This is a genomic window from Streptomyces sp. NPDC055189 (assembly GCF_053606765.1).
Map to the genome: position 1 here is coordinate 115,343 of NZ_JBSGSG010000005.1, position 99,765 is coordinate 215,107.

The 99,765-nt window shown below is 70.1% G+C and carries 85 protein-coding genes and 2 tRNA genes; 49 read left to right on the forward strand and 38 right to left on the reverse strand.

The features are described 5' to 3' along the window. The first annotated feature begins 3 nt into the window (after positions 1-3). The 4 genes from ACWFR3_RS05730 (at position 4) to ACWFR3_RS05745 (ending at position 5,056) form a co-directional block, all read left to right on the forward strand. Positions 4-1,437, forward strand: a complete 1,434-nt coding sequence (locus ACWFR3_RS05730; protein WP_453733287.1) for a NarK family nitrate/nitrite MFS transporter — start codon at positions 4-6, stop codon at positions 1,435-1,437. A 294-nt stretch (positions 1,438-1,731) separates the two neighbouring features. Beyond that, entirely contained in the window at positions 1,732-3,990 is a 2,259-nt protein-coding gene (gene pflB, locus ACWFR3_RS05735) for a formate C-acetyltransferase (protein WP_453733288.1), read from the forward strand. An 18-nt stretch (positions 3,991-4,008) separates the two neighbouring features. After that, positions 4,009-4,791, forward strand: a complete 783-nt coding sequence (gene pflA, locus ACWFR3_RS05740; RefSeq protein ID WP_453733289.1) for a pyruvate formate-lyase-activating protein — start codon at positions 4,009-4,011, stop codon at positions 4,789-4,791. A 37-nt stretch (positions 4,792-4,828) separates the two neighbouring features. Continuing rightward, complete coding sequence (locus tag ACWFR3_RS05745) at positions 4,829-5,056, forward strand: hypothetical protein (protein ID WP_453733290.1); 228 nt, start codon at positions 4,829-4,831, stop codon at positions 5,054-5,056. 7 nt (positions 5,057-5,063) lie between these two features. Here the strand turns inward: ACWFR3_RS05745 and mscL are convergent, their stop codons facing one another. The 6 genes from mscL to ACWFR3_RS05775 form a co-directional block, all read right to left on the reverse strand. Continuing rightward, on the reverse strand, positions 5,064-5,594 hold the full coding sequence (gene mscL / locus ACWFR3_RS05750) for a large conductance mechanosensitive channel protein MscL (protein ID WP_453733291.1): 531 nt from the start codon (positions 5,592-5,594) through the stop codon (positions 5,064-5,066). Positions 5,595-5,732: 138 nt separating this feature from the next. Beyond that, the gene (locus ACWFR3_RS05755; protein ID WP_453733292.1) at positions 5,733-6,293 is read right to left on the reverse strand and encodes a hypothetical protein; all 561 of its coding nucleotides are present in this window, start codon (positions 6,291-6,293) and stop codon (positions 5,733-5,735) included. A 200-nt stretch (positions 6,294-6,493) separates the two neighbouring features. Then, a complete protein-coding gene (locus ACWFR3_RS05760) occupies positions 6,494-7,345 on the reverse strand; it encodes an S-methyl-5'-thioadenosine phosphorylase (RefSeq protein ID WP_453733293.1) in 852 nt (283 codons plus the stop codon). 75 nt (positions 7,346-7,420) lie between these two features. Then, positions 7,421-7,783, reverse strand: coding sequence for an FmdB family zinc ribbon protein (locus tag ACWFR3_RS05765; protein ID WP_453733294.1), 363 nt, complete (start codon positions 7,781-7,783; stop codon positions 7,421-7,423). 67 nt (positions 7,784-7,850) lie between these two features. Continuing rightward, positions 7,851-9,116, reverse strand: coding sequence for an MFS transporter (locus ACWFR3_RS05770; protein ID WP_453733295.1), 1,266 nt, complete (start codon positions 9,114-9,116; stop codon positions 7,851-7,853). Between the two features lie 247 nt (positions 9,117-9,363). After that, on the reverse strand, positions 9,364-10,884 hold the full coding sequence (locus ACWFR3_RS05775) for a potassium/proton antiporter (RefSeq protein WP_453733365.1): 1,521 nt from the start codon (positions 10,882-10,884) through the stop codon (positions 9,364-9,366). A 213-nt stretch (positions 10,885-11,097) separates the two neighbouring features. Here ACWFR3_RS05775 and ACWFR3_RS05780 point away from each other — a divergent pair, with 213 nt between their 5' ends. Further along, a complete protein-coding gene (locus ACWFR3_RS05780) occupies positions 11,098-13,854 on the forward strand; it encodes a penicillin acylase family protein (protein ID WP_453733296.1) in 2,757 nt (918 codons plus the stop codon). 87 nt (positions 13,855-13,941) lie between these two features. Here the strand turns inward: ACWFR3_RS05780 and ACWFR3_RS05785 are convergent, their stop codons facing one another. Continuing rightward, a complete protein-coding gene (locus ACWFR3_RS05785) occupies positions 13,942-14,553 on the reverse strand; it encodes a 5-formyltetrahydrofolate cyclo-ligase (protein ID WP_453733366.1) in 612 nt (203 codons plus the stop codon). Positions 14,554-14,647: 94 nt separating this feature from the next. On the opposite strand from ACWFR3_RS05785, the gene galU reads away from it, so the two are divergent. From galU to ACWFR3_RS05820, 7 genes are all read left to right on the forward strand, one after another. Continuing rightward, positions 14,648-15,553, forward strand: coding sequence for a UTP--glucose-1-phosphate uridylyltransferase GalU (gene galU, locus ACWFR3_RS05790; RefSeq protein WP_453733297.1), 906 nt, complete (start codon positions 14,648-14,650; stop codon positions 15,551-15,553). A 4-nt stretch (positions 15,554-15,557) separates the two neighbouring features. Further along, positions 15,558-16,889, forward strand: a complete 1,332-nt coding sequence (gene glp, locus ACWFR3_RS05795; protein ID WP_453733298.1) for a molybdotransferase-like divisome protein Glp — start codon at positions 15,558-15,560, stop codon at positions 16,887-16,889. An 86-nt stretch (positions 16,890-16,975) separates the two neighbouring features. Then, a complete protein-coding gene (moaC, locus tag ACWFR3_RS05800; RefSeq protein WP_397716431.1) occupies positions 16,976-17,467 on the forward strand; it encodes a cyclic pyranopterin monophosphate synthase MoaC in 492 nt (163 codons plus the stop codon). After that, positions 17,464-17,964, forward strand: coding sequence for a MogA/MoaB family molybdenum cofactor biosynthesis protein (locus tag ACWFR3_RS05805; protein WP_453733299.1), 501 nt, complete (start codon positions 17,464-17,466; stop codon positions 17,962-17,964). Before moaC ends, ACWFR3_RS05805 begins: the two co-directional genes overlap by 4 nt. Continuing rightward, positions 17,961-18,584 carry a GNAT family N-acetyltransferase gene (locus ACWFR3_RS05810; RefSeq protein WP_283779166.1) on the forward strand — a complete coding sequence of 208 codons (624 nt, stop codon included), beginning with the start codon at positions 17,961-17,963 and terminating at the stop codon, positions 18,582-18,584. The genes ACWFR3_RS05805 and ACWFR3_RS05810 overlap by 4 nt, the downstream gene beginning before the upstream one ends. A gap of 197 nt (positions 18,585-18,781) precedes the next feature. Further along, positions 18,782-20,104, forward strand: coding sequence for a divisome protein SepX/GlpR (gene sepX, locus ACWFR3_RS05815; RefSeq protein ID WP_453733300.1), 1,323 nt, complete (start codon positions 18,782-18,784; stop codon positions 20,102-20,104). Between the two features lie 67 nt (positions 20,105-20,171). Further along, positions 20,172-20,245 (forward strand) — tRNA-Ala (locus ACWFR3_RS05820). A 113-nt stretch (positions 20,246-20,358) separates the two neighbouring features. Here the strand turns inward: ACWFR3_RS05820 and ACWFR3_RS05825 are convergent. Continuing rightward, positions 20,359-20,871 carry a GNAT family N-acetyltransferase gene (locus ACWFR3_RS05825; RefSeq protein ID WP_453733301.1) on the reverse strand — a complete coding sequence of 171 codons (513 nt, stop codon included), beginning with the start codon at positions 20,869-20,871 and terminating at the stop codon, positions 20,359-20,361. 66 nt (positions 20,872-20,937) lie between these two features. On the opposite strand from ACWFR3_RS05825, the gene ACWFR3_RS05830 reads away from it, so the two are divergent. Both ACWFR3_RS05830 and ACWFR3_RS05835 read left to right on the forward strand, forming a co-directional pair. Beyond that, complete coding sequence (locus ACWFR3_RS05830; RefSeq protein WP_453733302.1) at positions 20,938-21,738, forward strand: exodeoxyribonuclease III; 801 nt, start codon at positions 20,938-20,940, stop codon at positions 21,736-21,738. A 91-nt stretch (positions 21,739-21,829) separates the two neighbouring features. Beyond that, positions 21,830-22,861 (forward strand): DUF6528 family protein, encoded by a 1,032-nt coding sequence (locus tag ACWFR3_RS05835; protein ID WP_453733303.1) that lies wholly within the window; start codon positions 21,830-21,832, stop codon positions 22,859-22,861. A gap of 32 nt (positions 22,862-22,893) precedes the next feature. Here ACWFR3_RS05835 and ACWFR3_RS05840 read toward each other — a convergent pair whose 3' ends face one another. Beyond that, positions 22,894-23,535, reverse strand: a complete 642-nt coding sequence (locus ACWFR3_RS05840; protein ID WP_453733367.1) for a MerR family transcriptional regulator — start codon at positions 23,533-23,535, stop codon at positions 22,894-22,896. Positions 23,536-23,721: 186 nt separating this feature from the next. On the opposite strand from ACWFR3_RS05840, the gene ACWFR3_RS05845 reads away from it, so the two are divergent. The 3 genes from ACWFR3_RS05845 to ACWFR3_RS05855 are packed head-to-tail and all read left to right on the forward strand — an operon-like array spanning position 23,722 to position 27,157. Beyond that, a complete protein-coding gene (locus ACWFR3_RS05845; RefSeq protein ID WP_453733304.1) occupies positions 23,722-25,332 on the forward strand; it encodes a flavin-containing monooxygenase in 1,611 nt (536 codons plus the stop codon). Next, positions 25,329-26,282, forward strand: a complete 954-nt coding sequence (locus ACWFR3_RS05850) for an alpha/beta fold hydrolase (RefSeq protein ID WP_453733305.1) — start codon at positions 25,329-25,331, stop codon at positions 26,280-26,282. The genes ACWFR3_RS05845 and ACWFR3_RS05850 overlap by 4 nt, the downstream gene beginning before the upstream one ends. After that, entirely contained in the window at positions 26,279-27,157 is an 879-nt protein-coding gene (locus ACWFR3_RS05855) for an SDR family oxidoreductase (RefSeq protein WP_453733306.1), read from the forward strand. Before ACWFR3_RS05850 ends, ACWFR3_RS05855 begins: the two co-directional genes overlap by 4 nt. A 225-nt stretch (positions 27,158-27,382) precedes the next feature. On the opposite strand, the gene ACWFR3_RS05860 is transcribed toward ACWFR3_RS05855, so the two are convergent. Further along, positions 27,383-27,574: a hypothetical protein gene (locus ACWFR3_RS05860; protein ID WP_453733307.1), complete on the reverse strand. Its 192-nt coding sequence runs from the start codon at positions 27,572-27,574 to the stop codon at positions 27,383-27,385. Between the two features lie 102 nt (positions 27,575-27,676). Further along, the gene (locus ACWFR3_RS05865; protein ID WP_453733308.1) at positions 27,677-30,958 is read right to left on the reverse strand and encodes a S41 family peptidase; all 3,282 of its coding nucleotides are present in this window, start codon (positions 30,956-30,958) and stop codon (positions 27,677-27,679) included. Between the two features lie 166 nt (positions 30,959-31,124). On the opposite strand from ACWFR3_RS05865, the gene ACWFR3_RS05870 reads away from it, so the two are divergent. Together ACWFR3_RS05870 and ACWFR3_RS05875 are read left to right on the forward strand one after the other, a co-directional pair. Further along, complete coding sequence (locus tag ACWFR3_RS05870; RefSeq protein WP_453733309.1) at positions 31,125-31,715, forward strand: TetR/AcrR family transcriptional regulator; 591 nt, start codon at positions 31,125-31,127, stop codon at positions 31,713-31,715. 109 nt (positions 31,716-31,824) lie between these two features. Next, positions 31,825-34,068, forward strand: a complete 2,244-nt coding sequence (locus ACWFR3_RS05875; protein WP_453733310.1) for an MMPL family transporter — start codon at positions 31,825-31,827, stop codon at positions 34,066-34,068. A gap of 77 nt (positions 34,069-34,145) precedes the next feature. Here ACWFR3_RS05875 and ACWFR3_RS05880 read toward each other — a convergent pair whose 3' ends face one another. Continuing rightward, positions 34,146-34,487 (reverse strand): SsgA family sporulation/cell division regulator, encoded by a 342-nt coding sequence (locus tag ACWFR3_RS05880; RefSeq protein WP_453733311.1) that lies wholly within the window; start codon positions 34,485-34,487, stop codon positions 34,146-34,148. 212 nt (positions 34,488-34,699) lie between these two features. Here ACWFR3_RS05880 and ACWFR3_RS05885 point away from each other — a divergent pair, with 212 nt between their 5' ends. Genes ACWFR3_RS05885 through ACWFR3_RS05895 form a run of 3 tightly spaced genes read left to right on the forward strand, consistent with a single transcriptional unit; the run spans position 34,700 to position 37,294 of the window. Continuing rightward, positions 34,700-35,764, forward strand: a complete 1,065-nt coding sequence (locus tag ACWFR3_RS05885; RefSeq protein WP_453733312.1) for an energy-coupling factor ABC transporter permease — start codon at positions 34,700-34,702, stop codon at positions 35,762-35,764. Position 35,765: 1 nt separating this feature from the next. Beyond that, positions 35,766-36,527, forward strand: coding sequence for a cobalt ECF transporter T component CbiQ (cbiQ, locus tag ACWFR3_RS05890; RefSeq protein WP_453733313.1), 762 nt, complete (start codon positions 35,766-35,768; stop codon positions 36,525-36,527). Next, positions 36,515-37,294, forward strand: a complete 780-nt coding sequence (locus tag ACWFR3_RS05895; RefSeq protein ID WP_453733314.1) for an energy-coupling factor ABC transporter ATP-binding protein — start codon at positions 36,515-36,517, stop codon at positions 37,292-37,294. The genes cbiQ and ACWFR3_RS05895 overlap by 13 nt, the downstream gene beginning before the upstream one ends. Before the next feature lie 12 nt (positions 37,295-37,306). On the opposite strand, the gene ACWFR3_RS05900 is transcribed toward ACWFR3_RS05895, so the two are convergent. Next, positions 37,307-37,876 carry a hypothetical protein gene (locus ACWFR3_RS05900; RefSeq protein WP_453733315.1) on the reverse strand — a complete coding sequence of 190 codons (570 nt, stop codon included), beginning with the start codon at positions 37,874-37,876 and terminating at the stop codon, positions 37,307-37,309. Positions 37,877-38,062: 186 nt separating this feature from the next. Here ACWFR3_RS05900 and ACWFR3_RS05905 point away from each other — a divergent pair, with 186 nt between their 5' ends. Further along, positions 38,063-39,256, forward strand: coding sequence for a serine hydrolase domain-containing protein (locus ACWFR3_RS05905; RefSeq protein WP_453733316.1), 1,194 nt, complete (start codon positions 38,063-38,065; stop codon positions 39,254-39,256). A 131-nt stretch (positions 39,257-39,387) separates the two neighbouring features. Here the strand turns inward: ACWFR3_RS05905 and ACWFR3_RS05910 are convergent, their stop codons facing one another. The 5 genes from ACWFR3_RS05910 to ACWFR3_RS05930 form a co-directional block, all read right to left on the reverse strand. After that, a complete protein-coding gene (locus ACWFR3_RS05910; protein ID WP_453733317.1) occupies positions 39,388-40,239 on the reverse strand; it encodes an EamA family transporter in 852 nt (283 codons plus the stop codon). Then, the gene (locus ACWFR3_RS05915; protein WP_453733318.1) at positions 40,236-40,769 is read right to left on the reverse strand and encodes a YbaK/EbsC family protein; all 534 of its coding nucleotides are present in this window, start codon (positions 40,767-40,769) and stop codon (positions 40,236-40,238) included. Before ACWFR3_RS05915 ends, ACWFR3_RS05910 begins: the two co-directional genes overlap by 4 nt. A gap of 105 nt (positions 40,770-40,874) precedes the next feature. Next, the gene (locus ACWFR3_RS05920; RefSeq protein ID WP_453733368.1) at positions 40,875-42,521 is read right to left on the reverse strand and encodes a penicillin-binding transpeptidase domain-containing protein; all 1,647 of its coding nucleotides are present in this window, start codon (positions 42,519-42,521) and stop codon (positions 40,875-40,877) included. Between the two features lie 219 nt (positions 42,522-42,740). Then, positions 42,741-44,372 carry a penicillin-binding transpeptidase domain-containing protein gene (locus ACWFR3_RS05925; protein ID WP_453733319.1) on the reverse strand — a complete coding sequence of 544 codons (1,632 nt, stop codon included), beginning with the start codon at positions 44,370-44,372 and terminating at the stop codon, positions 42,741-42,743. 119 nt (positions 44,373-44,491) lie between these two features. Beyond that, on the reverse strand, positions 44,492-46,231 hold the full coding sequence (locus tag ACWFR3_RS05930; protein WP_453733320.1) for a dolichyl-phosphate-mannose--protein mannosyltransferase: 1,740 nt from the start codon (positions 46,229-46,231) through the stop codon (positions 44,492-44,494). A 62-nt stretch (positions 46,232-46,293) separates the two neighbouring features. Between ACWFR3_RS05930 and rsmI the strand changes: the two genes are divergently transcribed. The 11 genes from rsmI to ACWFR3_RS05985 all read left to right on the forward strand — a co-directional run bounded on the left by rsmI (position 46,294) and on the right by ACWFR3_RS05985 (position 60,852). Continuing rightward, positions 46,294-47,235 carry a 16S rRNA (cytidine(1402)-2'-O)-methyltransferase gene (gene rsmI / locus ACWFR3_RS05935; RefSeq protein WP_453733321.1) on the forward strand — a complete coding sequence of 314 codons (942 nt, stop codon included), beginning with the start codon at positions 46,294-46,296 and terminating at the stop codon, positions 47,233-47,235. A 195-nt stretch (positions 47,236-47,430) separates the two neighbouring features. After that, the gene (locus tag ACWFR3_RS05940) at positions 47,431-47,895 is read left to right on the forward strand and encodes a hypothetical protein (protein ID WP_453733322.1); all 465 of its coding nucleotides are present in this window, start codon (positions 47,431-47,433) and stop codon (positions 47,893-47,895) included. A gap of 69 nt (positions 47,896-47,964) precedes the next feature. After that, a complete protein-coding gene (locus ACWFR3_RS05945) occupies positions 47,965-48,855 on the forward strand; it encodes a TatD family hydrolase (protein ID WP_453733323.1) in 891 nt (296 codons plus the stop codon). A gap of 227 nt (positions 48,856-49,082) precedes the next feature. Then, entirely contained in the window at positions 49,083-50,342 is a 1,260-nt protein-coding gene (locus tag ACWFR3_RS05950; RefSeq protein ID WP_453733369.1) for a ubiquitin-like domain-containing protein, read from the forward strand. A 412-nt stretch (positions 50,343-50,754) separates the two neighbouring features. Next, a complete protein-coding gene (gene rsmA / locus ACWFR3_RS05955) occupies positions 50,755-51,624 on the forward strand; it encodes a 16S rRNA (adenine(1518)-N(6)/adenine(1519)-N(6))-dimethyltransferase RsmA (protein ID WP_453733324.1) in 870 nt (289 codons plus the stop codon). Then, positions 51,621-52,514, forward strand: a complete 894-nt coding sequence (locus ACWFR3_RS05960) for a 4-(cytidine 5'-diphospho)-2-C-methyl-D-erythritol kinase (protein ID WP_453733325.1) — start codon at positions 51,621-51,623, stop codon at positions 52,512-52,514. The genes rsmA and ACWFR3_RS05960 overlap by 4 nt, the downstream gene beginning before the upstream one ends. Positions 52,515-52,590: 76 nt before the next feature. Continuing rightward, positions 52,591-53,934, forward strand: coding sequence for an acyltransferase family protein (locus ACWFR3_RS05965; RefSeq protein ID WP_453733326.1), 1,344 nt, complete (start codon positions 52,591-52,593; stop codon positions 53,932-53,934). An 83-nt stretch (positions 53,935-54,017) separates the two neighbouring features. Continuing rightward, a complete protein-coding gene (locus ACWFR3_RS05970) occupies positions 54,018-55,844 on the forward strand; it encodes an ABC-F family ATP-binding cassette domain-containing protein (protein ID WP_453733327.1) in 1,827 nt (608 codons plus the stop codon). A 146-nt stretch (positions 55,845-55,990) separates the two neighbouring features. After that, positions 55,991-57,871 carry an outer membrane protein assembly factor BamB family protein gene (locus ACWFR3_RS05975; protein ID WP_453733328.1) on the forward strand — a complete coding sequence of 627 codons (1,881 nt, stop codon included), beginning with the start codon at positions 55,991-55,993 and terminating at the stop codon, positions 57,869-57,871. 68 nt (positions 57,872-57,939) lie between these two features. Next, complete coding sequence (locus ACWFR3_RS05980) at positions 57,940-59,865, forward strand: outer membrane protein assembly factor BamB family protein (RefSeq protein WP_453733329.1); 1,926 nt, start codon at positions 57,940-57,942, stop codon at positions 59,863-59,865. Positions 59,866-60,126: 261 nt separating this feature from the next. Next, on the forward strand, positions 60,127-60,852 hold the full coding sequence (locus ACWFR3_RS05985; protein ID WP_453733330.1) for a helix-turn-helix transcriptional regulator: 726 nt from the start codon (positions 60,127-60,129) through the stop codon (positions 60,850-60,852). Positions 60,853-60,885: 33 nt separating this feature from the next. On the opposite strand, the gene ACWFR3_RS05990 is transcribed toward ACWFR3_RS05985, so the two are convergent. Both ACWFR3_RS05990 and ACWFR3_RS05995 read right to left on the reverse strand, forming a co-directional pair. Beyond that, on the reverse strand, positions 60,886-61,167 hold the full coding sequence (locus ACWFR3_RS05990) for a hypothetical protein (RefSeq protein WP_453733331.1): 282 nt from the start codon (positions 61,165-61,167) through the stop codon (positions 60,886-60,888). A gap of 24 nt (positions 61,168-61,191) precedes the next feature. Next, positions 61,192-62,874, reverse strand: a complete 1,683-nt coding sequence (locus ACWFR3_RS05995; RefSeq protein ID WP_453733332.1) for a sodium:solute symporter family protein — start codon at positions 62,872-62,874, stop codon at positions 61,192-61,194. A gap of 229 nt (positions 62,875-63,103) precedes the next feature. Between ACWFR3_RS05995 and galT the strand changes: the two genes are divergently transcribed. From galT to galK, 3 genes are read left to right on the forward strand one after another with little or no spacing between them, the layout of a single operon-like run. Further along, positions 63,104-64,174 carry a galactose-1-phosphate uridylyltransferase gene (gene galT, locus ACWFR3_RS06000; RefSeq protein ID WP_453733333.1) on the forward strand — a complete coding sequence of 357 codons (1,071 nt, stop codon included), beginning with the start codon at positions 63,104-63,106 and terminating at the stop codon, positions 64,172-64,174. Beyond that, entirely contained in the window at positions 64,171-65,124 is a 954-nt protein-coding gene (gene galE / locus ACWFR3_RS06005) for a UDP-glucose 4-epimerase GalE (RefSeq protein ID WP_453733334.1), read from the forward strand. The genes galT and galE overlap by 4 nt, the downstream gene beginning before the upstream one ends. Positions 65,125-65,147: 23 nt before the next feature. After that, positions 65,148-66,302, forward strand: coding sequence for a galactokinase (gene galK, locus ACWFR3_RS06010; RefSeq protein WP_453733335.1), 1,155 nt, complete (start codon positions 65,148-65,150; stop codon positions 66,300-66,302). An 89-nt stretch (positions 66,303-66,391) separates the two neighbouring features. On the opposite strand, the gene ACWFR3_RS06015 is transcribed toward galK, so the two are convergent. Further along, on the reverse strand, positions 66,392-66,847 hold the full coding sequence (locus tag ACWFR3_RS06015; RefSeq protein WP_453733336.1) for a GNAT family N-acetyltransferase: 456 nt from the start codon (positions 66,845-66,847) through the stop codon (positions 66,392-66,394). 265 nt (positions 66,848-67,112) lie between these two features. Here ACWFR3_RS06015 and ACWFR3_RS06020 point away from each other — a divergent pair, with 265 nt between their 5' ends. Continuing rightward, positions 67,113-67,889, forward strand: a complete 777-nt coding sequence (locus ACWFR3_RS06020) for a LuxR C-terminal-related transcriptional regulator (protein WP_160505515.1) — start codon at positions 67,113-67,115, stop codon at positions 67,887-67,889. On the opposite strand, the gene tamR is transcribed toward ACWFR3_RS06020, so the two are convergent. After that, positions 67,848-68,345, reverse strand: a complete 498-nt coding sequence (tamR, locus tag ACWFR3_RS06025) for a MarR family transcriptional regulator TamR (protein WP_383314935.1) — start codon at positions 68,343-68,345, stop codon at positions 67,848-67,850. The two genes, ACWFR3_RS06020 and tamR, sit on opposite strands and share 42 nt — an antisense overlap. Before the next feature lie 185 nt (positions 68,346-68,530). Here tamR and ACWFR3_RS06030 point away from each other — a divergent pair, with 185 nt between their 5' ends. Continuing rightward, entirely contained in the window at positions 68,531-69,376 is an 846-nt protein-coding gene (locus ACWFR3_RS06030; protein ID WP_453733337.1) for a trans-aconitate 2-methyltransferase, read from the forward strand. 5 nt (positions 69,377-69,381) lie between these two features. Beyond that, positions 69,382-69,774: a glyoxalase gene (locus ACWFR3_RS06035; protein WP_453733338.1), complete on the forward strand. Its 393-nt coding sequence runs from the start codon at positions 69,382-69,384 to the stop codon at positions 69,772-69,774. Positions 69,775-70,090: 316 nt separating this feature from the next. Here the strand turns inward: ACWFR3_RS06035 and ACWFR3_RS06040 are convergent, their stop codons facing one another. Together ACWFR3_RS06040 and ACWFR3_RS06045 are read right to left on the reverse strand one after the other, a co-directional pair. Further along, complete coding sequence (locus tag ACWFR3_RS06040; RefSeq protein WP_453733339.1) at positions 70,091-70,780, reverse strand: TetR/AcrR family transcriptional regulator; 690 nt, start codon at positions 70,778-70,780, stop codon at positions 70,091-70,093. After that, entirely contained in the window at positions 70,777-71,793 is a 1,017-nt protein-coding gene (locus ACWFR3_RS06045) for an acyl-CoA desaturase (RefSeq protein ID WP_453733340.1), read from the reverse strand. The genes ACWFR3_RS06040 and ACWFR3_RS06045 overlap by 4 nt, the downstream gene beginning before the upstream one ends. A 289-nt stretch (positions 71,794-72,082) precedes the next feature. Here ACWFR3_RS06045 and ppc point away from each other — a divergent pair, with 289 nt between their 5' ends. Next, positions 72,083-74,815: a phosphoenolpyruvate carboxylase gene (gene ppc / locus ACWFR3_RS06050; protein WP_453733341.1), complete on the forward strand. Its 2,733-nt coding sequence runs from the start codon at positions 72,083-72,085 to the stop codon at positions 74,813-74,815. 73 nt (positions 74,816-74,888) lie between these two features. Here ppc and ACWFR3_RS06055 read toward each other — a convergent pair whose 3' ends face one another. The 7 genes from ACWFR3_RS06055 to ACWFR3_RS06085 all read right to left on the reverse strand — a co-directional run bounded on the left by ACWFR3_RS06055 (position 74,889) and on the right by ACWFR3_RS06085 (position 80,570). Further along, on the reverse strand, positions 74,889-75,350 hold the full coding sequence (locus tag ACWFR3_RS06055; RefSeq protein ID WP_453733342.1) for a hypothetical protein: 462 nt from the start codon (positions 75,348-75,350) through the stop codon (positions 74,889-74,891). 80 nt (positions 75,351-75,430) lie between these two features. Continuing rightward, entirely contained in the window at positions 75,431-76,033 is a 603-nt protein-coding gene (gene pth / locus ACWFR3_RS06060) for an aminoacyl-tRNA hydrolase (RefSeq protein ID WP_453733343.1), read from the reverse strand. Between the two features lie 97 nt (positions 76,034-76,130). Continuing rightward, positions 76,131-76,724 (reverse strand): 50S ribosomal protein L25/general stress protein Ctc, encoded by a 594-nt coding sequence (locus ACWFR3_RS06065; RefSeq protein WP_453733344.1) that lies wholly within the window; start codon positions 76,722-76,724, stop codon positions 76,131-76,133. A gap of 192 nt (positions 76,725-76,916) precedes the next feature. Further along, on the reverse strand, positions 76,917-77,894 hold the full coding sequence (locus tag ACWFR3_RS06070) for a ribose-phosphate diphosphokinase (RefSeq protein ID WP_453733345.1): 978 nt from the start codon (positions 77,892-77,894) through the stop codon (positions 76,917-76,919). Between the two features lie 135 nt (positions 77,895-78,029). Then, complete coding sequence (gene glmU / locus ACWFR3_RS06075) at positions 78,030-79,487, reverse strand: bifunctional UDP-N-acetylglucosamine diphosphorylase/glucosamine-1-phosphate N-acetyltransferase GlmU (protein ID WP_453733346.1); 1,458 nt, start codon at positions 79,485-79,487, stop codon at positions 78,030-78,032. Between the two features lie 120 nt (positions 79,488-79,607). Then, positions 79,608-79,680 (reverse strand) — tRNA-Gln (locus ACWFR3_RS06080). 26 nt (positions 79,681-79,706) lie between these two features. Further along, a complete protein-coding gene (locus ACWFR3_RS06085) occupies positions 79,707-80,570 on the reverse strand; it encodes a hypothetical protein (RefSeq protein ID WP_453733347.1) in 864 nt (287 codons plus the stop codon). A 167-nt stretch (positions 80,571-80,737) separates the two neighbouring features. Here ACWFR3_RS06085 and ACWFR3_RS06090 point away from each other — a divergent pair, with 167 nt between their 5' ends. Beyond that, entirely contained in the window at positions 80,738-82,120 is a 1,383-nt protein-coding gene (locus tag ACWFR3_RS06090; protein WP_453733348.1) for a sensor histidine kinase, read from the forward strand. A gap of 51 nt (positions 82,121-82,171) precedes the next feature. On the opposite strand, the gene ACWFR3_RS06095 is transcribed toward ACWFR3_RS06090, so the two are convergent. Next, positions 82,172-82,696 carry an SUKH-3 domain-containing protein gene (locus tag ACWFR3_RS06095; RefSeq protein ID WP_453733349.1) on the reverse strand — a complete coding sequence of 175 codons (525 nt, stop codon included), beginning with the start codon at positions 82,694-82,696 and terminating at the stop codon, positions 82,172-82,174. Positions 82,697-82,730: 34 nt separating this feature from the next. Next, complete coding sequence (locus tag ACWFR3_RS06100; protein WP_453733350.1) at positions 82,731-83,288, reverse strand: YwqJ-related putative deaminase; 558 nt, start codon at positions 83,286-83,288, stop codon at positions 82,731-82,733. A 301-nt stretch (positions 83,289-83,589) separates the two neighbouring features. Between ACWFR3_RS06100 and ACWFR3_RS06105 the strand changes: the two genes are divergently transcribed. The 3 genes from ACWFR3_RS06105 to ACWFR3_RS06115 all read left to right on the forward strand — a co-directional run bounded on the left by ACWFR3_RS06105 (position 83,590) and on the right by ACWFR3_RS06115 (position 88,615). After that, positions 83,590-84,576: an SMI1/KNR4 family protein gene (locus ACWFR3_RS06105; protein WP_453733351.1), complete on the forward strand. Its 987-nt coding sequence runs from the start codon at positions 83,590-83,592 to the stop codon at positions 84,574-84,576. Between the two features lie 7 nt (positions 84,577-84,583). After that, on the forward strand, positions 84,584-87,490 hold the full coding sequence (locus tag ACWFR3_RS06110) for an SUKH-4 family immunity protein (protein WP_453733352.1): 2,907 nt from the start codon (positions 84,584-84,586) through the stop codon (positions 87,488-87,490). Between the two features lie 222 nt (positions 87,491-87,712). Next, the gene (locus ACWFR3_RS06115; RefSeq protein WP_453733353.1) at positions 87,713-88,615 is read left to right on the forward strand and encodes a cellulose-binding protein; all 903 of its coding nucleotides are present in this window, start codon (positions 87,713-87,715) and stop codon (positions 88,613-88,615) included. 149 nt (positions 88,616-88,764) lie between these two features. On the opposite strand, the gene ACWFR3_RS06120 is transcribed toward ACWFR3_RS06115, so the two are convergent. Continuing rightward, positions 88,765-88,917 (reverse strand): hypothetical protein, encoded by a 153-nt coding sequence (locus ACWFR3_RS06120; protein WP_453733354.1) that lies wholly within the window; start codon positions 88,915-88,917, stop codon positions 88,765-88,767. Between the two features lie 124 nt (positions 88,918-89,041). After that, positions 89,042-90,226, reverse strand: coding sequence for a helix-turn-helix domain-containing protein (locus ACWFR3_RS06125; RefSeq protein ID WP_453733355.1), 1,185 nt, complete (start codon positions 90,224-90,226; stop codon positions 89,042-89,044). Positions 90,227-90,325: 99 nt separating this feature from the next. Here ACWFR3_RS06125 and ACWFR3_RS06130 point away from each other — a divergent pair, with 99 nt between their 5' ends. Both ACWFR3_RS06130 and ACWFR3_RS06135 read left to right on the forward strand, forming a co-directional pair. Further along, complete coding sequence (locus ACWFR3_RS06130) at positions 90,326-90,898, forward strand: flavoprotein (protein WP_453733356.1); 573 nt, start codon at positions 90,326-90,328, stop codon at positions 90,896-90,898. A gap of 186 nt (positions 90,899-91,084) precedes the next feature. Continuing rightward, positions 91,085-92,008, forward strand: a complete 924-nt coding sequence (locus ACWFR3_RS06135) for a hypothetical protein (protein ID WP_453733357.1) — start codon at positions 91,085-91,087, stop codon at positions 92,006-92,008. On the opposite strand, the gene ACWFR3_RS06140 is transcribed toward ACWFR3_RS06135, so the two are convergent. The 3 genes from ACWFR3_RS06140 to ACWFR3_RS06150 form a co-directional block, all read right to left on the reverse strand. After that, on the reverse strand, positions 91,995-93,638 hold the full coding sequence (locus tag ACWFR3_RS06140) for a sodium/solute symporter (protein WP_453733358.1): 1,644 nt from the start codon (positions 93,636-93,638) through the stop codon (positions 91,995-91,997). The two genes, ACWFR3_RS06135 and ACWFR3_RS06140, sit on opposite strands and share 14 nt — an antisense overlap. After that, a complete protein-coding gene (locus ACWFR3_RS06145; protein ID WP_453733359.1) occupies positions 93,635-94,144 on the reverse strand; it encodes a DUF485 domain-containing protein in 510 nt (169 codons plus the stop codon). Before ACWFR3_RS06145 ends, ACWFR3_RS06140 begins: the two co-directional genes overlap by 4 nt. Positions 94,145-94,266: 122 nt before the next feature. Continuing rightward, a complete protein-coding gene (locus tag ACWFR3_RS06150) occupies positions 94,267-95,919 on the reverse strand; it encodes an MFS transporter (RefSeq protein WP_453733360.1) in 1,653 nt (550 codons plus the stop codon). Between the two features lie 426 nt (positions 95,920-96,345). On the opposite strand from ACWFR3_RS06150, the gene ACWFR3_RS06155 reads away from it, so the two are divergent. Further along, positions 96,346-97,134 carry an ABC transporter ATP-binding protein gene (locus ACWFR3_RS06155; RefSeq protein WP_453733361.1) on the forward strand — a complete coding sequence of 263 codons (789 nt, stop codon included), beginning with the start codon at positions 96,346-96,348 and terminating at the stop codon, positions 97,132-97,134. Further along, a complete protein-coding gene (locus ACWFR3_RS06160; protein ID WP_453733362.1) occupies positions 97,131-99,716 on the forward strand; it encodes an ABC transporter permease in 2,586 nt (861 codons plus the stop codon). Before ACWFR3_RS06155 ends, ACWFR3_RS06160 begins: the two co-directional genes overlap by 4 nt. Positions 99,717-99,765 lie beyond the last annotated feature (49 nt).

Consider the following 99,765-nt stretch of genomic DNA (forward strand, 5'->3'; position numbering starts at 1 on the left):
AACATGACATCGCCTGCCGCCCAAGAAGCGCGGTCCGCGCCGTCGGTCAGTACGTACGACCCCGCGCAGTACCGACCCGGCAAGACCATCACCGACTGGGAGCCGGAGAACGAACTCTTCTGGAAGTCCATCGGAAAGAAGGTCGCCTCCCGCAACCTGTGGATCGCGGTCCCCGCGCTCCTGGTCGCCTTCGTCGTCTGGCAGGTGTGGTCGGTCACCGCGACCAACCTCTCCGACGTCGGCTTCGGCTTCTCCACCTCGCAGCTGTTCTGGCTGACGGCCATCCCCGGCATCACCGGCGGCACGGCGCGCGTCTTCTACACCTTCCTCGGCCCGATGATCGGCCAGCGCCGCTTCACCGCGCTCTCCACGGTCGTCCTGGTCGTCCCGCTGATCTGGCTCGGCATCGCGGTCCAGGATCCGAACACCTCGTACGGCGTGATGGTCGCCATCGCGGCTCTCTGCGGCGTCGGCGGCGCGAACTTCGCCTCCTCCCTCGCCAACATCGGCTTCTTCTTCCCCAAGCGCGACAAGGGCAACGCCACCGGCATCAACGGCGGCCTCGGCAACCTCGGTGTCTCCGTCGTCCAGCTGGTCACCCCGATCGTCATCACCAGCTCGGTCCTCGCGGTCGGCTCGGCCCAGCACAAGGCCGACGGCACGCCCGTGTGGCTGCAGAACGCCGCGTTCCTGTGGGTGCCGGTCCTGGTGATCCTCGCCGCCGTCGCGTGGTTCGGCCAGAACGACCTGAAGGTCGCATCGACCCCCTTCAGCCAGCAGAAGATCATCTTCAAGCGCAAGCACAACTGGCTGATGACCTGGCTCTACGTCGGCACGTTCGGTTCCTTCATCGGGTTCGCGGCAGCGCTGCCGATGCTCATCAAGACCACGTTCACGCCGATCGACGCGGCCTACTCCGCGGCGACGTACGCCTGGATGGGCCCGGCCGTGGGCGCGCTCGCCCGCTGGGCCGGCGGCTGGATCGCCGACAAGATCGGCGGCGCCAAGGTCACCATCATCTCGTTCGTCGGCATGGCGATCTCGATCATCGGCGTCATCAACTTCCTCCCCTCCGGCGGCGGCAACGGCAACTTCTGGGGCTTCTTCGCCTGCTTCCTGGCGGCGTTCTTCTTCTCGGGCATCGGCAACGGCTCGACGTTCCGCCAGATCCCGGTGATCTTCCGCAGCCAGCACCTGAAGGGCCTGACGGAGGGCACCCCCGCCTACACGAAGGCGCTGAAGCAGTCCGAGATGGAGGCGGGCGCCGTCACCGGCTTCACCTCCGCCATCGCGGCGTACGGCTTCTTCTTCATCCCTGCGATGTTCGCCAACTTCGCGGTCACCAGCGCGATGTGGGGCTTCGTGGCCTTCTACGTCAGCTGTATCGCGGTCTGCTGGTGGTTCTACGCCCGAAAGGGCGCGGAATCGCCGAGCTGACGCCCCGCCGCTGAGCGGCGTGGGTGGAGTGGGCCGGGTGTGGGAGCACCCGGCCCACTCGTATGCCCTCGCCCGGTACCACGGGAAATCCGGGAAATTCTTGTGAATGTGTTCACAAGCGAACTTGGGTCCAAAGTCCCGAGCGAAACGCCAGGTCAGGGTGATTGCGCCTGGTCGTAGAGGCAGAGAGAGGGGACCTTGGGCCCTGAAGTGGGGACCATTGCGCGGCCCCCGATCGAGCAAACCGGAGTGCAATGGACGCATAGCGAAAAGGCGACTCGGAAGGTGCCGGCGATGACTGCCACTCCCGCGGAAACGACAGTGCACGGCGAGGCATGGAACGGCTTCAAAGGCGGTCTGTGGCGGGACGCCGTCGACGTCCGCGACTTCGTGCAGCAGAACTACACCCCGTACGAGGGCGACGACTCCTTCCTGGCAGGACCGACCGAACGCACCGCCCGGGTCTGGCAGAAGCTCCTTTCGATGTTCCCGGCCGAGAACGAGCGCGGCATCCACGACGTCGACGTGCAGACCCCGTCCCGCATCGACGCCTTCCGTCCCGGCTACATCGACGCCGACCTGGACCTCATCGTCGGCCTCCAGACCGACGCCCCGCTCAAGCGCGCCATCATGCCCAACGGCGGCTGGCGGATGGTCGAAGGCGCACTCAACGCTTATGGCTACGAAGCCGACCCCGAGGTCAGGGAGGTCTACACGCACCTCCGCAAGACCCACAACGAAGGCGTCTTCGACGCCTACACGCCCGAGATCCGCGCCTGCCGCTCCTCCGGAATCATCACCGGCCTGCCCGACGCCTACGGCCGCGGCCGCATCATCGGCGACTACCGCCGCGTCGCGCTCTACGGAGTCGACCGCCTCATCGCCGAGAAGGAGGCCGACAAGGCCCGGCTCGGCGAGGAGTGGGCCACCGAGGACGTCATCCGCGCCCGCGAGGAGACCTCCGAACAGATCAAGGCCCTGGGCGAACTGAAGACCATGGCGATGTCGTACGGCCACGACATCTCCGCCCCCGCCACCACCGGGCGCGAGGCCGTCCAGTGGCTGTACTTCGCCTATCTGGCCGCCGTGAAGGAGCAGAACGGCGCGGCCATGTCGATCGGCCGCATCGACAACTTCCTCGACATCTACCTCCAGCGCGACATCGAGGCCGGCCGCATCACCGAGACCGAGGCCCAGGAGTTCATCGACGACTTCGTCATCAAGCTCCGCATCGTCCGCTTCCTGCGCACCCCCGAGTACAACGAAGGCTTCTCCGGCGACCCGACCTGGGTCACCTGGTCGCTGGCCGGCATCGGCGAGGACGGCCGCCCGCTGGTCTCCCGCACCACGTTCCGTGCCCTGCAGACCCTCTACAACCTGGGCCCGGCGCCCGAGCCGAACCTGACGGTCTTCTGGACGCGCGATCTGCCCCGCGGCTTCAAGGACTTCGCCGCCAAGGTCGCCATCGACACCTCGGCCATCCAGTTCGAGTCCGACGACCTGATGCGCCCCAAGTACGGCGACGACACCGCGATCGCCTGCTGTGTCTCGGCGATGGCGGTCGGCAAGCAGATGCAGTTCTTCGGAGCCCGCGTCAACGTCGCCAAGGCCCTGCTCTACGCGATCAACGGCGGCCGCGACGAGAAGACCGGCAAGCGCGTCGTCGAGGGCTTCGAGCCCATCGAGGACGAATACCTGGACTACGACACCCTCGCCGAGCGCTACGACGCGATGCTCGGCTGGCTCGCCAAGACCTACGTCCACGCGCTGAACGTCATCCACTACATGCACGACAAGTACGCCTACGAGCGCATCGAGATGGCGCTGCACGACCAGGAGATCCTGCGCACGATGGCGTGCGGCATCGCGGGCCTCTCCGTCGCCGCCGACTCGCTCTCCGCCGTCAAGCACGCCAGGGTCAAGGTCATCCGCGACGAGACGGGACTCGCCGTCGACTACGAGATCGAGGGCGACTACCCCGCCTACGGAAACAACGACGAGCGGGCCGACCACATCGCCCGGCGGATCGTCTCGGACTTCATGGGCAAGATCCGGCAGCACCCGACCTACCGCAACGCGGTGCACACCCAGTCCGTCCTGACGATCACCTCGAACGTCGTCTACGGCAAGAAGACCGGCAACACCCCCGACGGCCGACGCTCGGGCGAGCCGTTCGCCCCCGGCGCCAACCCGATGAACGGCCGTGACGAGCACGGCTACATCGCCTCCGCGCTCTCGGTCGCCAAGCTCGACTACGACGACGCCGAGGACGGCATCTCGCTCACCAACACCATCACGCCCGACGCCCTGGGCCGCACCCCCGGCGAGCGGATCCAGAACCTCTCCGGAGTCCTCGACGGCTTCACGGCCAGCGACGGCTTCCACATGAACGTCAACGTGCTCGACAAGGCGACCCTGCAGGACGCCATGGACCACCCGGAGAACTACCCGCAGCTGACCATCCGTGTCTCCGGCTACGCGGTCAACTTCATCCGCCTGACCCGCGACCAGCAGCTCGACGTCATCAACCGCACTTTCCACGGCTCGCTCTGAGCCCCCTGGAGCCCTGCCATGACCACTCTGCTCGACACCGCGACCCCGGCGGCCGCCGTCACCCGGCGCCCCGTCACCGGATCCATCCACTCCTGGGACCTGTCCACCGGGGTCGACGGCCCCGGCACCCGCTTCGTCACGTTCCTCGCGGGCTGCCCGCTGACCTGCCTGTACTGCCACAACCCCGACACCTGGCGGATGCGTGACGGCAAGCGGACCAGCGCCGACGACGTGATCGCGGAGGCCGCCAAGTACACGACGTTCATCTCGGCGGCCGGAGGCGGAGCCACCGTCAGCGGCGGCGAACCCCTCCTGCAGCCCGTCTTCACCGGCGAACTGCTGCACCGCCTCAAGCACGAGCTCGGCCTGCACACCGCCCTCGACACCAGCGGCTTCCTCGGAGTGCGCGCCACCGACGCGCTGCTCCGGGACGCCGACCTCGTGCTCCTCGACATCAAGTCCTGGCACCGGGAGACGTACCAGAAGGTCACCGGGCGGCCGCTGCGGCCCACCCTCGACTTCGCACGGCGCCTCGCAGACCGCGGCAAGGACGTCTGGGTGCGCTTCGTCCTCGTCCCCGGCCTGACCGACGACCCGGACAACATCGAGGGCGTCGCCCGCTTCACCGCCTCGCTCGGCAACGTCTCGCGCGTCGACGTGCTGCCCTTCCACAAGCTGGGCGAGGCGAAATGGGACGCTCTCGGCAAGGACTTCACCCTGCGCGACACCCCCTCGCCCACGGCGGGACAGTTGGCCGCCGCCAGGGAGATCTTCGCAGCTCAGGGGCTCAATGCAGTCTGACGGCCGCTGCGGCGCCGCACGGACGTACCCTGGAGGCATGAGCACCGCCCCCGCCCCCGAGCCGCGCGATCCGAAGGAATCGGAGACCCCGAAGGGCTCCTCCGCGGCGCCGAAGAAGCCGAAGAACGCCCTCGTCTTCGACGACCCCCTGTCGCAGCAGTCTTCGGACGACACGGACCGCGGGTGGGGCGAGCGGCCCACGGGCGGCGACAGCGCCGCCGACCTGGCGCGCTTCCTCGACGAGAAGCCGCCCCACCACCTCTGAGTCCGCGCTAGAGCTTGTCGGGCCCCAAGGGTCCGGAGGCAGGCCCGTCCGGCCCGGCACCACGCTCGTCGGGTCCGGCGCCGCGCTGAGCCACCAGGGCGTCGCGGATCTCCTTGAGGACCTCCAGCTCGGAGATCTCGATGACCTCCTGCGTGCCCTCCTTCTCGGCCTTCCGCGCGGCCTGCCGCGCCAGGTACTTGGCCATGGGCAGCACCATCAGGAAGTAGACGACGGCTGCGGTGATCACGAAGCTGAGGGCGGCGCTGAGGACCGAGCCCCACATGATCGGGATGCCGTCGGTGACCTCCCCCGTGGTGGCGTCCACCTTGCACGGGGCCTTCAGGCACGAGCTGTAGTGGTCGAGATCCTTCGTACCGAAGGCACCGACCAGCGGGTTGATGACACCCTTCACCACGGAGTTCACGATGTTCGTGAACGCGGCGCCGATGACCACCGCGACCGCAAGGTCGATGACATTCCCGCGCATCAGGAAGGCTTTGAAGCCGTCCCAGAGACTCGCTTCGCTCTTCTCGCTCACCACGAGGCCTTTCGTTGCAAATGCAGTTCGTGAAACAGACAGCTTCGCAAACTACGGTAGGCACTGGTCGGACTGTCCAATTGGGTAACCCGAACGAGCGACTTGACACGGAGTCGGTGCAGTTGCACACATCACGCGTCAGCACAGCGTCACCGCCAGACGCATGCTCGCTCCGGCTCCGGCGAGCCGTGCCGCCGTCGCCCGCGGCACGGAGAGCACGACCAACGCCCCGACCTCGGCCGCGCTTTGGGCCGTGTCGTCCCGCGGCTCGGGCACCTCGACCACCCGCGCGCCGGCAGCCACCACCCGTGACGAGGAGCCGTCGGCGCCGACGACATCGACCCGGTCGCCCCGGCGCAGCAGCCGCACCGTCTCGGCGTCCGCGATCCGCACCGGCGCCGTCACCGGGGCGGCTGCCCGATTCCTCTGCCCCGACTCCGGCGATGGCGCCGCGGCAGCCGCCGGATGCCCCTGCGGCCGCTCCCGCTCGGTGCCCCGCGGCCCGGCGGCCACGAGCGCGGCCGCGGTCACCGCGAGCCCCACGGCAACGGCCCGCCGCTTGTGCCGCAGCAGTCTTCGCAGCCCGTGCCGCCCGCCCCGTACGAGCACGGGGGAGAAGTGCGGCACGGGGCACGGCGGGGGAGCGTCCCGCACGGGAGGGGTAAGAGGGGGAGGAGGGGGAGAGGGAACGTGCGTCACGACGGCCACCGCCTGCGGAGTCGGGAGAGCTGAGGATCTTGCCTTCCGCTCTCACGATGCAGGCCCGCGCCGAATCCCGCTGAGCCCCGTGCACTACTCGCCGGTTGTGGACAACTCCCTCACCCGAAGGCGGAGTTCCGATCCCACAAAGCGCTCCGGAAGCTCCGGATACGCCGGGAGCTCCGGATACGCCGGACGCCTCACGGCAGCCGAATCCCCGGCTCCACCCCGCCCAGCGCCCCCGCACACGAACAGTCCCGCCCGCTCTCCGCAGGCAGCCCCGCCACCGCGTCGAACAGCACTGCCCGCAGCCGGTCCACATTTGCCGCGAACACCTGGAGCACCTCTTCGTGCGAGACGCCCTGCCCGCTCTCCGCACCCGCGTCCAGGTCCGTGACCAGCGTCAACGACGTGTAGCAGAGTTCCAGTTCACGGGCGAGCACGGCCTCGGGGTGCCCGGTCATACCCACCACCGACCAGCCCTGCGCCGCGTGCCAGAGCGATTCGGCGCGCGTCGAGAACCGCGGCCCCTCGACCACCACCAGCGTCCCGCCGTCCACCGGCTCCCACTCCCGCCCGCGCGCCGCCTTCAGCGCGGCGCCGCGCCCGACGGGGCAGTACGGGTCGGCCGGCGACACGTGCACGACGTTCGGGATGCTCCCGTCCGCCAGCGGCACCCCGTCGAAATACGTCTGCGCCCGCGTCTTCGTGCGGTCCACGAACTGATCGGGCACCAGCAGTGTGCCGGGCCCGAACTCGGGTCGCAGTCCGCCCACCGCACAAGGTCCGAGGACCTGCCGTACGCCCACGGAGCGCAACGCCCACAGGTTGGCGCGGTAGTTGATGCGGTGCGGCGGCAGATGGTGGCCGCGGCCGTGCCGGGGCAGGAACGCGACCCGTCGCCCGGCGATCTCACCGACGAAGAGGGAGTCGCTCGGCGCTCCGTATGGAGTGTCGACCTGGAGCTCGGTCACGTCGTCGAGGAAGGAGTAGAAGCCGGAGCCACCGATGACACCGATCTCGGCCCGCGTCGCGTTCGCCGTATTCGCCATGCGAGCAGAGTAGTCGGGCGCAGGAACGCCCAGGTCCCCGCTGCCGTACAGGCAGCGGGGACCGGGAAGAAGAACTTACGCGGCCGACGAGCTCGAGTTCGACGAGCTGGACGTGCCCGACGACTTCGAACCCGACGAGCCCGAAGAGGAGGACGACGAGGTGCTCGCGGAGGACTTGGAGTCCGACGGCTTGGAGTCCGAGGACTTGGAGTCGGAGGACTTCGAGGCGGACGCCGACGACGGCGTGCTGCTCGACGACGAGCCGCGGCTGTCGTTGCGGTAGAAACCGGAGCCCTTGAAGACGATGCCGACCGCCGAGAACACCTTCTTGAGGCGTCCGTCGCAGCTGGGGCACACGGTCAAGGCGTCATCGGTGAACTTCTGCACCGCCTCGAGGCCCTCGCCGCATTCGGTGCACTGGTACTGGTACGTCGGCACTTGCTTCCTCCTGGCACTCTCACTCGATGAGTGCTAACGACGGTCCATAGTGACGTATTCCTCGGGATCAGTCCACCGAGACCGGCTCGCGGTGACCGACGCCACGTGCCACGGTGCGGCCGACGGACCGCGGAACGAGCCGCGAGCGCAGGGTCACGAGCACCGCGAGCGCCAGCGCCGTACCGCCGAGCGGCACCAGGAATCCGGCGCCGTCCCAGAAGCGGTCCTCCAGCTGTCCGGCGACCGTGACGGCGGCCGCCTGGCCGAGCGCGACGGCACCGGTGAGCCAGGTGAACGCCTCGGTGCGGCCGCCAGGGGCGACGAGACGGTCCACCAGCGTGTAGCCGGTGATCAGTGCGGGCGCGATGCAGACGCCGACCAGCAGACCGAGCCCGGCGAGCAGCACCACGGAGTGCGCGGCCCACAGGCCGGACGCCATCAGGGTCAGCGCTGCGTACGCGACGACGAGCCGGCGCTGCGGGGCGATCTTCCAGGCGATGGCGCCGCAGATGAGACCGGAGAGCATGTTGCCCGCGGCGAACGTGCCGTACAGGACGCCGTTCAGGCCGGGTTCTCCGATGGACTCGGTGAAGGCGGCCAGCGAGACCTGCATGCCGCCGAAGACGGCGCCGATGCCCAGGAAGGTCGCGATCAGGACCCGCACGCCGGGGATGCGCAGTGCGGAAACGTGCTCCACGCGCGCGTGCTCCTCGCGGGAGGCGGGCTTGGGCTGGGTGCTCTTCTGGGCGGCGAAGAGCAGGCCGCCCACCAGCGTGAGTCCGGCTTCTGTGAAGAGTCCGGCCGCCGGGTCGATGGTCGTGCACAGCGCGGTCGCGAAGAGCGGGCCCAGGACGAACGTCAGCTCGTCCGTGACCGACTCGAAGGCGGCCGCCGTGTTCGCCAGCGGGGTGTCCTGGAGCTTGACGCCCCAGCGGGCCCGCACCATGGGGCTGATCTGCGGCTGCGAGGCGCCGGTGGGCACCGCCGCCACGAAGAGCGCCCACAAGGGGGCGTCGGAGAGCGCGAGCACCGTCAGGGTGAGCACCGACACCGTGTGGACGAGCACGCCCGGCACGAGGACGGCGCGCTGGCCGAACCGGTCGGCGAGCTTGCCGCCGAAGGGGGCGAACACCGCCATGGAGACGCCGGTGACGGCGGAGACGGCGCCCGCGGCGCCGTACGAGCCGGTGGTGTGCTGCACCAGCAGGACGATGGAGATGGTCAGCATCGCGAAGGGCTGTCGTGCCGCGAAGCCGGGCAGGAGAAACGTCCAGGCGCCGCGGGTGCGCAGCAGCTGTCCGTATCCGGGGCGGGAGGTGACCGTGGATGCCACGGCCCGTGCCTTTCTGCTGCCTGGTAGCGCGGCCCCCTTTTTAGGGCGGCGGCGCCGAGAGCTGTCCTCTAGCGCGGAACTGCGGTAGATGCCGGTTGCCCACTGCGAGGACACGCGGCCGCCATACGGTCGGCGCCAGCTCTGCTTCAGACAGAGTTGGTTCGATTAGTTGGTACAGAAGAAGTGTGCCTTCATCGTACAGGGAGTTGCACCGGCAGACCTGTGAATACGGAGACTGAGGCGCCCGTCACCTGCGATTGCGCCGCCCCTCCGGCTCCTGACCAGCGGTTCCCAGCCATCCGGCCAGTTTTCCGCCCTGTCCGACGGCCCTCAGTCGCTTCTCCGCGGCGTCCCGCACCGGGTCGGTGGCGACCACCAGGAGCTCGTCCCCGCGCTGCAGCACGGTCGTGGGCTGCGGCACGAACGATTCGCCGTTGCGAACGACGAGGGTGACCGCCGCTCCCGCGGGCATCCGCAGCTCGCCCACCTCGACGCCGTGCATCCGCGACCCCTTCGGGATCGCCACCGAGAGCAGATGCCCGCGCAGACGCTCCAGGGGAGCCGACTCGATGCCCAGGTCGGCGGCGCCCGAGGAGTCGCCGAGGCGCAGCTTCCTGGCCAGCCAGGGCAGCGTAGGACCCTGGATGAGGGTGTAGACGACGACCAGGACGAAGACGATGTTGAAGATCCGCTGGCTGTCGTCGACGCCGTTCACCATCGGGATCGTGGCCAGGATGATGGGCACGGCTCCGCGCAGGCCGGCCCAGGACATCAGGGCCTTCTCCTGCCAGGGCATGCGGAACGGCAGCAGGCTGGCGATGACCCCCAGCGGTCTGGCCACCATGGTCAGGATCAAGCCGATGATGATCGCGGGCCAGGTGTCGTCGAGCAGGTCGTGCGGGGTGACCAGGAGGCCGAGCAGGACGAACATGCCGATCTGCGCGATCCAGCCGAGCCCTTCGGCGAAGCCGCGGGTGGCGGGCCAGTGCGGCAGCTTGGCGTTGCCGAGGACCATCGAGGCGAGATAGACGGCGAGGAATCCACTGCCGTGCGCCATGGCGCCGGCGGCGTATGCGGCGACCGCGATGGCCATCACGGCGATGGGATAGAGGCCGGACGCGGGCAGCGCGACGTGCCGCAGGCCGTAGGCGCCGAGCCAGCCCACCGCGATGCCTATGGCGGCACCGATCGCCAGCTCCAGGGCGATCTCGGCGATGAGGATGTACCAGTGCTCCACGGGGCCCGCCGTCGAGAAGGCCACGACCAGGATCACCACGGGGGCGTCGTTGAAGCCGGATTCCGCTTCCAGGATGCCCGTCACGCGGGAGGGCAGCGGCACCTTCCGCAGCACGGAGAAGACCGCCGCCGCGTCCGTGGACGAGACGACCGCGCCGATGATCAGCGCCTGCCGCCACTCCAGGCCGACCAGGTAGTGGGCGCCCGCCGCCGTCACGCCGACGCTGACCGCGATGCCCGCGAGCGAGAGGACGGCGGCCGCGGGCAAGGCGGGTTTGATCTCTTTCCACTTCGTGCCGAGGCCGCCCTCGGCCAGGATCACGACGAGTGCCGCGTAGCCGATGACCTGCGTCAATTCGGCATTGTTGAAGCTGAGGTTGCCGATGCCGTCCTGGCCCATGGCAATGCCGATGCCGAGGTACAGAAGCAGGCTGGGGAGCCCACTGCGCGACGAGATGCGTACCGCCGCGACCGCGACGAGCAAAACGAGCGAGCAGATGAGCAGAAGCTGGTTGAGGTCGTGGACAGTCAGGGGCCGTTCCTTCCTCCGCGCGAGCCAAGTACTTCGTTACCTTACCTAATTGTTAACGCTTCCTTGACGCCTTCGAACGCTCGTACGATGCGTCGCCATGTAGGTTCCTGACTCCGCGTCCGAGGCCGCAGTGCCCTGCGCCTACAGTTGCTCCAGCGCTCCCACCACCGCCCAGCCAGCCCTGCCGCTCGCGTAAGGACAGCAAGGACAGCGATGCCCTCGAATACCACCGCCTCTTCCGGTCATAAGTCCGGCAAGAAGAAGGGGCGCCGAGCCCGCCTCCTCGTGATCGTCCTGGTCCTGGCCATCGTGGCGGGCATCGGTTACGGCGCCTACTGGAGCGTCGACACGGTGCGCGCCTCCTTCCCGCAGACAAAGGGAACGATCAAGCTCGACGGCCTCTCCGGCCCCGTCGACGTGAAGCGCGACGGCAACGGCATCCCGCAGATCTACGCCGAGTCCGACGCCGACCTCTTCATGGCCCAGGGCTTCGTCCAGGCGCAGGACCGCTTCTGGGAGATGGACGTACGCCGCCATACGACCTCCGGTCGCCTCTCCGAGATGTTCGGCAAGAGCCAAGTAAAGACCGACGAGTTCCTGCGGACGCTCGGTTGGCACCGAGTGGCGCAGAAGGAGTACGACTCCAAACTCTCGCCGGAGACGAAGAAGTACCTCCAGGCGTACTCCAAGGGAGTCAACGCCTACCTGAAGGACAAGAGCGGCAAGGACATCTCCCTGGAGTACGCCGCCCTCGGCTTCACCAACGACTACGCGCCCCGGGAGTGGACCCCCGTCGACTCCGTGGCGTGGCTCAAGGCCATGGCCTGGGACCTGCGCGGCAACATGCAGGACGAGATCGACCGCTCCCTGATGACCAGCCGCCTGGGCCCGTCCCAGATCAAGGACCTGTACCCGGCCTACCCGTACGCCCGGAACAAGCCCATCGTCCAGGAGGGCGCCTACAACAGCGTCACCAAGGAGTACGAGGGCAAGGGCAGCGCGGGCAGCCAGTCGCAGTCGCAGACCGGCGGCGCGGCGGGCACGGGCCTCGCGGGCAACGCCCAGGCGCCCGACGGACTGCAGTCCCAGCTGTCGGGCCTCTCCGACATCCTGGACAGCGTCCCGGACGCGGGCCTCGGCCCGAACGGCAACGGCATCGGCTCCAATTCCTGGGTGGTCTCCGGCGACCACACGATCTCCGGAAAGCCCCTGCTCGCCAACGACCCGCACCTGTCGCCGCAGCTGCCCTCCACCTGGTACCAGATGGGCCTGCACTGCCGGTCGGTCTCCAAGGACTGCCAGTACGACGTCTCCGGCTACACCTTCGCGGGGATGCCCGGCGTGGTCATCGGCCACAACAAGCAGATCGCCTGGGGCATGACGAACCTCGGCGCCGACGTCACCGACCTCTACCTCGAGAAGTTCGAGGGCGACGGCTACTCGTACGACGACAAGGTGCTGCCCTTCAAGACCCGCACGGAGACCATCAAGGTCGCGGGCGGCAAGCCGAAGAAGATCACCGTCCGCGAGACCGACAACGGACCCCTGCTGTCCGACCGAGACGACGAACTGGTGAAGGTCGGCAAGAAGGCCACCGTCGACAGCGCCGCCCCCGACCGGGGCGACGGCTACGGAGTCTCGCTGCGCTGGACCGCGCTCCAGCCGGGCAAGTCGATGGACGCCGTCTTCGAGCTGAACAAGGCGAAGGACTTCTCGGAGTTCCGCAAGGCGGCCTCTTCTTTTGAAGTGCCCTCGCAGAACCTGATCTACGCGGACCGCGACGGCCACATCGGATACCAGGCGCCGGGCAAGATCCCGGTCCGCGGCAAGGGCGACGGCGCGCTGCCCGCGCCCGGCTGGGACTCCGACTACCGCTGGACCGGCTACATCCCGCAGTCCGCACTGCCCTACGAGTACGACCCCGAGCGCGGCTACATCGTGACCGCGAACCAGGCCGTCATCGGCAAGAAGTACCCGTACAAGCTCACGTCCGACTGGGGCTACGGGGCGCGCAGCCAGCGCATCACCGACCTGATCCAGTCGAAGATCAAGAACGGTGGGAAGGTCTCCACCGAGGACATGCGCACGATGCAGATGGACAACAGCAGCGAGATCGCCAAGCTGCTGGTGCCCAAGCTGCTCAAGATCGACGTCAAGGACAGCTACGTCCGCGAGGCGCAGAAGCTCCTCGAGGGCTGGGACTACACCCAGGACCCCGATTCGGCGGCAGCGGCGTACTTCAACTCGGTCTGGCGCAACATCCTCAAGCTCTCCATCGGCAACAAGCTGCCCAAGGAGCTGCGGGTCAAGGGCCAGTGCCTGAACGTCGACCCCGCCGGCAACACCGGCCCCGCCGACGAGGCCGAGCCGGTGCGCGAGTGCGGCCAGCGTGACACGGAATCGGCGCAGCCCGACGGCGGCGACCGCTACTACGAAGTGATCCGGTCGATCCTCGACGACGAGGACAACGACTGGTGGAAGTCGCCGAAGACCCGCACGGACGCCGAGACCAAGACCCGCGACCAGCTGTTCGGCCGGGCCATGGAGGACGCGCGCTGGGACCTGACGGCCAAGCTCGGCAAGGACGTCGACACCTGGAGCTGGGGCCGCCTGCACCGGCTGACCCTGAAGAACCAGACCCTGGGCGTCGAAGGCCCCGGCTGGCTCCAGTTCATGCTCAACCGCGGCCCGTTCAAGCTGGGCGGCGGCGAGGCGGCGGTCAACGCCACCGGCTGGAACGCGGCGGGCGGCTACGGAGTGCAGTGGGTGCCGTCGATGCGCATGGTGGTGAACCTCGCCGACCTCGACAAGTCCAAGTGGATCAACCTCACCGGGGCTTCGGGGCACGCCTACAGCGCGCACTACACCGACCAGACCAACAAGTGGGTCAAGGGCGAGCTGCTGCCGTGGTCCTACTCGGAGGACGCCGTCAAGGGCAGCACGAAGGACACCCTGGTGCTGCGTCCCTGAGCCGGAGCCGACCGGTACGGAACAGTGAAAGGGCCCTCCACGCGCGCGTGGAGGGCCCTTTCGGCGTCACGGAAGGGGGCGGCGGGCTCAGCGGAAGCGGCGTACTCCCGACGGCGTGACCACGGCGTGCACGGGCTTGTCGTGCGGCTCCCGGGGGACGCGGCCGACGACCTCCGTGTCGTACAGGAGCACCACCAGGGCGGGATCGGCCCCGGCCCGCCCCAGCCGGGCGAGCACCCTGTCGTACGACCCGCCGCCGCGCCCGAGCCGCATCCCGTGCTCGTCCACGGCCAGGCCCGGCAGCAGCACCGCGTCCGCCGCCACGACGGCATCGGGTCCGAGCGGCGCCCCCGATGGCTCCAAAAGCTCCATCTTTCCGGGGCGTTGTACGCGGGCCAGTGAGCCCGCGCCCGCGTAGGCCGCCCAGTCCAGGTCGTTGTCCGCGAGGAGCACCGGCAGCAGGACCCGCGTCCCGCGCGCGTGGAGGGCGTCAAGGAGCGCGCGCGTCCCCGGTTCGCTCCCCACGGAGACGTACGCGGCGACCGTGCGCGCTCCCGAGAGCTCGGGAAGCTCCAGTGCGCGGTCGGCGAGAACCGCGGCGGCTTTCTGCGCGTCATCCCTAGTCAACCGGCGTCTCACCGCGAGGATTTCTCCGCGCAACGTTCGCTTGGTTGGCTGGTTCGGGTCGGCTTCTTGCATGGTGCGCTCACAAATCCCTTCAGGTGCGCTCATATGAGAACAAAATGTCCGCACCCACAGATTCCGCACATACTCACCGGTTATGGTTACGGACATGACTGAGTCTCACCCCCCGCGGATCAGCAAGGCTGTCATTCCCGCAGCAGGTCTCGGCACCCGGTTCCTGCCGGCCACCAAGGCCACTCCGAAGGAGATGCTGCCGGTCGTCGACAAGCCGGCGATCCAGTACGTGGTCGAGGAGGCCGCTTCCGCCGGCCTCGATGACGTCCTCATGATCACGGGTCGCAACAAGCGCCCCCTGGAGGACCACTTCGACCGCAACTACGAACTGGAGTCGGCCCTCCTGAAGAAGGGCGACGAGGCGAGGCTGGCGAAGGTCCAGGAGTCCAGCGACCTCGCGACCATGCACTACGTACGCCAGGGCGACCCCAAGGGACTCGGTCACGCCGTCCTGTGCGCCGCCCCGCACGTCGGCAACGAACCGTTCGCGGTGCTCCTCGGCGACGACCTGATCGACCCGCGCGACCCGCTGCTCGCCCGCATGGTCGAGGTCCAGGAGCGGCACGGCGGCAGCGTCGTCGCCCTCATGGAGGTGGCCCCGGAACAGATCCACCTCTACGGCTGCGCGGCCGTGGACACCACGGACGAGGGCGACGTCGTCAAGGTCACGGGCCTGGTCGAGAAGCCCGACGCTGCGGATGCCCCCAGCAACTACGCCATCATCGGCCGCTATGTCCTGGACCCCCACGTCTTCGACATACTGCGCAAGACCGAGCCGGGCCGCGGCGGCGAGATCCAGCTCACCGACGCCCTCCAGCAGCTCGCCGCGGACGAGAAGGTCGGCGGCCCCGTGCACGGCGTCGTCTTCAAGGGCCGCCGCTATGACACCGGTGACCGCGGCGACTATCTGCGTGCCATTGTCAGACTCGCGTGCGAACGTGAAGACCTGGGCCCGGACTTCCAGGCCTGGCTTCGCAGTTACGTGTCCGAGGAGATGTAGCACTTTGAGCAGCAGCGCGACGACCGAAGTCACCGGCCAGGAACACGTCTGGTCGGTGAGCGAGCACCTGGACGACATCCTCGGATCCGTCCGCCCCCTGGAGCCCATCGAGCTCCAACTCCTCGACGCCCAGGGCTGCGTCCTCGTCGAGGACGTCACGGTGCCCGTCTCGCTGCCGCCCTTCGACAACAGCTCCATGGACGGGTACGCGGTCCGGGTCGCCGACATCGCGGGCGCGAGCGAGGAGTTCCCCGCGGTCCTCACGGTCATCGGCGACGTGGCCGCGGGCCAGGGCGAGCAGCCCACCGTGGGCGCGGGCCAGGCCGCCCGCATCATGACCGGCGCCCCGCTGCCGCCCGGCGCCGAGGCCGTCGTCCCCGTGGAGTGGACCGACGGGGGCCTGGGCGAAGGCCCCGTCTCCGGAATGCGCGCCCACAGCGCGGCGCCCGACGGAGCCTCCGGAGAGGTCCGCGTGCACCGCCCCGCCGAGGCACGCGCGCACGTGCGGGCGCGTGGCAGCGACGTACAGGCCGGTGACCGCGCGCTGACCGCGGGCACGGTCCTGGGCGCCGCGCAGATCGGCCTGCTCGCCGCGATCGGCCGCGGCACGGTCAAGGTGCGCCCGCGCCCCCGCGTGGTCGTCATGTCCACCGGCAGCGAACTGATCCAGCCCGGCGAGGAGTTGGCCAAGGGCCAGATCTTCGACTCCAACAGCTTCGCCCTGACCGCCGCGGCCCGCGAGGCCGGAGCGATCGCCTACCGCGTGGGCGCCGTCGCCGACGACGCCGAGACGCTGCGCTCCACCATCGAGGACCAGCTGATCCGCGCCGACCTCATCGTCACCACGGGCGGCGTCAGCGTCGGCGCGTACGACGTCGTGAAGGAAGCGCTCTCCTCCGTCGGCGACGAGGACGAGGACGGCAGCGGCATCGAGTTCCGCAAGCTCGCCATGCAGCCGGGCAAGCCGCAGGGCTTCGGCTCCATCGGCCCCGACCACACCCCGCTGCTCGCGCTGCCGGGCAACCCGGTGTCGTCGTACGTCTCCTTCGAGATCTTCGTGCGTCCCGCGGTGCGCGCCCTGATGGGCCTTCCGGACGTCCACCGGCCCACGACCCGCGCGGAGCTCACCACCGACAAGGCACTGACCTCGCCTGCCGGGAAGCGGCAGTTCCTGCGCGGGCAATACGACGCCGATGCGGGCAGCGTGCGGCCCGTGGGCGGCGCGGGCTCGCACCTCGTCGCGGCCCTGGCCCACGCGAACGCGCTGATCGTCGTCCCCGAGGACACCGCGTCGGTGGAGCCTGGCACCGACGTCGAAGTGGTCCTGCTCGGCTGAGAGGCGTATCCGCGCGGTACGGTGTCGCGCACATAGGCCCCCACGCGCCGCACCGCGGGAGGCCCGGACCGGGAGCGCCACAGCACATGAGTACGGATCAGGGACTGACACACATCGACGAAGCGGGCGCCGCCCGCATGGTCGACGTATCCGCGAAGGACGTGACGGCGCGCACCGCCAGTGCCAGTGGCCGCGTCCTGGTCTCGCCCCGCGTGATCGAGTTGCTGCGCGGGGAAGGGGTCCCCAAGGGCGACGCCCTGGCCACCGCGCGGATCGCGGGCATCATGGGCGCCAAGCGCACGCCCGACCTGATCCCGCTCTGCCACCCGCTGGCCGTCTCCGGAGTGAAACTCGACCTCTCCGTGGCGGACGACGCCGTCGAGATCCTGGCCACGGTGAAGACGACGGATCGTACGGGCGTCGAGATGGAGGCCCTCACCGCGGTGAGCGTCGCCGCTCTCACCGTGATCGACATGGTCAAGGCGGTCGACAAGGGCGCGGTCATCACGGACGTACGCGTCGAGGAGAAGTCGGGCGGCAAATCCGGGGACTGGAGCCGCGAAGGAGCCGGCGCATGACGGCCTACCGCGCACTCGTCGTCACGGCATCCAACCGCGCCGCCGCCGGGGTCTACGCCGACCGGGGCGGGCCGGTCATCGCCGAGGCGCTGTCCGCGCTCGGCTTCGAGGTCGAAGGCCCCCGGGTCGTTCCCGACGGCGACCCCGTCGAGCAGGCCCTGCGCGAGGGCGCCGAAGCCGGATACGACGTGATCCTCACCACAGGCGGCACCGGCATCTCGCCCACCGACCGCACCCCCGAGGCCACCCGCGCCGTCATCGACCACGAAGTGCCGGGCATCCCGGAGGCGATCCGCGCCTACGGCAGGGAGAAGATCCCCACGGCCGTCCTGTCCCGCGGTCTCGCCGGAGTCGCCGGACGCACCCTCATCGTGAACCTGCCGGGCTCCACCGGCGGCGTACGGGACGGCATGGCCGTCCTGGAGCCCCTCCTGACGCACGCCGTCGAGCAGCTGAGGGGCGGCGACCATCCCAGACCCTCAGGCGGTGCGAGCTGAACAGCCCTTCCTGGCCCGTCGAGCTGACGGACGGCGATGTCGCCCTCCGTCCGATAAAGATGCGCGACCAGCGGCCCTGGCGTGAGGTCAACCGGCGCAACCGGGACTGGCTGCGCCCCTGGGAGGCGACGATCCCGCCGCCCACGCCCAGCGGGCCGATCGTGCACCGCCCGACGTACCGTCAGATGGTCCGGCATCTGCGCGCCGAGGCGCACGCCGGGCGCATGCTGCCCTTCGTGATCGAGTACCAGGGGCGGCTCGTCGGACAGCTGACGGTCGCCGGGATCACCTGGGGATCGATGTGCTCGGGCCATGTCGGCTACTGGGTCGACCAGTCGGTCGCGGGCCGCGGCGTGATGCCGACCGCCGTCGCTCTCGCGGTCGACCATTGCTTCCGATCGGTGGGACTGCACCGTATCGAGGTCTGTATTCGCCCCGAGAACGGGCCCAGTCGCAGGGTCGTGGAGAAACTCGGATTCCGCGAGGAGGGCCTTCGTCCACGCTATCTCCACATCGACGGTGCCTGGCGCGACCATCTTGTCTTCGCGCTCACCGCGGAAGAGGTACCGGAAGGGTTGCTGCGGCGCTGGCACCAGGCAAGACCCCGGAAGACCGCGTAAATAGAATAAGTGTTTGAAAATGATCGGCGATCGACCGTCTGGGGCCCGACTTGATCCCCCCAGAGCATTAATTTCACCGTCTCGGTGGCCTGTTGATCGCATCAGTCACAAAAAAAGTTCGAGATATCAGCCAGATCGTGCGACACACCGGCGCAATTGGCAGATGGCCTCAAGCAAACCCCTCTACCGTGTGAGGCGTGAGCAGCAGCGGCCTCATCTACGCAGTCATCGTCGGGGCCTGGGCCGCCTACTTGGTGCCGATGTGGCTCCGTAGGCAGGACGAGCTCAATGAAGCCCGTCCGACGGAACGCTTCAGCACCGCCATCCGGCTCCTGTCCGGACGTGCGGGGATGGAGCGCCGATACGCCAAGGACCTGCAAGCGCGCTCGCCTGAAGAGGAGGAGTCGCGCGACCCGGACAATGTCACCGGCTCGGTGGACGTCCGGGCCTTCGTCGCGCCTCCGCACCGACAGGGCGGACAGGAAGAGCGGCCCGAGCCGCAGGGCAAGGCGCCGGTCAAACCCCGTGCGCAGCAGCCCCCGGCGAGACCACCGGCGCAGCAGCCCGCGGCCCAGCAGCCGCCGGCCCAGCAGTCGTCGCCGCGGCCCCAGGCGCGGCCCGCGGCGAAGGCCCCGGCCAGATCCTCCGTGCAGGCCCGCGTCGACACCCCGGAGCCGACCCCGGCCCCGACCGGCGCACGGTCTCAGCAGTCGGCCGCCCGCCGGGCGGCGTCGGCGGAAGCCGCCGCGCGCGCCCGGCGCACGAAGGTGCTCGCGCGCCGTCGGCGTACGACGGTGATGCTCTTCGTCGCCTTCACGCTCGGCGCCGTCGTCGCCGCGGTGGGCGGGCTCGCGTTCCTCTGGGCCCCCGCCGCACCGGCCGCGCTCCTCAGCGCGTACATCGTGTACCTGCGGGGCCAGGAGCGGCGTCGCTTCACCTACACCATGGACCGGCGCAGGGCCGAGGTCGCGGCGCAGCGGCTGCGGGAACGCCAGCCGCGCAGGCGCGCGGCGGGCGGCGGCGCGGAAGCGGTCGTCGACGATGCGGAGGAAGGACCCGGGCCCGGGACGGAGACCGGCCTTTCCGCCCTCGCCGCCGACCGCCGCGCGCTGGTCGAGCAGACCGACCACGCGGAGTGGGTGGACCAGCAGCGCGAGCGCCAGCGCCGCCCGGGCCACGGCGACAGCTGGGACCCGGTACCGGTGCCCCTGCCGACGTACGTGACCGCGCCGGTCGCCCCGCGGGCCACCGGTGACGTCGACTTGAGCGCGCCCGACGCCTGGAGCTCCGCACGGTCGAGTTCCGTGGAGCCCGCCGCCGACGAGGCGCACGGTGAGACGGACGAGAGCGAGTACGCCGAGTACGACGACGGCGCGGAAGCCGCCGACGGCGTGGACGGAGCCGATGGCCGCAGCGACGCACGCCGGGCCGCGTCCGCACGCCGGGCCCGCGAGCGGGGGCGCACGCCGCTCTTCGATCAGTACGAGGAAGGGGAGCGGCCGCGTGCCGCCAACGAGTGAGGCCTGACCAGCCAGGAACGGATTTCCGAGCACCCCAATCGGGATGCTAGAGTTTCACTCGTTGCAAGGGCCTGTGGCGCAGTCTGGTAGCGCACCTCGTTCGCATCGAGGGGGTCTGGGGTTCAAATCCCCACAGGTCCACTGCACATGAGATCCCGTCCAGTTCATCGAACTGGGCGGGATCTTTGCGTGTCCGGGGGTTCTCGCGCACGCCGCTCTCGCGCACGCCGGATGCCCGGCGTGCGCCGTGAGAGCTACAGCGGCTTCACGTAGCAGCGGCTCAGGTCGTCGAAGCGGTAGTGGCCGAACTTGGCGGGGGCCGGGGTGTAGCCGGTCGACGTGTAGAGGGCTATGGCCTCCGGCTGCTTCGTGCCCGTCTCCAGGACCATGCGCGTACGGCCCGCGGACCTCGCGTCGTCCTCCAGGGCCGCCAGGATGCGGCGGGCCAGGCCGAGGCCGCGCGCCTCCGGTGTGACGTACATCCGCTTGATCTCGGCGTCGCCGTTTCCGTAGCCCTCGTCGTTCTCCTCGTGGCCGCGCCAGCCGCCGGTGGCCAGCGGCGTGCCGTTCTCGTCGTACGCGACGAGATACAGACCGCCCGGGGCCGCGAACATGGCCGGGTCGAGGGGTGTGATGTCGCCCTCGTCGCCGTACCGCTCCGCGTATTCGAGCTGGACGCGGTCGTTGAGCTCGACCGCGTCGGGGTGGTCGAAGGGGGTCGGGCGCAGCTCTACGGCGGGGCGCTGCAACGGTGACTGGATACTCATGCGAACCATCGTACTTCTATGCGGTGGGGTGAAGTCATCCATTAAGTGTGCCGGTATCGTTCCCGGATGCTCACCGTGACCAGTGTGAATGTGAATGGGCTGCGCGCCGCCGCCAAGAAGGGCTTCGTGGAGTTCCTCGCCGAGACCTCCGCCGACGTGCTCTGCCTCCAGGAGGTACGGGCCGAGCCGCAGCAGTTGCCCGAGGAGGTGCGGGCCCCCGAGGGCTGGCACGTCACGCACGCGCCGGCCGCCGCCAAGGGGCGCGCGGGCGTCTCCCTCTATACGCGGCGTGAGCCGGACCGGGTGCAGGTCGGGTTCGGGTCGCAGGAGTTCGACGACAGCGGGCGCTACATCGAGGCCGATCTGCCCGGTGTCACCGTCGCGAGCCTCTATCTGCCCTCCGGCGAGGTCGGCACGGAGCGGCAGGACGAGAAGATCCGCTTCATGGGGGAGTTCCTCACGTATCTGAAGGGGCTCAAGCAGCGGGCCGCCGCCGAGGGGCGCCAGGTCGTGGTCTGCGGTGACTGGAACATCGCGCACCAGGAGGCCGACCTCAAGAACTGGAAGGGCAACAAGAAGAACTCGGGCTTCCTGCCCGAGGAGCGCGAGTGGCTCACGGAGGTCTTCGAGGGGGACGCCGGGTACGTCGACGTGGTGCGGGCGCTGCATCCCGACGTCGAGGGGCCCTACTCCTGGTGGTCCTACCGGGGGCGCGCCTTCGACAACGACACGGGGTGGCGGATCGACTACCACGTGGCGACGCCGGGGCTCGCGGAGCGCGCGGTCAAGGGGTTCGTGGAGCGGGCGGCCACTCATGGGGAGCGGTGGTCGGACCATGCGCCCGTCACGGTGGTCTACGACATGTGAGTCCGCGCGGCGCCATGGCATGTTGCGAGCGCGTACCTGACAATGACTCAACTGTCAGCCGTGTGGGGGAGACTTCATGTCCGGTGCGTCGATGCCGTCTCGTCGGGGTGTGCTGCTGGGGGCGCTGGTCGCCGGGGTCGGGGCTGGGCTGCCGCTGGCTGCGGCTTCGCCTGCCGGAGCATCGGGCGGTACGCCGGGCGGGGTGCCCCGCCGTACGCCGCCCGTGCTCCTCACCGAGCAGGCGACCCAGCAGATCCTCGTGCTCGACCCGCGGCGCAGGCTGTGGGACGCGGAGCGTGATCCGTCCGTCGTGCGGTGGGCGTTCTCGCCGACGAGGCGCGAGGGGTACGAGGATCTCCGGCCCGAGGAGAGCTGGGTGTATCCGAGTGAGTCGAAGGTGCGAAGACTCAAGGGGCGCACTTATGTGCTGACCACCGCTTCCTTCGGGTTCGTCGCCGTCGTCCACTACCCCTCGGGGGAGCGCTACTGGGGCGCGGCGCTCGGTCCCGGCGACGATCTCTTCAATCCGCACAGTGCGGAGATCCTGCCGGACGGCAATGTCGCGGTGGCGTGCAGTACGGGTGCGCTGGTGCGGTTGTACGCGGCTTCGCAGGGGCCGCGTGCCTCGCAGTACGCCGAGGTGGAGCTCAAGGGGGCGCACGGGCTGCACTGGGACGGTGCGCGCAAGGTGCTGTGGGCCATCGGTGACGATGAGTTGGTCACGTACGAGGTGGGTGGGACGCGGGCTCGGCCCGCGCTGACGCGGCGGTCCTCGGTGGGGCTTCCGGTCGGGACGCCGGGGAAGACTCCCGGCGGGCATGATCTTTTTCCAGTGGCGGGGCGGTCGGGGCGGCTCTGGGTGACCACGAACGCGGCGGTCTTCCAGTACGACATCAAGGGCGGGGTCTTTGTGCAGGACTTTGCCGGGGCCTCGGAGATCTCGCGGAAGTCCGTGAAGGCGGTGGGGGATGATACGCGGACCGGGCAGGTCCTCTCCACCGTGCCGGAGAGTGGGCTTGAGGAGACCTGGTGGACCACCAAGGTGAGTGTCCATCGGCCCCGGGGGGAGTATGAGCTGGTCGACGGCGGGATTTACAAGGCTCGGTGGTTCTTGCCGCGGTAGGGGCGCCGGCCTCAAACGCCGGCCGGGCTGCATTACTCCCCGGGCTTCTCCGATGCCAGCCTGCGGTCCAGTGCCATCGACAGTTCCGCCTCCACCACGCTCTTCGCCAGCGGGCGCATGCGCTCGATGCTTACGTTGCCCGCCTCCGACGGCGTGTGCGTGCGGATGGTCGTGATGAACAACTCCGCCAGCGCGTCCGCGTGTTCACGTACGCGCTGGCCCGCCTCCAGGACCGCCGCCAGTGGGATGCCCTCGCGGACCAGTGCCGATGAGACGTCCAGGAGGCGGCGGCTCACGTGGACGATTTCGTCGCCGTCCGTGCCGAGGTAGCCGAGGTCCATGGCCGCTGCGAGGTTCTCGGGAGTGACCTCGCCCGCGAAGCGGTCGGCCAGTTCCTCGGGGGTGAGGCGGACCGGGGTCTCCTCCGTGGGTTCGCCGATGCCCAGGAGTTCGCCGACGTCGCGGCCGTTCTCGAAGGCCTCCGCGAGTTCCGCGATGCCGCTCAGGGTGTGGCCGCGCTCCAGGAGTGCGGCGATCGTGCGCAGTCTTGCCAGGTGGTGGTCGTCGTACCAGGCGATGCGGCCCTCGCGGCGGGGCGGCGGGATCAGGCCGCGCTCTCGGTAGAAGCGCACGGTGCGCACCGTGATGCCGGCGACCTTGGCCAACTCCTCCATGCGGTACTCGCGTGTCTCTGCCACGGCAGCAGCCTATGCGCTGCCGGATCGTGTGCGTCGTGTGCGTGTTCTACCGGCGGTAACTCGCGGCGCCAGACCCCTACCCATCAGTAGGGAGTTGTTCTACTCTCCCAATTGCGCCAGTGGACACTGGCGGAGTCGTGATGCAGTTCGGGAGGCGGCGGCATGGCCGAGGACGAGCGCCAGCAGGAGCGCGGGCAGGGGCGCGAGGGCGGGCCCGGGAGTGGTCGCGCACACGAACATGTGCGGGTGGCGGTGATCGGGTCCGGGTTCGGCGGGCTCGGGGCGGCGGTCCGGCTGCGCCGCGAGGGCATCACCGACTTCGTGGTCCTGGAGCGGGCCGACGCGGTGGGCGGCACCTGGCGGGACAACAGCTACCCGGGCTGCGCCTGCGACGTGCCCTCGCATCTGTACTCGTTCTCCTTCGCGCCCAATCCCGACTGGCCGCGCACCTTCTCGGGGCAGGGGCGCATCAGGGAGTACCTGGAGCAGGTCGCCGACACCTTCCGGCTGCGCTCGCACATCCGCCTGAACACCGAGGTGGAGCTGTTGCGCTGGGACGCGGACCGGCTGCTGTGGGAGATCGAGACCAGCAACGGCACCCTCACCGCCGACGTCGTCGTCTCCGCCACCGGGCCGCTCTCCGACCCGAAGCTGCCGGACATCCCCGGCCTCGACACCTTCGAGGGCAAGGTCTTCCACTCCGCGCGCTGGGACCACGACTACGACCTGCGCGGCAAGCGCGTCGCGATGATCGGGACCGGCGCTTCCGCCATCCAGATCGTGCCCGCCATCCAGCGCGAGGTCGGCAAGCTCACGCTCTTCCAGCGCACGCCGCCCTGGGTGATGCCGCGCATGGACCGCCCCATCAGCAAGGCCGAGCGCTGGCTGCACCGCCAGCTGCCGTTCACCACGCAGGCCCGGCGCGGAATCCTGTGGGGTATCCGGGAGCTGCAGGTCCAGGCGTTCACCAAGCGGCCGAACGAGCTCGGCATGGTCGAGCAGCTCGCCAAGCGGAACATCGCCAGGGCCGTCAAGGACCCGGCGCTGCGGGCCAAGCTGACCCCCTCGTACCGCATCGGCTGCAAGCGGATCCTGCTCTCCAACACCTATTACCCGGCGCTCGCGCAGCCCAATGTGGACGTCGTCGCCAGCGGGCTCAGCGAGGTGCGCGGCAATACCGTCGTCGCCGCGGACGGCACCGAGACCGAGGTCGACGCGATCATCTTCGGTACGGGCTTCCATGTGACGGACATGCCGATCGCCAACCGCGTGGTGGGGTCGGACGGCGTGACGATGATGGAGACCTGGAAGGACGGGATGAAGTCGCTGCGCGGCGCGACCGCAGCGGGCTTCCCCAACTTCATGACCGTCATCGGACCGAACACCGGCCTCGGCAACTCCTCGATGATCCTCATGATCGAGTCCCAGCTGAACTATCTCGCCGACTACATGCGGCAGTTGGACGTCCTGGGCGACCGGGCCGCGCTCGCCGTGCGGACGAGTGCCGTCAACGCCTGGAACGACAAGGTCCAGGAGCGGATGAAGCGCACCGTGTGGAACACCGGCGGCTGCAACAGCTGGTACCTCGACGAGAACGGCGTGAACACCACGATCTGGCCCGGCACGACGAGCGAGTTCCGCAATGCCACGCGGCGGGTGGATCTCGCCGAGTACGAGGTGGTGCGGCCGCCGAAGGTGAGCCCGGAGGCTGAGGCGCAGGCGGCGGCGAAGCCGAGGACCCGTAAGACGAAGAAGGTCGAGGCAGGGGCATGAGCAGGCTGATGCATGTGACGAGCGGTCCTTTCGCGCCGCCTCCCGCGGCCAGGGAGCTGACCGTCGTGTCGGCGGACGGCGCGCGGCTGCACGCCGAGGTGCACGGCCCCGAGGGCGCGCCCGCGGTGGTGCTCGCGCACGGGTGGACCTGCTCGACCGCCTTCTGGGCGGCGCAGATACGTGAGCTCGCCGTCGATCACCGTGTGATCGCGTACGACCAGCGGGGGCACGGGCGCAGTGCGGCGCCGGACGGCGTGGAGGGCTACAGCACCACCGCCCTCGCGGACGATCTGGAGGCCGTGCTCGCGGCGACGCTGGAGCCGGGGGAGCAGGCGGTGCTCGCCGGGCACTCCATGGGCGGCATGACGATCATGGCCGCGAGCACGCGGCCCGGGTTCCGGGAGCACGCGGCGGCGGTTCTGCTGTGCAGCACGGGCAGCTCGCGGCTCGTCGCCGAGTCGACCGTGGTGCCGATGCGGGCCGGGGCGCTGCGGACGCGGCTCACGCGGTCGGTCCTCGGCGCGAAGGCGCCGCTGGGGCCGGTCACGCCCATGGCCCGCAAGATCCTCAAGTACGCGACGATGGGGCCGGGTTCGGCGCCGGAGCGGGTCGAGGTGTGCGCCCGGATCGTGCACGGGTGCCCGCGGGTGGTGCGCTACCGCTGGTCGCACGTCCTGGACGAGCTCGCGCTCGACGCGGGGGTCCTGGAGCTGACCGTGCCGACCGCGGTCATCGCGGGGACGGCCGACCGGATGACGCCCGTCGCGCTCGCACGGCGCATCGCCGGGATGCTGCCGGACTCCCTCGGTCTCACCGAGCTGCCGGGCATCGGCCACATGACGCCCGTCGAGGCGCCGGAAGCGGTCACGGACGGGATCAGGGATCTCGTGAAGAGGTACGTACGAGCCGGCGAGCAGCGGGTTCAGGGGCTTGAGGGGAGCAGCGCATGAGCAAGGTCAGCCTGGAGGGCCAGGTCGCGGTCGTCACCGGGGCGGCGCGGGGCGTGGGTGAGCTGCTCGCGCGCAAGCTTTCGGCGCGGGGTGCGAAGATCGCGCTCGTCGGGCTCGAACCGGACGAGCTGAAGCAGGTGGCGGGGCGGCTGCACACCGAGGCCGAGGCCTGGCACGCGGATGTGACCGACCATGAGGCCATGGCCCGGGTCGCGCAGGAGATCAAGGAGCGGTTCGGGAAGGTCGACATCGTCGTCGCCAACGCGGGCGTCGCCAACGGCGGTCCCTTCGTCGAGTCCGACCCCGTGGCGTGGCGCCGCGTGATCGAGGTCAACCTCATCGGCAGCGCGGTGACGGGGCGGGCGTTCCTTCCGGTCCTGATGGAGAGCCGGGGTTACCTGCTCCAGATCGCCTCGCTCGCGGCGATCACTCCGGCGCCGATGATGTCGGCGTACTGCGCGTCGAAGTCGGGCGTGGAGGCGTACGCGCACTGTCTGCGGGCCGAGGTCGGCTACAAGGGCGTGAAGGTGGGCGTCGGTTACCTGTCCTGGACGGACACCGACATGGTGCGGGGCGCGGACCAGGACGACGTGATGCGGGAGTTGCGGCAGCGCCTGCCGTGGCCGTCCAACAAGACGTACCCGCTGGGTCCGGCCGTCGACCGGATCGTCGCCGGGATCGAGCGCCGGTCCAGCCATGTGTATGCGCAGTGGTGGCTGCGGGGGATGCAGGGGATCCGGGGTTACCTCCCGGCTCTCATCGGTACGGTCGGGCAGCGTGAGATGCGGCGGTTCGAACCCCGCCTTGCCTCGGTCTCCACGGGGCTCGTGGGAGCGGGGGGCTCCGCCGATGAACAGGCCCGTACTGGGCGGTAGTTGATTCTGCGGGGCGGGGTTTCGCTTCACTGCGGGGTGGGGCTTGGCTGCCGCGCCGTGGGGGCGACCCTGTCCCGCCGCTTCGCGGCGGATCTCTCCCACCCGCCCACCCGGCACTCGGCGGTGGATCGGTCACGCAAGCACCCCGCCGCACGCAGTGATGAGGCCCCCGGCGTCCCGGGGGCCTCATCCGTTCAAGCACAGCGCAGCGTCAGGCTCGTAGCCTCAGCTGAACTTGTCCTGCTGCTCCTGCGCGGCGTCGCGGGCCTGGTCCTGGCCCTGCGAGCTGCGCTCGCTCGCCTCGTCCTGCGCCTGCGAAGCCCGGTCACGCGCCTCATCCTGCTTTTCGCCCATCGCGCCCTTCGCCTTGTCGGCGAGGTCGTTGGCCTTGTCCTGGAACTGGTCCTTGATGCCCATGCTTGTTCACTCCTAGAGGGTGAGGTTGGAGGGGCCTCGACCAGACTGACATGCAGGTACTTTCCTCGCATTTCGATCATTAACGGTCAGTTGCCTCAACGGTCAGTCACCGCGCGGCGGCAGCTTCGGACGCCGCCGGTCCGGCACGTCGTCCAGGCTCGGCGGCGTCGCCGCCGGCTGCCGCTCCAGGAGGTCCAGCGCCACCTGCACCGCGTCGTCGAGCTGCGCGTGCCGCCCCTCCGCCCAGTCCAGGGGCGTGCGAAGGACCTCCAGGTCCGGGGCCACGCCATGGTTCTCCACGGACCAGCCGTACTCGTCGAACCACCCCGCGTTCATCGGCACCGTGATGACCGTGCCGTCCCCGAGCACGTGCCGCCCGGTCATGCCCACCACGCCGCCCCACGTGCGCTGGCCCACCACGGGGCCGAGGCCGAGCAGCTTGAAGGCCGCCGTGATCATGTCGCCGTCGGAGGAGGTCGCCTCGTCGGCCAGGGCCACCACGGGCCCCCGTGGCGCGTTCGAGGCGTACGAGACGGGCTGGGCGTTCCGTGTCAGGTCCCAGCCCAGGATCTTGCGCGTCAGCTTCTCGATCACCAGCTCGCTGATGTGGCCGCCCGCGTTGCCGCGCACGTCCACGATCAGGGCGGGGCGCGAGACCTCCAGGCGCAGGTCGCGGTTGAACTGGGCCCAGCCGGAGCCGCCCATGTCGGGGATGTGCAGATAGCCGCACTTTCCCTCGCTCAACTCCCGTACGACGTCGCGTCGTTTGGCCACCCAGTCCTGGTAGCGCAGGGGGCGTTCGTTGATGAGGGGGACGATCGCCACCCGCCTCGGCCTGCCCTCCGTCTCCGCCGCCTCGAACGTCAGCTCCACCGTCGTACCGCCCGCCGCCGCGAGCAGCGGGAAGGGGCCCGTCACGGGGTCCACCGGGCGGCCGTCGATGTGCGTGAGGACCGCGCCCTCGCGGATGCCCGCGCCCGCGAGCGGCGAGCGCGCCTTGGAGTCCGACGATTCGCCGGGCAGGATCCGCTTGACCATCCAACTGTTGTCCCGGCAGACCAGGTTGGCGCCGAGCAGCCCCATCGCCCGCTGGTAGTGCGGCGGCCCTTCGTTGCGGCGGGCGGCGGAGACGTACGCATGGGAAGTGCCCAGTTCGCCCAGGACCTCGCGGAGCAGGTCCGCGAACTCGTCGGGGGACGCGACCCGGTCCACGAGCGGCCGGTACTGGTCCAGGACCGCGGGCCAGTCGATGCCGCACATGTGCGGCTCCCAGAAGTAGGCGCGGATGAGGCGGCCCGCCTCGTCGTAGGCCTGGCGCCACTCGGCCGCCGGGTCGACCTCGTGCAGGATGCGGCGCAGATCGATCCAGACGGTCGTGTCGCCGTCGCCGACCTCCGTCGAGGGGACCGCGCTCAGGTCGCCCTCGTCGACCACCACGAGCCGCGTGCCGTCGCCGCTGAGCGCGAACCAGTCGAGGTGGTCGACCAGGGCGGACTTCTTGGCCTTGGCGATGTTGAAGTACTCCAGGGTGGGGCGGCCCGAGGTGTCCGCCGGGTTGGCGAACGTCTCGCCGAGCGCGCCCGAGATCGGCCAGCGCAGCCAGACCAGGCCGCCGCCGCTCACGGGGTGGAGCGCCGAGTACTTCGACGCCGAGACCGGGAACGGCGTCACCCTGCTCTCCAGGCCCTCCACCTCCACGATGACGGACCCGGCCGGCGAGAGACCGTCGGCCGGATCGAGTCCGCCCGCGGCCGGGCGGCCGTCGGGGGAGAGGGCGAAGGGGGACGGGGTCGCCGACGACAGGGGGACCAGGTAGGGGCGGCAGCCGAGGGGGAAGGACAGGTCGCCCGTGTGCACGTCGTAGACCGGGTCGAAGCCGCGCCAGGACAGGAAGGCGAGGTAGCGGCCGTCGCGGGTGAAGACCGGGTTCTCGTCCTCGAAGCGGCCGTTGGTGACGTCGACGATGATGCGGCAGCCGGGGCCCTCGATCCGGGCCATCTTGATCTGGCGGAGCGAGCGGCCGATGCCCGGATGCGACCAGGTCAGCCACGCCCCGTCCGGGGAGAACGCCAGGTCGCGCACGGGACCGTTGGTGGAGACGATCAGCTCCGTCACCTCGCCGTCGGACTCCTCGGTCGCGTCGACGAGCAGGAGCCTGCCGTCGTTCGACGCGATCGCGAGCCGTTCGCCCTCGGGGTCGGAGAGCAGTTCCAGGACCCGGCCGAGCTTTCCCTGCGCCAGCCTGCGGGGCAGGCGCGCACCGCTGGCCCGCGGCAGGTAGGCGATCTCGACGGCGTCCTCGCCCTCCGCGTCGGTGACGTAGGCGACCTGCCCGCCCTTGCCGAGCATCTCCGGCAGCCGCACGCGCACGCCCGGGGTGTCCGTGATGGTGCGGGCGGGCCCGTCCCGGTGCGTGAGCCAGTACAGGCTGCCGCGTACGACGACGGCGCTGGCCCGGCCCGTCGCGTCCACGGAGAGCGAGTCGACGTGCTGCGCGGCCGGCACCTGATAGATCCGCCGCCCGGCGCGCGGCCCGCCGAGGCGCACGTCGAGGCGGCGAGGCACGGAGCCGGGACTCAGGTCGTCCACCAGCCAGACGTCGCCCGCGCACTGGTAGACGACGCGGGCGCCGTCGCTGGACGCGTGCCGGGCGTAGAACGTGTCGTGATCGGTGTGCCGCCGCAGGTCGGAGCCGTCCGGCAGGCAGGAGTAGAGGTTGCCGACGCCCTCGTGGTCGGAGAGGAAGGCGATCCTGCCGTCCACGAACATCGGGGCGTCCAGATGCCCGTCGAGGTCGGGCAGGAGCTGCTCGCCGTGCAGCCACAGGCGGCCCGTGGCCCCGCCCCGGTAGCGCTTCCAGGCCGCGGGCTCGTGCGGCGGCTTTCCGGTGAGCAGGAGCGTCTTGCGTTCGCCCTCGATGTCGTTGACCGCGATGTCGTACACCGGGCCCCAGGGCAGCGCTCCGCCGGGCGAGCCGTCGGTGGGCACGCTGTAGGCCCAGCAGAAGTACGAGAAGGGCTGCCCGTGCGAGGAGACGGCGAGGATGTCGCCGTCGGGGGACCAGCCGCAGACCCGGGTGTCCGTGCTGCCCCAGTAGGTGAGGCGGCGGGCGGGGCCGCCGTCCACCGGGGCCAGGTGGATCTCCGGGTCGAGACTGCGCCATGTCGTGTACGCGATGTGGCGGCCGTCCGGCGAGAAGCGCGGGTGGCTCACCTTGGTCCGGTCGACGGTCACCCGCCAGGCCCGGCCCGCAGGCTCGCCGTCCTTGCTCAGCGGGGCCACCCAGAGATCGTCCTCGGCCGCGAAACAGAGGCGGTCGCCGCTGAGGTGCGGAAATCGCAGGTAGGCGTGGTCAGCGTGGGCTTCATCGCGCGCGTCGGTCACCTCACCATGCTTTTCCGGTGTGCAGGGCCCGGCAACTCGTACAGGGGGACGAACAGGCGCGGCGGCCCTCGCGTGACGCAGCACACGTACGAAACGGTTTCGTTTCGTTAAGCCCGCGGGTACAGTCATGGCGTACGCAACAGTTTCGACAGGGAGCGGAGGGATCATGGCTGAGGCGGCAACGGTGCGGCGCAGCCGGATCACACCCGAGCGCGAGGCCGAGCTCTATGCGGCCGTGCTCGATCTGCTCCGTGAGGTCGGCTACGAAGCGCTCACGATGGACGCCATCGCGGCCCGCACGAAATCCAGCAAGGCCACCCTCTACCGCCAGTGGGGGAGCAAGCCCGAGCTGGTAGCGAGGGCGCTGCGGCACAACAAGCCGGTTTCCATCGCGGACATCGACACCGGGACCCTGCGCGGGGACCTGATGGAGAGCGTCGACCGTTCGGACGACTGTCAGATGGAGCGGGACGCCGCGCTGATGCGGAGCCTGTTCCACGCCATCCACGACAATCCGGAACTCCACCAGGCGTTGCGGCAGCTGCTCGTCGAGCCGGAGATCACCGGCCTGAACGCACTGCTGCGCAGGGCCGTGGAGCGCGGCGAAGTGTCCCCGGACAACCCCGCGCTGGACTTCGTCATCCACATGATGATCGGCGGCTTCGTCGCCCGTGACCTGATCGAGGACCGCACGGTCGACCGTGACTTCCTCCGTTCCTACATCGACGCCGTGATCCTCCCCGCTCTCGGCGTCTGACCGAACCCCCTCACCAGGACCACCCCTTCCACCTGACGCGACCGCTCACGTCGTCGGGCTGATCCCCCCTGCCCCGTAGACACCACGACCTGACCGGGAGTACGCCCTCGTGGCCACTTTCCTCTACAAACTAGGCCGACTCGCCTTCAGGCGGCGGCACTTCGTCGCCTTGATATGGGTGGCGCTCCTGACCCTCGCCGGAGTCGGCGCGGCGTCCGCGCCCACCGCCGCGTCCAGCTCCTTCTCCATTCCGGGTACGGAGGCCCAGAAGGCCTTCGACCTGCTCGAAGAGCGGGTGCCCGAAGCCAGTGCCGACGGTGCGAGCGCCAAGGTCGTCTTCAAGGCGCCGGACGGCGAGAAGGTCACCGACCCGCAGAACAAGGCCGACATCGAGAAGACCGTCGCCGCGCTCAAGTCCGGTTCGGACGAGGTCGCGCGGGCGGACAGCCCCTTCCAGACCAAGACGGTCAGCAAGGACGGCTCCACGGCGTACGCGTCGGTCTCCTACAAGGTCACCTCGATGGAGTTGACCGAGGACAGCCGTGACGCCCTGGAGAAGACGACCGACGAGGCGCGGGATTCCGGGCTGACGGTCGAGGTCGGCGGCGACGCGCTCCAGGCGATGCCCGAGACCGGGGCCACCGAGGTCATCGGCATCGCGGTCGCGGCCGTCGTCCTCGTCATCACCTTCGGTTCGCTGATCGCGGCGGGGCTTCCGCTGCTCACCGCGCTGATCGGCGTGGGCATCGGTGTCTCCACGATCACCGCGCTCGCCAGCGCGCTCGACCTGGGTACGACGACCTCCACGCTCGCCATGATGATCGGCCTCGCGGTCGGCATCGACTACGCGCTCTTCATCGTCTCGCGCTACCGCGGCGAACTCGCCGACGGGCGGGACCGTGAGGAGGCCGCGGGACGCGCCGTCGGGACGGCCGGTTCGGCCGTGGTCTTCGCCGGACTCACCGTGGTCATCGCCCTTGTCGGTCTGGCCGTGGTGAACATTCCGATGCTCACCAAGATGGGCTTCGCGGCGGCGGGCACGGTGGTCATCGCCGTACTCATCGCGCTGACCCTGATTCCGGCGCTGCTCGGTTACGCGGGCAAGAAGGTCAAGCCCACGGGCGAGAAGAGCAAGGTGCTCGGGGGCGGCAGGAAGAAGGCCGAAGCCGCTGACGCCGACGCCAAGCCGAAGGACAACCTCGGCACGCGCTGGGCGCGCTTCGTCGTCCGCCGTCCGCTGACCGTCCTGCTCATCGGCGTGATCGGCCTGGGCGCCGCCGCGCTGCCCGTCTCCTCCCTCGAACTGGGCCTCCCGGACGACGGCTCGCAGCCGACGTCCACGACCCAGCGCAAGGCGTACGACCTGGTCTCCGACGGATTCGGCCCCGGCTTCAACGGCCCGCTGATGGCGGTCGCCGACCTCAAGGGCTCGGACGACCCGAAGGCCGCGGCAGGCGAGATCAGGAAGACGATCGCCGGCCTCGACGACGTCCTCTCGGTCGCCCCGCCGATGCTCAACAAGGCCGGTGACACGGCGATCATCAGCGTCGTCCCGTCCTCGAAGCCCAGCGGCATCGAGACCGAGGACCTCGTGCACGCGATCCGTGACGCGGGCGCCGACATCAAGTCCGACACCGGCGCGAGCGTCATGGTCACCGGCTCGACGGCCATGAACATCGACGTCTCGGAGAAGCTGAACGACGCCCTGCTGCCCTACCTGGCACTCGTCGTCGGCCTCGCCTTCCTCCTCCTGATCGTCGTCTTCCGCTCCATCCTGGTCCCGCTCAAGGCGGCCCTCGGCTTCCTGCTCTCGGTCCTCGCGGCCCTGGGCGCGGTCGTCGCGGTCTTCCAGTGGGGCTGGCTCGGCTCGGTCTTCGGCGTGGAGCAGACCGGCCCGATCATGAGCATGATGCCGATCTTCATGGTGGGCGTCGTCTTCGGCCTCGCGATGGACTACGAGGTGTTCCTCGTGACGCGCATGCGAGAGGCGTACGTCCACGGGGAGCGCCCCGGCCAGGCAATCGTGACCGGCTTCCGGCACGGCGCCCGGGTGGTCTCCGCCGCCGCGGTGATCATGATGGCGGTCTTTGCCGGATTCATCGGCTCCAGCGAGCAGATGGTGAAGATGATCGGCTTCGGTCTGGCGATCGCCGTCTTCTTCGACGCGTTCATCGTGCGCATGGCGCTGGTCCCGGCCGTGCTCGCGCTGCTGGGCAAGAAGGCGTGGTGGCTGCCGAGGTGGCTGGACCGGGCGTTGCCGAATGTGGATGTCGAGGGTGAGGGGCTGCGGGACCTCGACTCGGCGGGCAAGCGTGACCGGGACGAGGACAACCGGGAGCTCGAGCGCGTTTGATGTACGCGTCTGACGTACGGGTTTGACGTAGGCGTCTGACGTACGCGCCTTGCGTGTGCGTCGGACGCGAGTGCGTGTCAGTGCGGGACGGGGGCGGCCGCGTACGTGCGGCGCAAGAAGCGGATCAGGGTCGAAGCGTCGAACTGCACGACCGCCACCCCCTGCGCCGAGTGGAACTCCATGACCGTCTGGACCCGCCCACAGGGCCAGATGTGAACGTCGCCGCTGGTGGTCGGGGCCCGCAGGCCCTGTTCGAGCAGCTGCCGGGCGAAAGTCCACTCGTGGGAACCAGGGAGGCCGATCCGCACCGACTGCGGGTCGGCCTCCGGGTCGTAGCGCAGGACGGCGGGGACGGCGAGCTGGTCGTCCGGGGAATCCGAGACGACGTGGACGCGTGCGAACTGTTCTACTGCGGTCATCGCCGACTCCTCACCGTCACGGCCGTCTCGGGCCTTATGCCCTCTAATGTCCCATATATTCGGATTCTCGCTCCAGGTGTGACCGAGTGTGACCGGGATAACTGGGTAGTCATCGCTCTTGCAAGCCGTTCGCAACAGGGCCCTATCATTGAACGGTTCACGAGCGATCCGCTCTGTCTGTCTTTCTTCCTGTCCTGCCCAGGAGCGCGCGCATGCATGTCCCCGACGGATTCATCAACGCCCCCGTCTCCGCCGCCACCGGGGTCATCGCCGCGGGCGCGATCGCCGTCAGCCTCCGTGGCGCCCGGCGGGAACTCGACGAGCGGACCGCGCCGCTCGCCGGCCTCGTGGCCGCGTTCATCTTCGCCGTACAGATGCTGAACTTCCCCGTCGCGGCCGGGACCAGCGGACATCTGCTCGGCGGAGCGCTCGCCGCGATACTCGTCGGCCCCTATACGGGTGTCCTGTGCGTGTCCGTCGTGCTCCTCATGCAGGGCGTCCTCTTCGCGGACGGCGGCCTCACCGCGCTCGGCGTGAACATCACGGACATGGCGATCGTCACGACCGTCGTGGCCTATCTCACCTTCCGTGGCCTGGTGAAGGTGCTCCCGCGCGGCCGCCGTTCGATCACCGCGTCCTCCTTCGTCGCCGCACTGATCTCCGTGCCCGCCGCCGCGGTCGCCTTCACGTTCCTCTACGCGCTCGGCGGCACCACCGACGTCTCCATCGGCAAGGTCGCCACGGCCATGATCGGCGTGCACGTCCTGATCGGCATCGGCGAGGCGGCGATCACCGCGCTCACCGTCGGCGCCGTCATCGCGGTCCGCCCCGACCTCGTGTACGGCGCCCGCGGCCTGACCCAGAAGCTCAAGCTCCGCGTCGGCGGCGAACTCGTCGACGCTCCGGCCGCCGAGGAACCCGCGCCCGTCGCCGCACGCTCGTCGCACCGCAAGGTGTGGCTCGCGGGCCTGGCCGCCTCCCTCGTCCTCGCGGGCTTCGTCAGCTTCTACGCCTCCGCGAACCCCGACGGCCTGGAGAAGGTCGCCCACGACAAGGGCATCGACAAGAAGGCCGAGGAGCACGCCACCTCGGACTCCCCTCTCGCTGACTACGGCGTCAAGGACATCACCGACTCCCGCCTCTCCGGCGGCCTCGCGGGCGTGATCGGCGTCGGCGTCACCGTCGTCGCGGGCTCGGGGATCTTCTGGGTGCTGCGTCGCCGCCGTACGGCCGAGACGGACCCGGCGTCCACGGGCTCCGTCTCCGAGAACGCCTGACATGGGCGCGGGCCACGCCCACCGGCTCTACCGGCACGGCCACTCGCCGGTCCACGCACTGCCCCCGCACACCAAACTGGCGGCGGTCTTCTGCTTCGTGGTCGTGGTCGTCTCCACGCCGCGCGAGGCGATGTGGGCGTTCGGCCTGTACGCGCTCCTGCTGGGCGCGGTGGCGTACGCCTCCCGCGTCCCGCTCCCCTTCCTCCTCAAGCGGCTGCTCATCGAGGTCCCGTTCGTGGCGTTCGCGGTGCTCATGCCGTTCGTGGCGGAGGGCGAACGGGTCGACGTACTCGGCATGTCCCTGAGCGTCAACGGCCTCTGGGGCGCCTGGAACGTCCTCGCCAAGGGCACGCTGGGCGTCGCGGCCTCCGTGCTCCTCGCCTCCACGACCGAACTGCGCTCGCTGCTCCTCGGCCTCCAGCGCCTGAAACTGCCGCCGCTGCTCGTCCAGATCGCCTCGTTCATGATCCGGTACGGCGATGTGATCACGGACGAGATGCGCCGCATGAAGATCGCCCGCGAGTCGCGCGGCTTCGAGGCGCGAGGCGTACGCCAGTGGGGCGTCCTCGCCAAGTCCGCGGGCGCGCTCTTCATCCGCTCGTACGAGAGGGGCGAGCGGGTGCACCTGGCCATGGTCAGCCGGGGGTACGCCGGTTCGATGCCGGTGATCGACGAGGTGACGGCGTCGCGTGCGCAGTGGACGTACGCGCTGGCCCTCCCCGTCTCCGCTCTCGTCGTATGTCTGTTGGGATGGACCCTGTGACTGCTACCGCTCCCGCCTCCCTGGAGGTCTCCGGCCTCGCCTTCGCCTACCCCGACGGGCACCAGGCCCTCTTCGGCGTCGACATGACGATCGGCCGCGGCGAGCGGGTCGCGCTGCTCGGCCCCAACGGCGCGGGCAAGACGACGCTCGTCCTCCATCTGAACGGCATCCTGACGGGCGGCGCGGGCACGGTCACCGTCGCGGGCCTCCCCGTCGGCAAGAAGCACATGGCGGAGATCAGGCGCCGGGTCGGCATCGTCTTCCAGGACCCCGACGACCAGCTGTTCATGCCGACGGTGCGCGAGGACGTGGCGTTCGGCCCGGCGGCGGCGGGGATGCGCGGCCCCGAACTGGAGGCCAGGGTCCACAAGGCCCTCTCCCTGGTGGGCATGGCGGAATTCGCGGACCGCCCGCCGCACCACCTCTCCTTCGGCCAGCGCAGACGCGTCGCGGTGGCGACGGTCCTCGCGATGGAGCCGGAGATCCTGGTCCTGGACGAACCCTCGTCGAACCTGGACCCGGCATCGCGCCGCGAACTGGCCGACATCCTGCGCTCGTTGGACGTCACGGTCCTGATGGTCACGCACGACCTGCCGTACGCACTCGAACTCTGCCCCCGCGCCCTGATCCTCAGCGAGGGCGTCATCGCCGCGGACGGCCCGACGGGCGAGCTGCTCGGCGACGCGGACCTGATGGGGGCGCACCGGCTTGAGCTGCCGTTCGGCTTCGATCCGAAGACGGTGACGGCTCGGACACCCGGCGCCTGACGGGAATGCAGGTCAGAAGCCCCAGGGGTTGGGGTGCGGGGTGAGCGCCGGGTCCTCGGACCAGACGAGGCGGGCCTCCACGTCGGAGGCGCGGTCGCCGAGGAGTTCGGCCAGGCGGTCCACCGCCCAGCCGTTCCAGTGGACGCCGCCCGGGAACTGGGGCAGCCGGAACGCGGGAAGGTCGGTGGGCACGGCGTCCGGCAGGAAGACCGCCTGCTTGAACTCACCCGTGGTCTTCTTAGGTTTCGACGACCTCCGCAGGTCCACGCAGTCGACGACGCTCTCGACGAGATAGAGCACGTACTCGCCCGGATCGGCTGCCTTGGGATCCGCGCTCATGATGGTGACCGGCGCAAGACGTCCCGCCCTGAGCAGCTCGTCCTTCCATTGATCCGCGACACGCCGGCTGAGCGCCGGGGCCCCGGGTGTCCCCGAGGGAAATTCGGACGCCCGGCCCCGCGGATTCCCGGTCCATTCGCCGCTGATCGACGTCGGCGCGTCCGCGGGAACGGACCCGTTGATCTGCCATCGGATCAGGCCGACGAGCGAGCGGTCGTACTGGAGATTCCGCACGGCGCTCATGCGGGGCATCAACCGGTATACGGAAAGCGGCTTTTCGCCCGAGCGGGATGCCGTTGGCTGCGTCATCGACATGCGCCCTCCGCAACTTTCGTGCGCCCGTGTGCAGGAGGGGAGAGATTACTGGTTGTGGGCAGAGCGACGGAAGCAGTGGGGAATCGAAGGGTGAGAGGGACTGTTTTCCTTGCCATGAACGATGGTGTGGCGGTGGACGTGGCGGTGGATGTGGGCATACACGGTGCGGTTTCCGCGGGGTTCGAGACGGTTCGTGATGCTTTCGTCCGCAACTTCGCCGAGCTGGGGGAGCGGGGCGCGGCCGTCGCCGTCTACCGCGACGGGCGCAAGGTCGTGGATCTGTGGGGCGGCACGAAGGACGTCGACGGCGGCGAACCCCGGCAGCACGGCACCGCCCAGGTCATCCGCTCGGCCACCAAGGGCGTGGCCGCCACCGTCTTGCTCCTCCTGCACCAGCGCGGCGAGTTGGACCTGGACGCGCCCGTCGGTTCCTACTGGCCGGAGTTCAAGGCGCGCGGCAAGGAGCGGGTGCTGGTCCGGCACGTGCTCGCGCATCGTGCGGGGGTGCCCGCCCTCGACCGTCCGCTGACGCCCGCCGAGGCACTCGACCCGGATCTCGGCGCGGCGGTGGTCGCGGCGCAGGCCCCGTTCTGGGAGCCGGGCGAGGAACACGGCTATCACGCGCACACGTACAGCTGGCTCACCGGTGAGCTGGTGCGGCGGGTGACGGGGCGGTCCATCGGGGAGTTCGTGGCCTCGGAGATCGCCGGGCCGCTCGGCCTCGACCTGTGGATCGGCCTTCCGGAAGCGGAGGCCGGCCGGGTCGGGCGACTGGGCCGGATCGAGGCGCCCTCGGCTCCCGGCGGTCTCAAGGTGCGGCCCAAGCGGAACGTGGCGCAGGCCTACGCGGACCCCGCCTCGCTCACCCGGCGGGCGTTCGACGCGATCACCCCGGCACCGGACGAGAACGACCCGGCGTACCGGGCGGCCGTCCTCCCCGCGGCCAACGGCGTCGCCACGGCCGACGGCCTGGCCCGCTTCTACGCCTCGCTGATCGGCGAAGTGGACGGCGCCGCGCGGCTGTTCACCCCGGAGACGGTGTCCGCCGCCCGCGCCGAAGCGTCCTCGGGCCCCGACCGTGTCCTGGTCCTGAACACCCGCTTCGGCCTCGGCTACATGCTGCACGGGGGTGCGTCGCCGCTGCTTGGGCCCGGCTCGTTCGGCCACCCCGGGAGGGGTGGGGCGTTGGGCTTCGCTGATCCGGAGTCGGGGGTCGCCTTCGGGTACGTGACCAATGGGATGGCGAAGGGGGTCACCGCGGATCCTCGGGCCCAGGCGCTTGTGCGGGCGGTAAAGGGGGTGTTGTAGAGGGTGTTGTAGGGGGATTTTCCCCGACCCCGCCCCTTCCCGCCGCCGTCACCGGCTTCGCCGAGTTCGTCCTCGAACTCCCCCAAGCTCTTGAAGAGCAGGGGGACCCCCATGACGGGCTGGATGCCGCCCTACCCCGCGTGCAGCATCAACCCGATCCCCGCCACCATCAGACCCGCCGCCACCAGCCTCGGCGCCCCGAACTTCTCCTTGAAGAAGATCGCGCCTATCGCCGCCCCGACGATGATCGAGGACTCCCGCAGCGCCGAGATCGGGGCCAGGTCCGCCTTCGTCTGGGCCCAGAGGACCAGGCCGTACGCCGCCACCGAAAGGGCCGCGCCGAGCAGGCCCACCGTCGCGAACGGCCGGAGCTTGCCGACCAGTTCGCCCCGCCAGCGGTACGCCGCGTAGAGCGGGATGGCCAGGCCCTCCAGGATCATCAGCCACGCGATGTAGCCCATCGAGGAGCCGGATGCGCGGACGCCGAGGCCGTCCACCACCGTGTACGCCGCGATCGATACGCCCGTCGCGAGGGCCGCGCCGATCGCCGCCCAGTCGGGGCGGCGGCCCGATCCCCGTATGCCCCAGAGCGCGAGTCCCGTCAGGCCCGCGCAGGAGACCGCGACCCCGGCCGCCTGCCAGCTGTCGGGCACCTCGCCGGCGAAGACCGCCGCGAGGACCGTCACCACCAGCGGCGCCGTGCCGCGCGCGATCGGGTACGCCTGGCCGAAGTCGCCGAGCTTGAAGGACTTCATGAGCAGGGCGTAGTAGCCGACGTGGATCGCCGCGGAGACGATCAGGTACGGCCACGCACCGGCCGCCGGTATCGCCGCGAACGGGGCTATGAGCAGGCCGATGAGGAGGCCGCCGCCCGAGATGAGCGTGAAGCCGACCAGCTTGTCGGTGATGTGGTGCGCGATCGCGTTCCAGCTCGCGTGCGTCACGGCGGCCAGCAGGACCGCCGCCGCCACCAGCGGCGTCACTTGGCGGGCTCGCGCACGTCCACCAGGGTGCCGTTCGCGTGGTCGATCAGGTCCCCGGGCGCCATGGGGAAGACGGCGTACGGGGTTCCCGCCGCCGCCCACACCACCTCGTGGGCGAGCAGCGAGCGGTCCGCGAGGACCCGCGTCTTCGTCACGTGCCCGAAAGGCGGTACGCCGCCGATCGCGTAACCCGTGGTCTCCCGCACGATGTCCGCCTTCGCCCGCGTGACCTTCTCCGCGCCCAGCTCACGCCGGACGAGCTCCAGGTCGACCCGCGAGGCGCCGTCCATCAGGACCAGGACCGGAACCCCGTCCGCCGCGAAGATCAGCGACTTGCAGATCTGGCTGAGCTCGCAGCCGATCGCCGCGGCGGCCTCCTGCGCGGTGCGCGTCGCCTCCGGGAAACGGCGGACCTCGCCGACCAGTTCGGCGAGGCCAAGATCGCCCAGAGCCGCGGCGAAACGCGGGTGGGCGGAGGAAGCAGGGGATGCGGGGAATGCGGGTGAAGCGGGGGAATCTGTAGCGCTCATGCCCGGCACGCTAGCGGTCTGTGTACCGGGCACGCGACTGTGTATCCGTATACCGGACAGCTGGTTCCGGGGAGAGAGACGACGCTCTCCCCGGCCCGGCACCGACTACTTGTCCGCCAGGAACATCGCCCGCACCAGCGGCCCCGCCGAGTCCCCGCCGTGCCCGCCCTCCTGCACCACGGCTCCCGCGGCAAGATCACCGCGGTACGCAGTGAACCAGCCGTTGGGCTTCTTCTGGCCGTCGACCTCCGCGGAGCCCGTCTTCGCGCCCATGTCGGAGCCGAGCCCGGACATGGGCTCCACCGCCGTGCCCGCGACCGCCGTGTAGTGCATCAGGTCCCGCAGCGCGGATGCCGTCGCGCCCGACATCTTGCGCGGAGCCGTCGCGAGCGTGCGCTTGTCGACGTCCGGGGAGACCAGGTACGGCTGCTTGAACTCGCCCGACTTCACCGTGGCCGCCACCGACGCCATGTTCAGCGGGTTCATGCGGACCCCGCCCTGCCCGATCAGCGAGGCGCCCATCTGCGCGTCGCTCTGCACGGGGATCGCGCCGTCGAAGGTCGGGGCACCGATCGACCAGTTGTCGCGGCCGAGGCCGAAGACCTCCTGCGCCTGCTTGGTCAGGGAGTCGTCCTGGAGCTTCTTGGCCTGGCTGATGAAGGCCGTGTTGCAGGACCGGGCGAAGCTCGCGCGGAACGTGCCGTCCTTGATCTGGAACTTGTCGTCGTTCTGGAACTTCCAGCCGCCGTACGTCACGTACTTCGGGCAGGGGTGCTTCTTGTCGACCCCGGCGAGCTTCTTCTCCAGGAGCAGCGACGACGTGATGACCTTCATCGTCGAACCGGGGGCCAGGGAACCCTGGAAGGCCGTGTTGAAGCCGCCGGGATTGGAGTTGGCCGCCGCCAGGATCTCGCCCGTGCTCGGCTTCACCAGGACCACCGAGGCCTGCTTGCGCTTGGCCGTCTCCTTCTCCGCCGCCGCCTGGAGCGTGGCGTCGAAGGTCGTCTTCAGGGTGCCGGGCGTGCCGGGGGAGAGCGTGAGCAGCGTCTTGTCGGGCGTCGCCTCGGCGTCGTCCTTCGTCGTCGCCGACTTCTCGGCTTCCTTGGCACTGTCCTTGCGCACGACGCGCAGTTCGACGCCCGCCGTGCCGCCGGCCTTCTCGCCGAACTTCTCGCGCATGCTGTCGAGCACCGTGCCCAGGGAGGGGTACTTCGCCTTGGTCAGCTCGCCGCCGTCCCGGTCCACCGCCTTGATCGGCGGGTCCCCGGCCTCACCGGTGACCAGACGGTCGCCGTCCTTCAGGTCCGGGTGGACGACGGAGGGCTGCCAGCCGACCAGCGTCTTGCCGTCGGTCTTTCTTCGCACCACGGTGAGCTCGGACTCGTAGGCGAAGGGCTTGGTCGTTCCCTCGTACGAGACCGTGGAGGAGACCGAGAACGGCACCTTCGCGCCCGCCCGCTTGCCCGGCGTCAGCTTCACCTTGGTCAGGTGGGAGTCCTTCGCGTACGCGGTGAGGGCGGTCTTCGCCGTCGCCCGGTCGTCCGTGAGCGCCGCGGCCCCCGTGACATCGCCCTTCTCCCACGCCGCGAGGAACCCCTGCGTGGTGGCACGGACCTCGGCGGCCGTCGGCGGGCCCGAGGCCACCGCCTTCTCGTCGACCGTCCCGTCGCCGTCACCGGACGAGCCGCCGATCAGGCTGTACGCGGCGATGCCCACGCCGCACACGACCACGGCGGCGGCACCACCGAGCACACCGGGGTGCACCTTGCCGCTCCTGCCGCCCGGTGAGCCCGGTACACCCGGTGCGCCGGAAGCTCCCGCGCCACCCGTGATGTTCCTGATGCCCTTGCGCTCGCTGGCGCGCCCTCGCTTACCCACTGACCCTCCGCAGATCCCAGATCACAGAGCCCCCAAGCTCCGCACCGGAAGGCTCACACTAGGGGGCTTTCATGAAGCCCCCGACCAATCACCTCAACTGCCTGCGGCAAGCACCGCCGCCACGATAGGGCCTGCGGTGTCGCCGCCGTGGCCGCCCTCCTGGGCCACCGCGGCTGCCGCCACATCCTCCCGGTAGCCCGTGAACCAGCTGTTGGGGGCCTCCTGGCCGTCCACGTCCGCCGAGCCGGTCTTCGCGCCGATGCGGCCGCTGAGCCCGGCCATGGCGCCTGCGCCGGTACCGCTGACCGCCGTACGGTTCATCATCTGCCGCAGCTGCTGGACGGTGGACGCGGGCAGGCCGTCGGCCTGCGCCAGCTCACGGTCGTCCAGGCCCCGGGCGACGATGACCGGCTGCCGGAAGTCCCCCGTCATCGCGGTCGCCGTCACGGACGCCAGATTGAGCGGGTTCAGCTGCACCTTGCCCTGGCCGATCATGTTCGACGCGCGGTCGGGACCGCCGGACGCCGGGACCGAGCCGTCGCTCGTCGTGACGCCCACCTTCCAGTCGAGGCCGAGGCCGAACCGGTTCTGCGCCTCCTCGGTGAGCGACTCGTCCGTGATGCCGTCCTCGTCGACCAGCTTCACGAACGCGGTGTTGCAGGACCGCGCGAAGCTGTCCGACAGGGTCGCGTTCTCGTCCGGGGCCAGACCCTTCAGGTTGTTGATCTGGTGGCTCTGCCAGACGGCGCTGTTCGGGCAGGGCGCGGGGCCGTCCGCCTTGGTCACGCCTTTGTCGATGAGCATCGCCGCCGAGACGATCTTCATCGTCGAGCCGGGGGCCTGCTTGCCCTGGAGGGCCGCGTCGAAATGGTCCTCGCGGTTGTTGGCGACCGCGAGGACGTCGCCGGAGCTCGGCTGCACGGCGACCACGGACGACTCCGGGTGCTGCGCCACCGCCTTCTCGGCGGCCCGTTGCGCGGCCGCGCTCAGGGTCGTCTTCAGCTGTCCCGCCCTGCCCTTGGAGAGCGTGAGGAGCGTCTCGCTGCCCGCGTCCTCGTCCGCGTGCCGGACGTAGAGCTCGACGCCGGGGGTGCCGCCCGCCTCGTCGCCGTACTTCGCCCGCAGCTGCTCCAGGACCGGGCCGAGGGACGGATGGACCTTCTTGTCCAGGACCTGTCCGTGCCGGTCCACGGCCTGGATCGGAGGCGCGGCGGCCTCACCGGTCTCCAGGGTGTCGTCCCGCTCCAGGTCCGGGTGGACGACCGAGGGCTGCCAGTCGACGAGCGCGCGGCCGGAGGTCTTGCCGCGCACGACGGTCAGTTCGGAGTCGTAGGCGAAGGGCTTGGTCTTCCCCTCGTACGACACCTTGGCCTCGACCGAGAACGGCACGACCGCGCCGGTGGCCTTCCCCGGCGTGAGTTTCACCTTCGTCAGGTGGGCGTCCTCGCGGTAGCCGGTCAGGAGCGCCACGGCGGCTTCAGCGTTGTTCGTGTAGCGCGAGGCCTCCTCGGCGTCGCCCTTCGCCCACGCGGCGAAGAACTTCTCCGTGGTCTCGCCTATCTCACCGCTCGTCGGCGGACCCGCCTTCACCGTGGAGGGACCGGACCCCGGCGAACCACCGCCGCCGGTCACTCCGTTCACCAAGTTGTACGCGCCATAACCGGCGCCCCCCACCATGACGGCGAATACCCCGCCGACCAGAGTGATCTTTACCCCTTTACGCACGTCGCGTTCCCCTCCCCAGGAGTCTTCCCGAATGAATTCGGGAAGGTCGCACGCCCTGAACCCTAAGGGGCCGCAGTGACGGAAGGGGGAGCTGTTATGCGTCCGGTACGTCCAGATGTCTAGACCCATGTGTCGAGCAGCATCCGGGCCCGCCACGAGTCGATGGGAATGGCCTGACCTGTGTAGATCGGCCAGAACCAGACGAAGTTCCAGATGATCAGGAGCACCACGACGCCCGAGGCCGCCGCGCCCACCACCCGCCGCCGCTCGGTGGACCCCGGCGGACCCAGGATCGCGCCGATCATCATCGCCACGGCCAGGCACAGGAACGGCACGAAGACGACGGCGTAGAAGAAGAAGATCGTCCGCTCCTGGTACATGAACCACGGCAGATACCCCGCCGCGATCCCGCACACGATCGCGCCCGCCCGCCAGTCCCTGCGGAAGACCCACCGCCACAGCACGTAGAGCAGCGCGAACGCCCCCGCCCACCACAGCATCGGGGTGCCGAGCGCCAGGACCTCGCGCGCGCACTTCTCCGCCGTGCCCGACGGACAGCCGTCCTTGCCGGGCAGCGGCGACTCATAGAAGTACGAGACGGGGCGGCCGTCGACGATCCAGCTCCACGGGTTCGACTGGTAGGTGTGCGGCGACGAGAGCCCCACGTGGAAGTCGTACACCGCGTGCTCGTAGTGCCACAGGCTGCGCAGCCAGTCCGGCAGGATCGTCCAGGAGCCGCCCTTGCCGTCCGTCGCCGCCCAGTTGCGGTAGTAGCCGCCCGTGCCGTCCGCCGGGGAGAGGATCCAGCCCAGCCAGGACAGGACGTACGTGCCGATCGCGACCGGCACCGTCGAGACGAACGCCGGGAACACGTCCCGCTTCAGGACCGCGCGGTAGGGGTGTACGGCGCCCGCGACCCGGCGGCTGCCCACGTCCCACAGGACGGTCATCAAGCAGAAGAAGACCATGATGTACAGGCCGTTCCACTTGGTGCCGAAGGCCAGGCCCAGGCAGAGTCCGGCCGCCCAGCGCCAGGGCCGCAGGCCAAGGCGCAGCGTCTGCGCGACGTAGGAGTCGGGACGGACGATCCCGTCCTCGTCCACCGGCAGAGCGCCCGCGAGCTTCTCCCGCGCCTTGTCCCGGTCGATGAGGAAGCAGCCGAACGCGGCGAGCACGAAGAACATCAGGACCTGGTCGAGCAGCGCGGTGCGGCTCATCACGAAGTGCAGCCCGTCCACCGCGAGCAGCCCGCCCGCCAGACACCCCAGGAACGTGGAGCGGAAGAGACGCCGCCCGATCCGGCACAGCATCAGGACCGACAGGGTGCCGAGCAGCGCCGTCATGAAGCGCCAGCCGAAGGGATCGAAACCGAAGATCCACTCGCCGATCCCGATGACGTACTTCCCCACCGGCGGATGCACGACGTAGGCGGCGTCCGTGGGGATCGTGATGTCCGCGCCCTGCTTCAGGACCTCGGGGTTGACCTTGTCGGGCCAGTTGACCTCGAAGCCCCGGTGGATCAGCGCCCAGGCGTCCTTGGCGTAGTACGTCTCGTCGAATATCACGGCCCGCGGGCTGCCGAGATTCCAGAACCGGGTGAGCCCCGCGACCAGCGTGATCAGCAGCGGGCCGATCCAGCCCGACCAGCGGACCAACTGGTCGGCGTAACTACCGGGCATGCCGATCGATGCCCACAGCCGCGGGCTCGGTTCGGTGTACGCGGGCACGAGCCGGGCCCGGACATCGTCCGTGGGCCGCGCCGCATAGCCGAAGCGGCGCAGCCTGTGCTGCCACGACGGCTGCTGCTCCTCGGCTGCCTGGCCCTGGCGGGTGTCCGGGGAAGACGCGGTACTGGTCACCGCGCCATCGTAGGGAACCCGACTGTGTGAGTCCCGCTCCCGGCTCCTGCGAGGATGGAACAGTGACAGGAAGCGCAGATTCTCCCGACAACCGGCCCCCCGGAAACCCGTCCCCCGGAAACTCGTCCGCAGGGACCCTCGTCCTCGCCGGCACGCCCATCGGCGATGTCGCGGACGCGCCGCCGCGGCTCGCCGCCGAGCTGGAGTCGGCCGATGTCGTGGCCGCCGAGGACACCCGGCGGCTGCGCAGGCTCACCCAGGCGCTGGGCGTGCAGGTGGGCGGCCGTGTCGTCTCGTACTTCGAGGGCAACGAGAGCGCGCGCACGCCCGATCTCGTCGAGGCGCTGGTGGGCGGTGCGCGCGTGCTGCTCGTGACCGACGCAGGGATGCCCTCGGTGTCCGACCCCGGCTACCGGCTCGTCGCCGCCGCCGTGGAGAAGGACATCCGGGTCACCGCGGTGCCGGGGCCGTCCGCGGTGCTCACCGCGCTCGCGCTCTCGGGGCTTCCGGTGGACCGCTTCTGCTTCGAGGGGTTCCTGCCGCGCAAGGCCGGCGAGCGGCTCTCGCGGCTGCGCGAGGTGGCCGAGGACCGTCGCACTCTCGTCTACTTCGAGGCACCGCACCGTATCGACGACACCCTCGTCGCGATGGCCGAGGCGTTCGGCGAAGAGCGCAGGGCGGCCGTGTGCCGCGAGCTGACCAAGACCTACGAAGAGGTCAAGCGGGGTTCGCTGAAGGAACTCGCCGAGTGGGCGGCCGACGGAGTACGCGGTGAGATCACCGTCGTCGTCGAGGGCGCACCCGAGAAAAGCCCTGGTGAGCTGGGCCCGGACGAGCTGGTGCGCAGGGTGCGGGTGCGCGAGGAGGCGGGGGAGCGGCGCAAGGAGGCGATCGCCGCCGTCGCGGCCGAAGCGGGGCTACCCAAGCGTGACGTGTTCGATGCGGTGGTGGCGGCAAAGAATGCGGCTCAAAGCGCCCCATCGGAGGGCAAAGGACTATCGTAAAAGGCAAAGTGCGGGCCGTGCACCGGGCCTGAAGGCTATGGAAAGGCCAAATCGCCTTCAACTGTCGACAGGTCCGATGCGCTCGCTCCGGGAAAGGCGTCCACTGGTCAAAGGGGACGCACCCGTCCCCACGCTTCCGGCCGGGAGGAAATCCCCGGTCCGGCAGCGCTTGTCCAGCGGACAAGAGGAGCTGGCATGAGTGAGATCGCCGACACCGGTCGTCAACACACCACGGCGTCCAGGGCGTCCGACGCGATATCCGCGGCGCACGCGGCGGCAAACACCGTTCACGAGTCGTACGCCTTCGCCTGCATGCGCTGCGGGCACGGCTGGGAACAGTCGTACGACATCGAGCATCACGTGGACGGTGAGGGCAAGGAATTCGTGATGTACCGGGCGGACGGCCTCCATGTGCCGTCGCCCCTGACCCGGCCGACGTGCCTGAACTGCGGCGGACATGTCGTACGGATCATGCGGGCCGGGCAGGTGTCGTCGGTGCTCGATCTGATGCAGCGGCATCATGCGCCGCGCGGGGCCACGAAAGCCGCGGACGGCTCCGGGGCCGCGGCGGCGGAACTCCCCGAACCGCGTGAGCCCAAGCAGCACCACTGGCATCTGTCGGCGCTGCTGCACCCCTTCCACCACCGCAAGGCGGGCTGACGTCCCCTCCGGACGTCCCTCTCGGCCGCCCTTTTCGGCGGGCCGGCGTCCCCTTCGTAGGATCGGGGCATGCCTTCCTCTTCCAAAGACGCCGACGCCAAGAACGCCGCGCCGCCGCTGCCCGAACCTCTTCGGGTGGCGGTCGCCGACTCCCACACCCACCTCGACATGCAGTCGGGGACGGTGGAGGAGGCGCTCGCCAAGGCGGCGTCCGTGGGCGTGACGACGGTCGTGCAGGTGGGCTGTGACGTCGCGGGCTCGCGCTGGGCCGCCGAGACGGCCGCCGGGCACGCGAGCGTGCACGCCACCGTCGCCCTGCATCCCAACGAGGCGCCGCGCATCGTGCACGGCGACCCCGACGGCTGGTCCCGGCAGGGGGCGCGCGAGGGGGGCGGTGAGGCGGCGCTCGACGCCGCGCTCGCCGAGATCGACGCGCTCGCGGCGCTGCCGCACGTCAAGGGCGTGGGCGAGACCGGGCTCGACTACTTCCGCACCGGACCCGAGGGCAAGGCCGCCCAGGAGCGGTCCTTCCGCGCCCACATCGAGATCGCCAAGCGGCACGGCAAGGCCCTGGTCATCCACGATCGCGAGGCGCACGAAGATGTGCTGCGGGTCCTGAAGGAGGAGGGGGCGCCGGAGCGCACCGTCTTCCACTGCTACTCAGGTGACGCGGCGATGGCCCAAGTGTGCGCGGAGCACGGGTACTTCATGTCCTTCGCCGGCAACATGACCTTCAAGAACGCGCAGGGGCTGCGGGACGCGCTGGCCGTGGCGCCGCTCGATCTGGTGCTCGTGGAGACCGACGCGCCCTTCCTCACGCCCGCTCCCTACCGCGGACGGCCTAACGCCCCGTATCTCATTCCGGTCACATTGCGGGCCATGGCCGAGGTGCGCGGCATCGGTGAGGACGCCATGGCCGAGGCGATCTCGGTCAATACGGCGCGTGCCTTTGATTACTGAGCGATAACGCCCGCGGCCCTGTGGTTCAGGGCCGCGCCGCGACACTGCGTAGTCGTGCTGCTTTGGAGAGTGACGGTCGCTCCGCTAGGTTCTGGTCGCCTCGCTCGATCCGGACCAGAGCAGTACGAGAACGCTGGAGCGTCGTCGTGAGTCATGCGCCGCAGTACGAGACGCCCTATGGGGTCGGCACGGCCTATGAGCCGGAGCCGGTGCCGGTGCCGGAACAGATGCCGGTGCCGGTGCCGGAGCGGGACACCGAGCCGGCCTTCCGGCCCGGCTTTCCCCGGCAGTCCGCCGGGCCCGTGTCCGAAGGGGGGCGGGCCGAGGCGCGGCGGGCCGCCCGGCGGAAGAAGTCGAAGCCGCGGCCGTCGGGCGCACGGTCGCGAGGTGGTTCCGAGCGCCCCGAGGCCTTGCGGCGGCTGTTGCCGCAGGCGCTCGTCGTCGCCTTCCTCGCGGGCGGCACCTCCGCGTTCGTCGCCGAGGACAAGGCCGTGCAGCTGACGGTCGACGGGGAGTCGCGCACCCTGCACACCTTCGCGGACGACGTGGGTGAGCTCCTTGAGGAAGAGGGCGTGGACTTCGGGGCGCACGACATCGTGGCGCCGACCGCGGGCGCGGCCCTGGCCAGCGGCGACGAGATCGCGGTCCGTTACGGGCGGCCGGTGAAGCTCACCCTCGACGGGCAGCGGCGCGAGGTGTGGACGACGGCGCGCACCGTGGACGGGGCGCTGCGGCAGCTCGGGGTGCGGGCCGAGGGCGCCTACCTTTCGGCCTCGCGGAGCAAGCGGATCGAGCGGGCCGGCCTCGATCTGGACGTACGGACCGAGCGCACCGTGACGATCATGGCGGACGGGCGTGAGCGGACCATCCGTACGAACGCGGCGACCGTGGCGGAAGCGGTCCAGGAGTCGGGGCTCACCCTCAACGGCCAGGACACCACCTCCGTCCCGCCCGAGAGCTTCCCGCGCGACGGCCAGACGGTCACCGTCATGCGGATCTCCGGGCACAAGGAGGTGCGGGACGAGCCGATCCCGTTCGACGTGCGGCGTACGCGCGATCCGGAGCTCTTCGCCGGTACGGAGGTCGTGGAGCGGCAGGGCCACCAGGGCACCCGGCGGGTCACGTACGCGCTGCGGACGGTCAACGGCGTCAAGCAGAAGCCGCGGCGGCTGCGCGCGGAGGTCGTGCGGGAGCCGCAGACGCAGATCGTGAAGGTGGGCACGAAGCAGCGCCCGAATTCGGTGGCCGGGGCGGAGGGCCTGAACTGGGGCTCGCTCGCACACTGCGAGTCGGGCGGGCGGCCGGGCGCGGTGGACGCGTCGGGGACGTACGGCGGCCTGTACCAGTTCGACACGCAGACATGGCAGAGCCTGGGCGGCGCGGGCCGCCCACAGGACGCGTCCGCGGACGAACAGACGTTCCGCGCGAAGAGGCTGTACGTGCAGCGGGGGGCCAGTCCTTGGCCGCATTGTGGGGGGCGGTTGTAGGGGGGCGGCTGTAGGGGGCGGGGTCCTGCGGGGCTGGTCCGGTTGTGGGGGCGGGTGCGCGCCGGTATGTCCGTCCTCGCCATCCGCCTCTGGACGCTTGATTGCTTCGGCTGGGGAGCACCGCGAACCGTGCTCCGGGCGGAAATACCGGCACACCCCCTCGCGTCTCCCTGCCGACTGCGGGCGCGTGGGGGCCAGGCCCACCCGCCGTGGTGCGGCGGGCCAACCGGAAAGCTCGTCCGTCCAGGGGCGGATGCGGGGTGATCGGGCGGGTGGGCGGGAGAGCTTGTTCGTTCAGGGGTGGATGCGGGGTGATCGGGCGGGTGGGCGGGAGAGCTTGTTCGGGCCGGGTACATGCGGGCCCCGCCGGTCATGGGCCCAGGGGCCAGAAAGAGACACGTAACCTGGTCCGGTGAGTAACAGTGAGCCCGGCGCCCTGCTGGGCGCCGCCGACATCCGCGAACTGGCCGCTGCCCTGGGCGTACGCCCGACCAAGCAGCGCGGCCAGAACTTCGTCATCGACGCCAACACCGTCCGCCGCATCGTCCGCACCGCGGAAGTCGGCCCGGAGGATGTGGTCGTCGAGGTCGGGCCGGGGCTCGGCTCGCTGACCCTCGCGCTCCTCGACACCGCGGACCACGTGACCGCGGTCGAGATCGACGACACGCTCGCGAGCGCGCTCCCGGCCACGATCGAGGCCCGCCTCCCCGCGAAGGCCGGCTCCTTCGCGCTGGTGCACAGCGACGCCATGCTCGTCACCGAGCTGCCGGGCCCCGCCCCGACCGCGCTGGTCGCCAACCTCCCGTACAACGTCGCCGTGCCCGTCCTGCTGCACATGCTCGACCACTTCCCCAGCATCGAGCGCACGCTCGTGATGGTGCAGGCCGAGGTCGCCGACCGCCTCGCCGCCGATCCGGGCTCGAAGGTGTACGGCGTGCCGTCCGTGAAGGCGAACTGGTACGCCGACGTGAAGCGCGCCGGCTCCATCGGGCGCAACGTCTTCTGGCCCGCCCCGAACGTCGACTCGGGCCTCGTCTCGCTCGTGCGGCGCGCCGAGCCGGTCAAGACCACCGCTTCGAAGAAGGAAGTCTTCGCCGTCGTCGACGCGGCCTTCGCCCAGCGCCGCAAGACCCTGCGCGCCGCCCTCGCGGGATGGGCGGGCTCGGCGGCAGCCGCGGAGGCGGCGCTCGTCGCCGCCGGAGTCTCGCCGCAGGCGCGCGGCGAGGCACTGACCGTGGAGGAGTTCGCGCGGATCGCCGAGAACAAGGGGGCGGGCGCGTGAGCGCGGGCGTCACCGTGCGGGTCCCCGCGAAGGTCAACGTCCAGCTCGCCGTGGGCGCCGCGCGCCCGGACGGTTTCCACGACCTCGCCAACGTCTTCCTCGCCGTGGGGCTCTACGACGAGGTCACGGTCACGCCCGCCGACGAGCTGCGGGTGACCTGCGTCGGGCCCGGTTCGGATCAAGTTCCCCTGGACCGTACGAACCTGGCGGCGCGGGCCGCGGAACTCCTCGCCGCGCGCCACGGCCGCAGCGCCGACGTGTACATCCACATCGCCAAGGACATCCCCGTCGCGGGCGGCATGGCCGGCGGCAGCGCGGACGGCGCGGGCGCGCTCCTGGCGTGCGACGCGCTGTGGGGGACCGGGGCCTCGCGGGACGAACTCCTCGACATCTGCGCCGAGTTGGGCAGCGACGTGCCGTTCAGCCTGGTCGGCGGCGCGGCGCTCGGCACCGGGCGCGGCGAGAAGCTGGAGATCCTGGAGGTCGGCGGGAACTTCCACTGGGTGTTCGCGGTCGCCGACGGCGGGCTCTCCACACCCGCGGTCTACCGCGAGTTCGACCGCCTGACCCCGGCCGCACCCGACCCCCGGGCGTCCCCCGCGCTGCTCGACGCCCTGCGCAAGGGCGACGTCGAGGCCCTCGCCGGTGCCGTCACCAATGACCTGCAGCCCGCGGCCCTCTCGCTGTTCCCCCCGCTCGCCGACACCCTCGCCGCCGGCAAGGACGCGGGCGCCCTCGCCGCACTCGTCTCCGGTTCCGGGCCCACGACGGCGTTCCTGGCCGCCGACGCCGGCTCCGCGCGCAGGATCGCCGAGGCGCTCACGGCCTCCGGGACCTGCCGCACGGCCCGGGTCGCCGACTCGCCCGCGCCGGGCGCGACAGTGCTCTAGGGGCAGGGGTACTCAGGCGCTGATCTGAGTACGTACGCGCTGACGCGGGCCCCCCGGTGCGCGCGACCGTACGTGCATGGGATCAAGCGTTCGCGAACTGGCCGAGAAGACGCCCGCCGGGCGCGACCGGTACATGGACCTGCTGCGGGTCGCCTCGCTCGGCACGGTCGTCGTCGGCCACTGGCTGATGGCGGCGGTGACCGTCGGGGACGACGGCCGTACCGAGGTCGGCAACCTCCTCGCCGTCGTGCCCGGCCTGCAGATGCTCACCTGGGTGCTGCAGATCATGCCGGTGTTCTTCTTCGTCGGCGGCTTCTCGCACGCGCTGTCGTACCGCTCCCTCGGCCGGAAGGCCCCGGAAGGCGGGTCCGTCTACTCGGCGTTCCTGCGGGCGCGCCTGCAGCGGCTGCTGAGGCCGACGATGGTCTTCATCGGGGTGTGGGGCGCGGCGGCCCTCCTTGTCCAACTGCTCGGACAGGGCGGGGCGTTGCTGGACGTGACGCTCCGGCTCGTCGCCCAGCCCTTGTGGTTCATCGGCATCTACCTGGCGATGGTGGCGTTCACGCCGCCGCTGCTGAAGCTGCACGAGCGCTACGGGTGGGGCGCTTTCGGCGGTCTCGTCCTGGCCGCGGGTGCGGTGGACGCGGCGCGCTTCGCCTTCGGGGTGCCGTACGTGGAGTTCCTGAACTTCGCCTTCGTGTGGCTCGCCGTGCACCAGCTCGGCTTCCTGCGGGCGGACGGCAGGCTGCGGGTGCCCGCGGCCATGGCGGCGGCGGGGCTCGCGGGCGCCGCGGCCCTGGTCGCCTTCGGGCCCTATCCGCTCTCGATGGTCGGCATGCCCGGCGAGCGCGTCTCGAACATGGCTCCGCCCACCTTCGCCCTGCTCTGCCACGGAATGTGGCTGGTGGGAGCGGTGGAGCTGCTGAGGGGGCCCGCCGTGCGGTGGCTCGCGCGGCCACGGGTGTGGCGGGGCGTGGTGGCGGCGAACGGCATCTCGATGACGGCGTTCCTGTGGCACCTGACGGCGATGCTCGGGGTGTACGGAATGCTGATCGCCGCTGACGTGCCGCTGCCGGAGCCCGCGTCGGCGGCATGGTGGGCGCAGGCCCCGCTGCGGATGGCGGCCGCGGCGGTGATCACCGCGATGCTCGTCGCCGCGTTCCGCCGCTTCGAACGGCCCTCGCGGACGCCGGAGTCGGCGGCTCGCGCACCGGGCCCGGTCTCGGGCCCGGCCGCCGCGGTGGGCGTCACGCTGTGCCTGTTCGGGGTGCTAGGGCTCTCCATGGTCGGCTTCGGCGGGCTGCTCGAAGGGCGTACGGCGATGGTGGTGGCCGTGCACATGACGGCACCGGTGGCGGTGGGTCTTGCCCTCGCGGGGTGGCTGCTCGTGGAGCGGGCCGGGCGGGGCCGCAGGGGCTGATCGGCTCCGCAGCGGCCGCCGGGCCGGTTGTCGTCGCCTCCGACTACGCTGGAGGTCGATCGATCCCCTTCCCTGGAGCGTTAATGGCCGTCAACCTGGTCAATGTCGAGGCAGTCAGCAAGGTGTACGGCACCCGTGCCCTGCTCGACGGCGTCTCCCTCGGCGTGTCCGAGGGGGACCGGATCGGCGTCGTGGGGCGCAACGGAGACGGCAAGACGACCCTCATCCGGATGCTCGCCAAGCTGGAGGAGGCCGACTCGGGGCGCGTCACGCACAACGGCGGTCTCGTGCTCGGCGTGCTGACCCAGCACGACTCCCTCGACCCCGAGGCCACCGTGCGGCACGAGGTCATCGGTGACCTCGCCGACCACGAGTGGGCGGGCAACGCCAAGATCCGGGACGTGCTCACCGGCCTCTTCGGCGGGCTCGACATGCCGGGCTTCCCGCAGGGGCTCGACACCGTCATCGGGCCGCTCTCCGGTGGCGAGCGCCGCCGTATCGCGCTCGCGAAGCTGCTCATCGGCGAGCCCGACCTGATCGTCCTCGACGAGCCGACCAACCACCTGGACGTCGAGGGCATCGCCTGGCTCGCCGAGCACCTGCGCACCCGGCGCTCGGCGCTCGTCTGCGTCACGCACGACCGCTGGTTCCTGGACCAGGTGTGCACGCGCATGTGGGACGTACAGAGCGGGTCTGTTTTCGAGTACGAGGGCGGGTACTCCGACTACGTCTTCGCGCGTGCCGAGCGCGAGCGCATCGCGGCCACCGAGGAGACCAAGCGCAAGAACCTGATGCGCAAGGAGCTCGCCTGGCTGCGCCGCGGCGCCCCGGCCCGCACCAGCAAGCCGCGGTACCGCATCGAGGCCGCGAACGAACTCATCGCCGACGTGCCGCCGCCCCGCGACACCAGCGAGCTGATGAAGTTCGCGACGACCCGGCTCGGCAAGACCGTCTTCGACCTTGAGGACGTGACCGTCCAGGCCGGGCCCAAGGTGCTCCTCAAGCACCTGACCTGGCAGCTCGGCCCCGGCGACCGCATCGGCCTGGTCGGTGTCAACGGCGCGGGCAAGACCTCGCTCCTGCGGGCGATGGCGCAGGCGCAGCGCTCCGACGGCGACGTACAGCCCGAGGCCGGGCGCGTGGTGGTCGGCAAGACCGTCAAGCTCGCCTATCTCTCCCAGGAAGTGGCCGAACTCTCCCCGACGCTGCGGGTGTTGCAGGCCGTGCAGCAGGTGCGCGAGCGCGTCGACCTCGGCAAGGGCCGGGAGATGACAGCGGGGCAGCTCTGCGAGACGTTCGGCTTCAACAAGGAGAAGCAGTGGACGCCCGTCGGTGACCTCTCCGGCGGCGAGCGGCGGCGGCTCCAGCTGCTCCGGCTCCTCATGGACGAGCCGAACGTCCTCTTCCTCGACGAGCCGACGAACGACCTCGACATCGAGACGCTGACGCAGCTCGAGGACGTCCTCGACAGCTGGCCCGGCTCGATGGTCGTGATCTCCCACGACCGGTTCTTCCTGGAGCGCACCACCGACAAGGTCTTCGCGCTGCTCGGCGACGCCACGATGCGGATGCTGCCGCGCGGCATCGACGAGTACCTGGAGCGGCGCAAGCGGATGGCGGCGGCCGGTGTTCCGGCCGCCCCCCTCGCCGACTCCGCCGCGCCGGCCGCCGCCGCCCCGCAGAAGGCCGCGGTCTCCTCCGCCGACGCCCGCGCCGCGAAGAAGGAACTCCAGAAGATCGAGCGGCAGCTGGACAAGATGTCCACGAAGGAAACATGGCTGCACGCTCAAATCGCCGATAACGCCACCGACTTCGAAAAGGTGGCCAAACTGGACGCCGAGCTGCGTGAACTGGTCAGCGAGCGCGACGAGTTGGAAATGCGCTGGCTGGAGCTTGCGGAGAGCGCGTAGAGGTCTCGTAACAGACGCATCACGGGCCGGTCCTCCCTTGGGAACAGGGGACGGACCGGTCAGGTGTGCTAGGCGGACAGGGTGATAGAAAGGTCCGCCTGAGCACCACTTGGCGTGCCGAAAAATCAGTGAAGGGGGAAGCGCTGATGACTCAGCCGCCCAACCAGCCGCCGTCCGGCGGTTTCGGAGCTCCGCAGGATCCGCAGCAGGGAGCGCCGCAGCCACCGGGTCAGCCACCGCAGCCGCCGGCCCAGCCTCCGCAGGCCCCGCCGACGCCGCCGTCCGGGGCCCCGCAGACTCCGCCCGCGCCCCAGCCCGGTTACGGCTACCCGCAGACTCCGCCCGCACCCCAGCCGGGTTACGGCTACCCGCAGTCCGGACCGTACAAGCAGCCCGGCCCGTACGACCAGCCCACGCAGCCCGGTCAGGCCGGACCTTACGGCCAGCCCGCGCAGCCCGGCCAGCCGGGTCCCTACGGCCAGCCCACGCAGCCGGGCCCCTACGCGGCCCAGCCCCAGTACGGCTACCCGCAGCAGCAGTACCCCGGCGGCCCCGGCATGCCCCCCGGCACCCCGCCCGGCGGAGGCAGCAAGAACCCGTTCAAGGGCAAGCCCGGTCTGATCGTGGCGGCCGTGGCCGCCGCGGCGCTCGTCATCGGCGGCGTCGCCTGGGCGGTCGTCGGCGGCGACGACGATCCCAGCAAGAAGAAGCCCGTCGCCGGGAAGAGCGACGACCCGAAGGGCGGCAGCTCCGCCCCGGTCAACCCGGGCGACGGCAGCGGCGACGGCGACAAGGAGCGGGAGGACCTCAACGCGGGCCGCCAGCCCGGCGAGTCGAAGGTGCTCTGGTACAAGGAGGCGCCCAAGGTGCCCGGTTCCGGCGCCGACGCCAAGGGCATGTGGGTCCACGACGACATCGCGGTCAAGGCGGCGTACAAGGAGATCACCGCCTACAAGGTCAAGACGGGCGACGTGGCCTGGCCGACGATCAAGTTCCCGCAGAAGATCTGTGGCACGACTCCGCAGATCTCGGACGACAACGAGATCGTCGTGGCGTACAAGGACGGTCAGAAGGACGACTCCAAGTGCAACCAGATCCAGGTCGTCGACCTCGATGACGGCAGCAAGGGGTGGGTGAAGCCGGTGAAGGAGGAGGGACTGTTCGACATGTCCCTCAGCACCGACCTCTCCATCACCGGCGACACGCTGATGGTCGGCCGCTCCCAGTCCGGCACGGCGCTGCGCCTCAGCGACGGCAAGGAGCTCTTCGTCGCGGACAAGAAGGACCCGGGGACCTGCTTCCCCAGCGGCTTCGCCGGCGGCAAGAAGATGCTCGTGGCCTACTCGTGCGGGGCGAGCTCGCCCACCGAGCACGACGAGCTCCAGCAGCTCGACCCGAAGACCGGCAAGGCCGTGTGGACGAAGAAGTTCCCCAAGGGCTGGCAGATCGGCCGGATCTACTCCGAGAGCCCGACGATCGTCTACCTCAGCAATGAGGACAAGAAGCAGTGGAACATCACCACGCTGAAGCCCAACAGCAGCGCCACCCGCTCCGAGGTCGGCGTCGACGAGAAGTTCAGGCCCGAGTGCGACGGCTCCGCCTTCCTCGGCGGCAGTCTGCAGGGCTGCCTGGGTGCCACGACCGACGACAAGAACCTCTACCTGCCGACCGACGAGACGTCCGGCCCCAACGAGGTCGTGGCGATCAGCCTCGCCACCGGCAAGGAGGCCTGGCGCACGAAGTCACCCGCTGATGAATCGATGCTGCCGATCAAGGTCGACGGCGGTTCGCTCATCGGATACGTCAACCCCTCGTACGACTCCGGCGGGCAGGTCGTCTCGATCCCGCTCTCGGGCTCGCACAAGCCGAAGACGCTCCTGAAGAACCCCTCGGGGACCTCGGAGATCGAGAGCGGCTTCTACTCCAAGGCGATCGACTACGTGGACGGTCGCTTCTACATCTCCACCACGCGGCTCTCGGGCAGCGCAAAGGGCCAGGAGAAGCTGATGCTGGCCTACGGCAAGTGATCTTCTCCGTCGGGCAAGTCGCCCTCTTTGTCGCTTAGTTCATCTCTCGTCCCCAAGGAATCGACGTCATGACCCAGCCGCCCCAGCCGCCCAACGAGCCCCCGCAGGGCGGGTTCGGCGCTCCCCAGGACCCGCCGCCCGGCGGTTTCGGCGCACCGCAGGACCCGCCGCCCGGCTTCGGCAAGGCCCCCGAGCCGAACAACCCGTCGTACGGCTACCCGCAGACCCCGCCGCCCGCTCAGCCGCCGGGTCAGCCGCCGACGATGCCCGCGGGCCAGCCCCCGGCCGGTCCGCCCCCGCAGTCGCCGCCTCCGCCGCCGGGCCAGCCGCAGGGCCAGCCCACCTACGGCTACCCGCAGGCGCCGCAGGCCCCCGGCACCCCGCCCCCCGGCCAGCCCCAGGGCTACGGCTACCCGGGCCAGCCGACCCAGCCGTACGGCCAGCAGGCCCCGTACGGGCAGCAGCCGCCGTACGGCGCCTACCAGCAGCCCGGCACGATGCCGATGGCCCCGCAGGCCGGCGCTCCCGCTTCGGGCGGCTCCAAGCTCAGCGGCCAGATGAAGATCATCATCGGTGCGGTCGTCGCGATCGCCCTGATCGTCGGCGGCGGTGTCTTCTACGCCTCGACCTCGGGCAAGGACGACACCGAGGCGAGCTCCGAGGGCTCGACCGGTGGCGGCAAGGGCGGCGGGGAGAAGAAGGGCGGCGGCGGTGAGCAGGGCCCGAGCGGCCCCGGCACCGAGAAGGTGCCGACCAACACGAGCGCCACCGTCTCCATGCAGCTCCCGCAGCCCGAGGTGCCCAAGGACGACGTCTGGAGCATCAAGGGCTCCTGGCTCACCGATGACGTCTACGCCAAGGCGGGCGTCAACGAGATCGTCGGCTACAACCCCACCGACGGCAAGGAGCTGTGGACGCTGCCGCTGGCGGGCCAGACGTGCGCCGGTTCGCGCGAGGTCACCAAGGACGGCATCGTCGCGGTCGCGTACGAAGAGGCCAAGCGGACCAAGAAGGGCGACCACCAGACCTGCTCGCAGATCTCCGCGATCGACCTGAAGCAGGGCACGAAGCTCTGGACGGAGACCATCGACGAGGGCAGCTCCAAGGCCCGGATCGAAGAGCTCACCATCAGCGGCAACACCGTCGCGGTCGGTTCCAGCGCGGGCGGCGCCGCCTTCGACATCGCCAACAAGGGCAAGCACCTGTGGGAACCCACCCCGGGCGACGAGTGCCAGGACGAGGGCTACGCCGGCGGCGAGCAGCTCGTCGTCGTCCAGAAGTGCGGTGACTACGGCGACGAGAAGCTGAAGATCCAGCTCCTCGACCCCAAGACCGGCGACGACAAGTGGACCTACCCGGTGACGCCGGGCGTCGACAACGCCAAGATCATCTCGACCCGCCCGGTCGTCTACGGCCAGGACACCCAGGAGATCACCGCGAGCGGCGTCACGGACGTCTTCTCGCTGAACGACAAGGGCAGGCTCCGCGCCAAGATCTCGCTGCCCGACGGCAAGTACGACCACGACTGCGAGGTCAACGTCGTCTACGCCTGCAGCTCGCTGGCCGTCGGCAACGACAAGCTCTACGTCCCGACCCGCCAGCACAAGGGCGGCGGTGACGGCTACAGCCAGACGAACGAGATCATTTCCTTCTCGCTGGCCACCGGCAAGACCACGGGCGACCGCGCCGACGCGGGCGAGAACGGCGAGATGTTCCCCATCCGCATGGACGGCGGCAACATCCTGGCGTACAAGGACGCGGGCTACGACAAGGGCGCCCAGGTCATCTCCCTCAACGGCAAGACGATGAAGGAGACCAAGCTCCTGGAGACCCCGGCCGCCGAATCGGTCGGCAGCGCGATCAGCAGCATGGTGCCGAAATCGAACGAACTCCTTTACGGGAACGGCAAGCTGTACCTCGGCAAAGAGCTGATCAGCAAGCCGTACTCGAAGGACGAGAAGGAGTACACGGCCCTGGGATTTGTCGCCCAGTAACCCCTGTGACCTCCGCATACGCGTAGGACGGCCCCGTTCCCGAAAGGGAGCGGGGCCGTCCTGCTCTCCCGTACGACCTTTCGTACGCACGTCCTGACGCGCATATGCGCATGGCCGGGATTTCGGCATTCCAGGCCGCTTCTCACCGGTAGGGGGCGCGCGACGTCGAACAAGCGTGTAGCTTCCGGGGCATGAGTGGGTGCGGGGCCGGGGGGCCCTCGATCCGTGGGGGATCCGTGGGGATATCTGGGGGGTTGCTCGATGGGTGTGCGGCTCATGGTGGTCGACGACCACCGACTGCTCGCCGAGGCACTCGCCTCGGCATTAAAACTGCGCGGGCACCGGGTGCTCGCCGCGGCCGCACCCGCGGCCGGGGCGGCCGAGCTGGTCATCAGCCGGGCTCCCGAGGTCTGCCTGCTCGGCACGGCGACGCCCGCGGAGGCCGGAATGTTCGATCCGGTCGTGAAGATCAAGCGGGAGCGTCCGCAGGTCGCCGTGGTGGTGCTCGGCCCGGTGCCGAGCCCGCGCGGCATCGCCGCGGCCTTCGCCGCGGGGGCCTCCGGCTATGTACGGCATGACGAGCGCATAGAGGGCGTCGAGCGCGCCATCATGAAGGCCAGAGCGGGCGAGGCGGCCGTCGCCCCGCAGCTGCTCCAGGGCGCGTTCAGCGAGCTGCTCAATCCGGCCGCGCAGCCCGACGACGAGGGGCAGCGGCTCCTTCAGATGCTGACGCCGCGCGAGGTCGAGGTCCTGGTCCGCGTCGCGGACGGCGAGGACACCCGGCTCATCGCCGCCGGGATGGGCATAGCGCCCAGCACGGCGCGCACGCACGTGCAGCGCGTCCTGATGAAACTGGGCGTCGGCTCCCGCCTGGAGGCCGCGGCGCTCGCCGCGCGGACGGGTCTGCTCGACCGCGCGGAGCGGCCCGTCGCGGCGTACGCGAACGACGTGGAGACGCCGACGGGGCCCGAGTCACCGGTGCAGTGAACTCGGGCCCCGTCCAGGGGTGTCGCGAGGGGGCTACTCGTCTTCCGGCGCCTCGGTGGGCGGCGGCGTGGGCCGCAGCCACAGCCAGCCGAGGAAGAAGAGGCCGAGCCCCAGCATGGCCAGGCCCGTCCACAGGTTGATGTTGATGTCCTCGGCCTTCTTCATGTCGGCGTCGGACGGGGAGATTCCGGCGATCGTCACGATGATTCCGTAGACGACGAACAGACCGCCGATGATCCGCCGGATGTCGAAGAGGCGAGCCGCCGTGGCGGACTTGCGCTCCAGCTCGGAGACTTCGTTGTGCAGTTCAGACATGTTCTTCCAGACCTCCGATCGGATTCAGAACGAGTAGGGGACGTAGCAGAGCGCGGCGAGCACGACGGCGCCCCAGCCGAGCAGCGCCGGCTTGCGGTACCAGGCGTCGTCGCCCTCGGCGGGCGGCTCCTCCAGGCCCGGTGAGCTCGTTCCGTAGACCAGACCGGCCAGTTCGGCCTCCGGCTTGGGCGCGGTGAAGAGCGTGACCACGACCATCACCACGGCGCCCGCGACGAAGCCGACGATCGCCGAGACGAAGTTGGCGCCCTGGTCGGTCGGGATGTCGATGACGCCCTGCTTGTAGATGTAGAAGTAGTTGATCATCGCGGCGGTCGTGCCCGCGACCAGACCCCAGACACCGGACTTCACCGAGGCCCGCTTCCAGAACATGCCGATGATGAAGACCACGAACATCGGGACGTTGAAGAAGGAGAACAGCGTCTGGAGGTACCCCATGATGTTCGAGAACGACGAGGCGATGAAGGCCGTTCCGACGGAGGCCAGGACGCCGATCGCGGTGATCAGACGGCCGAACTTCAGGTAGTAGCCGTCCTCGCGGTCCTTGACCACGTACTTCGCCCAGATGTCGTACGTGAAGACGGTGTTGAAGGACGACACGTTCGCCGCCATGCCCGCCATGAACGCCGCGAGCAGACCGGTCACCGCGATGCCGAGTACGCCGTTGGGCAGCAACTCCTGCATCAGGTACGGGATCGCGTCGTTGTAGGTGAGGTCCGAGCCCGCCGTGCCGATCTTGGGGACGAGGACGGCCGCGACCAGGCCGGGGATCATCACCAGGAAGACGATGAAGATCTTCGGGAAGGCGGCGATCAGCGGCGTGCGCTGGGCGGCGGAGAGGTTCTTCGCGGACAGGGCGCGCTGCACCTCGGCGAAGTTGGTCGTCCAGTAGCCGAAGGAGAGCACGAAGCCCAGGCCGAGGATGATCGTCAGCCAGTTCGCGCCCAGCGGGTTGGCGTCACCGATGCCGGTGCCGCCCCAGGCGGTCATGAAGTCACCGCCGTGCGACTTCTCCAGGGAGCCGGAGAGCCCGTCCCAGCCGCCGACCTTCTTCAGGCCGATGACGCAGATCGGGATCAGGGCGGCCAGGATCACGAAGAACTGGAGGACTTCGTTGTAGATCGCTGAGGAAAGCCCGCCGATCGTGATGTACGCCAGGACGAAGAAGCCGGCGACGACGATCGCCACCCACTGCGGCCAGCCCAGGAGCGCCTCGACCACGATCGACAGGGCGTAGAGGTTCACGCCCGCGATGAGGATCGCGGCGAACGCGAAGAGCGCCGAGCTGAGCAGGTGCGCCGACTTGTCGAAGCGCTGGAGCAGGTACTCGGGGACCGAGCGGACCTTGGAGCGGTAGTAGAACGGCATCATCACGAGGCCGAGGAAGACCATCGCGGGGATGGCGCCGATCCAGTACCAGTGGACGACCGCGACGCCGTACTGCGCGCCGGTCGCGGCCATGCCCAGGATCTCGGTGGCGCCGAGGTTGGCGGCGACGAACGCGAGACCGGTGACCCAGGCGGGCAGCGAACGGCCCGAGAGGAAGAAGTCGAGGCTTGTCTTGACGGAGCGCCGGGCGGCGAAGCCGATGCCGAGTACGACTGCGAAGTAGATCGCGAGGATCGCGTAGTCGAGGCCGTTGGTGGGCAGCCGAAGCCCCTCGGCCAGGGTCTGTGTGGGGGACTGCATGGGGAACTCGCTTCGTTGCGCGAACTGATCAGACCGGAACCTACGCTTCCCGCTTCAATAACTGAAGACTTCTTTTGGTGTTCTTTGTTTGATTGTGATCGGACTGGCTCCCGTGGCGGGCCGGACATGCTTCGGGACACGTCTCGGGCCCACCATTGACGATGCTGTTGGCTTGTGGTTTGTTATGTTCGGTTATGTTGGGTGTGGGTGTTGGTGAGGAGCCCCGGACGTGAAGAAGACCTCGACCCGTCTCGCAGACGGTCGTGAGCTCATCTACTACGACTCGCGCGACGACGCCGTGCGCGACGCCGTCGACCGAAGGCCGCTGGACCCCATCTCCACCACCTCGGAGATCCGCCGGGACCCGCTCCTGGGCGACGCGGTGGCCATCGCCTCGCACCGCCAGGGCCGCACCTACCACCCGCCGGCCGACGAGTGCCCCCTGTGCCCCTCCGAGGGCGAGAAGCTGAGCGAGGTCCCCGACTCCTCGTACGACGTGGTGGTCTTCGAGAACCGCTTCCCCTCGCTTGCCGGCGACGCCGGACGCTGCGAGGTCGTCTGCTTCACCTCCGACCACGACTCGTCCTTCGCCGACCTCACCGAGGAGCAGGCGGGCCTGGTCCTTGACGCGTGGACGGACAGGACCGCGGAGCTCTCGCACCTGCCCTCCGTCGAGCAGGTGTTCTGCTTCGAGAACCGCGGCGCCGAGATCGGCGTGACCCTGGGCCACCCGCACGGGCAGATCTACGCCTACCCCTTCGTCACCCCGCGTACGTCCCTGATGCTCGGGTCGCTCGCCGCGCACAAGGAGTCCACGGGCCGCAACCTCTTCGACGACGTCGTGGCCGAGGAGTCGGCCGGCGAGCGCGTGGTCCTTCAGACGGAGCACTGGGTGGCGTTCGTCCCCCACGCCGCGCACTGGCCCTACGAGGTGCACCTCTACCCCAAGCGCCGCGTCGCGGACCTGCTCGGGCTCGACGAAGCGGCACGCACAGAGTTCCCCCAGGTCTATCTGGAACTGTTGAGGCGCTTCGACCGGATCTTCGGTGACGGTGGAACCGAGGGCGAGCCGCTCACCCCGTACATCGCGGCGTGGCACCAGGCACCCTTCGGCCCGCTCGACGAGCACGAAGGGGTCAATAGGGACGACTTCGCGCTCCACCTCGAGCTTTTCACCATTCGCCGCACTTCGGGCAAGCTGAAGTTCCTCGCGGGTTCCGAATCCGGCATGAGCGTGTTCATCAACGACGTGCCGCCGGAAGCCGCGGCCCAGCGACTGCGAGAGGTAGCGAGTTCATGAGTCGTAAGTACCTGGTCACCGGCGGGGCGGGCTATGTGGGAAGCGTGGTGGCCCAGCATCTGATCGAGGCCGGGCACGAGGTGACCGTCCTGGACAACCTCTCCACCGGATTCCGCGAGGGCGTCCCGGCCGGCGCGAAGTTCATCGAGGGCGACATCCGCGATGCCGCCAAGTGGCTGGACTCCTCCTACGACGCCGTGTTGCACTTCGCCGCCTTCTCACAGGTCGGCGAGTCCGTCGTGAAGCCCGAGAAGTACTGGGACAACAACGTCGGCGGCACGATGGCGCTGCTCGGCGCGATGCGCGACGCGGACGTGCGCAAGCTCGTCTTCTCCTCCACGGCGGCGACGTACGGCGAGCCGGTCAGCAGCCCCATCACCGAGACGGACCCGACCGCCCCCACGTCTCCCTACGGCGCCTCCAAGCTCGCCGTCGACCACATGATCACCGGAGAGGCCGCCGCCCACGGGCTCGGTGCAGTGTCCCTTCGCTACTTCAACGTGGCGGGCGCCTACGGAGAGCAGGGAGAGCGGCACGACCCCGAGTCGCACCTCATCCCGCTGGTCCTCCAGGTCGCGCAGGGCAAGCGCGAGGCGATCTCCGTCTTCGGCGACGACTACCCGACCCCGGACGGCACCTGCGTCCGCGACTACATCCACGTCGCGGACCTGGCGCAGGCGCACCTCCTCGCCGTCGATGCGGCCACCTCCGGCGAGCACCTGATCTGCAACCTCGGCAACGGCAACGGCTTCTCCGTGCGCGAGGTCATCGAGACCGTCCGCCAGGTCACCGGGCACCCGATCCCCGAGGTCATGGCCCCGCGCCGCGGCGGCGACCCGGCGGTCCTGGTCGCCTCCGCGGCCACTGCGCGGGAGCGGCTCGGCTGGAATCCGACCCGCGCGGACCTCGCGGGCATCGTCGCCGACGCATGGGCGTTCGCCCAGCGCTGAGCAGGGGCTGAAGGGGAAAACTGATGGACGTAGCGGGCCAGTTCGCCGAGCTGTACGGGTACGAGCCGGACGGGGTCTGGTCGGCTCCCGGCCGGGTCAACCTCATCGGCGAGTACACGGACTTCAACGAGGGCTTCGTGATGCCGCTCGCCCTGCCGCACACCGCGGTGGCGGCGGTGGCACGCCGCTCCGACGGAGTCCTGCGGCTGCACTCGGCGGACATCGACGCGCCGGTCGCCGAACTGCGCGTCGACGACCTCACCCCCCTCTCGAAATACGGGCAGGGCGGCTGGGCCGCCTACCCGGCGGGCGTGGTGTGGGCGCTGCGGGGTGCGGGCCACGAGGTGTCCGGCGGCGCGGACATCCACCTCGCGTCGACCGTCCCGACGGGGGCGGGCCTGTCCTCGTCGGCGGCCCTGGAGGTCGTCACAGCACTGGCCCTGAACGACCTGTACGAACTGGGCCTGGACGCCTCCGAGCTCGCGGTCCTGTCCCAGCGCGCCGAGAACGCCTTCGTCGGCGTGCCGTGCGGCGTGATGGACCAGATGGCGTCCGCGTGCGCCACGGAGGGCCACGCCCTGCACCTGGACTGCCGGGACCTGACGACACGGCAGGTCCCCTTCGACCTTGCCGCACAGGGCCTGCAGCTCCTGGTCGTCGACACCCGCGTCAAGCACGAGCTGGGCGACGGGGCATACGCCGAGCGGCGGGCCGGCTGCGAGGAGGGCGCGCGCATCCTCGGCGTCTCCCACCTGCGGGACGTCCCGTACGCGGAACTCCCCTCGGCCCTGGAGAAGCTGACGGACGAGAAGATCCGCCGCTACGTCCGCCACATCGTCTCGGACGACCACCGGGTGGAGCAGGTCATCGGCCTGCTCGACGCGGGCGAGGTGCGCGCGATCGGACCCGTCCTGACCGAGGGCCACGCGTCGCTGCGGGACGATCTGCGCATCTCCTGCGAGGAGTTGGACCTGGTGGTGACCTCCGCGAACGCGGCGGGCGCGATCGGCTCCCGGATGACGGGCGGCGGCTTCGGCGGCTCGGCGATCGTCCTGGTGGAGGAGGTCGACGCGGAGCCGGTGACGAAGTCGGTCCTGGAGGCGTTCACCGCGGCGGGCTACACCGTCCCGCGGGTGTTCCCGGCGGTGCCTTCGGCGGGGGCGCGGCGCCTGGCATAACGGAGTATTCGGTCAACTCCGGTACAGATCATGCAAATTGGGCTCGGTGGCAACCCCGTACGGGAACTGTCACCGGGCCCGCTGCCGCATCAGGCCAGTTTCTTCGTCAGGGTGAACTCCTTGGCGCCCTGGGGGTAGTCCGGGATCACCGACACCACCTCGTATCCCTGGTCGCGGTAGAAGCCGGGTGCCTGGAAGTCCCAGGTTTCCACGCGGGAATTGAGACAATTCCGGTCGTCCCTGGCGATGCGTTCCGCTTCCGCGAGCAGCTGCGCGCCCAGGCCCGCGCCCTGATGGGACTCGCTGACCCAGAGGTGGTCCACGTGCAGCCAGCGCCCCCAGGTGTGCCCGGCGAGACCGCCGACGAAGCCCTCCGTGCGCTCCATCAGCCATACGGCCAGCGGTAATTCACGATCCTGCGGGGTGCCGCGCAGGGCGCGGATCACCGGCGAGGCAGCGGTGTTCGATGCCTGGAGGCGGGAGAGAAGCAGAGCGAACCGCTCCTTGTCGACTCCTGTCTCAATACGAAACATACGGCTCACCATAAACGCGCTGGCCAGTCAGTTCTGTAAATTACCTTCCGCTCCTGCCGTGCGGCCCTACTCTGAGTGGCAGTGCCGGTGGGGGCCGGCACCGCTCAGGGGGCGAGACAGTCGGGTACGACGCCCGGCGATGGGGGTAGTGGTCACAGCCCGGCGGCGGCCGGGCGACTGCGGCGACCCCCGTTCCGGGTGTCGTGCCCGCACGGTACGTCCTCCGACGATGGGGTATCCCCTGCTCTCACGGGAGAGCCTGGGGGAGGGGGTTTCAGTGGTTCGTATCCGAGTCCTGGTCGTCGACGACCATCGCATCTTCGCCGAGTCGCTCGCGGCGGCACTGGCGGCGGAGCCCGACGTCGACGTGTCCGCGGCGGGCAGCGGCCCGGCCGCACTGCGCTGCCTGGAGCGGGCGATAGCCGAGGGGCGCAGATACGACGTGCTGCTCGTCGACGCCGACCTGGGCGCGTCCGCGAGCGCCGTGCAGGGCGTCAGGCCCGCGCCTTCCGTGCAGGAGGGCAACGCCGACGGCCTGGTGGACGGCATCTCCCTGGTGGCCGGAGTCCGTTCGGGCCAGCCGATGGTCCGCACGGTCGTGCTCGCCGAGAAGGACGACCCGCGCAGGGCCGCGCTCGCGCTGCAGGCCGGCGCATCGGGCTGGGTCGCCAAGGACTGCTCGCTGTCCCGGCTCCTGACGGTCATACGGGGTGTGCTGCGGGAGGAGACCCACCTGCCGCCCGCGCTGCTCACCGGCGTCCTGCGGGAGCTGACCGCCGCGCGCAAGCACCGCACGGAATCCGAGCGCCTGGTGGAGTCGCTGACCCCGCGCGAGCGCGAGGTCCTTCGCTGCATGGTGGCGGGCCTGGGCAGGAAGGCCGTGGCCGAGCGTCTCTTCCTCTCCCCGCACACGGTGCGTACGCACATGCAGAACGTGCTGGGGAAGCTGGGCGTCCACTCCACGCTCGCGGCCGTCGCGCTCGCGCGCAGGGCCGGGGTCGGTCCCGTCGACCTAGCCGGGGATGTTGTCGAACGGGGCGGTCAACTGGCGTAGCAGCGCGGCAAGCTCGCCGCGCTGGCCGCGCGAGAGCTCGGCGAGGATCGCCCGCTCCTGCTTGAGCAGTCCGGCGAGGGCCTGGTCGGCGCGGTCCTGGCCCTCCTCGGTCAGCCGCACGAGCACGCCCCGCCGGTCACTGGGATCCGGGAGCCGCTCGACGAGGCCCTTCTTCGCGAGCCGGTCGATGCGGTTGGTCATCGTGCCGGACGTCACCAGGGTCTGGGTGAGGAGCTGTCCGGGCGAGAGCTGATACGGCGATCCCGCGCGCCGCAGCGACGTCAGTACGTCGAACTCCCACGGCTCCAGATTGTGCTCCGAGAACGCGAGCCGACGGGCCCTGTCGAGATGCCGCGCGAGCCTGCTGACACGGCTGAGCACCTCGAGTGGTTCCACGTCGAGGTCAGGGCGCTCCCGGCGCCATGCTGCGACCAGACGGTCGACCTCGTCCTCCATGACGATCAGTGTAGGGGGTCTGTCGACGTGAAGTCTCTTGACGTCAAGATACTTCGGGGTTGAATATGGCGGTACGGCGTCGGTACGCAGTGCATGCGGCGCCTGTACGGAGCCCGTACGGAGTTCTGCGAAGTCGTACGAAGTCCTGCGGCGCTGAGGTTCGCGACCCGAGGAGGCACCGCTCCATGCCCGCAGCCCCCACTCCCACCTGGGACCCCGGCCAGTATCTGCGCCACTCCGGCCACCGGGCCCGCCCCTTCGTCGACCTGCTCGCCCGCGTCCCCGAACTCCCCGCCGCGACGGCCGCAAAGGGGCGCCCGCCGCGCATCGCGGACCTGGGCTGCGGCCCCGGCAACGTCACCCGCCTCCTCGCCGAGCGCTGGCCCGCGGCGCACATCACCGGCTTCGACAACTCCGCGCAGATGCTGGAGCAGGCCGAGCGCCTGGCGGGCCCCACCTCCGGGGGCGGCCGCCTGGACTTCGCCGCGGCGGACGCCGCGGAGTGGGCCCCGCCCGAGGGGACGTACGACCTGATCCTGTCCAACGCGACGCTCCAGTGGGTACCGGGCCACGCGGACTCCTTCCCCGCCTGGGTGGCGGCGCTGGCCCCCGGCGGGACGTTCGCCTTCCAGGTCCCCGGCAACTTCGACGCCCCGAGCCACGTCCTGATGCGCGAGCTGAGCGAGTCCGAGCGGTGGCGGGGCCGGCTCGGCGGGCGGCTGCGGCATGCGGACGCGGTGCTCTCGCCTGCGGCCTACCTGGAGCGGCTGGTCGCTGCGGGGTACGAGGTCGAGGTGGACGCGTGGGAGACGACGTACCTGCACCTCCTGGAGGGGGAGGACCCCGTCCTGGACTGGGTGAAGGGGACAGGGCTGCGGCCGGTACTCACCGCGCTTGCGGACGACGCGGAGGCGAGGGAGGAGTTCCTCTCCGAGTACCGGGAGCTGCTGCGCAAGGCATACCCCGCGACCGCCGCCGGCACGGTCTTTCCCTTCCGGCGGGTGTTCGCCGTGGCACGCAGGGCGGACTGAGCCCGGTGCTGACCGGCATCGACCACGTCCAGTTGGCCGCCCCGCCGGGGAGTGAGCCGGAGCTGCGGTCCTTCTACTGGGGGGTGCTCGGGATGACGGAGATCCCCAAGCCGGGGGAGTTGGCCTCGCGGGGCGGGTGCTGGTTCCTGGCGGGGGCGGGGGCGGGGGCCGTGCAGCTGCACCTGGGTATCGAGGCGGACTTCCGCCCCGCGCGGAAGGCGCATCCGGGGCTGCGGGTGCGGGGCATCTCCGCGTACGCGGAGCGTCTTTCCTCCCGCGGTGTCGCCGTGACCTGGGACTACGCCCTGCCGGGTCACCGGCGCTTCTACGCGGAGGACCCTGTCGGGAACCGGCTGGAGTTCCTTGAGCCGCAGTTGCCACCCTCGGCCCCGGACTGAACCGCCGCTTCGCGGCGGATGTCTCCCACCCACCCGCCCGTTACTCGGGGTAATCGGGTGGGTGGGCGGGAAAAAATCGCCGCGAAGCGGCGGCATTGAAGCGCGCGGACACCGCAGGACGCGAGCCCAAAACTCTGCCCCGCAGAGGGCAGGCACCCGCACGGAACCAGCCCAGAGCCCTGCCCGCAGAGCAGCAGCAAACCGCAGGCCAGCCCAGAGCTCTGCCCGCAGAGCAGCAGCCCGCAGGGCAGCACCCCGCAAAGGCACGCACCCCGCAAAGGCACGCCCCCCGCACACAGGTGTCCGCCCTGGGGCGTCAGCTCTTGCGGTGCCCTATCAGCCGCGGCTTAGGCTCAAGCCCGTCCAGGCCGTGCCACGCCAGGTTGACCAGGTGCGCCGCCACCTCCGCCTTCTTCGGCTTGCGGACATCCAGCCACCACTGGCCCGTGAGCGCGACCATGCCGACCAGCGCCTGCGCGTACAACGGGGCCAGTTTCTGGTCGAAGCCGCGGGTCTTGAACTCCTGGCCCAGGATGTCCTCCACCTGCGTCGCGATGTCCGAGATGAGAGAAGCGAACGTGCCCGTCGACTGCGCCACCGGCGAATCGCGGACCAGGATGCGGAAGCCGTCCGTGTACGTCTCGATGTAGTCGAGGAGAGCGAACGCCGCCTGTTCGAGGAGTTCGCGCGGATGGCCCGCCGTGAGCGCCCCCGTCACACCGTCGAGCAGCGCCCGCATCTCGCGGTCCACCACCACCGCGTACAGCCCTTCCTTGCCGCCGAAGTGCTCGTACACGACGGGCTTGGAGACGCCGGCCTTCGCCGCGATCTCCTCCACCGACGTGCCCTCGAAGCCCTTGGCGGCGAAGAGCGTGCGGCCGATGTCCAGCAACTGCTCCCGGCGCTCGGCACCCGTCATCCTGGTCCGGCGCGCACGCCGGGGCTGCTTCTCTTTGCTGCTGGAAGGGCTGGAATTACTGGAGTCGGTCGCCACGTCGTCAATCATGCCGGGCCGACGGTCTTCGGCTTCCGGCGGGAGTCGATACGGGACTCCGAGGGCCAGCGCACATCCGTCGCCCAGCCCAGCTGCTCGCACCAGCGGATGATCCGCGCCGACGAGTCGACCTGACCCCGCAGCACACCGTGCCGTGCCGACGTCGGATCGGCGTGGTGGAGGTTGTGCCAGGACTCGCCGCAGGACAGGACCGCGAGCCACCACACGTTGCCCGAACGGTCACGCGACTTGAAGGGGCGCTTGCCCACCGCGTGGCAGATCGAGTTGATCGACCACGTGACGTGGTGCAGCAGCGCGACCCGGACGAGCGAGCCCCAGAAGAACGCCGTGAAAGCGCCCCACCACGACATCGTCACCAGACCGCCCACCAGCGGCGGAATCGCCAGCGAGACGATCGTCCAGAGCAGGAACTGGCGGGAGACCATACGGATCGCCGGGTCCTTGATCAGATCCGGCGCGTACTTCTCCTGCGACGTCTGCTCCTCGTCGAACATCCAGCCGATGTGCGCCCACCACAGGCCCTTCATCAGTGCCGGAACCGTCTCGCCGAAGCGCCACGGCGAGTGCGGGTCGCCCTCGGCGTCCGAGAACTTGTGATGCTTGCGGTGATCCGCCACCCAGCGGACAAGGGGGCCCTCCACCGCCATCGACCCCGCCACGGCAAGCGCGATCCGCAGCGGACGCTTCGCCTTGAAGGAACCGTGCGTGAAGTAGCGGTGGAAGCCGATCGTGATGCCGTGGCACCCCAGGTAGTACATGAACACCAGCAGACCGAGGTCCAGCCAGCTCACCCCCCAGCCCCAGGCCAGCGGCACCGCCGCGAGCAGAGCGACGAACGGGACGGCGATGAAGGCGAGCAGCGCGAACTGTTCGATCGACCGTTTCTGCTCACCCCCCAGCGTCGCGGACGGCTCGGAAGACGAGGCGGCGGGGTCGGTGGTCGTCGGTCGCGAAGCGTCTTCGATCACATCGGTGTCGGAATACGCATCGGAAGATGTCGGCATGGGCACGTCCCCTGTGGGGTCGAGGGTTGAGGGTCACGGCGCGAGTGCGGCGGGCACATGATCACGGGGCCCGCGTTATTTACGGTCCCGTAACCTACGGCGTCGTAAGTATGGCAGCGCGGAACCCGGCGGCAAGAGGCTGCGAGTCCGTGCCGCGATGTGACACCTATCCTTGGGAACGGTCGGACAGCGCGGTCCGCTCTCTATTTCCCCCGGAACGCGGATTTATATCCGGCCGGGGACCCCCTCCCAGACCTGACGTGCTTCAACACTGCAAGGAGCCGCACCTGTGAGCAGTGCCGACGACCAGACCACCACAGCCAGCACCGAGCTGCGCGCCGACATCCGCCGCCTCGGCGATCTGCTGGGCGAGACCCTCGTACGTCAGGAGGGCTCCGAGCTCCTCGAACTGGTCGAGAAGGTCCGCCGCCTGACGCGCGAGGACGGCGAGGCCGCAGCCCGCCTGCTCGGTGGCACCGAACTGGAGACCGCGGCCAAGCTGGTCCGCGCCTTCTCCACGTACTTCCACCTGGCCAACGTGACCGAGCAGGTCCACCGCGGACGCGAGCTGCGCGCCCGCCGCGCCGCCGAGGGCGGGCTCCTGACCCGTACCGCCGACCGCCTCAAGGACGCGGACCCCGAGCACCTGCGCCAGACCGTGGAGCACCTGAACGTGCGCCCCGTCTTCACCGCGCACCCCACCGAGGCCGCCCGCCGCTCCGTCCTGAACAAGCTGCGCCGCATCGCCGAGCTCCTGGAAACCCCGGTCATCGAGTCCGACCGGCGCCGCCACGACACCCGCCTGGCCGAGAGCATCGACCTGGTGTGGCAGACGGACGAGCTGCGCGTCGTGCGCCCGGAGCCCGCCGACGAGGCACGCAACGCCATCTACTACCTGGACGAGCTGCACGCCGGCGCCGTCGGGGACGTACTGGAAGACCTCACCGCCGAACTGGAGCGCGTCGGCGTCCAGCTCCCCGAGGGCACCCGGCCGCTCACCTTCGGCACCTGGATCGGCGGCGACCGCGACGGCAACCCGAACGTGACGCCCGCCGTCACCTGGGACGTCCTGATCCTCCAGCACGAGCACGGCATCAACGACGCCCTCGCCCTCGTCGACGAGCTGCGCGGCTTCCTCTCCAACTCCATCCGCTACACCGGAGCCACCGAGGAGCTCAAGTCCTCCCTCCAGCTCGACCTGGAGCGGCTGCCCGAGATCAGCCCCCGCTACAAGCGGCTGAACTCCGAGGAGCCCTACCGCCTCAAGGCCACCTGCATCCGGCAGAAGCTGGAGAACACCAAGGAGCGCCTGGCCCGCGGCACCGCCCACGAGGACGGCCGCGACTACCTCGGCACCGGTGAGCTCCTGCACGACCTCACCCTCGTCCAGACCTCGCTGCGCGCGCACAAGGGCGCCCTGTTCGCCGACGGCCGGATGAACCGCACGATCCGTACGCTCGCCGCGTTCGGCCTGCAGCTGGCCACCATGGACGTACGGGAACACGCCGACGCCCATCACCACGCGCTCGGCCAGCTCTTCGACCGCCTGGGCGAGGAGTCCTGGCGGTACGTGGACATGCCGCGCGAGTACCGCCAGAAGCTGCTCGCCAAGGAACTGCGTTCGCGCAGGCCGCTCGGCCCGTCCCCGGCCCCCCTTGACGCCGCCGGGGAGAAGACCCTCGGCGTCTTCCTCACCATCAAGAAGGCCCTGCAGGTCTTCGGACCCGAGGTCATCGAGTCGTACATCATCTCGATGTGCCAGGGCGCCGACGACGTCTTCGCCGCGGCCGTCCTCGCCCGCGAGGCCGGACTCATCGACCTGCACGCCGGCTGGGCGAAGATCGGCATCGTGCCGCTCCTGGAGACGACGGACGAGCTGCGCGCCGCCGACGTCATCCTCGACGAGATGCTCGCCGACCCCTCCTACCGCAGGCTGGTCGCGCTGCGTGGCGACGTCCAGGAGGTCATGCTCGGCTACTCGGACTCCTCCAAGTTCGGCGGCATCACCACCTCCCAGTGGGAGATCCACCGGGCGCAGCGCAGGCTGCGTGACGTCGCGCACCGTTACGGGGTGCGCCTGCGCCTCTTCCACGGCCGCGGCGGCACCGTCGGGCGTGGCGGCGGCCCCTCGCACGACGCGATCCTCGCGCAGCCGTGGGGCACGCTGGAGGGCGAGATCAAGGTGACCGAGCAGGGCGAGGTCATCTCCGACAAGTACCTCGTGCCGTCGCTGGCCAGGGAGAACCTGGAGCTCACGGTCGCGGCGACGCTGCAGGCCTCCGCCCTGCACACCGCTCCCCGCCAGTCCGACGAGGCACTGTCCCGCTGGGACGCGGCCATGGACGTGGTGAGCGAGGCGGCCCACACCGCCTACCGCAAGCTCGTCGAGGACCCGGACCTGCCCTCGTACTTCCTCGCGTCGACGCCGGTGGACCAGCTCGCCGAGCTCCACCTGGGCTCGCGGCCCTCGCGCCGCCCCGGCTCGGGCGTCTCGCTGGACGGCCTGCGCGCCATCCCGTGGGTCTTCGGCTGGACCCAGTCCCGGCAGATCGTGCCCGGCTGGTTCGGCGTCGGCTCCGGCCTCAAGGCGCTGCGCGAAGCCGGTCTGGACACCGTGCTCGGCGAGATGCAGGAGCACTGGCACTTCTTCCGCAACTTCCTCTCGAACGTCGAGATGACGCTCGCGAAGACGGACCTGCGGATCGCCCGCCACTACGTGGACACGCTCGTCCCCGACGAGCTGAAGCACGTCTTCGACGTCATCGAGGCGGAGCACGCGCTGACGGTCCAGGAAGTCCTGCGGATCACGGGTGGTACGGAGCTGCTCGGCAGCAACCCGGAGCTCCAGCAGACCTTCGGCATCCGCGACGCGTACCTGGACCCGATCTCCTACCTCCAGGTCGCACTGCTCAAGCGCCAGCGTGACGCCGCGGCGGCGGGCGAGGAGGCGGACCCGCTCCTGGGCCGCGCACTCCTCCTCACCGTGAACGGTGTGGCGGCGGGCCTGCGCAACACCGGCTGATCCTTCCGGGTGGGTGCTCCGGAACCCGGAGCACCCACCCGCAGGTCAGCACACGCAGGTCAGCACCCGCAGGTCAGAAGGCGAGCGTCACAAAGGACGCCGTCAGCAGGGCGCCGCCCGTCAAGGCCAGGACCCACGCGGTGCGGGGCAGGCGCAGGCCGCCCGCCACCACCACCGCGGACAGGAGCAGCGCGCCGCCCAGCGGCAGCCACGCGTGGAGGAAACCGGGGCCGCCCGTGCGGACCACCTCGGAGGTGCCGGGCTTCACCGCCACCGGAATCCGTATCCCCTTCTTCTCCCCGATCGAGCGGTCGATCACGACCTCCGCCCGCGGCTCGAAGCCGTCGGTGGAAGGGACGTACGGACCGACGCACGTGTCGGACGAGCACCGCGCCACCCGCATCGTGCCCCGCTCACGATCGTCGGAGAGCATCACGTGCTGCGCCGTGCCCCAGGACGCCCAGACGCCCGCGACGAGCAGGAGCGCCGCGACCGCGCCCATAGCCGTCCGGCGGAGGAGCAGCAGCGCGTTCATGGCGGCGATCCTTGGCCATGGGGATGCGCTCAGTCAACAGTCCCGGGCGAGTGCTGACGAGTTGTTCTTACAAGTCGTGATTACGAGTTGTACGAACTCTGCGCCCGCTCCAACCCCTCGATCACCAGCGCCTCAGCGGAATCCGCGGCCCGGTCCACGAAGTAGCCCAGTTCCTTGCGCTCCGCCGACGAGAAGTCCTTCAGGACGAAGTCCGCGACCTGCATCCGCCCCGGCGGACGCCCGATCCCGAACCGCACCCGGTGATAGTCCGGGCCCATCGCCTTCGTCATCGACTTCAGACCGTTGTGGCCGTTGTCGCCGCCGCCCAGCTTCAGCCGCAGCGTGCCGTAGTCGATGTCCAGCTCGTCATGGACGGCCACGATGTTCGCCGTCGGCACCTTGTAGAAGTCGCGCAGCGCCGTCACCGGGCCACCCGACACGTTCATGTACGACATCGGCTTCGCCAGGACGACCCGGCGGCTCGACGGACCCGCGGGACCGATCCGGCCCTCGAGCACCTGCGCCTGCGCACGCCCGCTCCGCTTGAACGAGCCGCCGATCCGCTCCGCGAGGAGATCGGCCACCATGAAGCCCACGTTGTGCCGGTTCATGGCGTACCCGGGGCCCGGATTACCGAGACCCACGATCAGCCAGGGCGCGCTGGGGTCCGTCGTCATCTGCATGTCTCCTTCATAGCCCAACCGCCGCCCCGCGCAGGAGCGCGGAGCGGCGGTCGGCAGAGTCGAGCCCGGCAAGGGCTCGGACGGAAGCGGTCGGGGCTCAGGCCTCGGCGCCCTCGCCCTCACCCTCGGTGTCCTCGGCGGCCTCCTCGGCCTGCGCGGCCAGGACCTGCAGGACGACGGTGTCCTCGTCGACGGCAAGGGTCGTGCCCGAGGGCAGCGTGATGTCCTTGGCGAGGACGGTCGCACCGGCCTCGAGACCGGCGATGGAGACGGTGACCGACTCCGGGATGTGCGTGGCCTCGGCCTCGACGGGCAGCGCGTTCAGCACGTGCTCGAGCAGGTTGCCGCCCGGGGCGAGCTCGCCCTCGGTGTGGACGTAGATGTCGACGTTGACCTTCTCGCCCTTGCGGACGAGGAGCAGGTCGACGTGCTCCAGGATGCCGATGCGGACGGCGTCACGCTGGACGGCCTTGGGGATGACGAGCTGGCTCTTGCCGTCGATGTCCAGGTTGATCAGGACGTTCGGGGTCTTGAGCGCCATCAGGGTGCCGTGGTGCGGCAGCGTGATGTGGATCGGGTCCGAGCCGTGGCCGTAGACGACGGCGGGAAGCTTGTCGGCGCGACGCAGACGGCGGGCGGCGCCCTTGCCGAACTCGCTGCGGACCTCGGCGGTGATCTTCACCTCGGACATGTGCACTCCTCGTATGAGCGGTGACGGAACAGAGTCGGTCACCCGGCCACGACTTACTGGCCTGCTACGAAGAGCGCGTCGATAACGGACCGCCGTACTGCAATGAGTACGGCCTCCCTCGCCGAGCAACTCCGTGAGTCTACCCGGCGGGGAGGCCGCCCCAGAAATCGATCTTCAGTAAGCCCGCGGGGACTAGGCCTGCTCCTCGAAGAGGCTCGTCACCGAACCGTCCTCGAAGACCTCACGCACCGCGTTGGCGATGGTCGGCGCGATCGAGAGCACCGTGATCTTGTCGAGCTCCAGGTCACCCGGGTCGGGCAGCGTGTCCGTGAACACGAACTCGCTCACCTTGGAGTTCTTCAGACGGTCCGCGGCCGGACCGGAGAGCACGCCGTGCGTCGCCGTCACGATGACGTCCTCCGCACCGTGCGCGAACAGCGCGTCGGCGGCGGCGCAGATCGTGCCACCGGTGTCGATCATGTCGTCGACCAGGACGCAGACGCGGCCCTTCACCTCACCCACGACCTCGTGGACGGTGACCTGGTTGGCGACGTCCTTGTCACGGCGCTTGTGCACGATGGCCAGCGGGGCGCCCAGACGGTCGCACCAGCGGTCGGCGACGCGCACGCGGCCCGCGTCGGGGGAGACCACGGTCAGCTTCGAGCGGTCGACCTTCGCGCCCACGTAGTCCGCGAGGATCGGCAGGGCGAAGAGGTGATCGACCGGGCCGTCGAAGAAGCCCTGGATCTGGTCCGTGTGCAGGTCGACCGTGAGGATGCGGTCAGCGCCCGCGGTCTTCATCAGGTCCGCCACCAGACGGGCCGAGATGGGCTCACGGCCGCGGTGCTTCTTGTCCTGGCGCGCGTAGCCGTAGAACGGCACGATCACGGTGATGGAGCGGGCCGACGCGCGCTTCAGCGCGTCGATCATGATCAACTGCTCCATGATCCACTTGTTGATCGGAGCCGTGTGGCTCTGGATCAAGAAGCAGTCCGCCCCACGAGCCGACTCCTGATACCGCACATAGATCTCGCCGTTGGCGAAATCGAAAGCCTTCGTCGGCACGATGCCGACACCCAGCTTGTGTGCGACCTCCTCGGCCAACTCGGGGTGGGCGCGGCCGGAGAAGAGCATCAACTTCTTCTCGCCGGTCGTCTTGATCCCGGTCACAGCACTAGTCTCCTCAGACGAGTTCTTCCCGCTGCCGTCCCCGCACGCTCCGGAAAATCACAGTCCGAAGCGCTGAGCCGGCCGAAATGGTGTGCATCTATCACGGTACGCCGTGTACGACGCACCTGTTTCCGGTCAGCTTCCGCTTGCCGGATTCCCGGGCTCTCCGGACGACGCCTCCGCCGCCCTGGCAGCCGCGCTGCCCGGACGCTTGCGCGCCACCCAACCCTCGATATTCCTTTGCTGGCCACGGGCCACGGCCAGCGAACCGGCCGGAACATCCTTCGTGATGACCGACCCCGCCGCCGTATAAGCGCCGTCCCCGACCGTGACAGGAGCCACAAACATGTTGTCCGAGCCCGTCTTGCAGTGCGACCCCACCGTCGTGTGGTGCTTGGCCTCACCGTCGTAATTCACAAAGACGCTCGCGGCACCGATGTTGGTGTAATCACCGATCGTCGCGTCACCCACGTACGAAAGGTGCGGCACCTTCGTGCCCTCGCCGATCGTCGCGTTCTTCATCTCCACGTACGTACCCGCCTTGGCCTTCAGACCGAGCCGCGTACCCGGCCGCAGATACGCGAACGGACCGACGCTCGCCTGCTCCCCGACCTCCGAGTCGTACGCGACCGTGTTGTCCACCCGGGCACCCGCACCGACCCTGACGTTCGTCAGCCGGGTGTTGGGCCCGACCTCGGCGCCCTCGCCGAGATGCGAGACACCGTGCAGCTGCGTACCGGGGTGCACCAGCGCGTCCTGCTCGTACGTCACCGTCGCGTCGATCCACGTCGACGCCGGGTCCACGACCGTGACACCCGCCAGCATGGCCTCGGTCAGCAGGCGGTCGTTCAAGGTGCGGCGGGCCTCGGCCAGTTGCACGCGGTTGTTGATCCCCGCGATCTCCTCGTGATCCCCGGTGACGGCCGCACCCACGCGATGCCCCGCTTCACGCAGGATCCCCAGAACATCAGTCAGATACTCCTCACCCTGACTGTTGTCCGTACGCACCTTGCCGAGCGCCTTCGCGAGCAGCTGCCCGTCGAACGCGAAGACACCGGAGTTGATCTCACGGATCGCGCGCTGCGCCTCGGTGGCGTCCTTGTGCTCGACGATGCCGGTCACCGCGCCGGACTCGCCGTCCCGCACGATGCGGCCGTACCCGGTCGCGTCCGGGACCTCGGCGGTGAGCACCGTCACGGCGTTGCCGTCGCCGGTGTGCGTCGCGGCCAGCTTCCGCAGGGTCGCGCCGGTCAGCAGCGGGGTGTCACCGCAGACGACGATGACGGTCCCGTCCACGGCGCCGCCGAGCTCGTCCAGGGCGATACGGACGGCGTGACCGGTGCCCTTCTGCTCGCTCTGGTACGCGGTGCGCACGTCCGGGGCGATGGTGCCGAGGTGCGCGACGACCTTCTCGCGAGCGAACCCGACGACGGTGACGAGCCGCTCGGGACTCAGCGCGTACGCAGCTTCGAGCACGTGCCCGATGAGGGAACGCCCGCAGATCTCATGCAGGACCTTGGGGGTGGCCGACTTCATGCGGGTGCCCTCACCCGCTGCAAGGACGACGACGGCTGCCGGGCTGTTGGCGCTCACGGGGGTGCCCTTCGGCTTCGGATGTGCGGGGAGTGGACATCCGCAGGATACCGGGGCGTTGTGGGGCGGAAATGAGGGCGGGTCCTGACCGTGGCGGTCAGGACCCGACAAAAAGTGCAGCTCCCCCATCAGGATTTGAACCTGAACAGACGGTACCAAAAACCGCAGTGCTGCCTGATTACACCATGGGGGAATAAACCCGGCGAAACGGACAATCAGTCAGCTCGCCGTGCTGGCACCCAACACTATGCCGTACCAAGCCCCTTCCATGCGACGGTAGAGATCGGCGCCCTTGGTGACGTAGACCGTGAGGCAGCCTCGGTAGGCGTCGCTGGTGTTCTTCCGGTTGGTCCGGGGGTTGTGTCTCTTGAGGGTGACCCGCTGAAGGATCTCGGTGTCGACTCCTACCAGCTCGGCCCAGAATTTCTCGGCTTTGGCCACGTCTGCGGACTCGTGAATGCTGACCCGGAACCGCATCCGCTCGCGTTCCACGCCGAGCAGTTCGAGCCAGCGCAGGTAGAGGCTGATGACGTTCGGGTCGCTGTTGATGAACTGCAGTCGTTCGGTGTGCTGTTTGTTGTAGGCCTTGTCCTTACCGCCTTCTGCCCAGTACAGAACGACTCCCGCGAGAAACAACTCGCGGTCCGACAGCGTGCCGACGTCCCGCCTCGCGCCCTCCTTGATGCGCTGCCGCTCGTCCTCCCGCACCGCGAGCTCGTGATCCCACCGCTTCCGCGCAGCCAGCTTCGCCTGCTCCGAGGGGTCACGCCGCTCAGGTCGGGGCAGATCCCGTACCCACAGCGAGATCGAACTCTTCGAGCATCCCAGCTCGACCTGGATCTGGTCGTAGGTCATGCCCTGAGTCCGCAGCTCCCGCGCCCGCTCCCGCAGGTCGTCCTTCGCGTTCGGGCGCTTCGTCCACTCCGGGGGCGGCTCGCCCTCCAGGAGGCGGTTCAGGATGTCGTTGTTGTCGACGTGCAGCCGGTCGCGGATCTGGCGGCGGCTCAGTCCCTCGCGTCGCAGCGCGATCGCCTGTTCCCGCAGGCCCTCGAAGTCGGCGTACTTGCCGGTGATTTCCGTCATGTGCCGAGCCTTGTCCGGAATGCGGACGTCCGGTGGTGAACCGGGAGCGGTTCAACAGTTCGAGGGATTCCGGGCGGTTTCGCTTCCCTTCGAACAGCGCGTGCGTTCGATCACTGAGCCGGAAACTCGCCGGAAAAGGAGGGCTTGTCGCCCGTAGGCTGGGAGGTATGACCACGACGGGGGAGAGCCACAGCGCGGCCGTGACAGGGCCGTGGTGGTGGGAGCGGCGGCGCAGTGCCGTGCTGGACGTGGGGCTCGCGTTGGCCTCGGCGGCGGAGTGCGGGGCAGAGGGGATCACGTTCTCGGGGGACACGGGGATTCCCACGGGGGTGGGGGTCGCGTTCGGGGTGCTCGCGGGGTTCTCGCTGGTGTTGCGGCGGCGGTGGCCCATCGCTGTGGTGCTTATTTCGATCGCGATCACGCCTGCTCAGATGGGGATCTTCCTGACTGTCGTCGGGCTGTACACGCTCGCCGCCTCCGAGCTGCCCCGGCGGATCATCGGGTCGCTCGCCGGGATGTCCCTGCTCGGGACGCTCATCGTCACGCTGGTGCGGACCCGGCAGGACATGGAGAGCGGTGATCTCGGGTTCGCGGAGGGGTTCATACCGTTCATCGCGATCACGACCTCCATCGGGTTGACCGCGCCGCCGATCCTGCTCGGGCTGTACGTGGGGGCCCGGCGGCGGCTCATGGAGAGTCTGCGGGAGCGGGCCGACAGCCTGGAGCGTGAGTTGCAGCTGCTCGCCGAGCGGGCCGAGGAGCGGGCCGAGTGGGCGCGTAATGAGGAGCGGACCCGGATCGCGCGGGAGATGCATGACGTCGTCGCGCACCGGGTGAGTCTGATGGTCGTGCATGCCGCTGCTTTGCAGGCCGTGGCGAGGAAAGATCCCGAGAAGGCCGTGAAGAACGCCGCTCTTGTCGGGGACATGGGGCGGCAGGCGCTGACCGAGTTGCGCGAGATGCTCGGTGTGCTGCGGACCGGGGAGCCGACCCCGGCGGCGGGTGGCCGGCACGGGTCGGTCTCTGATGTGGTGCCGTTGGCCGCCGTGGGGTTCGCCGCCGCGGCGGCCGCCTCGCGTGCGGTGGACGAGGACGGGCCGTGCCTGGCGGAGCTCGACGAGCTGGTGGGGCAGTCGCGTGCGGCGGGGATGGCGGTGGCGCTGTCCGTGGAGGGCGAGTCGCGTGCGTATGCGGGGGACGTGGAGCAGACCGCGTACCGCGTGGTCCAGGAGGCGTTGACGAACGTGCACAAGCACGCGGCGGGCGCCAAGACGTATGTCCGTCTGGCGCATCGCGGCGGGGAGATCGCGATGCAGGTGGAGAACGAGCCGCCGCCGGAGGCGGGGCCGGGGGATGCCCGGTTGCCCAGTGGGGGCAATGGTCTGGTGGGCATGAAGGAACGTGTCGTCGCGCTGGGCGGGGTGTTCGTGTCGGGGCCGACGGACGCGGGTGGTTTCCGGGTGTCCGCGGTGTTGCCCGTGGCTGTGGTGGCCGTCGTCGCCGAGGAGGAGCCCGAGGTGGAGCCCGAGCGCGGGCTGAGCGAGGCCTGAGGGGTCTGGGCGTGGTATCGGGCTTGGTCCCGAGCCCTCGCCCGGATCGCCTCAGCCCGCCTTGAGGCGTTCCGGCTGGGTGCCCGATGCCAGGGTGGCGAGGGCCTCGTCGATGTGGGAGCCGAGGTACCAGTCGCCGCTGTGGTCGAGGCTGAAGACGCGGCCTTCCGCGTCGATGGCGAGGAGCGCCTGGGTCTCCGTCTCCTCTCCTATGGGGCACACCTCGGTGTCCAGGGCGCGGCCCAGGTCGCCCAGGGTGCGGGCCAGGTGGAGTCCGTACAGGGGATCCAGGTGCACGGTGGCGGGCGCTATGTGGCGGCCGGGGCCCTGCGGCGTGATGTGCAGTCCGCCGAACTCGGCCCACGCCTCGACGGCGGCGGGGAAGACGGCGTGCTGGTGCCCGGCGGGCGAGGTGTGGCGGCGCAGGACGTCCGCCCAGATCTCGGCCTGCTTTATGTCCCAGCGTCCGGGGGTCCAGCCGGCGGCGCGCAGGGCGGCGTCGACGGGTACGGGGAAGCGGGGTGACGCGGCGCTCTGGGGAGCGGGGTTCTCGGTGTGCTGCTGTTCCGTGTGCATGGGCCCTCGTTGTGTTTCGCGGCTCGGTACGGGTTCAGGCTTCCGGCGTCGTGGGGTCCACGATCCGTACGCCGAAGTGCGCTGTGAGGGCGGTGCAGGAGCGGCAGGGGCGGGCGAAGCCGCCGTGCAGGGGGTCGCCGTCCTCGCGGATGCGGCGGGTGGTGAGCTTGGCGTGCTTGAGGGCCTTGCGGGCCTCGCCGTTGGTCATCGGTTTTCGTGCCGCGCGTTTGGAGCGGCTGCCGTCGGCCGCGGTGAGGTGGCGCGAGATGAGGATGGCCTCGGCGCACCTGCCGGTGAAGCGTTCGCGCTGGCCGCTTGTGAGGGTGTCGAGGAAGTCCTGTACGAGTGGGTGCAGAGCGGGAGGTTCTTCGCCGCGCCCCGCGGTACAGGTGAGGGTCGCGCCGCGTACGGAGAGCGCGGCGGCGACGGTGGGAAGTATCCCGTCGCGGCGCTGGCGCAGTACGGGTGCGTGCGCGGAGGTGCTGCTCCAGCCGACGCGTGGATCACCCGCGTCGGTGGGGTTCCCGGCGGTCGCCGAGGGCGCCGTCGTGGCCGCCGGGCGGCCGGTCGTGCCGGTCTGTGCCGTGTGCATGGTGGTGCTTCCCTCCCCGCAACTCGCGGTAGTGACCGCGTGTGCCACGCCCCCGCGTTGCGGTGACAGCCTGCCAAATGGGGCGGGTGGTGCGGAAGCTGGGGCACCGCGACACGCCTGGCTTTCGTCGTACGGTGACGGTCCGGTGGCTGCTGGTCATGGAACCGGAGGCCCGGTGACCGGTGTCGTGCTTGCGCATAGGCTGTCGACATCCGCAGACCGCGGAACGCAGGACGAAGTACGCAGATGCGATGTACAGCGATCCGCAGAACCATTAACAGTGCCGCAGGGGGCAACCGCCATGACGACAGGTCGGCTGGGGCAGCAAGCCGCGCCGCCGAACGCGGCCTACGCCGGGCAGGTCGTGCACTTCCCGGATCCGGTCCGGGCCACGCGCCATCCCAGAGGTGTGCGCGTCGACGAGCACGGCTATCCGGATTTCTCGGCCTACGCGCGTGCGGCCGCCGAGATCGCCGAGCCACCGGAGGGGTTCGGTGTCGACGAGCTGCGCCTGACGGACTACGTCTCCGCGAACGCGGCGATGGCCGCGGCGGACCATGACCTGTGGGACACGATTCCGCCGGTGGCGACCCCGCACGGCTGGACCTGGCACCACGTGCCCGGCGGCCGGCGTCTTGAGCTGGTCCCGGTCGAGGTGAAGGCGCTGCTGCGGCATCACGGCGGGCTCGCGACGACGCCGGTGGACCAGAACAAGAGGGGTACGCGTCCGCTCCAGGAGACGCGGCCCGCGCATCTCGCGCTGCCGAAGTCGGCGGTCGCGGTGAGCGAGCAGGACGTTCTGGGCGTCGAGGAGGACTTGGGTTACCGGCTGCCGGGCGCCTACCGTTCCTTCCTGAAGGCGGCGGGCGGCTGCGCGCCGGTGGGTACGGCGCTGGACGCGGAGCTCGGTCTCCTGATCGACCAGCCGTTCTTCACGGTGCGGGACGAGGCCGCGGTCAACGACCTGGTGTACGTGAACAAATGCCTGCGGGACCATCTCACCAAGGATTATCTGGGAGTCGGTTTCGTGCAGGGCGGCATTCTCGCCGTGAAGGTCAAGGGTGACCGGATCGGGTCGGTGTGGTTCTGCGCGTACGACGACGCACGGGACGTATCGGAGACGGCCGCGTGGGCACCCGCCGAGCGGGTGGAGCGGCTGCTGCTGCCGTGCGGTGACGACTTCGACGCGTTCTTGTCCCGTCTCGCGGGCAATCCGCCGGAGTTGGAGACCGTGGCGAACCTGATGGTGGACGGCGGCTTCGCGCGCGCCGTCCCGGTGGGGGAGTGACTTGTCGATGGTGACCTTCGCGCAGGCGCAGGAGCGCGCCGAGGAGTGGATCAACGCCGATGTGCCCGGCTACCAGCATCGTGAGGTGCGGGTAAGGGAGTTCGAGCTCGGGTTCGTCGTGTGGGCGGAGGATCGTGAGAACGGTCCGGTGTCCGACGGCGGCCGTCAGCGGCTCGTCATCGCACGGGACAGCGGTGAGGCCACGCTCTGGCCGGGTCTGCCGGTCGGTGAGGTGATCCGCCGGTACGAAGAGGAGTACGGCCTCCCGGACGCGGCGCCGGAGGATGCGGCGCCGCCCGCGCCGGAGCGGGTCGACCTGAATCAGACGTCGTTCCTGTTGAGCCCCCCGGAGTGGCTCCAGGAGGCGGCGGACAAGCTGGGCATTCCGGATCGCAGGGCGGGGTCGGCGGGTTCGTCGGCGTCCGCGAGCGCTGCGGCGCCTTCTGCGCCGCGTGTACCGACTGCGCCTTCTGCGCCGGGTGCACCGTCTGCGCCTTCTGCTCCTGCCGCGCCCGTCGCCCCCGCGGCTGCCGCCGGGCCCGAAGCGCCCGGTGGCGGTACGCCGTGGCCCGCGGCCGGTGCGTCGGACGCGCCCGTCGGGGCCACCCCGTGGGCGGGTACGGACACCAACGCCGATACGGGCGACGACCGTTCGGTGCCGGCGCCCGCGACGGTCTTCGCGCCGCCGCTGGTCGGTGGCGACGATGATGACACTCCGCCGCCCGGTGTGGCGCCGGAGGCCAAGACCGCGCTGATGCACGGCGGCAGCGGCCTTCCGTCGACGACGGTGGCGCCCGCGCTCGACGGCCCGAACCAGTCGCCGCCGCCGGGTGCCGGTGCGCCGGACGCGTCCGCGTACGGCTACCCGGGCGGGCCCGGCGCGCAGCCCCCGGCGGGTCCGGGAGCTCCGGGGCCCAACATGCCGCCGCCGCCCGCCGGTGCCGCGGTGAACATGCCGCCGCCCGCCGGTGCCGCCGTGAACATGCCGCCGCCTCCGGGCGTCAGCGCTCCGGGCGTCAGCGCTCCGGACCCGGCCGCGTACGGCTATCCGCAGGGTCCCGCGCCCGCCGCCGCCCAGCGCCCCGTGCCGCCCGGCGCAGGGGACATCGCCGACGCCGCGACCAGCAAGGCGCAGGCTCCGCCGCGCGGTGCCCGTGGGAGCGGTGCGAGTACGCCGCCGCCTCCCGGCGCTCCGGGGGTTCCCGGCGCGGGTGCCGCCGGAGGTACGCCGCCGCCGTCCGGGCCCGGTGCTCCGGGTACCCCGGCGGGCGGTTACGTCCCCACGCAGCTCGTCTCGTCGCTCGGTCCCGACGGACCTCAGCCGCCCGCGGCTCCGGACGCGCCGCAGCCGCCCGGCAGCACCCCGCCGCCCCCCGGTGGCGTGCACCACGCGGCGACGATGCTGGCCGACCCGAGCCTGGGCGGCCCCGGCGGGATCAAGCCGCCGGGTGCTCCGGGCGCTCCCGGCGCCCCGCAGCCGCCCGGTCCGCCCGGCGCTCCGGGTGCTCCTCAGCCGCCCGGCCCGCCCGGCGCTCCGGGTGCTCCGCAGCCTCCCGGTCCGCCCGGTGCTCCGGGTACGCCTCCCGGTGGCGTGCACCATGCCGCGACGATGCTGGCCGACCCGAGCCTCGGTGGCCCCGGCGGGATCAAACCGCCGGGTGCTCCCGGTGCCCCGCAGCCGCCCGGCCCGCCCGGCGCCCCCGGCGCTCCGGGTGCCCCGCAACCGCCCGGCGCTCCCGGCGCCCCCGGCGCTCCCGGCGGCGGCGTCCACCACGCCGCGACCATGCTGGCCGGACCGGCGGTCGGCGGCCCCGGCGCGCCCATGCCGCCGCAGGCCCCCGGTGCTCCCGGCGCCCCCGGTGCTCCCGGCATGCCGCCCCCGGCACCGGGTCAGCCCGCGCCGGGCCAGCCCTACGGCTACCCGCAGCCGCCCACGGGGCAGCCGACCGTCGGCCCCGGCTACCAGGCCGTGCTCCGTTACCGCGCGCAAGACGGCTCCGAGCAGCAGCTCATCCGCCGCTCGGCGCCCGGCACGCCGCACCCGGAGTGGCAGATCCTGCACGAGCTGCGCGGCATGAACGTGCCGCCGCAGCAGGTCCTCGAACTCCACACGGAGCTGGAGTCCTGCGAGCTGCCCGGCGCGTACTGCGCCCGCATGATCCGGGAGACCTGGCCGCAGGCGCGGATCACGAGCATCGCCCCGTACGGCAGGGACCACGCGTCCCGGCAGGGCGGCATGCAGCAGCTCATCGCGCACCAGGCCGAGCTGCACCAGGTCGCGGACGGTCCCGCGCGCCCCGCTCCGGTACGCGCGCCGCTGCCGCAGGTGCAGCCCGCGCCGCCGATCCCGCCGGAGGGTGTGGCGCAGGAGCTGGCGGCCGCGTTCGGGCCCGGCATCTTCCGCTTCGACCAGCGGGCGGTCTCCCGGCAGGGTGTGCCCGATCTCGTGGCGCACACGCTCGTCGTGGCGGGCCTGCCCGTCGACTTCGGGCCGTTCTTCTGGGCGCAGGCCCAGCCGGGACGTCCGGTGCCGACCCTCGCCGAGACGGCGCAGGAGCGCGGGGTGCAGCCGGCGTCGGACGCCGGTTCGTATCTGGTGATGGGCAGCGACTTCGGCCGCGCGATCTGCGTCCAGTACGGCACGGCGAACATCGTCGCCGTGCCGGTGGAGGCCGGTCCCGGCGGTGCTCCGGTGCCGCCGCAGTTCGTGAACACGGGCCTGCCCGAGTTCGCGCGCTGCCTGGCGCTGCTCGGCCGTATGTGGCGGCTGCGCTTCGGGCTCAACCAGGAGCAGGCGGGCCGCTGGACCGTCGACTTCCAGGGCCAGCTGGCGGCACTCGACCCGGCGGCGCTCGCGTCGCCGGAGAGCTGGTGGTCGGTGCTCCTCGAGCAGATGTGGGACGGCCTGCTGTAGCCCCGCCGTGGTGAACGAGGCGCTCGACCCCTTGCCCGGGTCGGGCGCCTCTCGCGTTTTCTGGGCCGCCGCACCCCCGATTCCGACTTCTGGTGGCAAATGGAGCATCCTTGAGCGGATGAGATGCGCGGAGTGTCGCGTTATGAGCGCTTCAGCTTGATCCATCAAGATGTGCGCCAATCGCGTAGTACGCGCGTGGTGCGTCGGAGGAGGGATTCAACGATGAGCAGCGGTGCAACGTCCTCGGAGCACGGTTTCGTCACCGTGCGCGGGCGTGGTGGCTACCGTCCCGAGCAGGTGGACGCGTACGCCCTCGAACTGTCCGAGGACCGCGACGGCGCATGGGAACGCGCCGCCCGGCTCACCGTCCTCGCCAAGGAGATGGAGGCCGAGGCGGAGCGGCTGCGGGACGTGGTCTCGCGGCTCGCCCCGCAGACGTACGAGGAACTTGGCGAGCGCGCGCAGAAGATCCTGGCCCTGGGCGAGGCGGAGGCCGTCGCCGTGCGGGAGGCGGCGGAGGCCGACGCGCAGGGTGTGGCGGAGGCGGCCGACGCGGAGTCGCGGAAGCTGCGTGAGGCGGCTCGCGCGTACGCCGACGAGATCCTCGGCGAGGCCGACGAGCGGGCCCGGCAGCGGCTGCTCGCCGCCCGTGCCGTCGCGGACGAGTCGCGGATCGGGGCCCGCCACGACGTCAAGGAGTGGCGGGGCGAGGCTCTTGCCGCGCTGCGGGAGACGCGGGAGCGCAGCGCCGCGCTGCTTGAGGAGCAGGAGAAGGAGCAGGCCGAGCGGTGGGAGGCCGCCGAGCGGGAGATCGCTGCTCGGGAAGCTGAGGCGGAGGCGCGGGAGGCTTCGCTGGTGGCCGCCGCGGAGGAACGCCTCTCCGAGGCGAAGCGGGCCTGCGTCGAGGCGGAGGAGTCCGCCCGGCACGGGCAGGAGGACGCGGAGGCGCGGGGGGCGGAGTTGATCGCTGCCGCGGGGGTGCGGGAGGAAGGGATCGTCCGGGATACCGAGCGGATGTTGCGGGAGCACGGGGAGGAGTGGGATGAGGTTCGGGCGCACATGGAGCATGTGCGGAGCAGTCTCGCTGCGCTGACTGGGCGGGCTGCGGCTGAGGGCGCGCCTTAGGCTCCCCACCCCCCACCCCCCACCCGCCCCGCTGTGGCGGACGCGAGCCGCGACGCTCTGCCGATTGCAGGAAAGTCCCTGCGTCGTGCCCCGGAATGCGGCGTGGCGCAGGGACTTTCGTGCGATGAGCTAGGCCGGAGCGGGCTCGCTCACAGGGCACCTGCTGTTTCGGGCTTGTCCACTGCGGGCCTGATCGGCTTGTTGCAGTGGATGCATTCGTCACCTTCCTTCTTTGTGTCCCACAGGACGATCGCGGTGCAGTTGTCGCACTTCACGATGGACTCGGGTACATCAGCGGGCATGGCGCTCACCTTTTCCGGTCGTAGCGAGGTATTTCACTGCTGACCGTCATATTGACGACGTGGACACCCCTCGGCTTTCACAGTCGAGTGAAAGCCGAGGGGTGTCGGTGCAGATGCCGTTGATCTAAAGGCCGACCCAAGAGGCCAGGTGATCGAGAGTCTCGGGCGTGCGACGCGCGAGGTGGACCAGGCCTCGGACGGTCTCACGGGCGCCGGAGTGATAGCGGGTCTGCTGGGGTGCCATACGCCGAGCCGCGAGGAGGGACTTCAGCGACGCTTCGGACCGCCCCGTCTCCATCTGCGCGCGTGCGCGGTCCACATAGAAATGGGCGGTACGGGAGATTGCCCATTCGCGCGGGATGGTCATCTGCTCCGCGCTTCGAAGTGCCGTGCCGTACTCGTGCATCTCGATGCTTGCGGATACGCCGTGAGCGATGACATTGGTGGGGCCGAACGACAGCCAGTGAATGTCAACGGCCTCACCGGTGCGTTCGGCCTGACCGCGGGCTTCGGCGAGATGCATGTCGGCGGCCTGCCCATTTCCTGCGCGTGCGGCGATGATGCACGCGCCGAGATGAAGTTGGCCCGTCACCACCGAGCGCTCACGGCCTTCGGGTGCCTGCCCGGCGAGACCATGTCCGGCATCGATGAGCCGCTCACCGATCGAGTTGGCGCCTTCGCGGAAATAGACCAAGGCGCGCATGTACTGGCGGACGGCAGCGAGCAGCGGGTCGGAGGCTCGCATCGCCGCCCAGTCCATGCGATCGAGCGCCACCGTCGACAGATCGTAGTAGCCGAGTTTCACCGCGAGATCATGAGCGGTGCGATAGGTGCTCGCCAGGGCGGCCCACAACTGGCTGGAGGGGGCACGGTGTGCGGCCGTCGTGATCTCGGTGATGACGTCGGGCAGTGAGGCTGCGGCGGCGTGGATGTCGCCTGCCCGCACATGACGGCACAAGGCGTCGGCCGCTGTCACCAGATACGCCTCAGGGCGGTGGGCAACCTGCGGATCCTCACCCAGGTCGTACAGATCGAGGGATTCGCGGATCGGACGGATCAACTCTGCGAGTCGGTCCTGTTGGAGCTCCGTGGTGTACGGCTGCCCGGTGAGTGCGGTGACATCGATGCGCAGAGCGTGAGCGACGGCAGCTACGAGGTCGGGACTTGCGGGTTTGTGCCCGCTCTCCACCTGAGTCAGCAGGCTGTAGGAGTACGGAATCTTCTGCGTGAGGCCGTGCTGAGTGAGGCCGGCCCGCTTGCGGTGGTGGGCGATGCGCATGCCGGTGTGTTCATCGTCGGGAAGCACCATCCGGGCCGCCTTTCGGGACTGGTGGGCGACGCTACTCGGCCCGGCGCCGCGCGGGGATGGAAGTTGCGAGTACGACCCCCGTGAGGGTGGACTACCCGCATGACCGCGAATCGTGTGCTCTACCTGCTGGGAAGCGCCGCCCCGCCCGTGCTCGACGTCCGCCGGGTCATCGCGACCGCGCAGTCGGAGGGCTGGGACGTCTGTCTCGGTCTTACGCCCACCGCTGCCGAGTGGCTCGCGAACGAGCTGAACGATTTGGAGGCGCTTACCGGGCATCCGGTGCGCAGCCGGTACAAATTGCCGACGGAGCCGGACGTCTGGCCGCGCGCGGATGTGGCGATCCTTGCACCCGCGACGTTCAACACCCTCAACCAGTGGGCTCAGGGCATCACGGACAAGTTCGTCGTTGGATTCGTTGCTGAGGGCATCGGCAAGGGCATCCCGCTCATCACGATGCCATGCGTGAACGCGGCATACGTGAAACACAGACAGTTTGCGCGGAGCGTCGACGAGCTGCGGGCCATGGGAGTCCAAGTGCTCTACGGCGAAGGAGGGTTCGTACCGAACGAGCCTGGTACAGGCAAGCCGGATGCCTATCCATGGGACCAGGCCCTGACTGCGGCGGCTGCCATTGCGAAGAGGCTTCCCATCAGCGGCAGTCACCCGAAGTAACTGAACGTATACGGGAGTTCCTGTACGGTGAGCGCGTCAGCTTGCCTCATGTATCCGTTTCGCGCTGGATGTGAGGCGGCCCCCGTCGCCGGTTCGCACCCGGCGCCGAGGGCCTTCATCACCAGTGGACAGGACCACCGGGAAATGCTTCGTCATGCTATCGCCCCTGCCCGTTTCTTCTCGCAGGTGCCGAACGAAATCATCCGTCATCCCCGTCTCTCCTCCGATGCCGTTCGGTTGCTGACCTGGCAACTGTCGCTACCCGCTGACGCCAAGGATTCTCTCTCCCGAACCGCGGAACGCGCGGGTATCGGAAAGTGTGCATTCCTCCGCGCCAAGCGGGAGTTGAAGGCCGAGGGATACTTCCACGAGTGGCGTGAGCAGGGTCTTCGTGGGCGTTGGACGACTCGGCAACTGGTCTCCAGTGTTTCGCTGAGTGGTGCGGACGCGGCTTCGGTGCGGGACGGCGACGCGGCTGCTGACCCGACGGTCGGGGAACCGGCCGCCGGTGGGCCGATCGGCCGGGCCGTCGGCCGTCTTCCCAAGGGCAACCCCGCAGGAAACACCTTCCATCCACCTGTCGAAGCCGAAGCCGAAGCCGAAGGCGAAGGCGTTGTGAGCGTCGATGCCTTTCGCGTCGTCGAGGAGTTGCACTTGCTCGACCCCCGCCTGCGTGTGCCGCGCGGCATGCTGCCGCATCTCGCGGTGCAGGCGGCCGAGTGGCTGAGGCTCGGGCATTCCGTCGAAGATGTGCGAGATGTCGTACGCCGCGGGCTGCCTGCGTTCGGCCAGGAAATCCATCACCCTGGTGGCCTGGTGCGCCATCTTCTGCGCTGCCCCTCGCCTTCCGTCGCCGTGCCGCCTGAAACCGAACCGCGTGTAGCGCGGATGAGGGAGTGCGCGGGGAAGCACACCCAGCCGTATCTCTTCCTGCCAGTGGCGGAGGAGGATTGGTGTCCGGCATGCGGTCCTGCGCGGGCCGAATCTGCAGTCCAGCCTCAGGTGGGCAGCGGTACAGCGCTCACGCGCGGAGTCGCCGCCGTGCGGGCGGCGCTGTGTGACGCCAAGGCTGCCTCCGGCCGAGCCCTCCAACCGCTCACCCCCGCTTGATCCCCGCCAAGATCCAGCCCTCCACCGCCTCGTATCGCCTGCGCTGTTCGTCCGACTCTCTTGGGCCCGATGACACCGTGCCCAGCCAGCCCAGGAGGAAGCCGAGGGGGATGGAGGCGATGCCTGTGGTGGTGAAGGGGAACCAGTTGAAGTCGTGGTTCGGGAAGGCCGACGTGGGGGAGCCCGAGACCAGGTTGGTGCCCGTCATGATGATGACGGAGCCGACGGTGCCGCCGATCAGGGTCCACAGCAGGCCCCTGCGGGTGTAGCGGCGCCAGAAGAGGCTGTAGACCAGTGCCGGGGCCAGCGCCGATGCGCCCAGGCAGAAGGAGAGGGTGACCAGCGGTTGCAGGTTGTGGTGCTGGACCATGACCGCCAGGACGATCGCCACGCCTCCCACGGCCAGCGCCGAGATGCGGGCCAGTGTCATCTCGCGGCGCGGGGTGAGTTCCCTGCGCAGGCGCAGGTGGGCGAAGACGTCGTGGGCCAGGGAGTTGGCGCAGGCCAGGATCATGCCGGCGACCGAGGCGAGCAGGGTCAGGAAGATCGCCGTGGTGACCGTCGTGAAGATCAGGGTCTCCGCCGTGGAGGCGTTGGCGCCGAACACCGCCCTGGAGCCGAGGAGGTACGCCGTGTTGCCCTGCGGGTCCGCCTGTGCGATCGCCGCCCGGCCGACCATCGCCGTCGCGCCGAAGCCGACGATCGCGATGATGACGACGAAGAGCGCCACCGACGACACCGCCCACGACATGGACCGGCGCACTTCCTGCGCGCTGCGCGCCGTGTACATCCGCATCGTGACGTGCGGCAGGCAGGCGCCGCCGAGTACGACCGTCAGCTCCGAACTGATCATGTCCAGGCCGGGGTGCGGGCCTCCGGAGAACTGGAGCCCTGACTGGAGGAACGCCGGGCCCGCCCCGCTGCCCTTCTGGGCGGCTGCCAGAAGGGCGCCGACGTCCCAGTCGAAGCGGCGCAGGATCAGGGCGGCGATGACCACTCCGGAGCCGAGCAGCATCACGATCTTCAGGATCTGGATGAGGGCGGTGCCCTTCATGCCGCCGATCGCCGCGTAGCTGATCATGAGCGCGCCGAGTGCGACGACGCAGCCCGTCTTCACGCCCTCGCCGGAGAAGCCGAGGATGAAGGAGAGGAGGTCGCCCGCGCCCGCGAGTTGCACCAGCATGAGGGGGATGAGCGCGGCGAGGGTCGCCGCGCAGGCCGTGATCCGTACGGCGCGGCCCGGCATCCTGCGGGCCAGTACGTCGCCCATGGTGAACTGGCCCGCGTTACGCAGGGGTTCGGCCAGCAGGAACATCAGGAGCATCAGGGACAGGGCCGTGCTCAGGGCCAGGACCACCCCGTCGTACCCGAGGAGCGCGATGATTCCGCCCGTGCCGAGGACGGTCGCCGCCGAGATGTAGTCGCCCGCGATGGCAAGTCCGTTGCGCATCGGCGAAAGCGCACCGTAACCCGCGTAGAACTCGCCGAGATTGTCGCGGTCGGGGCCCGTCATGACGCACAGGAGCAGCGTGAGCGTGACGACGGCGGTGAACGCCACCAGGGACATGGCCTGGGCCGAGTCGGCGGCCAGCGTGACGCAGGGGGCCACGGGAGCGGTGTCGGAGCTCATCGGTTGGCCTCCAACTCCGCCAGTTTGCGCAGCCGTTCGGACAGCGGATCGACCCTGCGGCGGGCCGTGTACTCGTACAGCGCTATGGCGACGAGGGTGACGGGGACCTGGCACAGGCCGAGCAGCAGGCCGGTGGTCAGGCCGCCGGAGACCGGGTCCGTCATCAGGGACGGGGCGAAGGCGGAGAGGATCAGGAAGAGCGTGAAGTAGCCGAGCGCGGTGAGGGTGGCGACGCGGCGCTGCCAGCGGTAGGCGCTGCGCAGATGGCGCAGGTCGCTGTGGCGGCCGAGTGCGGGGTGGCGGGGGAGCCGGGGGCGCGGCGGGGGAGGGGGCGGTGCGACGGGCTGCCAGGGATAGGTGGGGTAGGAGGGGGAGGAGTGGTGCGGGGGGAGGTGGGGGCGGTAGGCGTGGTGGGGGTGGTGTGGTTCCCGGGGGTGGGCGGGCGGCTGTGAGCGGTCGGGTTGCTGGGAGCGGTCGGGGCGTTGGGGCTGGTGAGGGTAGGACATCCCGGTTCTCCTTGCGCGGCGTCGGTCCGGTGCGGGACCGCAGGGAGCGAGAGGTGAGGATCGAGCACGTTACTTGTAAGTAGTAGAGCCGCGTAAGGTTTTGCACATACTGGGTGGTCGGTCTATTCGGCCGGTCTGTTCAGGGGGCTTTCGCGCGGGGCCTGTTCGGCGTTCTCCCTGCTCTCCGGGGCCTGTGCCGTCCCGTTTTCCGGGCCCTGCGCACCGATTACCGGGAAGCGCCGAGGGGCCAGGAACACCAGTACGAGGAGTGCGATGACCGCCGCGCAACCCGCCCCCACGTACACCGTGTCCACCGCCGAGTCGACCGCGCGGCGCAGCCGTTCGGGGTCGGCGACGGAGGCCGGGTTCTCCAGGGCGTGCGCCACCGAGTCCAGGGAGCCCGCGCCGCCGAGCCGTGCGGTGAGGACCCCGTTGGCGACCGCGCCGAAGAGGGCGGCGCCGAGCGTCTGGCCTATCTGGCGGCAGAAGAGGATGGACGCGGTGGCCGTGCCGCGCTCGGACCAGCCGACGGTGGACTGCACCCCCACGATCAGCGGCAGTTGGAAGAGGCCGAGTGCCGCGCCGAGGAGCAGCATGATCAGGGCCGGTTGCCAGGCCTGCCCCGGATAGGGCAGGAACGGGAACGCGAAGAGGAAGAGCGCCGCCCCGCCGATACCGATGAGCGCCGTGTCCCGGAAGCCGAGCCTGCGGTAGACGTGCTGGCTCAGGGCGGCCGATACCGGCCAGCTCAGCGTCATCACGGAGAGCACGAACCCGGCGGCGATCGGCGCGAGGCCGAGCACGGACTGGGCGTACGTGGGCAGGAAGACCGTGGGTGCGACCATCAGGAGGCCGAGTGCGCCGAGCGCGAGGTTGACCGCCACGATGGTGGGCCTGCGCCAGACCCAGCCGGGGATGATCGGCTCCGCCGCGCGCCGCTCGATGACCACGACGGCTCCGGCGAGCAGCAGTCCGCCCGCGAACAGCGCGAGCGACTGCGGGGACAGCCAGCCCCAGGCGACGCCGCCCTGCACGAGCGCGGTGAGCAGGATGCCGCCGCAGGCGAAGACGGTGAGCGCGCCGGCCCAGTCGATGCGCCCCCGGGTGACCGCCGCGCGCTCGGGCTCGTGCAGGTGGCGCACGATCAGCCAGAGGGCGACCGCGCCGATGGGCAGGTTGATCAGGAAGATCCAGCGCCAGTCGGCGTACGCGGCGATCAGGCCGCCGAGCGCGGGGCCCGCTATCGACGAAGTGGCCCATACGGTGGACAACTTGGCCTGGATCTTGGGGCGTTCCTTGAGCGGGTAGAGGTCGGCGGCCAGTGTCTGCACCGTCCCCTGGAGCGCGCCGCCGCCCAGGCCCTGGACGACGCGGAAGGCGATGAGCGCGCCCATGTTCCAGGCCACGGCGCACAGGGCCGAGCCGAGCAGGAAGAGGATGCTGCCCGCGATGAGGACGGGCTTGCGGCCGAAGGTGTCGGAGAGCTTGCCGTAGATGGGCAGGGTGACGGTGACGGCGAGCAGATAGCCGGAGAAGAGCCAGGAGAAGACGGAGAAGCCGCCGAGGTCGCCGACGATCTGCGGGATGGCGGTCGAGACGATCGTGGAGTCCAGGGCGGCGAGCGCCATGGCGAGCATGAGGGCGGCGACGACGGGGCCGCGGCGCCGCCGTATGCCGTCCGCGCCCGACGTATCCGCGCCCGACGCGTCCGACGTCTCCGCGCCCGACGTATTGGGGTTGCCGTCCGCGTCCACCGAGATTCCTTCCCCCTGCATCTATTTGTTCCGGCTCACCATCTCACCCGGTGCGCGTCGGGGGCAGGGGTGGAGAGCATCCCGGCAGGTGGGCCGGTGTCCGCTCGGCAGGAGGGTGGAGCGACCCCGAGAACGGCTCCACCGGGAGGTGGAGATCCCCTAAGGGATCCTCCGTACTACGGACCGGGGAGCGTTCGTACTGCCGGAGGACGAGAAGGCCGCGGGCGCTTCTTAGATTGGCTTTATGCCGACGGGGCGGGCCGGGGAAGTCGCCCCGGGGCCGGGCCGGGGAGCGCCCGGGTCCGGCCGGCCACACCTTCGGGGGTGGGGTTTTCCCCAGCAGAAGACTGCGCCGGGCACCAGGGTGCTCGGGCCGTCGGACGACCAGAATCTTTATGCGCGGCGAACACACCTGACCTACCGCGTAACCGACTTAGGAGACTTACCGTGACATCGGCTGTAACCATTCCCAGGCACGGGGGCACTGGAGGGCGTACGGCCGTGGCGGCACGGGCGCGCCAGGTCGTGAAGGCGTACGGGACCGGGGAGACCCGGGTCGTCGCGCTCGACGAGATCGACGTGGACATCGCACGCGGGCAGTTCACCGCGATCATGGGTCCTTCCGGCTCCGGCAAGTCGACCCTGATGCACTGCCTCGCGGGCCTCGACACCGTCTCCTCCGGGCAGATCTACCTCGACGAGACCGAGATCACCGGCCTCAAGGACAAGAAGCTCACGCAGCTGCGCCGGGACCGGATCGGCTTCATCTTCCAGGCGTTCAACCTGCTTCCGACGCTCAACGCCATCGAGAACATCACGCTCCCGATGGACATAGCGGGCCGTAAGCCCGACCGCGGCTGGCTCGACCAGGTCGTGGAGACCGTCGGTCTCGCGGGCCGCCTCAAGCACCGCCCCACCGAGCTCTCCGGGGGCCAGCAGCAGCGCGTCGCCGTGGCCCGCGCCCTGGCCGCACGCCCCGAGATCATCTTCGGTGACGAGCCGACCGGAAACCTCGACTCCCGTGCGGGCGCCGAGGTGTTGGGCTTCCTGCGCAAGTCGGTGACCGAGCTCGGCCAGACCATCGTGATGGTCACGCACGACCCGGTCGCCGCCTCGTACGCGGACCGCGTCCTGTATCTCGCGGACGGCCGCATCGTCGACGAGATGTACTCGCCGACCGCCGAGTCCGTCCTTGACCGCATGAAGGACTTCGACGCGCGGGGGCGTACGTCATGACCGTCCTCAAGACCTCCATGCGCAACTTCTTCGCGCACAAGGGCCGCATGGCGCTCTCCGCCGTGGCCGTGATCCTGTCGGTGGCGTTCGTCTGCGGCACGCTCGTCTTCTCCGACACGATGAACACGACGTTCGACAAGCTCTTCGCCGCCACGTCCGCCGACGTCACCGTCACCTCCAAGTCCGCGACCGACCCCGGCGACAGCCCCGACACGGGCAAGCCCGAGTCGATGCCCGCGTCGGTCGTCGAGCAGGCGAAGAAGGCGCAGGGCGCCAAGTCCGCCGAGGGCGCGGTCAGCAGCGAGAGCGTCACCGTCGTCGACGCGAAGAAGGACAACGTCGGCCCGACCAGCGGCGGACCGACCATCGCGGGCAACTGGACGCACAACGACCTGCGTTCGATGGACATCACCTCCGGGCACGCCCCGCGCGGACCCACCGACGTGATGGTCGACGCCGACACCGCCGACAAGCACGACCTCAAGATCGGTGACGAGCTGCGCACCATCGCCGTCACCGGCGACCACACCGCCAAGATCTCCGGCATCGCCACCTTCAAGGTAACCAACCCCGGTGCCGCGATCGTCTACTTCGACACCCCGACCGCACAGCGCGAACTCCTCGGCGCCACCGGCCGGTTCACGCACGTCAACGTCACCGCCGAGGCGGGCGTCAGTGACGCGGTGCTCAAGCGGAACGTGGCCGGGGCCATGGGCGCGGACGCCTCCGCGTACAAGGTCAAGACGCAGCAGGAGAGTTCGGACGACAACCGCGAGAGCGTCAGCGGCTTCCTGGACGTCATGAAGTACGCGATGCTCGGCTTCGCCGGAATCGCCTTCCTCGTCGGCATCTTCCTCATCATCAACACCTTCTCGATGCTGGTCGCCCAGCGCACCCGCGAGATCGGCCTGATGCGGGCCATCGGCTCCAGCCGCAAGCAGGTCAACCGCTCCGTGCTCGTCGAGGCCCTGATGCTCGGCGTCATCGGCTCGGTCCTCGGGGTCGGCGCGGGCGTCGGGCTCGCCGTCGGCCTGATGCAGCTCATGTCCGGCATGGGCATGGAACTGTCCACGCAGGACCTCACGGTCAAGTGGACGACACCCGTGGTCGGCATGGTCCTGGGCATCGTCGTCACCGTCCTGGCCGCCTACCTCCCCGCGCGGCGCGCCGCCAAGGTCTCCCCGATGGCCGCCCTGCGCGACGCCGGAACCCCGGCCGACGGCAGGGCGAGCGCCCTGCGCGCGGTCATCGGCCTGGTCCTCACCGGCGCCGGCGCCTTCGGCCTCTACTCCGCCTCGCAGGCCGACAAGGCGAGCGACGGTTCGCTCCTGCTCGGCGGCGGCGTGGTCCTCACCCTCATCGGCTTCGTCGTCATCGGCCCGGTCCTCGCGTCCGGCGTGGTCCGCGTCATCAGTGCCGTACTCCTTCGGTGGTTCGGTCCCGTGGGGCGGATGGCCGAGCGCAACGCCCTGCGCAACCCGCGTCGCACCGGCGCCACCGGCGCGGCCCTGATGATCGGCCTCGCCCTGGTCGCCTGCCTCTCCGTGGTCGGCTCCTCGATGGTCGCCTCCGCGACGGACGAGCTCGACAAGTCGGTCGGCGCGGACTTCATCATCCAGTCGAACAACGGCCAGGCGATCACCCCCAAGGCCGCGAAGTCCCTGGAGAAGGCCGACCATATCGCCCACATCACCCAGTACAAGGACATCAAGGCCGACCTGACGGCCCCGAACGGCAAGACCGCGAAGAAGGTGGGCCTGAGCGCCGCCGACGCGACGTACGCCGAGGACCTGCGCAGCGAGACCGTCGCCGGAAAGCTCGCCGACGCCTACAAGCCGGACTCCATGTCCGTCGGCGAGGACTTCGCCAAGGACCACGGCATCGCGCTGGGCGACAAGGTGAAGCTCGCCTTCGACCACGGCAGGACCGGCGAGATGACGGTCCGGGCCATCACGTCGAGCGAGACATCGATCGACTCGGGCGCGATGTACGTCAACATCACGACGGCGGCGAAGTACGTGCCCGCCGACCGGATGCCGCCCAACGAGATCATGTTCGCCAAGGCGGCGAAGGGCCAGCAGGAAGCGGCGTACAAGTCGCTGAAGGCGGCCATGTCCGACTACCCGCAGTACAAGGTCATGGACCAGACCGACTTCAAGCAGACCCTGAAGGACCAGGTCGGCCAGATGCTGAACATGGTCTACGGCCTGCTCGGTCTCGCGATCATCGTCGCCATCCTGGGCGTCGTGAACACCCTCGCCCTCTCGGTGGTCGAGCGGACCCGGGAGATCGGCCTGATGCGGGCGATCGGCCTCTCGCGCCGCCAGCTGCGCCGCATGATCCGCATGGAGTCGGTGGTCATCGCCCTCTTCGGCGCGCTGCTGGGCCTGGGCCTGGGGATGGGCTGGGGGGCGACGGCCCAGAAGCTGCTCGCCCTGGAGGGCCTGAAGGTCCTGGAGATCCCCTGGCCGACGATCATCACCGTCTTCATCGGCTCGGCCTTCGTGGGCCTGTTCGCGGCCCTCGTCCCCGCCTTCCGGGCGGGCCGGATGAACGTCCTGAACGCCATCGCGACCGAATAGCTCCCGCCACGGGGGTGCGGGAGACGGCCCCGGCGGGCGCTACGGCGCC

What these genes read in the sequence shown, in the direction of transcription:
- ACWFR3_RS06105 (WP_453733351.1), top strand. Translation starts at nt 83,590, where the DNA reads ATGACGACAGGTCGGCTGGGGCAGCAAGCCGCGCCGCCGAACGCGGCC.
- ACWFR3_RS05825 (WP_453733301.1), bottom strand. Translation starts at nt 20,871, where the DNA reads ATGAGTATCCAGTCACCGTTGCAGCGCCCCGCCGTAGAGCTGCGCCCG.
- ACWFR3_RS06145 (WP_453733359.1), bottom strand. Translation starts at nt 94,144, where the DNA reads ATGTCCTACCCTCACCAGCCCCAACGCCCCGACCGCTCCCAGCAACCC.
- ACWFR3_RS05985 (WP_453733330.1), top strand. Translation starts at nt 60,127, where the DNA reads ATGGGTGTGCGGCTCATGGTGGTCGACGACCACCGACTGCTCGCCGAG.
- ACWFR3_RS05940 (WP_453733322.1), top strand. Translation starts at nt 47,431, where the DNA reads ATGAGTGAGATCGCCGACACCGGTCGTCAACACACCACGGCGTCCAGG.
- tamR (WP_383314935.1), bottom strand. Translation starts at nt 68,345, where the DNA reads ATGGAGGACGAGGTCGACCGTCTGGTCGCAGCATGGCGCCGGGAGCGC.
- galE (WP_453733334.1), top strand. Translation starts at nt 64,171, where the DNA reads ATGAGTCGTAAGTACCTGGTCACCGGCGGGGCGGGCTATGTGGGAAGC.
- ACWFR3_RS05950 (WP_453733369.1), top strand. Translation starts at nt 49,083, where the DNA reads ATGCCGGTGCCGGTGCCGGAGCGGGACACCGAGCCGGCCTTCCGGCCC.
- ACWFR3_RS05785 (WP_453733366.1), bottom strand. Translation starts at nt 14,553, where the DNA reads ATGCAAGAAGCCGACCCGAACCAGCCAACCAAGCGAACGTTGCGCGGA.
- ACWFR3_RS05855 (WP_453733306.1), top strand. Translation starts at nt 26,279, where the DNA reads ATGAGCAAGGTCAGCCTGGAGGGCCAGGTCGCGGTCGTCACCGGGGCG.
- ACWFR3_RS06110 (WP_453733352.1), top strand. Translation starts at nt 84,584, where the DNA reads ATGGTGACCTTCGCGCAGGCGCAGGAGCGCGCCGAGGAGTGGATCAAC.
- ACWFR3_RS05945 (WP_453733323.1), top strand. Translation starts at nt 47,965, where the DNA reads ATGCCTTCCTCTTCCAAAGACGCCGACGCCAAGAACGCCGCGCCGCCG.
- ACWFR3_RS06120 (WP_453733354.1), bottom strand. Translation starts at nt 88,917, where the DNA reads ATGCCCGCTGATGTACCCGAGTCCATCGTGAAGTGCGACAACTGCACC.
- ACWFR3_RS06085 (WP_453733347.1), bottom strand. Translation starts at nt 80,570, where the DNA reads ATGACGGAAATCACCGGCAAGTACGCCGACTTCGAGGGCCTGCGGGAA.
- pflA (WP_453733289.1), top strand. Translation starts at nt 4,009, where the DNA reads ATGACCACTCTGCTCGACACCGCGACCCCGGCGGCCGCCGTCACCCGG.
- ACWFR3_RS05885 (WP_453733312.1), top strand. Translation starts at nt 34,700, where the DNA reads ATGCATGTCCCCGACGGATTCATCAACGCCCCCGTCTCCGCCGCCACC.
- ACWFR3_RS05830 (WP_453733302.1), top strand. Translation starts at nt 20,938, where the DNA reads ATGCTCACCGTGACCAGTGTGAATGTGAATGGGCTGCGCGCCGCCGCC.
- ACWFR3_RS05905 (WP_453733316.1), top strand. Translation starts at nt 38,063, where the DNA reads ATGAACGATGGTGTGGCGGTGGACGTGGCGGTGGATGTGGGCATACAC.
- ACWFR3_RS05760 (WP_453733293.1), bottom strand. Translation starts at nt 7,345, where the DNA reads ATGGCGAATACGGCGAACGCGACGCGGGCCGAGATCGGTGTCATCGGT.
- ACWFR3_RS05845 (WP_453733304.1), top strand. Translation starts at nt 23,722, where the DNA reads ATGGCCGAGGACGAGCGCCAGCAGGAGCGCGGGCAGGGGCGCGAGGGC.
- ACWFR3_RS06015 (WP_453733336.1), bottom strand. Translation starts at nt 66,847, where the DNA reads ATGGTGAGCCGTATGTTTCGTATTGAGACAGGAGTCGACAAGGAGCGG.
- ACWFR3_RS05840 (WP_453733367.1), bottom strand. Translation starts at nt 23,535, where the DNA reads ATGGAGGAGTTGGCCAAGGTCGCCGGCATCACGGTGCGCACCGTGCGC.
- moaC (WP_397716431.1), top strand. Translation starts at nt 16,976, where the DNA reads ATGAGTACGGATCAGGGACTGACACACATCGACGAAGCGGGCGCCGCC.
- ACWFR3_RS06130 (WP_453733356.1), top strand. Translation starts at nt 90,326, where the DNA reads ATGACCGCGAATCGTGTGCTCTACCTGCTGGGAAGCGCCGCCCCGCCC.
- ACWFR3_RS06160 (WP_453733362.1), top strand. Translation starts at nt 97,131, where the DNA reads ATGACCGTCCTCAAGACCTCCATGCGCAACTTCTTCGCGCACAAGGGC.
- ACWFR3_RS05860 (WP_453733307.1), bottom strand. Translation starts at nt 27,574, where the DNA reads ATGGGCATCAAGGACCAGTTCCAGGACAAGGCCAACGACCTCGCCGAC.
- ACWFR3_RS05900 (WP_453733315.1), bottom strand. Translation starts at nt 37,876, where the DNA reads ATGAGCGCCGTGCGGAATCTCCAGTACGACCGCTCGCTCGTCGGCCTG.
- ACWFR3_RS06140 (WP_453733358.1), bottom strand. Translation starts at nt 93,638, where the DNA reads ATGAGCTCCGACACCGCTCCCGTGGCCCCCTGCGTCACGCTGGCCGCC.
- ACWFR3_RS05730 (WP_453733287.1), top strand. Translation starts at nt 4, where the DNA reads ATGACATCGCCTGCCGCCCAAGAAGCGCGGTCCGCGCCGTCGGTCAGT.
- ACWFR3_RS06055 (WP_453733342.1), bottom strand. Translation starts at nt 75,350, where the DNA reads ATGAACGCGCTGCTGCTCCTCCGCCGGACGGCTATGGGCGCGGTCGCG.
- ACWFR3_RS05780 (WP_453733296.1), top strand. Translation starts at nt 11,098, where the DNA reads ATGCCCTCGAATACCACCGCCTCTTCCGGTCATAAGTCCGGCAAGAAG.
- ACWFR3_RS05915 (WP_453733318.1), bottom strand. Translation starts at nt 40,769, where the DNA reads ATGAGCGCTACAGATTCCCCCGCTTCACCCGCATTCCCCGCATCCCCT.
- ACWFR3_RS05975 (WP_453733328.1), top strand. Translation starts at nt 55,991, where the DNA reads ATGACTCAGCCGCCCAACCAGCCGCCGTCCGGCGGTTTCGGAGCTCCG.
- ACWFR3_RS05970 (WP_453733327.1), top strand. Translation starts at nt 54,018, where the DNA reads ATGGCCGTCAACCTGGTCAATGTCGAGGCAGTCAGCAAGGTGTACGGC.
- ACWFR3_RS06115 (WP_453733353.1), top strand. Translation starts at nt 87,713, where the DNA reads ATGAGCAGCGGTGCAACGTCCTCGGAGCACGGTTTCGTCACCGTGCGC.
- ACWFR3_RS06030 (WP_453733337.1), top strand. Translation starts at nt 68,531, where the DNA reads ATGCCCGCAGCCCCCACTCCCACCTGGGACCCCGGCCAGTATCTGCGC.
- ACWFR3_RS05880 (WP_453733311.1), bottom strand. Translation starts at nt 34,487, where the DNA reads ATGACCGCAGTAGAACAGTTCGCACGCGTCCACGTCGTCTCGGATTCC.
- ACWFR3_RS05835 (WP_453733303.1), top strand. Translation starts at nt 21,830, where the DNA reads ATGCCGTCTCGTCGGGGTGTGCTGCTGGGGGCGCTGGTCGCCGGGGTC.
- ACWFR3_RS06150 (WP_453733360.1), bottom strand. Translation starts at nt 95,919, where the DNA reads ATGCAGGGGGAAGGAATCTCGGTGGACGCGGACGGCAACCCCAATACG.
- ACWFR3_RS06040 (WP_453733339.1), bottom strand. Translation starts at nt 70,780, where the DNA reads ATGATTGACGACGTGGCGACCGACTCCAGTAATTCCAGCCCTTCCAGC.
- ACWFR3_RS05850 (WP_453733305.1), top strand. Translation starts at nt 25,329, where the DNA reads ATGAGCAGGCTGATGCATGTGACGAGCGGTCCTTTCGCGCCGCCTCCC.
- pth (WP_453733343.1), bottom strand. Translation starts at nt 76,033, where the DNA reads ATGCAGATGACGACGGACCCCAGCGCGCCCTGGCTGATCGTGGGTCTC.
- ACWFR3_RS06100 (WP_453733350.1), bottom strand. Translation starts at nt 83,288, where the DNA reads ATGCACACGGCACAGACCGGCACGACCGGCCGCCCGGCGGCCACGACG.
- ACWFR3_RS05895 (WP_453733314.1), top strand. Translation starts at nt 36,515, where the DNA reads ATGGACCCTGTGACTGCTACCGCTCCCGCCTCCCTGGAGGTCTCCGGC.
- ACWFR3_RS05745 (WP_453733290.1), top strand. Translation starts at nt 4,829, where the DNA reads ATGAGCACCGCCCCCGCCCCCGAGCCGCGCGATCCGAAGGAATCGGAG.
- ACWFR3_RS05870 (WP_453733309.1), top strand. Translation starts at nt 31,125, where the DNA reads ATGGCTGAGGCGGCAACGGTGCGGCGCAGCCGGATCACACCCGAGCGC.
- ACWFR3_RS05990 (WP_453733331.1), bottom strand. Translation starts at nt 61,167, where the DNA reads ATGTCTGAACTGCACAACGAAGTCTCCGAGCTGGAGCGCAAGTCCGCC.
- ACWFR3_RS06045 (WP_453733340.1), bottom strand. Translation starts at nt 71,793, where the DNA reads ATGCCGACATCTTCCGATGCGTATTCCGACACCGATGTGATCGAAGAC.
- cbiQ (WP_453733313.1), top strand. Translation starts at nt 35,766, where the DNA reads ATGGGCGCGGGCCACGCCCACCGGCTCTACCGGCACGGCCACTCGCCG.
- galU (WP_453733297.1), top strand. Translation starts at nt 14,648, where the DNA reads ATGACTGAGTCTCACCCCCCGCGGATCAGCAAGGCTGTCATTCCCGCA.
- ACWFR3_RS05805 (WP_453733299.1), top strand. Translation starts at nt 17,464, where the DNA reads ATGACGGCCTACCGCGCACTCGTCGTCACGGCATCCAACCGCGCCGCC.
- ACWFR3_RS05995 (WP_453733332.1), bottom strand. Translation starts at nt 62,874, where the DNA reads ATGCAGTCCCCCACACAGACCCTGGCCGAGGGGCTTCGGCTGCCCACC.
- galK (WP_453733335.1), top strand. Translation starts at nt 65,148, where the DNA reads ATGGACGTAGCGGGCCAGTTCGCCGAGCTGTACGGGTACGAGCCGGAC.
- ACWFR3_RS05965 (WP_453733326.1), top strand. Translation starts at nt 52,591, where the DNA reads ATGGGATCAAGCGTTCGCGAACTGGCCGAGAAGACGCCCGCCGGGCGC.
- pflB (WP_453733288.1), top strand. Translation starts at nt 1,732, where the DNA reads ATGACTGCCACTCCCGCGGAAACGACAGTGCACGGCGAGGCATGGAAC.
- ACWFR3_RS06095 (WP_453733349.1), bottom strand. Translation starts at nt 82,696, where the DNA reads ATGCACACGGAACAGCAGCACACCGAGAACCCCGCTCCCCAGAGCGCC.
- ACWFR3_RS05980 (WP_453733329.1), top strand. Translation starts at nt 57,940, where the DNA reads ATGACCCAGCCGCCCCAGCCGCCCAACGAGCCCCCGCAGGGCGGGTTC.
- ACWFR3_RS06125 (WP_453733355.1), bottom strand. Translation starts at nt 90,226, where the DNA reads ATGGTGCTTCCCGACGATGAACACACCGGCATGCGCATCGCCCACCAC.
- ACWFR3_RS06065 (WP_453733344.1), bottom strand. Translation starts at nt 76,724, where the DNA reads ATGTCCGAGGTGAAGATCACCGCCGAGGTCCGCAGCGAGTTCGGCAAG.
- ACWFR3_RS06090 (WP_453733348.1), top strand. Translation starts at nt 80,738, where the DNA reads ATGACCACGACGGGGGAGAGCCACAGCGCGGCCGTGACAGGGCCGTGG.